We start from the raw sequence: 115,343 nt of genomic DNA, 5'->3' as shown, positions 1-115,343 counted from the left end.
AGGGATCGGGCGGCGGTGTTTTGTCCGGGCCCGTGCGACGAACATTGAAGGCAGGCGAGATCCCGAACACGCTGATCGAGTGCACGCACTCGGTCGAGTGCGCGGGCTGTCCGCTCATCGCGGGTGATTACGCGGAGCAGCTCGGCACCAAGCGTGCGCGGGTCGTGTCCGCAGCCGCGCACTACCCATCGCTCGGGCTGGTCCAGACGAGCTCGGTCATCCCGGCCGATCCGATCACCGGCTACCGCGGTCGAGCGAAGCTCATCGTCGCCGCCTCCGGCGCGATCGGGCTGTACGGCCGCACGGGGCATCACGAGGTCGTCGACATCCCGGGCTGCCGGGTCCTCACCCCGGCCCTCGCCGCGGTCACCTCGCGGCTGCGCGAGCTGATCGCGTCGCCGCCGCCGGAGGTCCGGCCGCTGCTCCTCCCGTACGATCCAGCGAGGGGCGGCGTGCTCCGCGCCCTCGATCTGCGCGAGGTCCACCTCGCGCCCGGGACGCCGCTCTTCGCGGAGGTGGGAGCGACGGAGGACAACCCGGCGTTCGTGCTGGTCACGTTCGTCCTGCAGCGCGAGCGCGCGTGCACGCGCGACGAGCTGCGGGAGGCCGGCCGCGCCATCCGCCCGATGCTCCCGCGCGTCATCGGCGTCGCGGCGAACTTCCACGACGCGGAGGCGCCGCAGATCCTCGGGCCGGAGACGACCGTGCTCGACGGCACCGCGCACGCGGAGGACCGGATCGGGCAGACCTACCACATCGCCGCGTTCGGCTCGTTCGTGCAGGCGCACCGCGCGCAGGCCGCGCGCGTGCACGCCCTCCTGCTCCGCGAGATCGCGTCGCTCGAGAACGACGGGCCCGTCATCGAGGGAGAGGCCGCGCTCGGCCCCGCCTCCCGGCGCAAGGAGCCGCCGCGCATCCTCGATCTGTACGGGGGCTCGGGCGCGATCTCGCTCGCCCTGGCACAGGGCGGTAACCGCGTCCTGATGGTCGAGTCCTTCGCGCCCGCGGCGGCGAACGCTCGCGCCGCGGCCGAGGCCCAGGGCCTGAGCCAGCGCGTGGAGGTGCGCACCGGCGACGTCGCGGAGATCGTCGGCTCCCTCGTCAACAGCTCGGAGAAGTTCGACGGCATCGTGGTGAACCCGCCGCGCCGCGGCGTCTCCCCGACGGCGCGCGAGGCGATCGCGCGCCTCGGCGCGCCGCTGCTCGTCTACGTCTCGTGCGATCCCGACACGCTCGCGCGCGACCTCGATCACTTCTGCCGCCTCGGGTACTCGTCGACGGAGCTCACCCCGCTCGACATGATCCCGCTCACGGAGGAGATCGAGACGATCGCCGCGCTCCGCCGGACGCCCCCGCCCGCGCCGAAGGTCATCTACGACGACGACGGCGTGCTGGTCGTCGAGAAGGGCCCCCACGAGCCGGTGGCGACGCAGCCGGAGTACCTCGGCTCGCTGCTCGCCCGGTGCGCCCGCATCCCGGGCAGCACGACGACGCCCATCATCGTGCACCCGCTGGATCCGGGCACGAGCGGCCTGGTCATGCTCGCGCGGAGCGAGGAGGCGGCCGCGCGCTGGGGCGAGGCGCTCACGAAGACGGGGCGCCTCATCTACCTCGCCGCGGCCAAGGGCGTCACCCCGGGCAAGGGCGCGATCACCCGCGATCTCCGCGAAGGGACGCGCACGTACACGGCGCGCACGCGGTACCGCCGCCTCGCTGTCGCCTCGGGCCACTCGATCCTCCGCGTCATCCCGGACGGCGGGCGCACGCACCAGATCCGGCGGCACCTCGCCGCGATCGGGCACCCGATCCTCGGCGACGAGCGCTACGGCCACGTGCCCACGAACCGGTACTTCGAGGAGAAGCACGGGCTCGATCGCTCGTTCGTGCACCTCGTGCGCATCGAGATCGAGCACCCCCGCACCGGGGTGAAGATGATCATCGAGTCGACGCTGCCCGGGGATCTGCGCTCCGCGCTGGAGCGCTCGACGGGCCCCTCGGTCCTCCGCTTCCTCGAGCAGAAGCACGCCCTCGGCGAGCAGCGCGCCGTGCCCGTCCTGACGACCACGAGCGACGAGCCCGCGCCGAGCAGCAGGATGATCCCGCTGCGCCCCGAGGACGCGGAGTCCGCGCCTCCCCCCTCCATCCGCAGCCCCGGGCCCATCTCGATCCGCGTCCCGGATCTGGACGAGTCGCCCCGGACCATCCGGCACCCCATCATCTCGACCGGCGACGAGGACTGAGCGGCCCCCGCCGCCGCGCGGCCACCCCTGCGAGGCGGGTCGGCTCCTGTGCCCGACCCGCCCACCTTGGGGCGATGCGCTGCGAGCGGATCTGGTAGGCTTACCGGCCGCATGTCCACGTTTCCAGAAGACCGCCCTCGCATCCTCGTCGTGGACGACGAGAAGGTCATCCGCGACATGCTGGCCGACTTCCTCGGCATGGAGGGCTACTACGTCCGCACGGCGGAGGACGGCACCAGCGCGCTGAGCGAGCTCACGAAGGGCCACTACGACCTCGTGATCAGCGACCTCAAGATGCCTCGGATGGGCGGCATCGCGCTGCTGGACGAGATCGGCAAGACGGCGCCGAACGCGCTCACGGTCATCATGACGGGCTTCGGCACCGTCGAGACCGCGATCGACGCGATGAAGCGCGGCGCCTACGACTACGTGCTCAAGCCGTTCAAGCTGGACGAGGTGGTGCACGTCGTCCAGCGCGGGATCGAGAAGCAACGGATGGCCGCCGAGAACATCCGGCTGCGCGAGGCGGTGTCGCTCTACAAGGTGAGCGAGGCCATCGCGGCGAGCCTCTCGCTCGACCAGGTGCTGGAGACCGTCGCCGACAGCTGCCTCCACGAGGTGTGCGGCGACCTCATCTCGACCTGGCTCGACGACGGCGAGGGGGGCTTCTTCGAGCGCCAGCACCTCCGCGGCCCGTCCATCCCGGCGGGCACCGACCTCGGGCGGCTCGACCCGACGCTCGTGATCGAGCACTTTCGCCCCGACGCGCAGCTCCTGGAGCAGGGCATGAAGGGGCTCAGGTTCTTCGCGGCGGATCCGGCGCTCCCGCTCCAGTCGCTCGTCGCCGTGCCGCTCCGCATCCAGAAGCGGCTCATGGGCTTCCTCGCCGTCGCGTCGTTCACGCGGACGAGGCGCTTCGACGAGGGGCAGCGCAAGCTGCTCAGCATCATCGGCTCGCGCGCCGCGGCGGCGATCGAGAACGCGCGCCTCTACCAGGATCTCCAGGCGACGTTCCAGCAGACGATCGAGGGCCTCGCCAAGGCGATCGACAAGATGGACCGCTACACGTCGGGCCACTCGGATCGGGTCGCCGTCTACGCCGTGATGCTGGCGCAGCGGCTCGGCCTCGGCCCGCACGAGATCGAGATCGTCCGGCAGAGCGCGCTCATGCACGACATCGGCAAGATCGGGTGCGTGCTCAACCTGAACAAGCCGGGCAAGCTCACGAACGACGAGTACGAGGTGTTCAAGCGGCACCCCGCCTACGGGCGGGACATCCTCGACCCGATCAAGTTCCTGCACCCGCTCATCCCCGGCGTGCACCTGCACCACGAGCGCTGGGACGGGCGCGGCTACCCGCTCCGGATGCGGGGCAACGAGATCCCGATCATCGCGCGCATCATCTCCGTGGCCGACACGTACGACGCCATGACGAGCGACCGCTCGTACCGACGCGCGCTCCCCCACGAGGTCGCGGTGACCGAGATCGAGCGGTGCTCGGGCTCGCAGTTCGACCCCGAGGTCGCGGCCACCTTCACGACGCACATCGAGGCCTACCGCGACGAGCGGCGGGCGCGGGGCGACAAGGTCCCGGAGTAGCCATGCCGAACACCTCGCTCCGCGACCTCCTTCAGCCCGCGAAGGGCCCGACGACGACCACCGAGGCGCCCCGGCCGAGGCGAGCGCGCGCCGTGTGGATCGGCCGGCGCCGCTACGCCCCGATCCACGATCTGCAGAAGCAGCTCGTCGAGGCGCGGGCGCAGGGGCGGATGGGCGACACGATCCTGCTCCTCGAGCACGATCCCGTGATCACGCTCGGCCCGCGCGCGAACCCCGAGAACGTGCTCCTCGACGCCCGCGCGCTCGACGAGCGCGACATCGACCTCGTCGCGACGGGGCGCGGGGGCGACGTCACCTACCACGGCCCCGGCCAGCTCGTGTGCTACCCGCTGCTCGATCTCAGGCCGGACCGCTGCGACGTGCGCAGGTACGTGCGCTCGCTCGCGGAGGTGATGATCCTGCTCGCGCGCGAGCACCACGTCGAGGCCGGCGTCGTCGACGGCATGATCGGCGTCTGGGTCGATCGCGCCGCCCCAGAGGCGTGGGGCGGCGCCGAGTGGGCGCGCGAGATCGCGAAGCTCGGCGCGATCGGCGTGCGCCTGTCGCGGTGGCTCACGATGCACGGCTTCGCCTTCAACATCGCGGTGGACCTCAAGGCGTTCGAGCTGATCGTGCCCTGCGGCATCCGAGATCACGGCGTGACGTCGCTCCACCAGCTCACCGGGCGGAAGCTCACCGTCGCCGAGGTCGCCCTCGCCAGCGCGCCGCAGCTCGCCCGCGGGCTCGATCTCGAGGTCGCCTGCGTCGAGGATCTGTCGGCGGTCACGGATCTCGCGGGCGCGCTCCTCACCCCGGAGGTCGCCGCCGCCGAGGGCCGGAGCGCGCCCTAGCCGCGCGCGCCGGCTCGGCGCGCGTCGACATCGCACATCGCACATCGCACATCGCACGTCGCACGGCGCGCGCTCCGCGGGCGACGCCGGCTTCCGGGATGTGGAACACGCCGCGTCGCGGAGGCAGTGTCGCTCGGCCGTGGCGTGGGCTAAAAGCCGTCCCGTGTGCGCGCAGCCCACCCCACGGCCCCGCGAGCGCGACGGGAGCTCCCCCCTCCACCGCGACGCCTCGCCCGCGCGGCCGCCCTGGCGGCGGCCCCTCGCCCTGGCGCTCGCCGCGGCGGCCGTGGCCGTGCCCGCGCTCGCGCTCCTTGGCCCCGTGGCGGCGGTCCTCGTGGGCACGCGCACCGCCGCCGCGTGCCTCGCCTCGATCGAGGCGCCGCGCGGCCCGGCCCTGCCCGACTGCAGGCCCGAGATCCGCTGGTTCGCGCTGCCGTCGCGGCTGCCCTGGACCTACAGGACGGCGAGCGCGCTGGCCGAGGAGCTCGGCGTGCGCGCAGCGGTCGCCGACTACACCGACGCCGCGGTCGGCCGGCCGGATCCCGCGGCGCTCGCCGGCGCGACCGAGGCGGTGGCGACGGCCCAGGCCATGGTCGCCGCCGGGACAGGGCGCATCACCTTCGATGAGCTCGGGCCCGCCTGCGGCGCGCCGAGCCTCGGCCGCGAGGCGGCGAGGCTCGGTGATCGCCGCGCGCTCCTCTCGCAGCCGGACCGCTGGACCGACTGGCACGTGCGGGTGCACACCCTCCGCGCGGCGCTCACCGAGGGCGACCTGCAGCGCGCGCTCGCGATCGCCAGGGGGTACGCGGCGATGGAGCCCCGCGACGAGGATCTGCGCACGACCACCGGCGCGATCCTCTGCCTCGGCGCAAGCGCCGAGGCGAAGCGCGGCGTCGAACTCCTGACCCTCAACCAGGACGACCGGGCGTCGAGGCGCTACGCCGGCATGGCGCGCAACTGGGGCGAGGTCCGCGCCGTCCTCGTCGCCTGCGCCGCCCGCGCCGGCGTGGAGCCTCCGCCGATGCCAGAAGACCCGGAGGCCGGCGTCGCCGACGCCGTGGAGGTGCGGCTCGCGCAGCGCGCCCGCCTCGCCGCCGCCCGGAAGGACGCCGCCGAGGCGACGCGGCGCGCGACGCGCGCGATCCGCGACCTGCTCGGCGCCTCGGCCGCGCTCGATCCCGAGGTCCGCGGCGATCTGCTCGCCGTCGTGCTGGCGGAGGACGAGACGCTCGACGCGGCCGAAGCCGCCGCGCTCGCGCGGCCGGAACCGGAAGATGATGGCGACGAATCCGCGGCCGGAGAGGCAGGCGCCCCGCGCGCCCCGGCGCGCGCGGAGCCCCGCGCGCCGACGGCGCTGCCTGCGGGCTCTCTGCGCGCGCTCGACTGGCTCCCGGAGCGCGGGCTCGCGAGGCCCGTGATCGCCGGGTCGTTGCGCGCGCGCGCCGCCGCGCGCGCCGCCGAGCTGGCCGCCGCCCCCCAGCTCTCGCCGTCCCAGGCCGACGCGCTGCGCGCCGCCGCCGGAGCGCTCGCGCTGCGCGCCGCCCGCGAGCTCGCGCTCGAAGGCGACGCGCCCCGGGCGGTCGACGTGCTGGATCGCCTTGGCCCGCTCGCCCCGGAGCTCGCGCCGGAGGCGGCCCGCGCGCTCGCGCGATCGAGCGCGTGGGCCCTCGTCGGCGAGCGCGATCGCGCGCTCGATCTCGTCGAGCGCGTCGACCTCTCCGCCGCGCCGCCGGCGCTCCGCGCGGCCGTGCTCCTGCAGCGCGCCGAGCTCCTCGCCTCGCGCGGGCGCCGGCGCGACGCCGCGCGCGCGGCCGTGCTCGCCGACGAGGAGGTCGCCGCCGCGCGCGGCGTCGCGCCGGCGCCCGCCGGCGAAGCGCCGCCTTCCCGCGCGGAGCTCGCCGTCCTCGACGCGCGATCGCGGTGGACCCGGCTCTCCCTCGCCCTCCCTCCGGGCGACGCGGCGCTCCGCCAGGGCAGCCCGCCCGCCCAGCTGCCCGCGGACCACGCCGCCGCCTGGCCGTGGGTCGGCTTCGCGAGCCTCGACGCGCCCTGGGCGCGCGACGGCCAGCCGGCGCTCTCGCGCGCGCTCGCCGCCTGGAGCGCCGCGCGCGACGCGCCGCCGCCCACGCGCCGCGCGCTCCGCTACGCCGCCCTCCGCCGGCGCGGCGACGCGCCGCCCGCGCTCGTCCCGTACGCCGCGCTGTCGGCCCAGCTGCTCGGCGACGGCGAGGGCGATCCCGAGGTGTGGCTCGACGCCTTCCTCGCGCTCGACGCCTCGCGCTTCTCGCTCCGGCACCACGCCTTCGCCCGCGCCGAGGCGGCGCGATGGCGCGGAGACGAAGGCAGCGCGGCCGCATGGCAACGCCGGTACGACGCCCTGCGCGCCCTGGCCTCCGACCCGTCCCGCGCCGAGATCGCGCGCTATCTCGGCATCTGACGCTGACGGACGCCGACCGACGCCGACCTGCGCGACGTGAGCGTGAAAAACCTGGAGATCCCGCGGCCGCACACCTGGCGGCGGAGGGCCTTCATTCCTACGCTACAGCCTGGCTCGCGAAGATCTGCTCGCGGGGGAGTCCTCATGTGTCCTCATTGCGGAAAGAACGCGCCCGTCATCCACCGCGGGCTCGCCGCGTACTGCACCGCGTGCGGTCGGGAGCGCCTACCGTTCGCGGGGAAATCGGTCAGCCTGGCGGGGCAGCCGTCCAGGGTGGGCGGCGCCGTCGCCGGCGTGCTCGGCTGGCTGGTCCTCATCGGCGGGACCGCGCTGGCGCTCCTCCTCGGGCTGGGCGCGGCCGCGCTGTTTCCGGGGTCGATCGCCGGCCTCGCGATCGGCCTGCCGATCGGGTTCCTCGCCCTCACCCTCGGCCTGCTCCTCCTGCTGGGCGGGCGGAAGCTCTCGCGCTCCGGGGCGAAGGCCTCGCGCGACGCCCAGGTGCAGGCGATCTTCTCGCTCGCGTCGCACCGCCGGCGCCCGCTCACGGCGCAGGAGGTCGGCGTCGCGCTCGACCTGCCGGCCCCGGAGGCGGACGCCCTGCTCACCGAGCTCGCCAAGGAGCGGCCCGGCGACGTCGGCGTCGAGATCGGCGAGCGCGGCGAGATCCTCTACACCTTCCCCGGGATCTCGGGGGCGGCCGCCGTCCGCTTCCCCCAGCCGTCGCTCCGCATCGATCCGAGCGAGGGCGCGGCCGACCCCGCGGCGCGCATCTACGCCGACGAGCTCGAGGACGAGGATGCAGGAGCGTCGCGGGCCCCCCGTCGCCGCGAGCAGCTCCGCTGAACATGTCCTGCGGCGCGCGTGCTAGCCTCGGCCGCGCGCGCCCATCGAGCGCCCGGCGCGCGCCGTCGTCGCCCTCGATCCCATGGTTCGTCGCGGGGACGCTCCGGGCTGCTCATCGCAACCGACCATGAGATGCTCCCCTGTCGCCCTGCTGACCTCCGCCGCGATCGCGCTCCTCGCGCTCCTGGCCCCCTCGCGGGCCGACGCCTTTGAACGGCAATGGCACGCCGGCGCCAGCGTCGGGTACGCGCTCCTCGCCGACGGCGGGACGTACCCGGGGATCGGCGGCAGCCTGCACCTCGCCTACGGGCTCACGGACGCCTTCAACGCGGTCGCCGAGGTCAACACCGCGTCCCATCCGGGGGGCGATCTCATGCTCCTCGGCGCATCGGCCGGCGCCACGTACGTCATCGATATCCTGCAGTGGGTCCCCTACGTCGGCCTCATGACCGGCGCATACGACAGTGTGCGCCTCGCGCCCTGCGGCTCGTCTGGCCAGCCGGGCTGCCACCGGGGGCAGTTCGGGGTCTCCATCCCGTTCGGCATCGACTACGCGTTCAACCGCGAGTTCGCCGCCGGCTTCGCCGGCAAGTACACGCTGCTCCTCCCTGGCGCGGGCGACGGTCCGGGGAGCTATTTCACGGCGTTCGCCCGCGCGGAGTTCCTCTGGGGATACTAGAGCGGGGGGCAGATTCGTGGGATACGGGCTCAGCCGCCAGGCAGGCGAGTGGGGCGCGCGAAAGTACGCCGCAGCGAGCCGAACGGGGCGGATGAGCCCGTAGCGCACGACGATGCGCCCCGCTCTGGGCCGTGCGCGCCTGGAGAGAAGAGGAGCGGACCGTGGAACAGCTCTGGCAGCGCATTTCCGAGGGCCGGCACACGGCCTTGCTGAACATCGTCCCCGGGGATCCGCCGGCGCGGCTCGGCCTGCGGATCGTGCGCGTGCGCTGCGACGTCCCCGAGATGACGCTCGGGCCGCTGCGCGACGCGCGGACCCAGATCGAGCGCCTCGCCGGCGGGGCGCAGCCGACGGTCGAGCAGGCGCGCAGCCGCGCCGCCGCGGGGCTCCGGCGCCGCCTCCTCGGCGACGTGCACGAGCTGATGGTGGACGCCGAGTTCATCGAGACCGCCAACCGCCTCACGCAGCAGGCCGATCGCGCGTGGGCGATCGTGTTCGACGCGGTCGAGCACGCCGATCCTGCCACGCTCGACGTGCTGCGCCGGGTGGTGTCCCGCCCCGACGCGCTCCGCGTCGCGCTCGTCCTCTCCTTCCGCCTGCACGCGCCGACCGGCCCCGCCGGCGGCCTGGTCGACGCGGTGCGCGCCGCCTGCGGGGCCGACGCGATCCTCCGGCCGGCCGACGGCGCGACCACGCTGACCAGCGCGACCACGCCCCCCCCGCCGCCGCCGCAGGTCGCGGTGCGCGAGCTGCCTGGCGAGGTGCTCCGGGTGCTCCGGGCCGGCGCGATCGTCGGCTCGGGGTTCGAGAGCGAGCTCGTCGCCGCGCTCCTCCGTGTCGACGCGCTCGACGTGCTCGAGGCGCTGCAGCGCGCCGCGGACGCGGGCGTTCCGGTCGAGGACCGCGGCGACGGGCGCTTCCATCTCCCGCAGGAGACCGTCGAGGCGCTCCGCGGCTCGATCCTCCCGTCGCTCGCCCGCGTGTGGCACCGGCGGCTCGCGACGCTGCTCAGCGAGGAGCGGACCGAGCTGGACGCCCCGGCCGCGCGCGAGCCGCGCGCTGCGTCGAGCGCCGTCGCGGCCGATCACCAGGCGAGCCACGCCGCGGCGGCGCAAGCCCACGCCGCGCCGCCGACCCAGAGCGCGGCCATCCTCGCGTCGGCCGTCGAGCGGCACGTCATCGGCGGAGCGAACCTTGGCGTGCCTCGCGGCGACGACCCGACCACGAGGGCCGCCGCCGCGCAGACGAAGGCCGGGGCGCCGCCGCTCTCGACCGCGCCGCCGTCCGCGTCGTTACCCGCCATGGCGACGCCGCGCACGATGACCGCCGCGCCCCCGCCGGCAGGCCCGTCGCCGGCGCCGGCATCACCGGCGGCCGCTTTGCCCGGCGCGCCCATCGCGGGCGGGCCGACCCCCGAGGCCGGCGGCGCGGCGACCGCCGACGAGCGGGAGAAGACTGCAGACGCCACGCTCTCGGGGGCGCGCGGCGGGGTGCCGCGGGCGGCCGAGACGCTGAGGCCGCCGCCAGCCATGGCCTACATGGGCGGTGGATCCACGAGCAACTCGCGCCGCGCGCCGCCGCGCGTCACCCAGGACGGGCCCGCGCCGATGGCCCCCGCCGGGCCCGGCAATCCCGCGTGGCCCTACGCCGATCTGTTCCACCGCGGCCCCGAGAGCCGCCGCGTCTCGGAGCCGCCCGAGTCCATCCTGTTCGACGCCCCGCCCGACTCGCTCGACGCGCCCATCCCGGGGCCGATGCGGGTGCCCCGCGATCTCGCGTCCATCGGCGGCGCCTTCCTGGACGAGCCGAGCCGCTCGGCCCGCGGGGCCTCGCTGCGCGTCCCGGCCGCGCTGTCCGAGCGAGCGTCTTCTGGATCCCGCCACTCCTTCTCCTGGCCGGCGCCGGCCGACTCCGTCGCCGGGCGCGCGGCCGAGTCCCTGCGCGCCGCGGCGCCGCTCGGCGTGTCCATGTACCCGGCGCCCGATCGCGCCGAGGCAGCGGGCGCCGCGAGCGCGGCGGCGCACGGCGCCGGGCGCCACCTCCACGACGTGCGCGCGGCGGCGCACCTGACCGAGGCGGGTGAGCACGAGGAAGCGGCGCAGCGCTACTGCGCGGCCGCGGTCGAGGCAGCGGCCATGGGAGCGTACGCCCAGGCGCTGAGCTACGCGCGGAAGGCGCTCTCGCTGCTCGACGGCATGCCGGCCACGCCCGCGCGCCGCCGGCTCCGCATCGGCGCGCTCTCGGGCATCGCCCGGGCGCAGTGGCAAGCCGCCGGCCCGGACCCCGCCAGCACGCTCTCGGGCGCGCTCGAGGTGCTCGACGCCGCGCGCGCGCTCCTCGCGCAGGGCGACCCGCCGGAGCTGCACGCCGAGGTCGCCGCGCTCATCGCGGGCGTCTGTTACGACATGGGCGACGCGCGATCGCTGGAGCGCGCGCTGGAGGAGCTCGCGATCGCGAGCCGCCTGCTGCTCGACGCCGGGGACGCGCTCGGCGCGGCCCGGCTGCTCAACGATCAGGCGGCGGTCCACGTGCGCATGGGCGATCCCGTCCGCGCGACGCACCTCCTGATCGAGTCGCGCCGGACCTTCGAGGAGCGGGCCCGGGTCGATCCATCGGCGCGCGTCGAGCTCGCCGAGACCGACCACCTCTTCGCGCGGATCCCGCTCCACGTCCCCGCCCGCCCCGGGCGCGAGTCCGACGCGCTGTCGATGGGCCTCGACCACGCGCTCGCCGCGGAGCGCGCCTACAAGCAGCTCGGCGACACCCGGGAGCTCGCCCGGGTGTGGGAGACGATCGGCCGGCTGGAGCTCCGCAACGGCCGCCTCGACCGCGCCACGCAGCGCCTGACCGCGGCGATCGAGGCCGAGGAGGCGCACGGCGACCTCCTCGGCCTGGCCCGCTCGACGGCCGCGCTCGCGGAGGTGCTCTCGGCGAAGGGGCTGCACCGGGAGGCGCTGGCGGTGCTGGCCGAGTCGATGGTGATGAACCTCGAGAAGGGCTCGCCGCTCGGGCTCGCGTACAACCGCCGCGCCCTGAACGCGCTCGTCCCGAATATCTCGCTCCAGGGCGAGGAAGCCGAGGAGCTGAGGAAGCTCGCGGCGCAGCTGGCGGCGGCGGAGGCGGCCCTCGGCCGCGCGAAGCTCCCCGGCGAGCCCGACTGAGGCGGGCCCGCGCCGGCGCCCTCGCCCGCGCCGCGCGGCCTTTGACCCTGTTCGCGCCGCACCGCCTTTGACCCTGTTCGCGCCGCGCGGCCTTTGACCCCGCCCGCGCCGCACCGCCTTTGACCTTGCCGGCGTATGCCCGCTCCGGCGAAATGCGCCGCATGTCGTCCTCCTCGACGCCGCGCGGGCGCCACGGCGCCGCGCGGCGCTCCTTGCTCGGCTTGCTCGGCCCCCTCGCCCTCGCGGCGGCGTGCGCGCCGGCCCCGCCGGGGCCCCCGGCGGCTGCGCCCCGGCCTGCCGCGTCCGCGCCGCCAGCGCCGCCTTCGCCCGCCGGACCGCCGCGGCCTGCGCCCGCGCCGGAGCGGCCCGGGTACGAGGGGCACGGCGCGGCGAGCGTCTCCCCGGAGATCCTGGCTCGCTACGCGGCGCCTCCGCTCCCGGACGACGTCTCGCGCCGCATCCAGGCCATGCTCGACGTGCGCGCTCCTTCCGGAGGCGTCCTAGGGCCGGATGGCAAGGCGCTCTACTTCACCTGGACGATCACGGGGACGAGGCAGGTCTTCCGGCTCGACGGGCCGCAGCGCTTCCCGCTGCAGCTCACCGGCGGCGAGGATCCGACCGTGGTCGAGGCCGTCACGCCGGACGGCGCGCGCCTCGTCCTCTCGCGCGACCGCAAGGGCGAGGAGAACCCAGGGCTCTACCTGCAGGACGCGAAGGGCGGCCCGCTCGTCGCCATCCAGCACGCGCCCGGCGTGCAGACGCAGCTCCAGTTCGTCTCCGACGATGGGAGGCACGTTTACTATCGGGCCAACGACGTCAAGAAGGACGCGTACGTCATCTACCGGTACGACATCGCGTCGAGGCAGCGAGAGGTCGTGTTCGATCGCGAGGGCATCTGGCGCGCCGTGGACGCCGCGGGCGACGGCCGCCTGCTGCTCGCGAAGGACGTGGGCTCCAACATGAGCGAGCTCTTCGAGTGGGCGCCCGGCGCGAAGGCCGCTCCGGGCGCCGACGCGCCGACTCCCCTCTTCGGGCAGGGCGAGCGCGAGGACTACGAGGCCAAGTACGGCGCCGCGCCCGGCGAGGTCCTCGTGCTCACGCCGCGCCTCGGGGAGCACCGCCGGCTCTACAGCTGGAAGGCGGGGAAGCTCACGCCGATCTCGCCGGAGATCCCGTTCGACGTCAGCGCGTTCTCCATCGATCGGGCGAGGAAGAGGATCCTCTACACGGTGAACGAGCGCGGCTACACGCGGCTCCGCGCGCTCGACGCGAGGTCGCACCGCGAGATCAAGCTGCCTGCGCTCCCGGCGGCGGATCACGTGACCCCGGTCTCGACGACGTGGGACGGCCGGTTCACGACGCTGCTCCTGGAGACCTCGACATCGCCGGCGACGGCGCATGTCCTCGACTGGACGACTGGCAAGCTCTCGCAGTGGCACGCTCCGAGCATGCCCGAGATGGCGCCGGGCGCGTTCTCGGCGACCACGCTGGAGTCCTATCCCGCGCGCGACGGCGCGCAGATCCCGATGTTCGTGCGGCGCCCTGCGCGGTGCGAGCGGCCGTGTCCTGTGATCGTCCATTTCCACGGCGGCCCGGAGGCCCAGGCGAGGGCTGGGTTCAGCGCGCGGGCGCAGCTCTTCGTGGACGCGGGGTTCGTGTTCGTCGAGCCGAACGTCCGCGGGAGCGACGGTTACGGCAAGACATGGCTGCACGCCGACGACGGCGCGAAGCGGCTCGACGTCATCACGGACATCGAGGACGCCGCGAAGTTCGTCAAGGCGAGCTTCGGCCACGAGGGCCGGCCGCCGAGGGTCGGCATCTTCGGCGGCAGCTACGGCGGCTATTCTGCGCTGATCGGCATGACCATGTTCGCCGGCGCCTACGATGCGGGCGCCGCCGTCGTCGGCATGAGCAACCTCGTGACGTTCCTCCAGAACACGGCGCCTTACCGGCGAATCCTCCGGATCTCCGAGTACGGCGATCCCGAGAAGGATCGGGACGCGTTGCTCAAGCTCTCGCCGATCACGTACCTCGATCGGGTGAAGGCGCCTCTGCTGATCGTGCAGGGGGCGTCGGATCCGCGGGTCCCTGCAGGCGAGTCGGTGCAGATCCAGCAGGCGCTGGAGGCAAGGAAGATCCCGTCCGAGCTCATCCTGTTCGCCGACGAAGGGCACGGCGCGCAGAAGCGGGACAACCAGGTGCTCCAGTATGGGCACCTCGTGAGGTTCTTCCGGACGCACCTCGGGGGCGGGGGCGGTACGTAGGAGCGTGTTCCGGGCCGCCCGGCCCGAGGAGATTGTGCGGTCACGCTCAGAGGGCGAAGCCCGCCCCCCCTTCCCCCCACCATCGGTCACGAACGTAAACGTAAACGTGAACGTGAACGTGAACGTTTACGTTCACGTTTACGTGGTCGTGGTCGTGGTCGTGGTCGTGGTCGTGGTCGTTTACGGCCTATCGTTGACGACCACGACCACGACCACGACCACGTAAACGTTCACGACCACGACCACGACCACGTAAACGTTCACGACCACGTAAACGTTCGTATGTAGGAGAACGCGGCGCGAAACTTGGTTAACGCCTATGCCTCCGCCCCGCCCCGAGAACCCCTCTCCTCGGGCCTACCGCTTCTTTATTTCCTCATATCCGCGCGGGTCAAGCTCCGGAGTGAGCAGTGGAATCGTCACGCGAGCGCAGACGCGCTCGCCGGCGGGCGTCGCGCTGCGCTCGTCCCCGCGGCGGCGCGGGGTGCGCGCGGGAGATCGCCGAAGATCTCCGGCATCAACGACGTCTTGCCGTGGAGCCGGAGCACGCACTCCACGAGGAGCTTCGCCGCGCCGTAGGTGGTGATCCACTCGTCGCGCGCGGCCTTCATCTCCGGGGTCATCGTGCGGCGCGCGAGCCGGGTCTTGCGCACGCTCCTGATGAGCGGCTCGAGGGCATCCCGGGAGCGCTCGAGGTCGGCCGTCCACGCCTCGCGCTCGGGCAGCTGCCCCTCGTGCTGCTCGAGCACCTCGATCGCGTGCGTCAGCGCCGCGGCGAGCGCCGCGGGGCGGCGGCGCAGCACGGTGGCGAGCGTCTGGCCCTGGAGGAGCTCTCGGGCCAGCGCGGCCCCGTTGGGCCGCGAGGCGGCGTGCTCCACGAGGCGGCGCAGCAGGCCGCGGCCCGCAGCGACCGGATTGGCCCGGGCGCCCCTCGATCCGCGGGACGCGCCGGGAGACCCAGGAGCGGCCGTCGCGTCCAGCGTCGCCTTGCGCAGGGCCTCGGTCGCGGCGTCGAGGCGCGCCGTGACGGTGCGCAGCGCGCTCCCGAACCCCGCATCGACCGGCAGGACGAGCTTCTGGATCTGCGACGCGGTGAGGCGGCCGTACGTCTCGATGTCACGCTGGTAGATGTAGGGATCGGGCATGGGAGCGACTCCACCGCGCGCGGGCGCGTTCAGGGCGGGCGCCATGATACCCATCGCCGGCGTCGACGAAAGGAGCCGTCGCGCTGGCCTGCCTGCCGGTCTCCCTCCGCCAGGCAGGCCCGCGACCGCTGCTCACGGGCAGCAGGTGAGGAGCGCGCTCGTGTCGTACGCCTCGGGGCAGATCGTGCCGCTGGAGTTGTGCCAGATGTGGAAGATCTGCTGGCCCGTCTCTCCGCACAGGGCGCTGGCCTCTGCATCGAGCGTCGAGTGCGCCTGGCACTCGTCCCCGTGGTCGATCTTGGTCGTCCAGCACGTGGGCGACGGCAGCGGCTCCGCCGCCGGGCAACACGCATAGACGGCCCCTGTCGTCTCGCTGCCGCTGCATCCAGGGAGTTCCCGCTCGTAAGTGAACTCGGCGAGATCCGCGCCCTGGTTCCTGCAGGTGATGTAGGCCTCGTCCTTCAGATCGCTGCTGTCACTGCATGTGACGCCATCGCCCAGCTCGCCGCTCCAGCACGTCTCCGGCAGGGGCGGCGGAGGGGGCAGGGCCGGCGGGGGCGGGAGCGACGGGGGCGGCGCGGGCGTCGCCTCGCCATCGTCGGACGGCGGGGGCGGCGGCTTCGCCTCGCCATCGCCGCTCGAACCGTCCTCCACGCCGTCGCTCTTCGCGCTCTTCACGCCCGCGGAGTCCGTTCCGCTGTCAGGGTCCGGCACCTCGGCGCTGATGCAGCCCGCGCCGGCGAGAAGACCCGAGATCGAGAGACAGAGCGAGAGACCGGTCGCAACGAAAAATCGCATGGAGTCCTCCATCAAGCCCGGCCCAGCCCGGGACAGCTTCGACGCGCGCGCCGCCGGAGCCCCGGTCGGCGCGCTCTCCTCGTCGTTCCGCTCTTCATCAACCGCGGCGGGCCTGCCGGTTTCCTCCGTCAGGCCACCTCGCGATCGCGGCTCACGGGCAGCAGGTGAAGAGCGCGCTCGTGTCGTGCGCCTCGGGGCAGCTCGCGGTGCCGGAGTTGTACCAGATGTGGAAGATCTGCTGCCCGGCGTCCGCGCACATGGCGCTGGCCTCGTCACCGAGCGTCGACTGCGCCTGGCACACGTCCCCGTGGTCGATCTTGGTCGTCCAGCACAGGCGCGACGGAAGCGGCTCCGCCGCCGGGCAACACGCATAGACGGCCCCCGTCGTCTCGCTGCCGCTGCATCCAGGGACGCCCCGGTCGTAAGTGAACTCGGTGAGATCCGCGCCCTGGTTGCGGCACGTGATGTAGGCCTGATCCTTCAGATCGCCGCTGTCATGGCAGGTGAGGCCGTCGCCGAGCTGGCCGCGCCAGCACTCGGTCGGCTCGTCGTCGACGCACGTGTGCTCGACGCTGCGGTAGCCGCCGTCTCTGCACGGATCGAGCAGCCTGACGTCGGCGAGGACGAGGCCCTGCGCGTCGCACATCGCCTCGACCTCGCTCGTCAGATCCTCCGCCGTCCGGCAGCCCGCCTCTTCCTGCGGACCCGCCGGCTTCTCGTGGGGCTCCGCGGTCGTCGCGCGGTCCGCCCCCTCGGCGCTTCGATCGCCCTTTTGCCCAGCGACCTCCGCCGGAGCGCTGGCGCCGCCGGTGCCTCGGCTCGACGAGGGGAGCTGGCCGCGCGATGGCGACGCGTGGACAGGCGGACGTTCCAGGGCGTCGACCCACCCCGGGCTCGACGGGAGCGCGACGGCCGGCGGCAGGGCGCGCGCGCGCGACGGCGGGACCGGGGCGCGGCTCTCGGGGAGCTCGCTGTGGCGCTGGCCTACGGGCGCGTCGCGCGCGTCCGGCGGCGCTGCCGAGCCGTGAGGCGCAGGCGGCGAGGTCCTCGGCGGCGGAGCGAGCCGGCGGGGCGGCTCCCGGAGGAGCGGGGCGTAGATCCGGGGCGGCGCCGGCGGGTGGCCGTCTGCCGGCGTGCGCTCCGGGATCCCGCCGTCCGCGTGGGGGCGATCGCCGACGATGCCGACCGCGGGCTCGACGGCGGGGCTGCGCGCGGAGACCTCGGGGGACGCGGGGCGCTGGAGGGCGGCGGCGAGGGCGACCGCGGCCGTTCCGGCGGCGAGGGCCAGCGCGAGCGGGCGCCCCGCGCGCCCGGCGAGGGACGGGCGCGCCCCGCGCAACCGCGCGCCGAGGCGCGCCGCGAGCCGGGGTGACGGCGTCGCCGCCGCGAGCCGCTCGTCGACCTCGTGCAGCAGCGCGAGCAGGTCGCGGTCTCGCGTCATTGCCCCACCTCCCACCCGGCCTCGCGGAGCCGCGCGACGGCCTTTTGAATCAGCTTGCACACGTAGCTTTTGGAGTGGCCAAGGACGCTCCCGATCTCCTCCTGCTCCTTGCCGTCGAGATAGAACATCGAGAACGCGATCTGCTCCTTGGGAGGCAGCTTCCCCAGCGCCTCGAACGCCCGGCGCAGATCGTCGCGCGCGATGGCCACCTCCTCCAGCATCGGGCGCGGGTCGGCCTCGTCCTGCCCGAGCAGCCAGCGGATGGGCGCGAGATCGAGGAACCGGTCCCGCCGCAGGCGGTTCAGGCAGCGATTCGAGGTCGCCCGGTACAGCCATCCTTCGAGGTTGTCTCGATCGGTCAGCGTCGCGAGCGCCTTCATCAGATCGAGAAATACGTCCTGCGTCACATCCTCTGCCCAGGCCACGTTGCCGCGGCCGTAACGGAGGGCGAGTCGGTACACGAGGTGATGGTGGCGGCGGTAAAGCGCCTCCGCGTCCAGGGCCGCTGCGCTCGAGATCCGCACCCCGGACGCCGGGAGGCCCGAGGACGACATGGGAACGAGTTGCTCAGGCGGGTCGTACCGCTCGCCGTCGCCGGGACGAGGGAGCAGCTCCTCGGCCCTGGCCTGCGGGCCGAGCCGGGATCGCGCGGCGAGGTTCACGGCAGCCTCGGCGCGAGGGATCCGTCCGCCGCGATGCACCATGAGCCGACCACGAGCGCCGTCATCTCGCACTCTACACAACCGAGATCGCCGCCGGTTTCCTCTCGGCGCGCCGGCGGTGACGATCGCGCGGCGGACCCGGAGACGCTCGCGGCGCGCGCCCCGTCACGGAGCGCGCCTCCGGCTCGCAGCGGCTGACGCCACCCGTCGCTCGACCATCGATCCGATCACGGCAGCCGCCAAGGTCTCGATCTGGCCGAGCCCTCGTCGCTCCCCTGCCCCGGAGGCCTCGACCTGACCAGCCCCTCGTGTCCCACCTGCCGTCGAGATCGCGATCTGGCCGAGCCCTCCTCTGCCGCCCGCCGCCGAGGCCGCGATCTGGCCGAGCCCTCCTCTGCCGCCCGCCGCCGAGGCCGCGATCTGGCCGAACCCTCCTCTGCCGCCCGCCGCCGAGGCCGCGATCTGGCCGAGCCCTCCTCTGCGCACCTTCCGCCAAGGTCTCGTCCTCGCGGAAATCTCCCCTCGGACTCGCCCGGAAGGTCTCGACCTCCCCAGGGCACGCGTCACGACGCAGCTCCCAGGTCCGGATCTGGGCGTTGGTTCAAAATTCTACCAAACCCCAGATCGTGTCCCCCGCACCTCCACGGTGATGAACGCGCGCGCCCGCCCTCGCGCAGAGCGCGTCCGGCGCGCTGTCGAACGAGCCTTCACCGGGGTTCCCCGCGAGCGAGACCCGCGCGCAACGGCTGAACCCGACATCGTTCCGCGGAGACGATCGTCGACGGTGGTGGCGCATCGACCGCGGCGATTGGCCCGATCTATCAGTTCATCTAGGTTTTTATCCCATGGGATAGACAACGGACCGGCGGGAGACGTCAGCGACCCTCGCTCTCGGCCGTTCCCCCGGGGTTTCTGCGGTCGGCACCCGCGGAGACCGACTTGGCATCCGCCCTGCAATACCCCCCAGCGTCCACGCCAGAGTAGCTCAGCGGTTAGAGCGCGAAAACAACTCCGGACGGTGTTCTCCGGCGCGATGAGCGCCGGCAGTGAGCTCCGGGGTTACTTCCCTTCTCAGGACGAGGTCGCGGGTTCGAGTCCCGCCTCTGGCACCAGGGCGCAGCGCGGCAGTGAGATCACGGTTCCTTCGTTTTGACACGACCAACCCCGTGATCACCATCCTCCGCGCTGCGCCCGTTTTCTACGAGCGGTGCGCACATCGAATCTGCACCCCGCTTTCGATCCCTCGCCGCGCATGCGTCGAGGATGGAGGTGGCATCATGGCGTTCTTTCAGCATCTCAAGCGTCAGGACAAGCGCAGCGCCGACTCGCACCTGAACTGGATGGGCGGCCGCTCCTACGACATCACCGATCCGCTGAAGCGCCTCCGCCTCGCGGCCTCGTCGTGCTTCTTCGGCGAGCCGATGTACTACCATCTCGATCCCGCGGATCCGCGCCCGGCGAAGACCGTCAATGCGGCGAAGGCGAAGGCGTCGGTGAAGGCGGCGAAGAAGGCGGCCGCCCGCGCGCGCCTCTCGGACGCCGAGGTGCGGCGCCTGCGCGAGACGCTGGGCGCGGTGGACCCGGCCGAGTGGCGCAAGCTCTCGCCGGCGGCGCTGATCGAGAAGGCCATCGACGAGGCGCTCGCGGCCGATCCGGAGGCGACGCTCGCCGAGGCGGCGCGGCTGCGCGAGGAGGAGCACATGCGCACGACGCCCCAGGTCATCCTTGTGCGCGCGGCGAACACCGCGTCCGTGCGCGGGACGGGCCTCGTGCGCAGCTACGCGCCGCGCATCCTGAAGCGCGCGGACGAGCCGGCGGTCGCCCTCGCGTACCAGCTCTACCGCTTCGGCAAGCCGGTGCCGAACGCGCTGAAGCGCGCGCTGCGCGACGCGCTCGAGCGGTTCGACGATCACGCCCTCGCGAAGTACCGGCTCGAGGGCAAGGGGAGCAAGACCGTGGACGTCATGAACCTCGTGCACCCGAAGAGCCCCAGCGTGGACCGCCTCGCGAAGGGCGCGCTCCGCGCGACCGGCCGCACCTGGGAGGCGATCGTCTCGGCGCGCGGCTCGAACCGGTGCGCGTGGCGCAAGGCGCTGCCGGTCATGGGCCACATGGCCCTGCTGCGCAACCTGCGCAACCTGATCGAGGCGGGCGTGCCGTTCGACCAGTTCCTGCCGAAGCTCGTCGAGACGGCCGCGGAGGGGAAGCAGCTGCCGTTCCGGTACTACAGCGCCTACCGCGCCGTGAAGGGCTGCGCGCCGGGCGCCGTGCTCGACGCGGTGGAGAAGTGCCTGGACCGCTCGCTCGGCCAGGTGCCGTACTTCCCCGGCCGCGTGATGGTGCTCTGCGACAACAGCGGCTCCGCGCAGGGCACGACCACGAGCAGCCTCGGGACGATGCAGATCTCCACGATCGCGAACCTCACGGGGGTCGTGGCCGGGATGCGCGCGAGCGACGGGCACCTCGGCGTGTTCGGCGACCGGCTGGAGACGTTCGCGGTGCGCAAGCAGGAGAGCGTGTTCTCGCAGCTCGAGAAGGCGGAGCACATCGCCCGCACGATCGGGACGGCGACCGAGAACGGCGTGTGGCTCTTCTGGGATCGCGCGATCCGCGAGCGGCAGCGCTGGGACTCGGTGTTCGTGATGAGCGACATGCAGGCCGGCCACGGCGGCCTGTACGGTACGCGGCCGAAGGACTACGCGGACTTCGCCTGGAACGGGCACTACATCGACGTGGCGAAGCTCGTGGCGACGTACCGCGCGCGGGTGAACCGCGACGTGCGCGTGTTCCTTGTCCAGGTCGCCGGGTACCAGGACACGCTCGTGCCCGAGTTCTATGACCGCACGTACATCCTCGGCGGCTGGGGCGAGGGGCTGCTGCGCTTCGCCGCGGCGATGGCGCAGGAGCAGCAGTAGGCGCGCCGGGCCGCATCAGGGGCGCATCGGACTGGCCGCGGCGCGATCCCCGCTCCGCGGAGCGATGTCCGTGCGCTCGACGCCACAATGCGACACGCCGCGAGCGGCCTCACCGACCGGGTCGGGGCCGCTCACGGCGAGCGCATCACGACGGTAAAACGGGTTCGGTCAGGCCTTGCCGCCGAGCCCGAAGCCATCGTGCAGCGCGCGGACGGCGAGCTCGGCATACTTCGTCGAGACGAGGCACGAGATCTTGATCTCGCTCGTGGAGATCGCCTGGATGTTGATCCCCTCCGCCGCGAGCAGCTGGAACATCCGCGCCGCCACGCCCGCGTGCGTCCGCATCCCGAGGCCGACGATCGACACCTTCACGATGTCCTCCTCGTAGCGGACGCTCATCGCGCGCACGCCGCTGGAGATCTTCTCCATCACGAGCTTCGCCCGCGGGAGATCCGCCTTGCCGACGGTGAACGTGACGTCGGCCTTCACCTCGCCGGACGTGCCGCGCGTCTCCAGGCCGTAGCTCGGCGCGTTCTGGATGATCATGTCGACGCTGATGTTCTCCTCGGCCAGCGCGCCGAAGATCTGCGCCACCACGCCCGGCTTGTCGTCGACGCCGACGAGCATGACCCGCGCCTCGTTCCGGTCGAGCGCCACGCCCGTCACCGTCACGCTCTCGAGAGACTGCTCCTCGCTGACGACCCACGTGCCCGGCACGTCCGAGAACGACGACCGCACATGCACCGGGACACCGTACTTCATCGCAACCTCCACGCTCCGTATCTGAAGGACCTTCGCTCCCAGCGAGGCGAGCTCCAGCATCTCTTCGTAGCTGATCCGCTCGATCTTCCGCGCCGTCTTGCAGATGTTCGGGTCCGTTGTGTAAACGCCGTCGACGTCCGTGTAGATCTCGCACTCGGCGCCCACCGCCGCCGCGATCGCCACGGCGCTCGTGTCGCTGCCGCCTCGGCCGAGCGTCGTGATGTTGCCCGCGTCGTCCACGCCCTGGAACCCGGCGACCACCGCGATCTTCCCCCCGGCCAGCGCCTCGTGCAGCCGCTGGGCGTCGATCGCCTTGATCCGCGCCTTCGTATAGGCGCTGTCCGTCAGGATCTTCAGCTGGTGGCCGAGGAAGCTCCGCGCCTTGCCCCCCTGCGCCTGGATCGCGATCGCCATCAGCGCGGCCGAGACCTGCTCGCCGGTCGCCGCGAGCGCGTCCATCTCCCGCGCGTCGGGCACGGGGGCGATGTCCGACGCCAGCTTGAGCAGCCGGTTCGTCTCGCCGGACATCGCGCTGACGATGACCACGACGTCATGACCGGCCTGCTGTGTGGCGAGCGCCCGCGCGGCCGCCCGCTGGATGCGCTCGATGGACCCGACGGACGTGCCGCCGAACTTCTGGACGATGAGGCTCACGCGAGGTGTGGCCAACTAGTCCAACACAGACACTCGGGTCAAGGAGAAATTCCGCAGCCGCGCGCGCCAGGCGAGCCCGTCCCACGCGCGACCCGTCGCGGAGGCGCCGCCGCCACCCCGCCAATCCGGGGATAGCCCGGACAACCGCGCCGGGTGCAGCCCCGATCGCCGGGAATAAACACCAGGTTCAGCCGCTTCGGGTCGGCGCTGTTGACAGAGATCCACCCGCCGCTACGATGGCGCCGCCTTTCGCCTGGGTAATGGGTGATCCAGGGTGTCCCAACGGCGCGCCCGCCGGCCAAGGCGGGGGGGATCGCCAGGGGCGAACGACGGAGCAGGGCGCTCCGCTTCTCAAGGAACCATCTAAGGAGGTCATTTTGGCTAGCGATGTGATGATCGAGGCGAGCTCGCTGACCAAGCGCTATGGGTCGCTGCGCGCGCTCGACAAGGTGAGCTTCGAGGTCCATCGCGGCGAGGTCGTCGGCTTCCTGGGACCGAACGGGGCCGGCAAGTCGACGACGATGCGCATCCTCACCTGCTTCCTCTCGGCGTCGGCCGGGACGGCGCGGGTCCACGGGTACGACGTCTTCGACGACCCGCTCGATGTCCGGCGCAAGCTCGGGTACCTGCCCCAGCGCGCCCCGCTCTACGGCGAGATGAACGTGTGGGAATACCTCTCGTTCGTCGCCGACATGCGCGGCCTCGATCATTCGCTCTTCAAGAAGCGGATGAAGGGGATCGTCGAGGTATGCGGCCTCGCCCAGGTGCTCGGTAAGGACATCGGCACGCTGTCCCACGGCTATCGCCAGCGCGTCGGCCTCGGCCAGGCGCTCGTCCACGATCCCCCGATCCTCATCCTCGACGAGCCGACGAGCGATCTCGACCCGAACGAGAAGGCGGAGGTCATCCGTTACATCAAGGAGATCGGCAAGGAGCGGACGATCCTCCTCTCCACCCACAACCTCTCCGAGGTCGAGGCCGCCTGCGCCCGCGCCATCGTCGTCTCCAAGGGGCGCGTCGTCGCCGACGGCCCGCTCGACGACATCCGCGCCAAGAGCGGCAAGGTCCGCTACGTCGTCACCGTCCACGAGAAGAAGGTCTTCGAGGGCGGCGACGGCTACCGGTCGGGCGCGCGCAAGCCGCCGACGGCCCAGGAGGTCCAGGAGGCGCTCTCCGGTCTGCCCGGGGTCACCAGCGTCACCGAGCTGCCGACCGGCGACAGCGCCCACAGCTTCCAGCTCCTCGGCGCGCTCGGCGGCGACATCCGGCCCGAGCTCTTCCAGCTCGTCGTGCAGAAGGGCTGGCTCCTCCTCGAGATGCGGCGCGACTCGCAGAGCCTCGAGGACGTGTTCAAGGCGCTCACGCGCGGCGACGAGCGCAAGGACCGCGGCCGCAAGCTGATCACCGACGACCTTGACGACGAGGACGAGGCGAGCGCGGCGGCCGACGACGACGAGGACGACGAGGACGACGAGGACGACGACAGCGCCGGCGACGAGGCCAAGGACGGCAGCGACGGCGGCGAGGACGAAGGCGCGGAGGAAGAAGCGCCCGGCAAGAAGAAGGGCTGAACGGTATGAGCACCACCCTGACCATCGCGAAGCGGGAGTTCCGCTCCAACTTCGATTCCCCACTGGCCTACGTCGTGATCTGCTTCGGGCTGATCGCGCTCGGCCTCATCTTCTTCTTCATGAACGGCGGCTTCTGGCAGGCGGATCGCGCCTCGCTCGTGCAGCTGTTCAGCTGGGCGCCGATAGGGCTCTCCTTCTTGATCGTCCCCGTCATCACGATGCGGCTCCTCGCGGAGGAGAAGCGGAGCGGCACGCTCGAGATGCTGATCACGCTGCCCGTGCAGGACCACGAGGTCGTCCTCGGCAAGTTCCTCGGCGCGTGGGGGCTCGTCCTCGTGCTCGTCTTCTCGACGATCCTCTATCCGATCATGATGTTCGTGTGGCCCTGGCACCTCGGCGCGCTCGACAGCGGGCCCGTGCTCTCGGGCTACATCGGCCTCGTGCTCTACAGCGCGGCGGCGGTCTCGATCGGCCTCCTCATCTCGTCGCTGACCGACAGCCAGGTGATCGCGTTCTTCATCACCTTCCTGGTGCTCGGGTTCCTGCACGGCGTGGACAACTTCGCCGACTACGCCCCGTCGTTCCTCCGCGACTTCCTCTCCTTCATCAGCTTCGACACCCGCCTCACGCCGTTCGCGCGCGGCATGGTGTCCACTCGAGACATCGTCTTCTTCCTCTCGGTCACCGCGGGCAGCCTCATGGCCGCGTTCAGGGCGCTCGAGCGCAGGAAGTGGGCGTAAGGACCAACCATGGAACGGAAAGCCAAAGCCGCGACGCAGACAGGCGTCTACCTGGCCATCGTGGCCGCCATCCTCGTGGTGGCCAACGTCATCTCGTACGGCGCCTACAAGCGCTTCGACATGACGAAGACCGAGAGGTTCACCCTCTCGAAGGGCTCGGCCCACCTCGTCCGCGAGGGGCTCAAGCAGGATCTCCAGATCGACGTCTACGTCACCCGGGGGCTCCCGAAGCACGAGGCGTTCATCCAGGACCTCACCGACCTCATGAACGAGTACGAGCAGGCCTCGAACGGCAAGCTCCACTACGCGATCATCGAGGCGAAGACGGACGAGCAGCGCGCCGCCGCCAAGGAGGCGGGCCTGCAGGAGGCCGCGTTCGGCGAGGGGAGCGAGACCGGCCAGGATCAGGCCACGATCACCCGCGGGTTCATGGGCATCGCCTTCAAGTACGGCAGCGAGAAGGAGGCGATCCCGATGCTCTCGCCGGACCAGGCGCAGGGCCTCGAGTTCTGGATCACGAACACGATCCGCGAGATCCGCGACAAGGCGGACGCCATCGACACCAAGATCGGCATCGTGACCGGCAAGGACGAGATCAAGCTGACGGACGCGAACCTCGTCGCGGCCCAGGGCGGCCGGGGGGGCGGCCCGTCGATGCGCGCGCTGCTCGAGCACCACTTCCCGTTCTACAAGTTCGAGGACGTCGACCTGAAGGGCGGCGACAGCGAGATCAACAAGGAGCTCGCCGGCCTCGTCATCACGCAGCCGGGCAAGGAGTTCACCGAGAAGGAGCTGCGCCGCATCGACCAGTTCATGATGCTGGGCAACAAGGCGCTCGCCGTGTTCGCCGGCGCGGTGAACCTCAAGGCGTCCGATCCGGCGATGAAGGCTTCGCTCAACACCTGGGGCCTCGAGAAGCTGCTCGACGGCTACGGCGTCGAGATGAAGAAGGAGGCGATCCTCGACTGGAGCCGCTCGATGGCCATCCCGGTGCAGACGCAGTCGGGCCAGATGATGTGGTTCCGCGCGCCGGGCATCCTCCAGCTCCAGGAGGACAGCCGCTTCGACGAGAAGGAGCAGATCCTCGACTCGTCGTTCCCCGGCTTCTTCCGCCTCCCCGAGCTCTCCTTCCCCTTCCCGTCGACCCTCGTGCCGCACCCGGAGAAGCAGCCCGAGGCGACGATGAAGGTCGTCGCGCGCTCGACGCCGAAGACGACGGTCGACGTGTCCGAGGCCATCGACATGAAGTTCTCGGCCGACTGGAAGCCGAAGGGCGAGTACGCGCAGCGCGCGATCGCCGTGACCATCGAGGGCAAGCTCAAGAGCGCCTTCGGGGGCCAGGAGGGGCTCGGGATCAGCGCTCCCGCGGAGAGCGCTGACAAGGGCCGCATCCTCGTGCTGTCGGCGTCGCAGTTCCTCGCGAACCCGTTCGCGCGGGCCGGCAACCCGCCCCCCATGCCGCCTCAGATGGCGATGATGGGCGGGATGGGCGGCGACGAGGATCTCCTGATGCTCTCGCAGCCGTACGCGCAGAAGTACCTGACCGCCACCATCCTGGCGTTCAAGAACACCCTCGACTGGATGGCGGGGGACAGCACGCTGCTCGCCGCGACCGCGAAGATGTTCGGCGACACGAACCTGACCTACGCGGGCATCGAGAAGCCGAAGCAGGAGGCCACGGACGACGAGGCCACCCTGGCCAAGAAGGCCGAGGAGTACCGGGCGGAGCGCAAGACCGTGCAGCAGCGCGTGCAGTGGTCGCTGACGCTCTTGCCGGCGGCCCTCTTCGCCGTGTTCGGCCTCATCCGGTGGCGGCGTCGCGAGAGCGCCCGCGAGAACATCACGCTCGACTGAGCCAGAGCCCCATCGGGTGAAAGAGCCATGAAGACCGAGCACAGAATCTACATCGCCCTCGCCGTCCTCGCGCTCCTCGGCCTCGGCGTGTACTTCACGCAGAAGAAGCAGAAGGACGAGCTCGCCGCGCACTCGGCGACCGCCGCCACGGCGGATCTGCCGAAGGTGGGCGTCTCGAAGGAAGACGTCGAGAAGGTCACGAAGATCGCGATCAAGAACGCCGACAAGTCCGACGTGACGCTCGAGAAGAAGGGCGACACGTGGGAGGTCACGAAGCCCGTCAACGCCAAGGCGAACGCGGCGAACGTGCGGAGCCTCCTCGACAACCTGAAGGAGCTCAAGCTGAAGGAGGTCATCGACCGGACGAACGGCACGTACCCTCAGTACGAGCTCACCAACGAGAAGGCGGTCCACGTCGTCGCGTACAAGGGTGAGGAGAAGGCGCTCGACCTGTACCTCGGCAAGAGCGGCTCGCGCGGCCAGATGGCGCGCGTCGACGGGAAGGACGGCGTCTTCGTCGCGGGCGGCTACTCGAGCTACCTCTACACGCGGGAGCCGAAGAACTGGCGCGAGACGTCGATCCTCAAGTTCGAGGACGAGAACGCCATCCAGGTCTCGGTCGAGAACAAGAACGGCCTGTTCAGCTTCTCGAAGAACGGCGACAAGTGGGCCGGCACGTTCGCCCAGCGCGACAAGGGCGGCAAGCTGGGCGCGGCCTCCGCGAAGTGGGAGAAGTTCGACGAGGCCAAGGTGAAGGACCTGCTGCGCGCCTACAAGAACCTCGGCGCGGAGGACTTCGGCGACGAGAAGTCGGACACCGGGCTCGACGCGGCGGCCTCGAACGGCGGGATCATCACGATCAAGCTCAAGGACAACGCGGGCGACTTCACCGTCAAGGTGGGCAAGATCGCGAAGGGGTCGAGCCGCTACGCCACGAAGGAAGGCGGCGATGGCACGATCTACGTGCTGTCGTCGTGGTCGGCCGACTGGGCCCTCGCGGAGCCGAAGAGGTTCGAGAAGACCGAGAAGAAGGACGACAAGAAGGGCGAAGACGCCCATGAAGACGAGGCGGCGGGCCACATGGGCCTGGACGACGGCGAGTAGCCGGCGACGTCGCGCATGAGAGCGGGAGGCGCTGGGAGACCGGCGCCTCTTTGCATTTTGTGCGCCCGCAGCTCGAAGCCGGGTGGCCATCTCACCGGCGCAACCAGGCAACCTCAACCTGGGTCGGCCCAACCTCAACCTGGGTCGGCAACCTCAACCTGGGTCGGCCCAACCTCAACCTGGGTCGGCGCCATCTGCCGGCGCCATCTGCCGGTGTGACTCCCGCACCACGCGAACCTCAATTCGCACTCGAGGGCGGATGTGACGAATATTCGACGCACTCTGCGCACGATTTTTCGTCACCCGTGACTATCGCGCCCTGGCGAATCCGAAGCGTACACGGCGGAATCAAGCTCAAACCCTGGATTCCCGTGTTTTCTGTTTGCCCTGGCTCGATTTTCGCTTATGGCTGCGCTCACTCAGGCCCCCGTTGTCCTTATCGGACGGATCACTACGTCCGGCCGGCCTGAGCCGCCAGAGAGCCTATGCGCACGTTCGTCGAAGTCCTTCAGCAGAATTCGGTGCACGCCGACCGCGCAGTCACGTTCGTTCGCAGCTCGGGGGAGGAGCGAGCGATCACCTACGCCGAGCTCTGGATCGAGGCGAGGCGCCGGGCCTACGCGCTTCGCAAGCTCGGGCTCCGCAAGGGCGACCGGGTCGCGCTGATCCTGACGGAGGCCGACGAGTTCGTCCTGACCTTCGTGGGCGCGCTGACGGCAGGCATCGTCGCCGTCCCGATGTACCCGCCGCAGTCGCTGGCCAAGCTCGAGGCGTACGGCGAGACCGTGCAGCACATCCTCGAGGCGTCAGGCGCCAGCGTGCTCGTCACGAACGAGCAGCTCAAGGAGATGATCGACGCCTACCTCGCGGCGAACGGCGAGAGCCGCGATGCCCTGCCGGGGCTGCGCGTCGTCCTCGAGCGTGACCTGCGCGCGCCCGACCCGTTCGACGCATCGGACGCGGGCGAGCCGTGGCGCGTGTCCCTCGACGACCTCGCGTTCCTGCAGTTCACGTCGGGGAGCACCTCGCGGCCGAAGGGCGTGATGGTGACCCACCGCAACCTGACGGTGAACAGCCACGCCATCATGTTCGACGGGCTGCGCTCCACCCCGGAAGATCGCGGCGTCAGCTGGCTGCCCCTCTACCACGACATGGGGCTCATCGGCTTCGTCATCGCGCCGCTCTACGCGCTCGTGCCGGTGATGTTCCTGCCGACGACGGCGTTCATCCGCCGCCCCTCGCTCTGGCTCGACGCGATCCACAGGTTCCGCGGCACGATCACCTTTGCCCCGAACTTCGCCTTCGCCCTCGCCACGCGCGCCGTCACCGACGCGCAGGCGGGCAGCTGGGACCTCTCCTGCGTGCGCGCGCTCGGGTGCGGCGCCGAGCCGATCCAGGCCGACGTGCTCCGCGCGTTCCTCCGCCGCTTCGGCGAGCGGGGGCTCCGCCCGGAGAGCATCCTGCCCTCGTACGGCATGGCCGAGGCCACGCTGGCGATCACGTTCAGCGACCTCAAGGCCCCGCTCACCACCGATCGCGTGGACGCGAAGGCGATGCAGGCCGGCAAGGCGTGGCCCGCGAACGGCGGCGCGTCGCTGGAGCTCGTCTCCTGCGGTCGCCCCCTCCCCTGCCACGAGCTCATCATCGCGGGCCCCGACGGATCGCCGCTCGGCCCGCGCGAGGTCGGGGAGATCTGGGTGCGCGGCCCGAGCGTCGCCGCCGGCTACTTCAACGAGCCAGAGGCGACCGAGGCCGCGTTCGGAGGGGGCTGGCTGCGGACAGGCGATCTCGGCTATACCGTCGCCGGCGAGGTGTACCTCTGCGGCCGCTCCAAGGATCTCATCATCCTGGGCGGCAAGAACTACTTCCCCCAGGACATCGAGCGCATCGCGTCCTCCGTCGAGGGGGTGCGCGAGGGCCACTGCGTCGCGTTCTCGTGCCTCACCGCCGAGGGGGCCGAGCGCGCGATCGTCGTCGCCGAGGCCAAGCGGAGCGTCGCCGGCGTCGCGCAGGCGATCACCCAGGCCGTGCGCGCCCAGCTCGGCGTGCAGCTGTCCGAGGTCGCGCTGATCAAGCGGGGGACGCTGGCGAAGACGTCGAGCGGCAAGGTGCGGCGCCGCGAGATGAAGCGGCGCTTCGAGGCCGGCGAGCTCGAGGTCGCCTCGGACATTGACGAGGGCGCGACGCCCTCTCCCCATGGCGACGTGGTCCGCGCGGGCGGCCCTGGGTCGCGAACCGAAGGGGGCCGCGCGGGCGGCGCCCCGGCACGTGTCGAAGGAGTCATCGATGGGATCCAGTAAGGCCGAGGTCGAGGTCAGCTACGACGTCTCGAACGAGTTCTTCAGGCTCTGGCTCGACGAGCGCATGAACTACACATGCGCCGTCTACGAGTCCCCCGAGCAGTCGCTCGAGGCCGCGCAGCTGAACAAGCTCCGGATCCTGTCGGACTTCGCCAAGGCGGGGCCCGGGAAGAAGGTGCTCGACATCGGCTGCGGCTGGGGCGCGGCGCTCGAGTACGTGGCCACGACGCGCGGCGTGACGCGCGCGGTCGGCGTCACCCTGTCCACCGCGCAGGCCGCCGAGGTGAACGCCCGGAAGATCCCCGGCGTCGAGGTGGTCGGCGGCGATTTCCGGACCTTCGCGACGGCCGAGCGGTTCGACAGCCTCATCTCGATCTGCATGATCGATCACCTGTGCTCGCCGGAGGAGGCGCGCCAGGGCAAGGCCATCGACATCTATCGGGCTTACTTCAAGAAGGCCTGGGAGCTCACGAGCAAGGGCGCCTGGTTCGGCCTCCAGACCATCCTCCGCAACCGTACGCCGCGGATGACGCCCTGGGGTGGGCTCCCCGGCGGCACGAAGAAAGAGCTGGAGGACATCTACTTCGTCACGCGGGAGATCTTCCCCGGGGGGCTGAACCCTCGGCTCGAGGACATCATCCAGGCGGCGAACCCCTACTGGGAGGTGATGCAGGTGAACACGCGGCGCGAGCACTACCAGCGCACCACCGCGGAGTGGCTCCGCCGGCTCAAGCTGAACGAGAAGACCATCCGGTCGACGTGGGGGGACAAGGTCTTCGACGACTACGATCGTTACCTGTCGACGTGCGTGAACGCGTTCGACAAGCACTACAGCTCCCTCGCTCAATACGAGCTTCGCAGGATCGACTGAACCATGACGGACAAGACCAATCTGCTCGAGATGTTCAAGACGGTTGCCGCCCGGGTGGACAAGCGCGAGTTCCCCAATGTCACCGCGACGTCCGTGATCACCGAGCTCGGCATCGACTCGCTCTCGATGATGCAGATCGTCGGAGAGATGGAGACAGAGCTCGGGATCATGATTCCGGACGAGGATCTGGTCGAGCTCATCACCGTGGGCGACCTCTGCAAGAAGGTCGGGGAGCGGCTGGAGGCGATCGTATGAGCCGGCTGGAGGAGAAGATCTTCCAGGAGTACATGACGTTCTTCGAGAAGGCGGAGCGCGAGCGCCGCTGGAACGTCTTCCAGGACATCCCGTGGGAGCGCGTGAACAGGGACGCGAGCGAGGAGCTCGCCCTGTGCGCGGAGACCTTCTGCTCGGTCGAGATGTACCTGCCGGACTACGTGGCGAACGGCATCAACCTCGTGCGGAAGTACTTCGGCCAGGCGTGGTTCCAGGCCAACTGGGCCTATGAGGAGTCGAAGCACTCGCTCACGCTGATGCAGTACCTCCTGCGCTCCGGCAAGCGCACGGAGGAGCAGCTCACCGATCTACAGAACCAGATCTTCGAGAAGAAGTGGGACCTCCCGTTCCACACGCCGCGGCAGATGACGTTCTACGGCTGCGTGCAGGAGATGGCGACGTTCGTCATCTACGTGAAGCACCGGGAGCGGGCCGCGACGGAGGGCGACGAGTGCCTGCGGGCGATCTACGACTACATCGCCCGCGACGAGATCGCCCATTGCCGCTTCTACCAGAGCGTCATCAAGGTGCTGCTCGAGGAGGACCGGCCGGGGACGCTCGCGGACATGGCGCACGTGTTCGCGAACTTCGAGATGCCGGGCGTCGGGATCGTCCCCGACTACGACTCGCGCATCCTGAAGATGCGCGAGGCCGGCGTCGACCGGAACGTGTTCATCCAGAAGGTCTACATGCCGATCCTCAAGTACCTCGGCGTGAGCCGGCACGAGATGCTCGCCGCCCAGCGCACAGCGCTCGAGCTTCGCCGCGGCGGTGAGGGCCGCCGTGACACCTCGATCGAGGGCCGCGCAGGCGCTCCCAACCTGGACAACGCCGCGCCCCAGGTGCTGTCCGCCTGAACCCTTCCACCTCCCCTCCCCCAACGAACACGAGCAGTCCGATGCGAAGGCGGGTCGTCGTGACCGGGATCGGCGCCGTTTGCCCGCTGGGCAACGACGCCGCCACCACCTGGCAGAACCTCCTCGCGGGCCGGTCCGGCGTGGACTACATCCGCGATTTCCCCGTCGACAGGCTCCGCAGCGACATCGCGGCCAGCGTGAAGGGGTTCGATGTCGGGAGGTACCTGTCGCCCAAAGAAGCGGAGATCTACGGCCGCGTGACCCACTTCAGCCTCGCGGCCGCGGTGGAGGCGCTGCGCGAGGCCGGCATCGTGCCGATCGAGCGCGCCCCTGCCGCGGAAGACGAGGCGGAACGCGCGGGCGCGCGGGCACAGGGCGCGCCGCCGCTCGCCACCGCGCCAGCGAGCGGCCTCGACCGGACCCGCATCGGGTGCCTGATGTCCACGGGCATGGGGTCGGTCGAGATCTTCGAAGAGCAGGTCGCCAGGAGCGCGGCGCGCGGCCCGCGGGCGGTGTCGCCCTACTTCATCCCGGGCGTCATGCCGAACGGCGCGGCGGCGCTCATCTCCATGCGGTACGGGCTCATGGGGCCGTCGTACAACCTCGCGAGCGCGTGCGCGACGGGCACGCACTCGATCGCGACCTCGGCCCTCATGATCGAGGCGGGCGAGGCCGACGTGATGGTCGCGGGGGGCGCCGAGGCAGCGACGCGCCTCAACACCGTCGCGGGCTTCGGCAATGCGAAGGCGCTCGCCAGGGCCGTCGACGGCGACCCCGCGCGCGCGAGCCGCCCGTTCGACCGGCGCCGCCAGGGCTTCGTGATGGGCGAGGGAGCAGGCGCGCTCGTGCTCGAGGAGGAGCAGCACGCGCTCGCGCGCGGCGCGAAGCCGCTCGCCGTCGTGGCCGGCTTCGGGATGACCACGGACGCGGAGCACCTCACGCGGCCGCACTCAGGGGGGCTCGGGCTCGCGCTCGCGGTGGAGCGAGCCCTCGCCAGGGCCGGCACGGCGCCGGAGGCGATCGGCTACATCAACCCGCACGCGACCTCGACGCCGCAGGGCGACGCCGCCGAGGTGCTGGCGCTGCGGCGCGTCTTCGGCGAGCGCCTCGCGCGCATCCCGATCTCGGCGACCAAGTCGATGATCGGGCACCTGCTCGGCGGCGCCGGCGCCGTCGAGACGATCGCGGTCGTGTGCTCGCTGCGCGACCAGCTGCTGCACCCGTCCATCAACGTGGATGAGCTCGATCCGGAGTGCTCCCTGGACGTCGTGCGGGAGCGGCGGGCGGTCGATCTGCGTCACGCGGTCAAGTGCTCGGCGGGCTTCGGCGGGCACAACTGCGCGCTGGTGCTGGAGCGGGCGTAGCGCCGGCGACGGCCGCGGGGCGGCTGGCGGACGGCTGGCGGCCCCGCGCGTCCGGCCCTACGTGGGGCCCATGGCAGCCCACAAGAACAGGCTCGCGAGCGAGTCGTCGCCGTACCTCCTGCAGCACGCGCACAACCCGGTCGCGTGGTACCCGTGGGGCGCCGAGGCGCTCGATCTCGCTCGCCGAGAGGACAAGCCGATCCTCCTGTCCATCGGCTACGCCGCCTGCCACTGGTGCCACGTGATGGAGCGCGAGTCGTTCGAGGACGAGGCGATCGCCCAGCACATGAACGACCTCTTCGTGAACATCAAGGTCGACCGGGAAGAGCGGCCCGATCTCGATCACATCTACCAGCTCGTCGTGCAGCTCATGGGCCGGAGCGGCGGCTGGCCGCTGACGGTGTTCCTCACCCCGGACCAGCGCCCCTTCTTCGCGGGCACGTACTTCCCGCCGAAGGACGCGCTCGGCATGCCCGGCTTCCCGAAGGTGCTCGACAAGATCGCCGACGCCTTCAGGAAGCGGCGCGACGACGTCGAGCAGCAGGCGCAGGAGATCACCGAGGCCATCGAGCGCGCGCAGCGCGCGCCGGCGCGCGCTGCAGGCGTCGTCGCGCCCGCGTCGTCGGATCTGCTCCGGCGCGCGTCGCGGCAGCTGCTCGCGCGCCTCGACCCCCGCCACGGCGGCATCGGATCGCGGCCGAAGTTCCCGAACACGATGGCGCTCGACGTGCTGCTCCGCCGCGGCGTGCTGGAGGGCGACCGCGTCGCGGCGGAGGGCGTCGAGCTCACGCTGGACAGGATGCGGGACGGCGGCATCTGGGATCACCTGCGCGGCGGCTTCCACCGCTACTCGACGGACGAGCGCTGGCTCGTGCCCCACTTCGAGAAGATGCTCTACGACAACGCGCTCCTCCTGCGCCTCTACGCCGACGGGTTCCGCGCGTTCAGGAAGCCGATCTACGCCGAGACGGCGCGTGAGATCGTCGGCTACCTGTTCGCCGAGATGCGCGACCCGGAGGGCGGCTTCTACGCGTCGCAGGACGCCGACTCGGAGGGGAGCGAGGGCAAGTTCTTCGTGTGGACGCTCGATCAGCTCCGCGACGCCGTCGGCGAGGATCGGCTCGCGTACGACGTGGCCCGCCTCGTCTTCGGCATCACCGAGGAGGGCAACTTCGAGGAAAGCGGCGCGACGGTGCTCTCGCAGCACCGCACGCTCGAGCAGGCCGCGGCGGTCATCGACGAAGGCGCGGGAGGGGGCTCCTCGACCCACCTCGATCGCTGCCGCGAGGCGCTCGCGCGCGCCAGGGCCGCGATGCTCGCGGCGCGCGAGGCGAGGCCTCGGCCGGCGCGCGACGACAAGGTGCTCGCGAGCTGGAACGGGCTGCTCATCGGGGCGCTCGCCGACGCGGGCCGCGCGCTGGACGAGCCCGCCTGGGTCGACGCCGCGGCGCGCGCCTTCGCGCTGCTCGAGCGGAAGCTCATCCGCGGCGGCCGCGTCGGCCGTTACCTCAAGGACGGCGCGCCCGCAGGCGCGAAGGGCGAGCGCGGCGGCTCCGGCGCGGCCCTGGGCGACGTCCGGCCAGGGTTCCTCGACGACCAGGCGTACCTCGGGAACGCGGCGCTCGATCTGTACGAGGCCACCTCCGACCCGCGCTACGTCGGCGTCGCGCGCGCGATCGCGGACGCGATGATCGCGCACCACTGGGACGAGGCCACGCCCGGGTTCTTCTTCACGCCGGACGACGGCGACGCGCTGATCGCGCGCACGCAGGACATCTACGACCAGGCCGCGCCCTCGGCCGCCTCGATGGCGGCGCTCCTCTGCCTTCGCCTCTCCGAGATCGCCGACGAGCGTTACCTCTCACCGGCGGAGCGGCAGCTGGAGGTCCTCGCGCCGACGGCGCTCGAGAACGCCTTCGGTCTCGGCCAGACCGTGTGCGTGCTCGACCGCCTGACGCGCGGCGCGGTGACGATCGTGGTGATCGGCGAGGCGGGCTCGGCGGCGGCAGCCGAGCTCGCGCGCGAGGCGTTCAAGGCGTACCTGCCGAATCGGGCGATCGTGCTCGTGGATCCGGGTCGGCCTGAGAGCGCCGCGGCGGTGAAGGTCGTCGCCGAGGGCAAGCCCGCGCGCCCTGGCGAGGCGGTCGCCTACACGTGCCGCGGGCGGACGTGCTCGGCGCCCGTCACGACGCCGGCCGACCTCAAGGCGCTGCTGGGGTAACGCGGCACGCGCTGAGCTCGCACGGGCCGCGATCCGGGGCGCTCCTGCAGGTGCATCCGGACACCGGGCCCGGCGCGTGCGTCTGCGCGCATCCACGCCCGACGCCTTCGGCGCGGCCCTCGCTCGGCGCGCAGACCTCCACGTCGAGCCTCGAGTCGTCGTCGAAGTCCGTCACGAAGGTGCAGCTGCAGCGGTAGGGCGTGCCCTGCTCAGGGCGGCACGCCGACGAGAGCGCCACGCACAGCAGGGCTCCCGCGCGCGCCGCCCGGGCGGGCCATCTACGGCGTGACGGTGCCGCCACCCTTGTCGCCGCCGGCCTTGTTCCCACCCGTGTTGCTCTCGCGGATGTGGAACTCGACGCGCCGGTTCTTCTGGCGCCCGGCCTCGGTGCTGTTGTCCTCGATCGGCCGCTTCGGACCAAAGCCCGCCGCCGTGAGCCGCGCCGGATCGATGCCGCCCCGCTCGATCAGGTACGTCCTCACCGAGTGAGCGCGATCGTTCGAGAGCTTCTCGTTGAGCTGGTCCGAGCCCCGGTTGTCGGTGTGGCCCTCGATCGCGACGAGCGTGATCTCGGGGTTCACCTTGAGGAGCCGGACGACCTCGTCGAGGATGCTGTAGCTGTTCGGCAGGATCCTCGCGCTGCCGGTCGCGAACTGCACCTGCTTCAGGATCTGGATCTCGCTCGACCCCGTGATGCGACGGATGAACTGCGGGCAGCCGTTCTTCGTCGGCTCGGGGCTCGGCTGGCCCGGCTCCTTGGGGCAGGCGTCCTTCGCGTCCGGGATGCTGTCCTCGTCGGCGTCGTCCTCCGGGCAGCCGTCGGCGTCGTTGATCTTGTCGAAGTCCTCGGGCTGATCCGGGCACTTGTCGCTCGTGTCGGGGATGCCGTCGCCGTCGCGATCGGGCAGCGCCGGGCAGCCGTCGTCGGGGTTCGGCGGCTTGCCGTCCTCGGGATCGGTCGGGCAGAGATCGATGTCGTCCGGGAGCCCATCCTTGTCCGTATCCGCGGCGCGCGGCGGCACCGCCTGGAAGCGCCTGCCGGGAGACATGGGCTCGACGTCCGAGATGCCGAACGAGTAGCCGATGGCCGCGACCATCCGGAAATCCGGCGCGTAGCCGCCCGACAGCCGCGTTCCGGCGCCGGCCCCGAGCCACCCCTTCTTGCGCTGATCGAGCGCGAGCCGCCCCTCGGCCATCCACTCCAGCGGCGTGTTGTCGCCCGTGAACGTCGTGCCCCGGCCGAGGCCCGTCGATCCGAAGATCTGCGCGCCGAGCCGCAGCGTCCCGTTCCGGAGCGGGAGGAAGCCGCCGATCCCCCACCTCCACTCGTTCGTCACGGCGAAGTCGTTGAGCGATGAGTACGGACGGAAGTGCACCCCGGTGTTCAGGACGAAGAACATCGACTTGAGATCGATCTCGCCGGAGAGCCCGATCATCGCGCTCGCGGCGTTGTCGCCCGAGAACGAGAGCTTGCTGCCGGTCGGCACCCACGCCGTCGCGTTGGCGCCCAGCTTGAAGAAGCGATCCTCGGTGCGGTACAGGATCGCCCGCCCGTCGAGCCGTATGTCCATGAGCGCGGCGGTCGAAGGGCTCGCCGCGTCCTCTGCGCCGGCGACGCTCGGGTCGTTCGTCGGGTTGCTCGTCTGGAGGGCGATGACCGGCAGCCCCACCTGGAACGAGAAGCGGTCGAGGAGCTCGACGCCCCCGTTGAAGTAGCCGATGAGCTGCGAGGACACCGGCGAGCCGTGTTCCCTGCTGAACCGCCCCGCGGCCTGCTCGTCGTTCAGCATGTTCTCGACCCGGAAGGGATTGAGGCCGAGCCCGAGCCCGAACTGCCCGAAGAAGCGCGTCTCCGGCGCCACCTGCGGTCGCCAGAGCGCGATCGAGTCGTCGGGAGCGCCGGCCATGTAGAGCCGGTCCAGGTAGAACGTTCTCGTCTGTGCGCTCACAGGGAGCGCGCTCAAGAACAAGGCTCCCGCCGCAGCAGCCCCCAGCGCGCGTCGCTTGACGCCCCGTGCGGGCGCGTGCTGCTTTTCCCCCTCATGTCCTCCGGTGCGCGTCAAATTCCCTCCTGTGACCCGCTTTCGAACGGCCGTCGCGGTCGATCGGAGGCTACACGCTAACCCAGGCGTCTAGAAAGGTGAGAGAGAACGGCGAACCCGGGCAAGGCGCGTACAAGGCGCGTACGTACAAGGCGCGGTAAAGGCGCGGTAAAGGCGCGGTAAAGGCGCGGTAAAGGCGCGGTAAAGGCGCGGTAAAGGCGCGTCACCACGTCATCCGGTGTTGACCTGAGCCGAACGTCATGCTTTCTTGCGCGCCCGCTTGACGTGCGGCCAGGATGCCGCCGTTCGCGGTCCAGACCGAGGGACCACCAGCCATGAAGCGCACCTACCAGCCCCATAACACCCGCCGCGCCCGGACCCACGGCTTCCGTGCGCGTATGGCGACCGCCGGCGGTCGCAAGGTCATCAACAACCGTCGCCGCAAGGGCCGCGCCCGGCTCTCGCCCACCATCTACAAGAAGTAACGCGGCGGTGATGGCGCCAGCGCACCCGCGCTCGTCGGCGTCCTCCTCCTCGTTCCCGCGCGAGCGCCGCATTCGCAGGCGGGCTGAATTCGTCCGCATCCAGAACGGTGGTCATCGCGTCAGCACCCGCCACCTGCTGATCCTCGTCGCGGCCCCCACCGAGGGCGCCGCTCGCGGCGGGGCCCCCCGCGGCGGCGACGTGAAGAGCGCTGCCGCGCCCGTCCCATCGGGGCCGTCTCGCCTGGGCCTCGTCGCCTCGCGCAAGGTGGGCGGCGCCGTGTCACGCAATCGCGCGAAGCGCCTGCTCAGGGAGGCGTTCCGGAGATTCCCGGAGCTCTTCCCGGAGCGCGTCGACATCGTGGTGATCCTCCGCACTGGCGCCGGCTCGCTCGGCCTCGATGACGTCCTCGCGGAGCTTCGGGGCGTGGTTCCGGTGCTCCGCCGCCGGGCGAGGGAGGCGCTCACCGCCGCGCCGCGCGCGCGAACGGAGCTCATGGCCGAGCGCAGCGCAGGCGATCCGCCAGCGCGCGCGCCAGACCAGACTGACCAGGCCGACCCGACCGACAGCTAGAAGATGGCGGGGCATACCTTGCGCCGTGGTGCGCTGGGCCCCAAGCTCATCGCTCTCTCACGGCTCACCGCATGCTGGCGACGCTCCTCCTCGCGCTGATCCGCGCCTACCAGATGACGCTCTCCAGGCTCATCGTGGCGTTGATGGGTCCGGTCTGTCGGTTCGAGCCCTCCTGCTCGCGCTACGCCGCCGCCTGCATCGTGGACCACGGGGCGCTCCGGGGGAGCTTGCTTTCGCTCAAGCGACTGTGTAGGTGTCACCCGTTTCATCCAGGCGGGTTCGACCCTCCGCCGCCACCTCGTCTTCGCCGTGCCGCGGCTGCCCGGATGCCGCGTCAACGGGACGCTGACCCGCGGGATACGACACGCTGTTCGTCTACTGGCGCGGAGCTCGCCTCGCACGCCTCATCCCCTTGTCGAGCGGGCTTCAGCGGCCGGGTCACCCTCATGGACTAATCCCGCTCGGCCATCGACAAGGCCCCCTGCGGCACGGCGCACGACACACCGCGGAGCGAAGCCCGCACGGAGCGACCCTGGGCAGCCTCGTGAGGCGTCACGAGACGCCCGCAGCGAAGGGCGCGGCTCGAGATCCTGGGATCGACGAAGGACTTCATGGAACGCAGCAATATCGCCAAATGGCTGTTCCTCGGCCTCGCCATCATCCTGTTCTTCCAGTTCGGCAAGCCGCTCCTCTTCGGCCATAGCGCGCCGCAGCTGCAGCCGCTCGACGTCAACGACAGCACGGCCCCCGCCGAGCGCGCGCCCGCCGAGGCGTGCGTCATCGACGGAGATCGCTTCAAGGCGGAGCTGTCGACGCACGGCGGGTCGCTCCGGCACCTGTGGATGACGGACCCGAAGTACACGACGGGGAACGGCGAGCGCAGGCCGATGGACCTGGTCACGACCTCGCTCGAGTCGCGGATGCCTCTCAGGACGGATCTACGCCTGCCTGGTGGCAGCACGCCGCAGGTGCCGTTCGACGATCTCGACTGGAAGCTCTCGGCGCAGGACGGCAAGAGCTGCACGTTCACCTACGCCGACGACGCGACGAGGCTCACCAAGATCGTCGCGGCCACGGGACGTCCCTTCGAGCTCTCGGTGCAGATGACGGTCGAGAACCTCGCGCAGGAGCCGCGCAAGCACCGGCTCTCCGTCGAGCAGACGTCGTGGCGAACCCAGAAGGAGACGGAGGGCCACCTCGGCCTGATCTCGGAGTGGATCACCGAGACGGTCGCCGCGACCGACCAGAAGACCGAGCGTCAGCACCCCGACGCCTTCGAGCCCGGCGACTTCAAGGACCCGGAGTTCACCGCCGAGCGCTGGCGGCGCACCCCGGGCAACGCGCGGTTCGCCGCGGTCTCGAGCAGCTACTTCAGCAAGATCGCGATCCCGCTGGAAGGGCCGGGGCAGCCCACGGCCGAGACGCAGATCGAAGACATCTGGGATTCATCGAAGTTCCAGGACAAAGGCAAGGACCCGAACTTCGGGCACGTCTATCGCGCGCGGCTCGCCTATCCGGAGCAGGAGCTCGCGCCCGGCGGCGCGGTGACCTACAAGCTCCTGTCCTTCACCGGGCCGAAGGAGCGCGATCTGCTCGCCGCCGTCGACCACGGGGCGAGCGAGGTCATCAACCTCGGCTGGTTCTCGCCGATCGCGAAGCTCCTCGTCTCGTACCTCTATGTCCTCCACCGCGCCGTGGGCAGCTGGGGGTGGGCGATCGTCCTGCTCACCATCACCGTCCGGCTCCTGCTCTTCCCGCTGAGCATCCAGCAGATCAAGAGCGCCGCCGCGATGCGCAAGCTCAAGCCGGAGATGGATGAGATCAACGCGAGGTACAAGGACGACGCTGCCCAGCGCGGCGTCGCGATGCAGGAGCTCTGGCGCAAGAACAAGGTCGCGAACCCGGTCATCGGCTGCTTCCCGATGCTGCTCCAGATGCCGGTATGGTTCGCCCTCTACACCGCGCTCCAGACCGCGGTGGAGCTCTACCACACCCCGTTCGGCCCTGTGATTCCGGACCTGTCGGCCCCGGGAAAGTACTTCATCATTCCCATCGTCCTCGGCGGCTCGAGCTTCATCCAGCAGAGGCTCATGCCCCCGCAGGGCGACCCGGCGCAGCAGAAGATGATGATGTACCTGATGCCCGGCATCTTCACCGCGATGATGCTCTTCCTCCCGGCCGGCCTCGGCGTTTACATGTTGACGAACACCTGGCTCGGCATCGGGCAGCAGGTGCTCGTCGAGCGCTACCTGAAGGCGAAGAACGAGCGAGCCGGCGGCATCAAGGTGCGAGAGATCGCGAGCGCGGAGCCCCAATCCGCGATGAAGAAGACTCCGGGCGACGACGACAAGTCGGCCCCTGCTCTCGGAAAGGGAAAAGCACGTGTCCGTGGATAGTGAAGTTGCCGAAAGGGGAATCGACGCGGCGGACGTCGATGCCGAGGCGCAGGGCGCTGGCGACGCGGCCGAGTTCGAGGAGGACGGGCGCGCCGATATCGCGCTTGACTTCGTGATCGATGTGCTCGCGGCGATGGGCATGGACTGCACCGTCGACCTCCTCGAGAACGAGGAGGAGGATCCGCCCGAGGAGATCCGGCTCGAGATCGAGGGGAAGGACGCGGGCCGCGTGATCGGCAAGAAGGGGCAGACGCTCTCGGCGCTGCAGTTCCTCGCCAACCGCGTGATCAACCGGCCGGGCAAGAAGCGGCGTCATGTGATCATCGACGCCGAGGGCTACCGGCAGCGGCGCGAGGACACGCTCTCTTCCATGGCGCGCAGGCTGGGCAAGCAGGCGGTCGAGGAGGGCAAGATCATCACCTTCGAGCCGATGAACCCGCAGGACCGCCGCGTCGTCCACCTCGCGCTGGCGAAGTTTCCCGGCGTCGTCACCAAGAGCGACGGCGAGGGAGAGGCCCGCCGCGTGCAAATCATCCCCGTCCGCCGCTGAGGCAGAAGGCCCGGCACGAAGCGCGCACCAAGCGCGCACGGGCACCAGGAGCGCGCATCAAGAGCGACTGCGCCGCTGCCAGCGTTGACACCGGATCGCCCGCATGCATAATGCCGCACCTCTCCGGTACCCCCCGGGGAGGTGCGCGGGCACGCGCTCGCGCCCATGTTCTGCGGAACCGCAACCGGGTTCCGTCTGCGTTCATCGCGTGAAGCACGAGGGCCGCGCGGCCCCCGCTCCGCCGGACGCAGTCCACGAACGGCGGCGGCCCTGCCCCCTTGAGCACGGGCACGGGACCGCGAAGACGGATCCCCGACCCTTTGAAGGATTGACCGACCATGCAGACCTCGAACATCCTCGCGAAGATCGAAGCTCCCCTGTTCCGCGAGGGGATCCCGGATTTCCGGGTCGGCGATACGGTGCGCGTCCACTACCGGATCGTCGAGGGTGAGAAGGAGCGCATCCAGGTGTTCCAGGGTGTCGTGCTGAAGCGCCACCGCGCCGGGGTCCGGAGCACCTTCACCGTGCGCAAGGTGAGCTTCACGGTCGGCGTCGAGCGCATGTTCCTCCTCCACAGCCCCCGCATCGACAAGGTCGAGATCGTCTCGCGTGGCGTGGTCCGCCGCTCGCGGCTCTTCTACCTGCGCAACCTGGCAGGCAAGGCCGCCCGCGTCCGCGACGCAAAGGATTGATCCCGCCGTCCGGCACCATCCATCCCGCGCGAGAGCGCTCCCGCAGAGCAGATGGCCAGGGGGGCAGCCGGCTCCCTGCTTCGATCGCGCGCGCAAGCATCCATGGCGCAGCGCGGAAGCGGCTGCGCGCTGGACGGTGACGTGTGCATGCGCGCGCACGCACCGCGTTGCCGGCCTGTAGCAAGGGTTCCCGCATACTTCTTCCTTGATCCTCGGCCGAGCGGCCACGGTATGCTCGCGGCGGCGGTGCCCCCGGCGCCGCGAAACCCGAGAAGGATCACCATGCTCTGTCCGCGTTGCGGTGCGCCCGCGACCCCCGCCGATAAATTCTGCGCTGTGTGCGCCTCGCCGCTCGCCCCGTCCGGGCCTGGAGCGTTCGGGGCTCCGCCTCCGCCGCCGCCTCCTCCTCCGCCGTTTCCTGCTCCGGGCTTCGGGGCGCCCCCCGAGCCTCCCCCGAACTATGGCTCGCCGAGCGGCGGTTTTGGTCCGCCCCCGCCGGCGCCGTTCGGGGCTCCTCCAGGCTCGCCTCCCGGGTTCCCGCCGGCGCCCGACGGCGGCCCGGCCGGCTTCGGTCCGCCTCCGCCCTTCGGGCCGCAGCCTGGTGGCTACGGCGCGCCCCAGCCGCCCCCTCCTGTTCCGCTGAAGCCGCCGCCGTTCCCGCCGGAGCCGCCCATCTACGGCGCACCGGGCGGCGGCTATGGCTCGGCCCCGAGCTTCCCTGAGCAGCAGCAGGGCAGCTATCCCGGCCCTCCGCTCCCGCGGCCCGGCTTCGGCCCGCCCCCGCAGCCCGGGTTCGGTCCGCCTCCGCAGCCGCAGGGCGCGCGCTGCGTGCAGGGGCACGCGATCCCGGCGGGCGGCTCGTTCTGCATGGAGGGAGGCCACCCGATCGCCCTCGACGGCATCCAGATGAGCGGCGATCCCTTCAACCAGACGGCCTATGCGCCCAACCAGCAAGGGGCGTCCGCGCCGCCGCCGATGCCGCAGGCGAGCGGCAGCGGAGCCTACGGCGAGCCGCCGCAGCCACAGCAGAACCTCGCCCCGCCGGGCCCGCCGCCCGCGTACATCCCGCCTCCTCCCGCGGTGCGCGCGCCGACGCCGGCGCCGCCGAGGGCCGTGGGGCAGGAGAGCCGCCGCGCCCTCGCCGGCTTCCTCGTCAGCTTCCAGGACGACGCGCTCGGCAGGTTCTGGCCGCTCTGGCAAGGCAAGAACATCGTCGGCCGCGCCGAGACAGGGCAGAAGGTCGACATCGAGATAGCGCACGGCACGACCTCGACGCATCACGCGATGCTCGAGGTCGACGGCGGTCGGATCGTCCTCGCCGACCTCGGCTCCACCAATGGGACGTTCCACAACGAGGAGGCGATCGGCTTCCAGGGCCGGCGCGAGCTGCGCGATGGCGACAAGATCCGCTTCGGCGGGTTCAGCGTCATCCTGCTCAGCGTGGCCGCGCGGGCCTGACGGGCCCATCGCACGAGGAGAGGCGTTGCCGAGCCTGGCCCCCTTCCCCCGCGACGTTCGACCGGCACCTGGCGCCCCTGCCAGGCTGCGTGAAAACCAACCGGATAGCCGCCGCCAGCGCGCGGCGGCCGCCCCGCTCGCGCAGGGAGCGCTCCTCGGCTCCCTCGCGCCCGCTGGAGATCCCCACGCATGACTCCCTCTCATGACGCGACTCGCCCGATCCACTCCATGAGCGCCTCCGCCCGTCGCGGCAGGCGCGAGGGCAAGGCCCTGCGCTGCGCGAAGCTCCTCGCGCTCGCGGCCGCTGTCCTCGTGCTCCTCGCCGGACAGCGCCGCGCCGAGGCCGCGCCCGAAGCGCACCTGCTCCGCATCGACCCGCGCGCGAGCACCGTGGACGGCTCGCCCGTGCTCACGACCGTGCTCGAGGTCGTGCAGAACAAGCGCCTCAGCGACCTCACCCGCAACTGCGCCGCGCTCACGGGCAACGCGAACCTCGACTGCGTCGCCGACGCGATCGAGCAGCCGTCGGCGCTCTACTCGTCGTTCGACTTCCCGGACAAGAACGCGATCCTCTCCGTCACGGTCGACGGCACGGATCTGCCGGCGAAGTTCGAGTCGAAGGCGCGGTGGGGCGACAGCGCCGGTCAGCCGGGCGTCGGGACGGCGTGGCTCATCCTGATCGACGCCGCGTCGAGCATGGGCGCCCGCTTCGACGAGGCGAAGTCGGTCGCGAGCGCGTTCGTCAACGCGATGCAGCCGAACGACATCGTCGACGTGATGTTCTTCAATGATCGCGGCATCGTCGAGGACTCGAAGTGGGTGAGCAACAAGCAGGCGGCGGCGCAGGCGATCGCCGGCGTCGCGCGCACCTACCCGACGCAGGGCCGCACGCGCCCGCTCTTCACGATCATCAAGAACGCCGCGACCGACGCGTTCAAGGAGCTCGGCAACGCAGGTCAGGGCGTCCAGGTGCCGATGCACCAGGCGATGGTGGTCCTCTCGAACGGCTCCGCCGGCGCGGATCCCAGCTCGACCGCCGCCGCGTCGAACCTCCTCCGCGACTACCTGACGAAGGGGCGGTTCCCCGAGAACAACGACGTCCTGCCGAAGACGCCGGTGCCCGTCATCTCGATCTGGTTCCCGAGCCAGCTCGTCGAGGAGTTCACGGCGAACGCCCGCGAGTTCATGGAGGGGATGGCGAACACCGAGATCGGCGGCTTCTTCAGCGTGGTGCGCGACGGCCAGCAGCGGCGCGCGGCCAACATCGTCAACGCGATCCGCACCCGCTTCAACAAGATGCACATCGTGAAGTGGCGGGTCTCGTGCGTCGCGCCGAGCATCACGCAGACGTTCAAGCTCGCCTTCATCAACACGGATCCGCCGATCGCGGGCGACGCCACCTTCCAGAACGTCCCCGTGGGCATCGATCCGACCGCGTGGCCGCTCGACGTCGATCGCGACGCGACCGACCGCGCGGCGAAGAAGACGCCGATCTATCCCGGCGGCACGGTCAAGATCTTCGGCAACTTCTGCTGGGGTGGCAACGCGCAGCGGGCAGAGATCTACATGGTCCCGAAGAACCAGGCGGCGCCGCAGTCGCTGCAGGGCGGGAACATCGAGGACGCGAAGAAGGCCCAGCGCACGCTGATCGAGGGCGGGATGCGCGGCAAGGCGGTCTCGGCCGGCGACAGCGTCGTCGAGTTCGAGCTCCCGGACACCGACAAGTTCCTCGTGGGCAAGGGCGACCAGACGACGGCGCGCCTCATCATCTACGACAACCAGGCGCGGCGGACGAGCGCGGTCACGGCCGACAAGATCCTCACGCTGAAGGCGAAGGAGGCGCCGCTGCCGTACTTGCTCATCGGGGGCGTGACCTTCGGCGGCGTCGTCATCGTGCTGCTCCTCGTCTCCATCTTCCGCGGCGGCGGGAAGCGGCGCGGCGGCACCGTGGCGGCCGCGCCCCCGAGGCCCATCGTGGCGGGGAGCGGGCCGCCTCCGCCTTACGCGCCCGCGCCGCCGCCCCCGGGCGACTTCGGCGGCTACGGCGGCGGGCCGATGATGGGGCCCCCCATGGGCGGGGTCAGCCGGGCGACGCTCTCGGGCCCGGCGGGCATCTTCACCGTGCACCCCGGCGCCGAGGTGCGCGCGGGGCGCGACGGCGCGTCGTGCCTGATCGCGCTGTCGGAGCCGCGCGTGTCCGGCACCCATGCGAGCGTGAAGCTCGAGGCCGGCCAGCTGTTCGTGCGGGACGAGAACTCCAACAACGGGACCTACGTGAACGGCCAGCGAATCGCCGCGGCCGTGTGGACGCTCGTGCCGCCCGGCGCGTCGTTGCGGTTCGGCCCCGTCGAGTTCAGCGTCCGTTTGGAGTAGCGTGTCCGGGGCCCGTTCTCGCGCCCCGAGCGACGCCCAGCCATGATGCCCCCGACCGAGTCCTCTCCCCACCTCAAGATCGAGTTCGCCCAGGCCAGCGATGCGGGTCGGGACCCGAACAAGCAGGTCAACGAGGATTCCTGCGGCTACGCCGAGACCCAGTTCGGTTACCTGTGCGTCCTGTGCGACGGCATGGGCGGCCACTATGGCGGCAGCGAAGCGAGCCGCACCGCCATCAAGACCATCTTCGAGATGATCGAGCACACGCCGGCCGCCGTGGGCCCGAGCGGCGCGCTCAAGGCCGCGATCGAGGAAGCAGGGCGCCGCGTCTACCAGCTGGGCGGGCCGCCGGAGAACCGCGTACGGCCCGGCTCGACCGTCGTCGCGATGATCCTCCACGATCGCGGCGTCGATGTCGCGCACGTCGGCGACAGCCGCGCGTACGTGATCCGGAGCCACCAGATCTACCCCCTCACGCGCGACCACTCGATGGTGCAGGGGATGATCGACGCGGGCATGATCACGGAGGCGCAGGCGATCGGCCACCCCGACGCGAACAAGATCACACGCGCGCTCGGGATGAAGCCGGAGGTGGAGGTCGAGGTTCGACCCGAGCCGATGGAGCTCTACCCGGGAGACGTGCTGATCCAGTCGAGCGACGGGCTCACCGATCTCGTGCTCGCCGGCGACATCCTCGGGTGTACGCGGCAGGCGCTCGCGTCGGGCTCGGTCGATCACGCGTGCAGGATGCTCGTGCAGCTCGCGAACCACCGCGGTGGTCACGACAACATCACCGTGCAGATGGTCCGGGTGCTCGAGACGGGCAGCCGCTCGCTGACCATCGCGCACGGGCCGCCGGGGGCGGCTGGCCCCGGCGACGGCGCCGGCCCTGCGCGCGCTTCGCGCCCTCAGGAGACCGTCGCGATGACCCGGCCCGAGGCGGCGGCGATCGGCCAGCAGCACGCCACGAGCACGCCGCTCCCCCACGGCCATGGCGCCCCTGCGGCCGCGAGCGGCGCGGCGGCCGCGGGAAAGGCGCCGGCGCCGTACCCGGCGTCCATCAACAATGCGATCACCGTGGTCCCTACGGGCTCCTCGGACACGCCGCGCCCCGCATCCATCAACAACGCGATCACCGTGGTCCCGGCGGGTTCCATCGGCACGCCCGGGCCGCGTCCAGCGTCCACCAGCAACGCGGCGACCTCGGTCTCGTCGGGCTCCGATGACGTGCCGGCCGTCGCGCCGACGGCCACGGACAACGTGCCGGTCGTCGCGCGGACGGCCACCGACAACGTGCCGGCCGTCGCACCGCGCGCTGCCGCTGCCGCCGCTGCCCATGGCGCGCCGGCGCTTCGCCCCACCGTCGACAGCACGCCGGCCGTGAGCCCCACGGCCACCGACGAGCTGCCTCCCGTGGCGCCAGCCGCCGCCCCCATCGCGCCGGCCGTGAGCCCCACGGCCGCCGACAGCGGGTCGCCCGTGACGCCCACACCGATGGACTCCGCGCTGGCGCTTCCTCCAACCGTGCCAGGGGCCCATCCCCCGGTGGCTTACCCGAACGCGCCCGACGCACCCGCCGTGCTGTCTCCCCTCCCCCTGAGCGCTCCGGCGGCGGCTCCGATGGGCCGCGCCGCGCCACCCCAGCCTGGTTCGTTCGGGGCGGCGCCTCACCCAGGCGCCGCCTACGGCGCTCCGCCCCACCCTGGCGCCCCCTACGGCGCACCGCATCATCCTGGCGCCCCCTACGGCGCACCGCCCCCTCCTGGCGCCCCCTACGGTGCGCTGCACCCTGCTGGCGCCGCATACGGCGCTCCAACTCACGTCGGAGCCGCCTACGGTGCGCCTCTTCAAGCGACCGAGCAGGACGTCCCGCCGCCTTCGGTGGCCTTCCCGGGGCACAACCCCGCAGCGCCCGGCGGTCCCCCTGTCGCCGCCGCTCCGCCCCCGCACCTCGCGCCCGCGCCGTTGCATGCTCACGCGTACGCCGCAACCGGCCCGCGCCCCGCGCCAGCACCGAGCTTCTCCGGACCCGTGTCGTCGTCTGGGGCATCAAGCGTGCCGACCACCGTGCGCGCCCCGCGTGGCGTCTACATCGCCCTCATCGCCTCGGCCGTGGCCGTGCTCCTCGTGCTGTTCGTCTTCCTTCTCTGGAAGCTCCTCGGCAGCTGAGCGCGGAACGGAAAGGCCGCCCCACCCACCGCCATGCACGGATGAGCGGAAACAGCGGCGGACACGAGGACGCGGATCGAGCTCAGCGCAAATAAACGCGGACGCGCGGACGCGCGGACAACAGATGCGTGACGCGCAACGGTCCCGCTCGCGGAATGCGATTGAAGAAGGACCAGATTCCGGATTAGCCTAACTTTCCGGAGGTCCCTCCATGCCTGGCGACCAAGTGCTCGAGGACGGCGACGACATGGATGGCGCGCCTGAGGATCTGGAAGACGTGCCGGAGTCGACCCCTGCACCCTCTCTCGAGGAGGCCCGCGCCGGCTTCATGCTGCTCGATCTGTGACCCGCTGAACCACCTGGTTCCCGGAGGTCACGACGCTCCGCGCTGACGCTCCGTTCGTCCAGCGGGCGAGAGTCTCCCGCCGAACGGCGGCCGTCGCAGCGCGCGCGCAGACGAGCGCTCCGCTTCCGCTTCCGCGAGCGACGCCGCGCCAGCGTGGCGACAGGCGGCGCACGGCACGCGCCTCTTCCCTTGCCCTCCCCGACGGCCTGTGGTGAAACGCGGCCCGCATGATCCCGGGGCTAGGTAAACAAAGCATCACGATCGGCAGCGCCCCCACCTGCGATGTGGTGCTCGTCGCACCCGGCGTCCTGCCCGAGCACGCGCGCCTCGTCAACCAAGGGGGTGGCAAGCTGCTCTTCTCTTGCGGGCAAGGGCCGGCGTCGGCGAACGGGCGGCCCCTCTCGCCGGGGGAGCAGGTGCCGTTCGACTTCCGCACCCAGTTCGTGGTCGCGCAGACGCCGGTCCCGCTGAACCACCCGGCCATCACGCTGATGCTGGCGTCGCCGGGGAACCTCGCGCCCGCGCCCGGCCAGGTCGTGATCGGACGAGACCCCGGGCGCGCCTCCTTGGTGCTCCAGCACCCGAGCGTCTCGAGCCAGCACGCGACCGTCACGCTCGATCGCATGATGGTCATCGACCACAACTCGACGAGCGGCACGTACGTTGGCGCGCAGCGCATCGCCGCTGGCACGCCGACGCCCATCGATCCGCAAGGCGCCATCGCCTTCGGGCCCGTCCCTGTCCAGGTCAGCCTGCTCGTCCAGCTCGCCCAGGCCGCCCGGCAATCCGCGCTGCCGGCCGCCTCCGGCGCCCCGCCCGCAGCCAGCGTCCTGCCGCCACAGCCTGCCGCCGGCGGCTACGCGCCGCCGCAGCAGCCCGGCGCCGGGGGTTACGCGCCGCAGCAGCCCGGCGCCGGGGGTTATGCGCCGCCCGGCGTCGCCGGTTACGCGCCGCCGCCGCAGCCCGCGCACGCGGCGTCCTCGGTGCCCGCCGCCGGCGCGCCCGGGAGGAAGAACAAGACGGTCCTCGGCCAGCTCGACTTCTCCGGCGGCGGATCGAACGTCAAGAAGATCGGCCGCACGCCCGACAACGACATCGTGCTCGCCCACCCCCAGGTGTCGAGCCACCACGCGCTCCTGCACTCGATCAACGGGCAGCTCTACGTCGAGGATCGCGGCAGCGCCAACGGGACCTACGTCCGCGGCAACCGCATCGCGCCCGGCCAGAAGATCGCCGTGCAGAGCGGCGAGAAGATCTACATCGGGCCCATGCCCCTCCAGATCGAGATGGGGGGCGCGGGCGCCGTCGAGGTCGTCCAGGAGGAGTACTCCGCCGATCGGTGGGCAGGGCGCCCGCTCTACGAGATCGAGGCGTGGAGCCTCGCCCTCCAGGTCCCCGATCGGGACAACCCGAACGAGCAGAAGACCCTCCTCGACAACGTGTCGTTCAAGGCGCTGCCGGGCGACATGATCGCGCTCATGGGGCCGTCGGGCGCCGGCAAGACGACGCTCCTGCTCACCCTGAACGGCTACCTGCCACCGTCGAGCGGCGTCGTCCGCATCAACGGCGAGGACCTCTACAACATCTACGACACGCTCCGCGGATCCATCGGCTACGTGCCGCAGGACGATCTCGTCCACCCGGAGCTCACCGTCTTCGAGGCCGTCCGCTACAGCGCGAAGTTCCGCCTCCCGCCCGACTACACCGAGGCGGAGATCGACGCGCGCGTCGAGCAGACGATCAAGGATCTCGGCCTCGAGGGCGTCAAGAACCTCCAGATCGGCAAGCCCGAGAACAAGATCCTCTCGGGCGGGCAGCGCAAGCGCGTCAACATCGCGCTCGAGCTCGTCACCGATCCCGTCATCCTCTTCCTCGACGAGCCGACCTCGGGCCTCGCCGCCGACGACACGACCGCGCTGATCAGCCTGCTGCATGACCTCACGAAGGCCACCGGCAAGACGATCATCATGACGATCCACCAGCCGGCGAAGGACGAGTTCGAGAAGTTCAGCCACGCGCTCATCCTGGGCTACGGCGGCATCCCGATGTTCTTCGGGCCGACCCGGCCCGACGCGTACCGCTTCTTCGGCAGCTGGAAGGAGCGGCACGGCCAGCAGAACGACGTCGACAACCCGCGCGACATGTTCGAGATGCTCGCGCTCCGGGAGCGGCCCATCTTCGATCAGCTCCGCGCGCGGAACCCGAACGCGTCGCGCGGCGAGGCCAGGAAGCTGGCCGCCATCGAGTGGCGCAAGGAGTTCTTCAGCGACGGCAACCCGACGTACCGCCGGATGTACTCCGGCCGGCGCGAGATCGGCACCGGCCAGGGGCAGCGCGGCATCCCCGCCGGGCGCGCCACGACCAAGGGGCAGCTCGGCCTGCTCCTGTCGCGCTACTTCAAGGTGAAGAAGCGCGACATCGGCGGCACCCTGATCATGCTCCTCCAGGCCCCGATCATCGGCATCCTGCTCGCGATCGTCTTCGGCGGGCAGGAGAAGGCCATCCCGGCGTGGTGCCTCGGCGCGCTCCAGGAGCTCGGTCGCCGCGCGGGCGGCGCGGACAAGAGCACCGACGTCATCAAGGGCATGGAGGTCACCACCGACCACACCGCGGCGATCTTCTTCCTCGTCGTCGCCGCGGTCTGGTTCGGGACCTCGAACGCGGCGCGCGAGATCGTCAGCGAGCGGGCCATCTACCTCCGCGAGCGCATGGTCAACCTGGGGCTCGTCAACTACGTGCTCTCCAAGTACCTGCTGCTCGCCGGCTTCTGCCTCGTCCAGTGCACCGTCCTGCTGGCGATCGTGTTCTTCGCGCTCGGCTTCCACGGCGGCATGCAGGCGTTCGGCATGCAGCTCGCCGCGCTGACCGCCACCTCGCTCAGCGCCGTCGCGATGGGGCTCCTGCTCTCCACGGTGGTCGCCTCGTCCGAGGCGGCGATGGCGCTCACGCCGATCGCGCTCATCCCCCAGGTCGTGCTCGGCGGGCTCATGGTGCCGATGACGACCGTGCCGCACCTCCGGCCGCTCATGTACATCATCCCGGCGCGCTGGGGCTTCGAGGGCGCGATCGCGCCGGAGCGGCTCGCGACCGCGGAGGATCCGGCGTGGGTCATCGATCTGCACCGCACCGACACGAGCGCCGCGGACTTCATCGAGGGCGGCAAGTTCAAGTGCGCCATCGCGCAGATGGCGGCCGACAACTACGCGGGCGCGTGGGGCTTCACCACCTACGATCAGACCTGGATGCCCTATGCGGTGCTCGCCGGGATGACGTTGATCATCCTCGTCACGCTCTGCGCGGTGCTGAAGCGGCGCGATCCGGTGTGACGTCGTGACCGCGCAGGAGCCCTCCGCTTCCATCCGCATCGATGACCGGCGCGCGCGCCCGCGCGCTGACCGCAGGCCGGCCGCCGCGGTGCTCGTCTCGCTGCTCGCCGCCCTCTCGCCCTCCCCGGCGCGGGCGCAGCAGCAAGGCCAGGAGGGGCAGGCGGCGCCGCAAGCGCCCGAGGGCGGGGCGGCGGTGCCCCGAGGCCCGGGCGGCGCGATCGTCACGCCGCCTGCCTCCACGGCCGCGCCGACGGGGAAGGCGACGCCGCCGCGAGCGCTCAACTACACGCCCCCGGCGTACCCGCCGGAGGCCGAGAAGGAGGGGCGCGAAGCGTCGGTGACCCTGCAGCTCGACATCGACCGCGACGGGCGCGTGAAGCACGCCGTCGTCGTCGAGAGCGCGGGGCACGGGTTCGATGAGTCGGCGCTGGCCGCGGCCCAGAAGCTCGAGTTCGAGCCCGCCCGCCGCGCCGACGGGACCCCCGCCCCGGCCCGCATCCTGTACCGCTACTCGTTCACCCTGAAGACGGCCCCGCCGCCGGCCGCCGGCGAGCCCGCGAAGCCCGCCGAGAGCCTCCGCGGCACCGTGCTCGCCAGCGGGGGCGACGTCCCGCTCGCCGGCGCCACCGTCTCGGTCGCGCGCGTCGCCAGCGCGGGCGCAGGCTCGGGCACAGCGACGGCCGCCGCGCCGCCGGCGCTCACGACCGACGAGGGCGGCGCCTTCGCCTTCGCCGATCTGCCGCCGGGGCGCTACCAGGTCACCATCGCGGCGCCCGGCTTCGAGCCGCTCTCCGTCGAGGAGGCGCTCGCCCCCGGGGAGCAGCTCGAGGTGAAGTACCGGCTCCTGCCGCAAGGCGACGGCCTCGAGGTCACGGTCCGCGGCAAGCGGCCGCCGCGCGAGGTCACGAAGCGCACGATCGAGCAGCGCGAGATCAACCGCATCCCCGGGACGAACGGCGACGCCCTGCGCTCGCTCCAGAACCTGCCGGGCGTCGCCCGCCCGCCCGCCATCGCGGGCCTGCTCATCGTCCGCGGCTCCGGCCCGCAGGACACGCAGACCTTCGTCGACGGCACGCAGGTGCCGCTCATCTACCACTTCGGCGGCCTCTCCTCGGTCGTGCCGACCGAGATGCTGGATCGGATCGACTTCTACCCCGGCAACTTCAGCGCGAAGTACGGGCGTGTGCAGGGCGGCATCGTCGACGTCGCCCTCCGCTCGCCCAACGAGGACGGCAAGCTCCACGGCCTGGCGCAGATGGACCTCATCGACGCGCGCGTCCTGCTCGAGGGCCCCGTGCCGTTCCTCGACAACACCCGCTTCATGGTGGCAGGACGGCGGAGCTACATCGGCGAGTCGTTCGGCCCCGTGCTCGAGGCCGCGGGCGCGGGCGTCACCCAGGCGCCGGTCTATTACGACTACCAGGTCCTCCTGGAGACCGAGCCCACGCCCTCCGCGCGGCTCCGCCTCACGTTCTTCGGCTCCGACGACGCCCTCGAGCTGCTGCTCAGCGACCCGGCGCCCAACGAGCCGGCCCTCTCCGGCAACGTCGGGCTGCACACGGCGTTTCAGCGGCTCCAGGTCCGCTACGATCACGAGCTCACCGACAAGGACCGGCTCGACGGCGTGCTCGCGCTCGCGCGCGACGACGCCGATTTCGGGATCGGGCCGATCTACTTTCAGCTCGATCTCAAGACGATCTCCGGCCGCCTCGAGTACGCGCGGCGCATCTCGAAGGGCACGGTGTTCAACGCGGGGCTCGACGTCTTCGCCGGCCTCTACGCCGTGAACCTCCGCGCCCCCGGGCCGAACCGCCCCGGCGAGCCGCCGAACCAGCCGTTCTCGACGCGCACCCTCCAGGAGGTCTCGCGCGACGGCGAGTTCTTCTACCCCGCGGCGTACGCCGAGCTCGAGCTCGCCCCGACCCCCCGGGCGAAGATCGTCCCGGGCCTGCGCGTCGACTACCAGGACCTGAACCAGCAGGTCACCGTGAGCCCGCGCGTGAACGGGCGCTTCGACGTCGTCCCCGGGTTCCCGCGGACCACGGTGAAGGGCGGCCTCGGGGTGTTCCACCAGCCGCCGCAGTTCCAGGAGGTGATCCCGCCGCTCGGCAACCCCGGCCTGAAGTCGACCCGGGCGCTGCACTGGGCGGCCGGCGTCGAGCAGGAGCTGACCCGGCACATCGAGGCGTCGGCCGAGGGGTTCTACAAGCAGCTCGACGAGCTCGTCGTCGGCGTGAACCGGCCCGGGACGATCCAGCTCGACTACCAGAACGTCGGATCGGGCAGGGTCATCGGCGGCGAGTTCCTGCTCAAGTACAAGCCCGACGATCGCTTCTTCGGCTGGGCCGCGTACACGCTGTCCCGCAGCACGCGGGTGCCGGAGCCCGGCGAGCCGGAGCGGCTCGTCTCGTTCGATCAGACCCACATCCTGACGGTGCTCGGCAGCTACCGCCTGGGCGACGGCTGGGAGTTCGGCGCCCGGTTCCGCCTCGTCTCCGGCAACCTGGTCACGCCCAACGTGTGCAACGTCAACGAGCAGAGCTGCGACCCGTACCGCACCAACGCGCTCTTCTACGCGCCCACCGGGACCTATACCCCCATCCCGTTCTCCGGCCCGAACAGCGAGCGGCTCCCGGCGTTCCACCAGCTCGATCTGCGCCTGGACAAGACGTGGAAGTTCAAGACCTGGCGGCTCGCGGCCTACCTCGACGTGCAGAACGTCTACAACAACGCGAACAGCGAGGCGATTCAGTACAATTACAACTACACAGCCCGTCAGTACGTCACGGGGCTGCCCATCCTGCCGAGCTTCGGGATGCGAGGAGAGTTCTGAGATGCGCGGGGCGCAGGCGATGAACGGCGCGGCGAAGCGCGAGCGTCCCGAGCGCCGCGGGCGCCGGTGGCGGCGCGCGGTGCTCGGGACGCTCGCGCTCGCGGCGATCGCGTCGCCGGCGATCGCCTCGGGGTGCGTCGCGGGTTTCGATCCGCCGAGCCTCGTGGGCGGGCTCCGCGTCTTCGCGGTGGTCGCCGACAAGCCGTACGCCAACCCCGGAGACCAGGTCACCTTCCGGATCCACTACCAGGACGGGCTGGGCGGCCCCGAGGACGGGTCGCGCCCGGTCTCGGTCTACTGGTTCGGCGGGTGCGAGAACCCGATCGGGGACGACTACTACGGCTGCTACGCGCAGCTCGAAGGCATCACCTCGGAGCTCGAGGCGTGGGTGGAGCGAGGCGACCCGACGGTCCCGCTGCCCGCCCTCAACGGCGTGCGCCCCGGCTTCGGGGACACGTACACGATCACGATCAGCGACGACATCCTCACCGGCCGCACGGCGCCCGCCACGGGGGGTCCGGCCTCCGGGAGCGCGTACGTCTTCTTCGTCGCTTGCACCGGGGAGCTCGGTCTCGTGGAGGATCAGGGCACCGGCCGCGCCGGGACGTTCCCCGTCGCGTGCTTCAAGGACGGGCGCCGGCTCGGCCCGGACAGCTTCGTGCCCGGCTACACGCAGATCTACGCCTTCCAGGGGGGTCGCGCGAACGCGAACCCGGAGGTGCAGGGGCTCACGCTCGACGGCGAGCCCATGCCAGAGGACTTCGCCGACATCCCCACCGTCCCGCGCTGCCGCGTGAGCGCGGAGGCGCGGCGCGAGGCCGGCTGCAGCGCGGAGGATCCGTTCGTCGAGTGCGCGGCCTACGAGCTCGACGCGATCGTCGATCCCGAGGTGGCCGAGGACGATCCCAGCGCGCAGCAGCAGGCGCTGAAGGAGATCGTCTGGGTCGATTACTTCGCCGATCTGGGCGATCTCGATGGGGGCATCAAGCTCGTGAGCGACGCGAACGAGGGGTACATCGGCGATCACGCCGTGAAGTGGATCCCGCCGGCCGAGCCGGGCGTCGCCACGATCACCGCGGTCCTGCGCGACGCGCGCGGAGGCTCGTCCGTCGTGCAGCGCCTCGTCCGCGTCGAGTGACGGCGGCCCCCTCCGGCCGCGCGCGGCGGGACCGCCGCGGTCAGCCGCAGCCCGCTTCGATCTGCGAGAGCTGGTCGATGAGCTGCGCGGGGTCGCGCGCGGCGCACAGCGCGTCGGCGGCGCCGAGGCTGGCGAGCCTGGCCGCCTGGGCGAGCAGCTCGAGGTGCGCGCGTCCCCCCTCGCCGCAGACGAGGACGACGAACAGCCGGAGCGGGGCGCCGCCCGGCGTCGGCACCGCGAGCGGCTGGGCCAGCGTCGCGAGCACGGCCGCCTGGCCCGCGCCGGGGACGATCGCGTGCGGGACCGCGACGCCGTTGCCGAGCGCCGTGGGCGACTCGAGCTCGCGCCGCAGGATCTCCTGGGCGAGCGCGCTCGCCGCGAGCGCGCCGCCGGGGGGCGCGAGCCGGGACGCCGCGACGTCGATGACGTCCTCGATGTCCGCGCACGAGAGCTGCAGCACGACGCGCTCGGGCGTGAGCAGCCCGCTGAGCCGCCGCGCGGGCGCCCCCCCGAAGGCCGCGCTCGCCGGGAACTCGGCGTCGATGAACGCCTTGACGCGCGCGAGCTGCGGGCCGCTGAGGTTGCGCCGCGCGAGCTCCGCGCAGAGCGCCTTCGCCGACGGGACGCGCTCGAGGTAGCGCGAGACGAGCGGCTCGACCTGGTGGCCGAGCTCGAGGAGCACCGCCGGCGGGAGCTCGAGCGCGCCCGCGATCGCCGTGAGCCGGTCGGGCGTGGGGATGGCGTCGTGCCCGTGCTCGACGCGGCTCAGGTAGGCGCTGGAGACGCCGATGCGGTGCGCGAGCGCTCGCAGGCTCAGGCCCGCCTCGACGCGGAGGAGCCGCAGCGCGGCCCCGAACTCGGCGACCGCGCGGGCGCGCGCGGCGCCGTCAGCGTCGGACATCGCTGGCATGGGATCAGGATCGATCGGGCTCGACCGCGAGGGCGGTCGAGAGGATCTGCGGGGCGGGCGCCGGGGCCGGCGCGCGCGCGGTGGCGGGCTCGTGGCTGCGCACGACGAGCAGCGAGGTCGGGCACCCCTGGATGATGTGCTCGGCGCGGATGCCGAACCGGCGCTGCGCGAGGCCCCACTCGGGCCCGACGCCGACGAGGACGAGATCGTAGCCGCGCTTCGCCTCCTCGAGGGCCGCGTCCGCGGGGGAGTCGTGCTCGACCACCTTGAGCACCACCTTGGACTTCTGCAGCGCGCCGCCCTCCTCGCCCTCGAACACCTCGTCGACCGCCTGCTGCGCGCCGAGCGTGTCGTCGGACCTGCGCTTCGGCTTGACCACGTGGAGGATGGTGACGTCGGCGCCGATCTGCTGCGCGAGCCGGCGGGCCAGCGAGAGCGCCGCCCTGTCGTGCAACGTGCCGTGGAACGGCACGAGCAGCTTGCGGACCGCGGCGAGCCCGCGATCGATGAGCACGCCGACGTCGGTGTGGGCGCCGCGCATGACCTCGTAGACGGTGCCGCCGAGCACCGTCTGGCTGAGCAGCGGCTTGTGCCACCCGACGAGCACGAGGTCGGCCTGCTTCACGTCGGCGACGTTGCAGATGTCGTGGCTCGGCTTGGGCGAGACGAAGGAGAGCGGCCGGACCTCGGCGCCCAGCTCCTTGGCCCGCGACAGGAGCGGCGCCAGCGCGGCCGCCCCCTGCCGCTCGGGCCCTTGGTCGAGGTAGAACGAGCCGCGATCGGTCGGCGGGATGAGGCGCAGGGCGTAGAGGCGCCTCGCCTCGGGTCCGCTGCCCGCGAGCGCGCTCGCGAGCGTCACCATGCCGGGGCCGGAGCGCTCGTACGAGACGCACATGAGCACGGTGAACACGTCCGCCGCGACGGGGAGCGGCGTGCGCTCCGGCACGTCGGCGAGCTCCTTCGCGAGCTCCTCCGGCGGGTAGATCCAGCGCAGGAGCGGCGTGGTCATGAAGGTGGTGACCAGCGCCATGAGCACCATCATCGTGAACAGCTTGGGGGAGATGATGCCCAGATCGAGCCCGAGGTTCAGGACGATGAGCTCCATCAGGCCGCGGGTGTTCATCAGGATGCCGAGCGCGCTGGCCTCCCGCCAGCTCTGGCCGGTGAAGCGGGCGGCCACGGCGCTGCCGCCGAACTTGCCGAGGCAGGCGATCACGATGATGAGGCCGCACATCACCCAGCCGTCGGCCGAGTTGAGCAGCCCGATGTGCGTGCGCAGGCCGCTGTAGGCGAAGAACAGCGGGAGCAGGAAGACCACGGCGAAGTCCTCGAGCTTCTCGGCGAGGCTCTTCGCGAAGCCGGTGCCCTTCGGCATGATCGCGCCGAGCATGAAGGCCCCGAACAGCGGGTGGATGCCGATCATCTCGGTCATCCAGCTCGACACGATGAGCAGGAGGAACGTGACGGCGACGAGGTCCTGCGAGAGCCCTTCCTTGCTGGAGCCGCGCTCGCCGAGCCGGACGAGGAAGGGGCGGACAAGGAACAGCATGCCGGCGATGTAGGCGACGGCGAAGACGGTGGTCCAGACGGCGCCCACGAGGCCCGTGGCACGCGCGATCGAGACGACGAACGCGAGGATGCACCAGGCGGTCACGTCGTCGACGGCGGCGCACGTGATGGTGAGGGCGCCGACCTTCGTTCCCAGCAGGCGCCGCTCGGTGAGGATGCGCGCGAGCACCGGGAACGCCGTGATGCTCATCGCCACGCCCATGAACAGCGTGAACGACGAGAACGGGACGGAGCTGTCGGAGAGCCGCGGGTACAGGTAGAGCGCGAGCAGCCCGCCCAGCGCGAACGGCACGACGATGCTCGTGTGGCTGATGATGACCGAGGCGTGGCCGCGCCCGCGCAGGAGCTTCGGGTCGAGCTCCAGCCCGATGAGGAACATGAAGACGATGAGGCCGACCTCGCTCACCAGCTTCAGGAGCGGCAGCGACTCCTTGGCGAACAGGACCGCCGACGCATCGGGAAAGAGCCAGCCGAACAGCGACGGGCCGAGCAGGATGCCCGCCGTCACCTCGGCGACGACCATCGGCTGCTCCATCCGGCGGGCCACCATGCCCACGAGCCGCGCGCAGGCGATGATCAGGAACGCCTGGATGAGGAAGCGGGCCAGCGAGTTGTGGATCAGAATCTCCATTGGGAGCGCTCCCTCCTGGTGGTAAGTGTTAAGTTATCGCTTATCAGCGGGCTCTCTCGGCTGTCAAGAAAGGATCCGCAGGATCGAGCGGCCTCAACAGCCCACGAAGGAGCAGCGCGCCGGGCGCGGGCGGCGCCTACCAGTCGGTCGGCATGTAGTCTTTGAAGAACTGGCCGTACGCGTGCTGGCCGCTGAGCAGCCCGGAGAAGATGGGGTCGCAGATGCGAGCGGCGCCGTCGACGATATCGAGCGGCGGGTGAAAGCCGTGCTCCTCGAGCTTGCGGGCGGCGAGCGCCGCGGGGTCCTCGTCGGTGACCCACCCGGTATCGACGCTGTTCATGAAGATGCCGTCCTTCGCATAATCGGGCGCGGACGTGCGTGTCATCATGTTGAGCGCGGCTTTCGCCATGTTGGTGTGAGGGTGCCTGTCCGTCTTGTAACGGCGGTAGAACTGCCCCTCCATCGCCGAGACGTTGACGATGTGCCTGTCGAACGTGGGCCGTCGCATCATGAGCGGCTTCAGCCGGGAGTTCAGGACGAAGGGGGCGACCGCGTTGACGAGCTGCACCTCGAGCATCTCGACGGTCGGGACCTCGGCGAGCGTGAGCCGCCAGCTGTTCAGCGTCCGGAGATCGACCTGCTGGAGATCGGCGTCGTAGCGCCCCTTGGGGAAGAGCAGCTCGTCGAGGCGCTCGTCGCCCGGCGCCGGGATCTGGGAGAGCAAGGCGGGCTCGCGCAGGCCCGCGGTGGGGTCGGCGCCGGCGACGAGGGGGAGCGTGCCGCACGCGCGGAGCGCGTCGTACTCGCGGAGCGGGGGCTGAGCGCCCTGCGGGAGGGTGTGGACGGGCGCGGTCTCGCCCTCGATGAGGTGGCCGTAGAAGCCCGGCGGTCGCCGCACGGTCTGACAGGCGTTGTTGATGATGAAATCGAGCCGGTCGAGCGTGTGGAGGAGGTGGCGCGTGAAGAGCTCGACGCTCGGGGTGTGTCGGAGATCGAGGCCGTAGATCGCGACCCGTGATCCCCAGGCGTCGAAGTCGCGCTCCGCCGAGAAGCGGCGAGCGGCGTCGTGCGGGAAGCGGGTCGTGACGATCACCCGCGCGCCGGCGCGGAGGAGCAGGATCGCCGCCTGATAACCGATCTTGACGCGGGCGCCCGTCACGAGCGCGACGCGGCCGTCGAGCGGAGCGGTCTGGCTGCGTTTGCCGTAGTTGAAGTCGCCGCAGGCGGCACACATCGCGTCGTAGAAGAAGTGGACCCTGCGGAACTCGGCCTTGCAGACATAACACTTGCGCGGCCGCGCGAGCTCCGGCGCGCCGGGCTCGGGCGACGGCTCGGGCTCCTCGGCGGGCCCGGGCGGCGGCGCGGGCTCCTCGGCGGGGTCGGCCCATGACAGCGGGGGCGCGACCGGGGCGAGCGCGTCCGGCGTGCGGAACACCGGCTCTCGGCGGGCGACGCGGATGCCGACCGCATCGAGCAGGGCGGCGTCGGCGGACCTCTGCGCGTGCCGGTCGCGCTTGCGGAACGCCCTGGCGAGCTCTCGCTGCTCGGCGCGCTCGGGGCGCGAGACGCGGCCGGCGGCCAGGAGAAGCCGGCGGCGGTCCTCGGCGCTGATGGAGGCGAGCTCCGCGCGATCGAGGGCCAAGGCCTCGAGCACCTTGAGGCAAACGTCGAGATCGGCGGCAGTGAACGGCCGGCCTGCGCCGGCGGCTTCGCGGTCGGGACTCATCGAAGCGTGCGTGCATAGCACGCGGGAGACCGCGCGCGAACCGCAGCGGCCCTTCGGGTCCTGCCGGCACCGCCGCTGGCCGCGGCGCGCCTCGCCTCGCCTCGCCTCGGCCTCGCCCAGAGCGCCCGCGCCCAGAGCGCCGCCGACGAGCCCCGCGCGTCGCGTCCTGTTCGCCAGCTGAGGATTGTACACTACGTTCGTACATCGTCCTGAGCCCTCGGAAACTCCAGCAGAGGATCTTATGCTCGAGTCGCCACACAGTCTGTTCGCGACGGAATTCATGCCCCATGGCCATTGCTACTTCTGGCAGCCGGGCATGGTCTGGCTGCAGGTCATCACCAACCTGGCGATCGGCTTCGCCTACCTCTCGATCTCCCTGACCCTCGCCCATCTGGTCCGGCGTATCCGGGACATCCCCTTCCGGTGGGTGTACCTCGCGTTTGGCACCTTCATCGTTGCCGGTGGATTCACGCACTTCATGGATGTGTGGGTCATCTGGCAGCCGTTGTACTGGCTGGATGGGGCCATCCGGGCCATCACGGCGATCGCCTCCGTCGGCACCGCCATCCTGCTCTTTCCGCTGCTCCCCAGGGCGGCGGCGCTGGCGGCAGCCGCGCGCGTCACACGCGAGCACGAGCTCCGCAGGGAGGAGCTGAATCGCCAGCTCTCGGCGCTCTACGAGGAGCAGAAGCTCGCGGCCGAGGAGCGCGAGGTGATGCTCCAGCAGGCGCGAGAGGCCGTGAGGGCGCGAGAGATCTTCCTCGCCGTCGCGGCCCATGAGCTCAAGACGCCGATCACGCCGCTGCGCGCCGAGGTGGAGAGCGTGCTGCGCGCGGCGCGCGCCGCGCGCGCAGACCGCCTCACGCCCGAGCGCCTGGTCATCAAGCTATCGGTCGTGGAGCGGCAGATCGATCGCCTGGAGCGGCTCGTCTCCGACCTGCTCGACGTCTCGCGCATCGCCGCTGGACGGATCGAGCTTCAGATACAGGAGGTCGACCTCGCGGAGGTCGTGTGCGAGGTGGTCGAGCAGCACAAATACGACCTCACCAGGAACTCGATGTCCCTCCAGCTCGCCGCCGACGCCACGGGCGGCTGGGATCGCAGGCGGCTCGACCAGGTAGTGAACAACCTCCTCACGAATGCCCTCAAGTACGGTCGTGGGCGTCCGATCACGATCACCGTATGGGCGAATGATTCACGCGCCTGGCTCACGATCACGGACCAGGGCATCGGCATCGCGCCCGACCAGCAGGCCATCATCTTCAACCAGTTCGAGCGCGCGGTCTCGGAGCGGCACTACGGCGGGCTCGGCCTCGGGCTGTGGATCGTGCGGCAGGTCGTCGGGGCGATGGGAGGGACGGTGTCCGTCGCGAGCGAACCTGACGTCGGCTCGACCTTTACTGTGGAGTTGCCTCGACGACGTGGAAACATCGATGACGCCGAGACGAAATCCCCTTAAGCTGACATGATGAAGCACATCCTGTTGGTGGAGGACAACGAGGATATTCAGCTCTCTCTCCGCGACGCGCTCGAGGAAGACGGTGCTTACAGCGTCGTGACGGCCGGAAATGGAGCGGAGGCGCTCGCGCTGCTCGAGCGCGGCGAGCGGCCGAACATGATGCTCGTCGACCTCTTGATGCCCGTCATGGACGGTGTGGAGTTGATCGACCGGATGCGGCGCGACGCGCGGTTCGCTGGCATCCCGGTCGTCGTCCTGTCAGCCGCATCGATCACGTCCCCGCCACCCGGAACGCCGTTGCTCAGGAAGCCGATCCGCTACGAAGCCCTCCTTGGAGCGGTCCAGAAGGCGTGCGGTTGCTGAGAGCGGTGCGCTCGCGCGCTGAGGGCGCTACTTGGCGGCGGGCTCGTAGGGGCAGGGAGCGCCGCCTTCTCCGGTCTCGGCGAGGGCGCCCGTCGAAGGATCGATGGTGAGCGTGGTCGGGAAAGGGTGAGCGCCCGGCCCCTGCGAAGCTTCGGAGACCGAGAGCAGGAGGGTCCTGTCGGAGCGCTTGAACGCCCCTTTGCGATGGACGATGCCCGACCAGATGCACGCCACCTTCGGCGGGCAGGGGGAGACGCGATCCTCGGCGGCGAAGCTGCCGTCCCTCGCGAAGGAGAGCAGGCGCTCGTACTTCCGCGGACCGCACGCGGCGGAGCTCCACGTGCCGAACAGGGCTTCTTCGCTGGACGCGGTGGTCGAGGTCCGCGCTGTCGTGGCCGGCGCTTGCGTCGTCGCGGCGGTGACCGTGGCCGAGGCGTGCGGCGCGGGCGTGACCGGCGCCGCGGTGGAAGCGGTGGAAGCGGTGGAAGACAGCGCGGAGGGCCCCACGGGAGACGACGGCTCCGGCGCCGGCTCACGCGGACCGTTGACGGTGCACGCAGCGAGCGGCGCCAGCAGCGCGGCGAGGGGGAGGATGAATGTTCGCATCACACCCGCTCATCCCATGGCGGCTCAAGGCGCGCAACGCGTGCACCGCCAGAGGCCGGGGCGATACGCCCGGCCCGCGAGCGGCGACACCATGGGGAGCGCCAGGCGCCGACCGCGATCGATGTGCGCTACCCCAGCAGCGCGAGCAGATCGTCCCGCGTCAGCGAGGCCGCCCTGTCCGCCTCGCCCAGCGCGGCGCCCGCGATGGCGCGCTTCCGCTCCTGCAGCGCGAGGATCCCCTCCTCCACCGTGTCCTTCGCGACGAGCCGGTGGACCATCACCGGCCGGTGCTGCCCGATACGGTGGGCCCGATCGGCCGCCTGATCTTCGACCGCCGGGTTCCACCAGGGATCGAGCAGGAAGACGTGATCCGCCGCGGTCAGGTTCAGGCCGGTGCCGCCCGCCTTCAGCGAGATGAGCATCACCGGGGGGCCGCCCGCGGACTGGAACGCCGTGACCACCCCGGCGCGATCGCGCGTCCCGCCGTCGAGGCGGCTCCACGGGATCCCCGCCGCGACGAGGTGCGGCTCGACGAGGTCGAGCAGCGAGGTCCACTGCGAGAACACGAGCGCCTTGTGGCCGTCGGCGACGCACTCCTCGAGCGCCTCGATCAGCCGCGTCACCTTGGAGGAGGGCGCGGTCCGCGCCGCCTGCGCCGCGCCGCCGGCGCTCGAGCCCGGGATCAGCGCCGGATGGCAGGCCGCCTGGCGCAGGCGGAGCAGCGCCTCCAGCGCCGCCATGACGCTCGCCCCCTCCGCGAGCTTCTCCACCACGTCCTTGCGGGTGGCCGCGCGCACCGCATCGTAGAGCTCGCGCTCGGCCTCCTCGAGCTCGCAGTAGAGCACCATCTCCGAGCGCGGCGGCAGCTCCGGCGCCACCTCGCCCTTCAGCCGCCGCAGCACGAAGGGGCGGATCTTCTGCCGCAGCTCGGCCGCGGCGCCCTGCACGCCCTCGGCGATCGGCCGGCCGTAGCGCTCCTGGAAGGCGCTCCGCCCGCCGAGAAGGCCGCGGTTCGTGAAGTGGAGCAGGCTCCAGAGCTCCTCGAGCCGGTTCTCGACCGGCGTGCCGCTGAGCGCCACGCGCAGCTCGGCGCGGAGCGCGAACGCCGCGCGCGCCGCCTGACTGTCGGGGTTCTTGATCGCCTGCGCCTCGTCGAGCACCACCGCCTCCCAGGCCTGCGCCGCGAGCAGCTCGGCGTCGTTGCGGAGCACGGCGTACGTCGTCAGCGTGATGTCGGCCGCAGGATCGATCGTGCGCCGCGTGCCGTGGTAGACAGCGAACCGGAGGCCCGGGCGGAAGCGCCGGATCTCGTCGGCCCAGTTGTGGACGACGCTGCGCGGGCAGACGACGAGCGTCCGGCCGCGCAGCGCGCAGAGCGTCTGCAGCGTCTTGCCGAGCCCCATGTCGTCGGCGAGCACCGCGCCGAGGCCGGCGTCGCGCAGGAACGACAGCCAGTCGACGCCGCGGCGCTGGTACGGGCGCAGCGTCGCGGTCAGGTCGGCGGGCAGCGGCGCCTCCGGGAGCGACGCGAAGCCGTCGAGCAGCGGCATGAGCCTGTCGAAGCCCGACGGGCGCGGGTACTCGATCTCGTCGCACAGCGCGGCCAGCGCCGGGAGCGCCGCGGGCGGCACCTCCTTGTCTTCGCGCCGCGCCGCGAGCAGATCGGCGACGCGCGCGCCGTACTTCTCGAGCCACGCGGAGGGCAGCGGCGCCCACCCGCCGTCGAGGAGCGGCACGAGCGGCAGGCCGTCCTGCCACGCCCGGATCACGGCGGTCGCGTCCGCGCGCTTCGTGGGCGCGCCGGCGCCGTCGCGCTCGTCATCGTCCTGCCCCGACGAGAGCTCGAACTCGACGTCGAAGGCCCGGTCGTGGATGACGAAGCGCGGCACGAGCGCGGCCTTGCCGAAGATCTCGCCGCGCGCGTCCGCGAAGGCGCGGGCGTCCCACGACTCGAGGCGCGAGGCGAAGCGGATCGCCTCGACGCCGTCGAAGTCGACCCGACGGCCCGGGATGAGGTGGAGCTCGTCGCGCAACCGGACGAGCAGCATGCGCTCCGCGGCCTCGTCGCGGACGGGCACGGCGCCGGACAGGTGCACGAGCCGGCCGTTCTCGATGCGCGCCTCCGGCGGATCGCCGTACACGAGGCTGGGCACGACGGAGAGCGTGTGCTCCTTCTGGCTGAGCTCCAGGAGGATCCGCGGCCGGGACGCGCCGCCCGCGCGGGGCAGGCGCTGGCTCTGGACGGTGACCGGGACGCGCTTGGTCAGCTCCGGCAGGACGCCGGTCACCAGCTTGCCGAGGTCCCCCCGCGAGAACACCCGCCGGAGCGGCAGCCGCTCGAGCTTCGGCCCCGTGAGGTCCGTCTCCCGGAGCAGGTGCAGCGTGCCGCCGCACCGCACGACACCCGACGCGATCACCTCGTCGACGCGCGGGTCCCGCTCCACGACGAGCGCCGCGCCGTCGTCGTGATCGCGCACCGTCGCGCGGGGGCCGATCGCCTCGCTGGAGATGCGCACGGGCGCGCCGTCGAGCTCCACGTCCGCGACGCCCGCCAGCGCCGCGAAGAGCTCGGGCTGGCGATCCGAGGGGAAATAGCCGTGCTGCTTCGTGCCCACGAGCCGGTCGATCGCCAGGTCCTCGTGCGTCGGGTAGAGCTCGGGCAGCCTCGGCCCCGGCCGCTCCGGGCTCGCTGGAGCCCTCACGGCGCGGCCAACGAGGCTGGCGAGCGAGATCCGGAGCGGCTCCTCGGCGCCGCTCGCGTGCACGATCATCCGCTCGAGCGCGAGCACGAGCCCCTTGCGCCGGAGCCGGTACCGCAGCCGCGCCGGCGGCGGCGCCGCGGCGATCGCGCCGCCTTGCGCGGCCGGCTGTCCCTGCGCCCTCGGCTGGCCCTGCGCCGATGGCTGCCCCTGCGCCGCCGGCTGGCCCTGCGCCGCCGGCTCGTCCTGCGCCGATGGCTGGCCCTGCGCGACCGGTTGCGAGAGCGACAGCGTCGCCGCGACAGCGTGCGCGCAGGGATCGATTTTTCCACCGCAGTCGCACGTCCACTCGGCGTCCGCTGGGTAGAGGGTGACGGTGGGTGCGACGGGCTGCCCGGCCGCCTTGATGCGGACCACGATGGTATCGCCGCGATCCTCGCGTCCGAAGGCAGCGCCCTCACGGGCGAGCTTGACGCCCTGGGACCAGAGGCCCGGAAGACAGGCTTTTCTGATGGCTTCGAGAAGACCCTGCACTGAGACTCCAGACACCGACGACCGGCCGCGGTAGCTCGCGCGCTCTCCCGGGACCAGCGCCACTTCTTGGGATGTTCACAGAAAGACGAAGATGACGGAAAGAGGTTCGGGCGTCTTTTTCCGCTGTCGCGTCTTCCAGATTCCAGGAGCTTGCCCGGCACGAGCAGGGCGCTGCTGTAGCAGGTATCCGCGCGGCGTGGCGCCGCGAGCTCTACCGGCGCGTCAGGTGCTCGCGGTAGCGCGTCGTGAGCTCCATCCAGCGCAACGTGAGGATCGGCTCTCGCTCGAGCCGATCCTGCCAGCTGCGATCGACGGCCTTCCACAGGTCGCGGTCGGCGATGCCGTGGCGCAGGAGCGCCTGGTCGAACGACGAGGCCGCTCCGAGCGACGACTCGGCGCAGAGGACCGCGTACTGCTGAAGGCTGAGCGAGGGGAGCGCGCTCCGCGTGCCCGGAAGGTCGCTCGGCGACGCGGGCGCAGGGGCCGCGACGCTCGCCGGCGCCGGCGCGGCCGGCCCGGCGGCGCTCTCGTCGAGCTCGCCGGGCGATCGCCGGAGGGTGACCCCCGACCGCGCGTTGCCGCCATCGAGCTCCAGCAGATCGGCCTCGGGCGGGACCTTGATCGAGGGCAGCGGCAGGGCCCGCGGCACCTCGACGGCCTCGTCGGCCTCGCCCTCCGAGGGGAGGCGTTTCCCGCTCGACATGGGGACGATCACGGACTGCGGCGGCGAGGCCGCGCGCCGCGGCGGCGCGGAGGAGCCGCTCCCCTGGCCGCCTCGCCGTGAGCCGGCGCGCTCGCCGTCGGGCGCCGCGAACGACAGCACCGGGCCGGCGTCGGTGATCTCCATCTGCAGGATGATCTCACCGGTCCTTCCGCGGACGACGAGCCGATCGCCCCCCAGCGTCACCTCCATCTCGTAGCGCCGCCCGGAGGAGAGCGAGATGGTGGCCGAGGGGACCGGCGCGCCGCTCGCCGCCCCCCGTGAGCCCGTCTCTTCCTGAGGACGGAGCCCGGCCTGATGCAGCCCACGCTCGGTATCGGGTGGATCCCCACTCATCAGGATCGGAGCCTAACGCAGCAAGCGCACGCCCCGCGAGCGCTTTCGACGCTCTCGACGCGTGATTCAAGCGTCTGAGCCCAGAGGGCCTGGGGACACTCGGCTCGCCTTCGCCTTCGTGCGATCGGGCGCGGGCGCATCCGAGCCCAACCGACCCCCTCCGACGCGGTGCGCTCGGTCACCCTGGCTCGCGCCTGAGCGCCGCGGCCAGCGCTCGGTCGCGCAGGGTCGCGCAGGAGCGCGCTCGGTCACGCAGGGGTTGGGTCGAGGGTGCACTCCGACACCGGGCGCTTACGTGGCTCAGCGTGTCTTCGTTTCACGAGGTGCGTCGCTGCGCTCAAGCCCAGGCTGCGCTGACAAAAATCGCCACTGTTGACGTTCTCTTGGAATTCGCCGGCGCTGATCGCAATGCGTCCAGAGAGGTCATTCCTGGCGTGCCCCGGCCCATCTTCGCTTGAAACGGTCGGCTCTGTAGTAAAGCGGGCTGCGAGCTCTTCCCGACAGGTGGTCTATGAAGAATACCTTTCTCGCGATTGCGCTGCTGTTCACCGCGTGCCTCCCAGGCTGCTTCTACACCAGACAGACTATCGAAACATGCGACACCGAGTGTGAGAACGTGCCCAACCAGGACGCGTGTCTAGCGGAATGCGGGACGTGCGTGGATCAATGTAAAAGCGAGCCCTACGGGACCGACCGTTGGGATTGCATAGCGGAATGTCGGACATGCGCGAAGGTGTGTAGAAACCAGCCCGACCGCGACGCGTGCATCTCGGCATGCGGCACGTGCAGCGGTGACCAGTGTGTCGAGCCGGCTCCAGAGGGCTTCTATGGCCCTGCGCTGCTCTGGGTCGGCAGGACGGTGGACGAGCCGCAGTGCCCCCACGGCGCCCAGACCACCGTGTACAGGGGGTACGAGACCGCTGACTTCCCCTTCGCGTGCAGCCCATGTCGGTGCGGCGAGCCGGCCTGCGCCTTGCCCGACGATCTCCGGACGGCCGCTTCGCTGAAGTGCGGTGGCCCGGCGGTCTCGGTGCATGAGCCCCGGGACATCCTGAACGGCACCTGCGTGGTGCCCAGCAGCGCCCTCGTGAACGATCACCAATCGCTCGTCCTCGGCGCGACCCGAGTGACGCCTTGCGAGGCCAGCGTCGAGCCCCCCCCGGTGCCGCAGTTCACCTTGCGGTGGTATCGCTCCGGCGTGGCTTGCGGAGGCAGCCTCCAGGAACGCACGTGCCCCTCTCCGTCGAAGACGTGCGTGCCGCCCGATCAGGAACACGGCTTCGCTCAGTGCATCATGTACCTCGGCGAGGGCGAGGTGACCTGCCCGGAAGATTACCCGGAGGACGTCGTCCTCTACGACGGCATGAGGGACGAGCGCCACTGCACGTCGTGTGAGTGCGGTCCTCCGACAGGCAGCGAGTGCTCCCTGATGCTCGTTTCCTTCCGGGACGGCGCGTGTGACGAGCAGCTCACCGCCGGCACCGCTTCGAGCGATGCCCCGGGCTGCGTCGCCGCCACACCCGGGGAGACGCCCAAGAGCATGAGGGCCATCTGGCAGGTCGACCGGCCCGGAAGCTGCGAGCCGAGAGGCGGCGAGCTGCGAGGCGAGATCGTCCTCACCGGTCCGAGCACGTTTTGCTGCCAAACACGTCCAGGCGAGAACGGGTGACGATCATGCGCCGCGAAGGGCCGCGCAGCGCCGCCCGAGCCGCACGATTCGGGCTTTTCCTGAACCACGGTAAGGGCTGACCAGAACCTGCGATGTCAGGCAAAAGGCGCCAAAATCAGGGATCCGCGAGCATGACGAAAAACCTCTCGAAACGGAGAAACGGACGAGCCAAAATGCAATGCGACCTGCGCGCTCGAGAGCGCACACAAAAGCCTTTACGTGCGCTCCAAAGTCAGTATCTACAGGATCACGACGTGGGAGCGGCGACGTCGAGCCGGCCTCCGTCACGCGGCAGAGGTGCACTGTCCTACGGGCGCTGGAGACGTTGAAGAGGGGGGCCACATGGCGGGGTGTTGCGGCCGGACGGGAAGCAGCGGCGTGCATCGGGTCGAGGTGTCCACTCCGCTCCGTACCGCACCGATCCCGCCCTAGCCGGGACGCCGATGCGACGCGCCGGTTGTGCCGCCGTGTTCGTTGTCTCGATGGCGACGACCCCGGCGCACGCGGATACGCCTCGGTCTGAATCGGGACGGGAGACTCAGGAGGACGACCACATGTTCCGCGGCGAGATCTCCGCGTCACCGCTGCTCGCAATGGGCCTCATGCCCGCGCTCGGCGGAGGGGCCTCTTTCGCCACGGCGTTCCGCTGGCCCAGCCTGTCGATCGGCGTCGAGGCGCGGATGTTCACCTCCCTGGCAGATACCTTTGCGGACGGCGTCCTGGTCCATGCGAGCCTGGCGATGCCGACGCTCGACATCTGCGGTCATCGCGGGGTCCTGTCGGTGTGCGCCGTCTTCGACGCCGGCGAGCTGCGGATCACGAGCGACCCCGGCGTCAGCATTCAAGCGCGCCAGCCTTGGGTCAGCTCGGTCGGCCTGCGGGTCGGGGGCGACTGGCGCTTCTCCGAGCAGCTGTCGCTGCGCGGGTTCGCCGAGCTGCACACGAACCACAGCCGCCCGTCCCTCTGGGTGAACAACAGAGAGGTATGGCGGGTCCCTCCGCTCTCCGGTGTGGTCGGCGTGGGGCTCGTGCTCCCCGTGGATGCCTTCTGAGGGAGGCACCCTGGCCGCTCCCTGGATGGGAATGCGGCCGACACCACCTGGCCTGAACAAGCGGTCACCACGCCGCGATGAGCACCATGTCAGCAGCATCAGCAAGAGACACCGGGGCTGACGCGGCAACACGGGACCGACCGAGGATCCGGGCGCCGTGGTCGCTCGTCGCTGCGGCCGCGGCCCTGCTGTGGCCCTGGCGCGCCGGGGCCGCGCCGCCCCGCGCCGCGGTGCAGCTCGAGTACCGGCGCGCGCCAGGGGCCGAGCGCTGCCCGGGCGAGGGGCTCCTGCGCGAGGAGATGGCCAGGCAGCTCGGCTATGACCCTGTGGAGCCCGGGGCGGCCGCGCAGGCCAAAGCCCTTGTTTTCCGCGGACCAGGGAGGGAGATACACGCCACCATGGATCTCTACGACGCGGATGGATCCATCGCGTGGTCGCGCCACCTGGTCGTCTACCATGACGATTGCCGAGAGCTCGTCATGAACATGGCGCTCTCGCTCCGGGTCGCGCTCGATCCGAGCCTCTACGTGCCGCCCGCCCCGCCACCGCCGCCGCCCTCCCCTGCCCCGCCCCCAGCCGACGCCGCTGCCGCCACGCCCGCGCGGCGCGGGTGGCCCGACGTCAGCGTCGGCCTCGCGGGGGCCGCTGTGTTCGGAACCCTGCAGGAGACGACCGCCGGGACGGCGCTCCACGTCGCGCTCCGCTATCCATCCTTCTCCCTCGGCATAGAAGGCCAAGTTCAATTGCCCGTCACGATTCCGCTCGATGAGACGACGAGCATCTCGACCTGGCTCGCGGCGGCGAACGTGATGCCGTGTTCGCGGCAGCGTCACCTCTTCGCTTGTGCCGTCGTGTCGGTCGGCGTCGTGACCACCTCCAGCACCGACGCCAGGATCATCGACACGTCGGCGCTCTGGCTCGCCACGGGGCCGCGCGCCGGCATCGAGATGCCGATCTCCGATCGGCTCGCCATCCAGTTCTATGGCGACATCGTGCTCCGCCTCTCGGAGCTCCGGGTCGAGAGCCAGGAAGGTGTGCTCTGGACCCCGCCCGCCTACGGCGGGCTCGTGGGGCTCCGTCTGGACGTCAATCTCGATCCGCGGAGCGAGGCGCCCGCGCGGCGCGCTGCCCTCCCTCGGGGTGCCGAGGCAGCGCATTGACCAGCTTCGCGACCACGCCGTCGCCACGCTCGAGGGGGGAACAGAGATGGGGTCACAGTCACGCAAAAACACGTCCGCAGAACCTTCCCACGCCCGCATGGCGGAGATCGCCGACGAGCACTTCTCGTTCATCGCCCGCTACCTCGCCCGCCTCGGGGTTCGCGCGCAGGACATCGAGGACGTCGCCCAGGAGGTCCTCGCCGGCGCCTACCGGGCGCTGCCGCGGTTCGATCCCAGCAGGGGCACCGTGCGGTCGTGGCTCATGGGCATCGCGACCCACCAGGCGTCGAATCATTTCCGACGGGCCCACCGCCGCCACGAGCGCCTCCGGCCGTTCGACGATCTCGCGGCGCTGCCCGACGTCACCCCCGACTCCGAGCAGCACGCCATCGCGAGAGACCGGCGCTGCGTGCTCCACAAGCTGCTCCAGGAGCTGCCCATGGAGCGCCGCTGCGTGTTCGTCGCCCATGAGCTCGAGGAGATCGACATGGCCGAGATCGCCCAGCAGCTCTCGATTCCCCTGAGCACCGCGTGGAGCCGGCACCGGCTCGCCTGGGTGGACATCGAGGCGGCCATGCGTCGCTGGCAGGCGCGGCAGCGCGGCCGCGGGCTCGCGTTCATCCCCTTCAGCGCCGGCGCGCTCGTCCAGGAGGCGCGCACGGGACGCGAGGGCGCGCCGACGTTGCTCGCGCGGCTGTGCCGCCGCGCCCGCGGGGTGTTCTCTCCGTGGAGGCTCCCGATCGAGGGCGGCACGCCGACGCGGGCAGGCTGGCTCCATCTCGCGGCGAGCATCGCAGTCCCGCTGGCGAGCGCCGCCGCCGTCATCGCGCTCACGCTGAGCGCGCTGCGCGCCGCCTCGACCCCGACCGCCGCCGGACAGCGCGCCGCGAGCGGGCTCGCCATGGCGGCCATCCGGACGCCGGCGCCCCCGGAAGCGTTGCCGCCGTCCCCGGCCGCGCTGCCGCCGCTATCCCCGGCCGCGCTGCCGACGCCGTCCCCGGCCGCGCTGCCGACGGTGCCCGGCGCAGCTGCAGCGGCGGGAGCCCTGCCGGGCGGCGAGATCGCGGGCGCCGGGAGCTCGCGAGCGACCAGCGCGGCGCCGCTCGCCCGGAAGTCCGCGCCCCGTCCGGCCGGCAGATCGACCTTGCCTCCCGCAGGACCGTCTGGGGCGTCGAACGATCAGGAGATCGCCGCGGAGCGCACCCTCATCGACGGGGCGATCACCGCGTTGTCGCGCGGCCATTATGCGGAGGCAAAGAGCCTCCTGATCGAGCACCGAACGAGGTTCCCTGCTGGCCGCCTCACCGCCGAGAGGAACGCGGCGCTTCGCGCGCTGCGCTCGAGGACGGCTGCCGCCGGGCCCCGCCCGCTCCTGTAGAGCACTGCTCGGATGGCGAGGATTCGAACCGCCGAGGACACCAAGAGTCGAGCCCTGGCTCCTCTCGACCTCTCGTCTCTCTGAGCCGCCGTAGCACGCGCAGCCGAGAGCCGGTCGAGAGCGATTCCCCCGTTCAGCTCCCCACGACCTCAGTGCTGCTCTCCTGCACAGGAGACGATCCATCCCAACCGCCGCCGAGCGCTGCGTTCCCGTCCTTGGCGATTGAGGATGAGAGGCGGGGGATCGCGCGCGCACAGAAGATCATTCTTCAGAGCCGATGGCTTTTTTTTGAGATGGGAGATCTGCTCCTCCTAATTAAGCGAGCATGGGACAACCGCATCGCACTCTCGCACCGTCGATGCCGCTGGATAGACAGCGGGCCTTCGTCCGGCTCTTTCGGGGGAAGACCTACGATTCCGTATGGAATTGGCTTAGGCGGCTCGGGGTCCCACGCCGCGATCGGCGAGACATCCTCCAGGATGTGTTCCTCGCCGGATACCAGAGCTTCCCTTCCTACGACCCGCTCCGCGCGCGACCGGAGCGGTGGCTCAACAGGATCACGGTCCACGTGGCCGCCCACTACCGCGACCGCGCGCACCACCGGCGCGAGGAGCTGTCCTCCGGCCACGCCCCGCGCCGCGTCGCCGACGAGCGCCCGAACGCCGAGGAGCAGATCGACGCAGAGCAGACGCGCTCCCTCATCCTCTCGCGGCTCAGGTCGCTGCAGGCCGAGGAGCAGCAGATCCTCATCCAGCACGACATCGAAGGCGTGCCGATGGCGACGGTCGCCGAACAACACGGGATCCCGCTGTCGACGGCGTACAAGTGGCGCACGCGCGCGCTCGCGTCCCTGCGTGCGCTGATCGAGGAGCCCCGCGCGGAGCGCAGGCATCAACGACCGCCGCGACCGACGGCGAGCAACGTCGCCGAGGCGGCGGCGCACCCGGCGAAAGGCGCACGATCGGCGAACACGCCACGCCGGACGGCGCTGGCAGAGCGACCCGTCCGCTCGACCACGGCGGGCGCGAACCGGCCTGCGGCGCCCTGCCGTGCGCAGCCGAAGGGCGCGCCGTTCCTGCGGCGGCCGGGCGGGGACCGGGCGCACTCGCCAGCGCGCGCATAGCATGGCGAGACAGATCTTCAGGCCGACCGCAAGCCGTAAGGGAGTACGGGGCGCCGTACAACGACCAGAAAGTGCCTCCGGGCCACGCGCGGGTAGTCGGGGCGTATGTCGTCCGCTATGCTGGAGCCTCAACGATGTACTACTCGACCGACGACCTTCGTATTGCAGGGCTCAGGCCCTTGATCCCCCCGGCGATCCTTATCGAAGAGATCCCCGTCAGCCCCGCGGCCTCCGAGACCGTGGCCTTCACGCGCAAGGCCGCCGAGCGCGTGATCTCGGGCGACGACGACCGGATCATCGTGGTGGTGGGCCCCTGCTCCATCCACGACCCCAAGGCCGCCCTGGAGTACGCCGCGCGGCTCCGGGAGGCGCGCGACCGGCTGAGCGACGATCTGCTCGTGATCATGCGCGTGTACTTCGAGAAGCCGCGCACCACGGTCGGCTGGAAGGGGTTGATCAACGATCCCGACCTCGACGGGAGCTTCTCGATCAACAAGGGGCTCCGCGTCGCCCGCGGGCTGCTCCGCGACATCGCCGAGCTCGGGCTCGCGAGCGGGAGCGAGTTCCTGGACACGATCTCGCCGCAGTTCATCGCCGATTTCATCTCCTGGGGCGCGATCGGCGCGCGCACGACCGAGAGCCAGATCCACCGCGAGCTCGCCTCCGGGCTCTCGTGCCCCGTGGGCTTCAAGAACAGCACCGAGGGCGACGTCCAGATCGCGGTCGACGCGGTGCGGGCCGCGCGCGAGGCGCACCATTTCCTCTCCGTGACGAAGCAGGGGATCTCGGCGATCGTGGCGACGCGCGGCAACGCGTCGTGTCACGTGATCCTGCGCGGCTCGCAGCGCGGCCCCAACTACGCGGCCGAGCACGTCCGCGAGGCGGCCGACCGCCTGACCAAGGCGGGCCTGCCGCGCCGGCTGATGGTCGACTGCAGCCACGGCAACAGCCAGAAGGATCCGGCGCGGCAGAGGACGGTGGCCGAGAGCCTGGCCGACCAGCTGCGCTCCGGCTCGCGGGACATCCTCGGCGTGATGATCGAGAGCCACCTCGTGGGAGGCCGGCAGGATCTCGCGCCGGGCAAGCTGCCCATCTACGGCCAGAGCATCACCGACGCCTGCCTCGGCTGGAACGACACCGTTCCGGTGCTCGAGCTGCTCGCACAGGCGGTGCGGGACCGGCGAGCCAGCAAGGCGGCGTGAGCCCTCCGCGCGGCGCCTGCGGCCGTGCGTGACGGCGGCCGTGCGTGACCGCGCCGCGGCCACCGTGTGTGGCGGATCCCTCAGAAAATTTCATCATAAACGCAATTCACGACCCGCGGCACGCTGCAGCCACGGCCGCCGGGGTTTCGTGCGCCGCGGGCCCGGCGCCACTGCCGTGCGGGCGAGCGACACGCTATGCCTGCACCCGGGAAAGCCGCGGAGGGAGCCGCCATTCTCTCGGAAATCCTCATCATCCTGGCCCTGGTGCTCGTGAACGGCGTCTTCTCGGGCGCCGAGATCGCGGTCGTCACGGTCCGCAAGACACGGCTCGACCAGCTCGTCCAGTCGGGGAGCCGCCGGGCGCGGGCGGTGAAGCGCCTGCGGGGCAATCCGGAGCGCTTCCTCGCCACCGTGCAGATCGGCATCACCGTCGTGGGCGCGACCGCGAGCGCCTTCGGCGGGTCGACCCTCGCGAAGGACCTCGCGCCGGTGCTCCGCGCGGCGCCGTGGATCGGGGACGCGGCGGACGAGCTGGCGTTCGCCGCCGTGGTCGCGCTCGTGTCCTTCCTGTCGCTCGTCCTCGGCGAGCTCGTCCCGAAGTCGCTCGCGCTCCGCGCTTCCGAGCGGTACGCGATGCTCGTCGGCCCGCCGCTCCGCGGGCTGTCGTCGCTCGCCCGCCCGCTCGTCTGGCTGCTCACCGCCAGCTCCAACCTGGTGCTGAGGCTCTTCGGCGACCGCACGAACTTCGTCGAGGCGCGCCTCTCCCCCGAGGAGATCCAGCAGATCGTCGACGAGGCCGCCGAGGCGGGCTCGGTCGACAAGCGCGCCGGCGAGATCGCGTCCCGCGCCATCGATTTCGCCTGGCTCACCGCGCTCCAGGTGATGCTCCCCCGCGGCCGCGTCGTGGCCCTCCCGCGCGACGCCGCCGCCCAGGAGGTCCAGCGCGCGGTGCTGGAGCACGGCCACACGCGGATGCCGGTCTACGAGGGGTCGAACGACAACGTGATCGGCTACGTCACGATGCCCGAGGTGCTCGCGCTCCTGTGGGGCGACGGCCAGTTCTCGCTGGAGAGCATCCTGCGCCCGGCGTACTTCGTGGTCGGGTCGATGCCGGCCGTCGATCTCCTCGCCGAGCTGAAGCGGCGCCGGCTCCAGCTCGCCGTGGTCGTGGACGAGCAGGGCGGCATGATCGGCATCATCACGATGGAGGACCTCGTCGAGGAGCTCGTCGGCGAGATCTTCGCCGAGAACGAGGCGCGCCCGCCCCACGCAGAGACGATCCGGCGCGAGCCGGACGGGTCGGCGCTCGTGCCCGGCGACATGCCGGTCCACGAGGTCTGCCGGCAGCTCGCGATCGCGCTGCCGGACGACGTCCGCTGGTCGACGGTCGCGGGGCTCTGCCTGGGGCTCGCCCGGCGCATCCCGGCGCCCGGCGACGTCGTGACGACCCCGGACGGGGCGGAGCTCCACATCGTCGACGCGAGCCCCCGGCAGATCCGCACGGTGCGGGTCCGCATCCCGCCCGCGCTCGCGAGCGAGCCCGAGGACGAGGAGCCGCGCGGCGAGGGCTGAGCCGGCGCGGCGCGTCAGGACGCAGGGACGGGCGCGCCCGCGGGCCTCCGCTGGAAGTAGTCGACCACCACGTAGCGCCGGGCGAGGAGGCCGAAGACGACGGCCGCGATCAGGATGAGCGCCGCGAAGAAGAGGTATTGGAGCGCGCCCGTGAAGACGTTGAGCGCCGCGACGGCGGCGGTGATCAGGTTGCCCGTGATCGCCATGCCGGCCGAGCGCCGTGAGGTGGACGCCGCGCCACAGGTGGTAATTGGCCTTGGCCACGTGTTCGTGGATCAACATGGTGTTGATCATGAAGAACGTTAAGATGTTCTTCATCCCGTAAAAGCTGAAGCGCTCGCACCCCTCGTTTCCGATGATGTACTTGATCTGAGGGGGAAATCGGTTGGTGCTCGGAGCGATTGGCGTCATGGCGGGCCCTCGCGCGCGCCATCCATGCGTAGACCGCCTCCCGCGCCAGGGCAATCCGCGCTGCCTCCCTCCCCTCCGGAGAGCGCCGGCGCTGGCTGGCTCATCAGCCTAGCCGCGCGAGGCTAGGCTGGCCCGAGCAGCGCACCCTGTGGTCAAGGTGTACGACGGTGGCAAAACGGCGCGCGCGCGCACCGACGAGGATCGACGATCTGCGCGCGGGATTCAGGCTGCAAGGATTGACATCCTGGAAGGCCATCGTCGTATCCTCCCGGTAGCTCCGCGTTACGACCCCCGTCGTCGGCAACCCTGCCGAGGGAAGGTTCATGGAAAAGCTCAAATCGCGCTTCAGGCTCGCGCCGACGTATACCCTGCTCTGGCTCGCCGCGGCGGCGCTCTCCGCCGTGGCATCGTGTTCGGACGGCGGCCCCAGCACGAGCGCGTGCGTCGCGCCGGAGACGGAGTGCGACGGCATCTGTATCAACACGGGCACGAGCACGAGCCACTGCGGCGCGTGCGGCGTGGCGTGCGGCGACGATCAGACCTGCCGCGACGGCGAGTGCGTGGCCGCGTGCGACGACGGCCTCGCGGCGTGCGGCGACAGCTGCGTCGACACCCAGAGCGACGAGGCGAACTGCGGCCGCTGTAACAACGCCTGCGAGGAGGGGCAGACATGCCAGGCCGGCGCGTGCCAGGACCAGGGCGGCTGCCCCACGGGGCGCACCGAGTGCGGCGGCACGTGCGTCGACGTCTCGTCCGATCCGAGCAACTGCGGCGAGTGCGGCGCCGCGTGCACGGACGACCAGACCTGCGAGTCGGGCGAGTGCCAGGACGGCGAGTGCTCGCAGGGGCTCACCGACTGCGACGGCGCCTGCGTCAACCTCCGGAACGACGCCGGGAACTGCGGCGAGTGCGGCACCGCGTGCACGGGCGACCAGACGTGCGTCGCCGGCGAGTGCGAGGACGGCTGCGGCTCCGGGCTCACGGCCTGCGACGGCGTCGACGTCTGCGTCGACCTCCAGACCAACGCCGAGCATTGCGGCGAGTGCGGCGCCGCGTGCAACGACACGCAGGTCTGCCAGGCCGGGGCGTGCGCGTGCACGGTGAGCCCAGGCCACGACCTCGGCAGCGCCGTGCCGCAGATCGTGAACGGCACGACCGCGGGCCTGCCGAACACGTATTCCCCGACGTGCTCCGCCACGAGCTCGAGCGAGCGCATCTACTCGTTCACCGCCGCGACCGCGGGCGTCTACTCGTTCGACAGCACGAACTCCGGCTACAGCGTCGTCCTCGCCCTCCTCGACGCGACGGGCTGCTCCGAGATCGCGTGCAGCGCCGACCCGAGCGCGGTCATCACGGCCGACCTGGCCACGGGCCAGACCGTCTACATCGTGGTCGACGGCGCGGAGGGCCAGGCGGGCACCTTCGAGCTGAACGTGACGCGGGCGAGCGCGCCGAGCTGCCCGGCGGGCACCCTCGCCTCGTCGGTGCCGCAGACGATCACCGGCAGCACGGTCGGCCGGCCCAACAGCGTGCGGCCGACCGCGACGACGGCCTGCCGCGCGTCGGGCAGCCCCGACGCGGGATACGCGTTCACGGCGCCCGTCGCCGGCGACTACACCTTCGATACGTTCGGATCGGCGTTCGACACGATGCTCCACGTGCACGACGCGACGTGCAGGGGGGCTCAGCTCGCGTGCAACGACGACACGGACGTCGAGCAGTCGGAGGTCACGGTGACGCTCGCGGCGGGTCAGACCGTCGTGATCGTGGTGGACGGCTCGACCGACACCAGCGATGGCGCGTTCACGCTCAACGTGAAGCGGGCCGTCCCGCCGCCGGTATGCGACGGCTCGGGCACCTGCGGCGACGGCAGCTCGGGGTGCGTCCGGTGCGCGCTCGAGACCAGCTGCGCCGACGAGCTCTCGGCGTGCACGGAAAGCACCCCGTGCATGGAGTACGTGAGCTGCTTCCGTACGTGCGACACGGCCGCCTGCAAGGAGGCCTGCAGGACGGTAGACCCGGCCAGCGCGGCCCTCTACGAAGCGATACTCCAGTGCGCCCTCTGCGACGTGTGCCGGAACGATTGCAGCGGCTCGCCGGAGGTCGTGTGTCGCTGAGCGAGCGCGTGAAATAGAAACGCTGCGTCGCCCGTGTTACGAACGGGATGATGCAGCGCATCCTCCACGGCCACTTCTGGACGGTCGCTCCCTGGCTCAAGCATCAGATTCGCGCCCCGCGGCTCGCTCCGTCTTCCCCCTTCGCGGTCCACGTCGATGAGACTCCTGCCGGGCCCGTCCGGTTACTCGGCAGGATCCGCCACCGAGAAGGCGCGAGCTCGATCCTCGTCGTCGTCCACGGGCTCGGCGGTACGAGCGAGAGTTATTATATGGTCGAGGCCGCTCTGAGGGCCGAGCGCGCCGGGCTCGCCTGCCTGCGCGTCAACCTGCGCGGCGCCGGGGGCGACGGAGACGACATCTACCACGCTGGCCTGTTCTCCGATCTCCACGCCGCCATCACCTCCCCCGAGCTCGACCGGTACGAGCGCGTGCTCGTCCTCGGCTACTCGCTCGGCGGGCATATCGCCCTCCGGTACGCGGCCTCGGGCTCGCTCGACGGGCGCGTCCACGCCGTGGCGGCCGTCTGCCCGCCGCTCGACCTGGAGCGATCCGTCGCCGCGATCGATCAGCCCGAGCGGTGGGTGTACCGCAGGCACGTGATGTCCGGGTTGAAGGAGATGTACACCGCCGTCGCCTCGCGCCGCGCCGTGCCCGTGCCCCTCGACGAGGCGCTCGCCATTCGCACGATCCGCGAATGGGACCGGCGCATCATGACGCGGCGCTTCGGCTATGAGAGCGTGGAGGCCTACTATGCGAGCGAGAGCGCCGCCCCGCGCCTCCGCGACATCGCCGTCCCGTCGCTGATCGTCGCGGCGGAGGCCGACCCGATGGTGCCGCTCGACACGGTGCGGCCGGCGATCGAGGCCCACCCGCGCTCGCCGCTGCTCGACGTGCAGTGGCTCCGGCACGGCGGGCACGTGGGCTTCCCGCGGACGCTGAGCCTCGGGTTCGGGGCGGCGCCGGGCCTCGAATCCCAGGTCATCCACTGGCTCACGAGGCATTGACGCGCAGGAGTGGCCGCGGCCGTGCCCGCGGCTCGCTGGCTCGGCTCCCCGGGGCATCGGGGCGCGGGAGCGCGATCGGTTCACCGCGCGGCCGCGGCGCGGCGACGTCACCCGCGTGGAGCGGCCGGCGTCAGCGCATAGACGTCGACGTCCACGCCTGGGCTATAGAGCACGTGCGGCGCCCCCGTCGGGGCGGGCAGGCCGGCCGCGGCGACGACGCTCTCCTCGACGTGGGTCACCTCGGCCCGGTGGAGCGGATAGGGCGCGTGGTGCACCTGCCCGATCCTGAGCGCGTCGCCGCTCGCGGCGAACAGCAGGTAGCGCTCGGCCAGGAAGTGCTCGAAGGTCCCCGGCGCCGCGGCGCCGCGGTCGATCGCCGCGCCGACGCGATAGCGCGCCTCGAAGCGCGCAGGCACGGGGCCCGGCCAGCGCCGCGCGCTGCGGTAACGGACCTCCCCGTCGCTCGATTCGAGATCCATCGAGGCGTAGTGATACGGCAGGTGCCAGCCGACCCGGGCCGCTACGACCGCGATCGCCTTGGCCGCGTCCAGGCTGAAGAACCAGACGCCCGGCGCTCGCCCCTCCTGGTGAACGTAGGTGCGGACGTTGAGCTCGTGGAAGTTCGAGATCCCCGGCACGCTCGGCGACCACCAGGGGCTGACGTCGCGCATGGTGAAGGCGACGACGCCGACGTAGGCCTTGCCCTCGAAGGTGTCGAGTTCGAGCGCAGGCGGCACGACGGCGCGGAGCGCGGCGATCGGCGTCTCCCAGTGCAGGAAGAGCAGCTCTCTCCAGCGCTGGAAGCCCGCCGGGCGGCCAGGGGGGCGGAGCGTCGGGGCGATTCGATCCACGGCGACCTCAGCATAGGACGGCGCGGTCAGAAGATCTCCTCTCGCGGCGGGCAATGGCATGGGGATATCCTGCGCGCGGAGCCGAACGGGCACGGAGCGGAGGCAGGATGAAGAAGCTCATCAATGCGCCGGACGATCTCGTCGATGAGGCGCTCGAAGGCATGGCGCTCGCTCACGCCGAGCTCCTGCGGGTGAACGCCGCGCCGCGCTTCGTCACGCGCGCGGAGGCGAAGGGCAAGGGCAAGGTCGCGCTGCTCTCCGGCGGCGGCAGCGGGCACGAGCCGCTGCACGCCGGGTTCGTCGGGCGCGGCATGCTCGACGCCGCCTGCCCCGGCGCCGTGTTCACGAGCCCGACGCCCGACCAGATCTTCGAGGCGACGCGGGCAGTCGACGGCGACGCCGGCGTGCTCCACATCATCAAGAACTACACCGGCGACGTGATGAACTTCGAGATGGCCGCCGAGCTCGCGCGCGAGGCGGGAATCCCGGTGGAGGGCGTGCTCGTGAACGACGACGTGGCGGTCGAGGACAGCCTGTACACTGCCGGACGGCGCGGCGTGGGGACGACCGTCCTCGTCGAGAAGATCTGCGGCGGCGCCGCCGAGGCGGGCCGCCCGCTCGAGGAGGTGGCGGCGCTCGGTCGACGGGTCAACGCGCGCGGCCGAAGCATGGGGGTCGCGCTCTCCGCCTGCACGGTGCCGCACGCCGGCAAGCCATCGTTCGAGCTCGGCGCGGACGAGATGGAGGTCGGCATCGGCATCCACGGCGAGCCCGGCCGGCGGCGGGCCAAGCTGGAGCCGGCCGACCGGGTGGCCGAGATCCTGATGCAGCCGATCCTCGACGACCTGCCGTTCGAGCCGGGCGACGACGTGCTGCTGTTCGTCAACGGCATGGGCGGGACGCCGCTCCTCGAGCTCTACGTCGTGTACCGCAAGGCGCGCGCGATCGCGCAGGGCCGCGGCCTCAAGGTCGCGCGCAGCCTCGTGGGGTCGTACATCACGTCGCTCGAGATGGCCGGCGCGTCGGCGACCCTGCTCAAGCTCGACGACGAGATGCTCCGCTGGTGGGACGCGCCCGTGCACACGCCGGCGCTGCGCTGGGGGACCTGAGCCATGGACGCCTTGAGCGGCGCGCACATCGCGGCGTGGATCGAGCGCGCGGCCGACGTCATGGAGCGCGAGAAGGCGCTCCTGACCGAGCTCGACGCGGCGATCGGCGACAGCGACCACGGCGTCAACATGGCGCGCGGCTTCACGGCGGTGCGCTCCCGGCTCGGCGGCCTCGATCACGGCGACGTCGGCGCGCTGCTGAAGGGCGTCGGGATGATCTTGCTGTCGACCGTCGGCGGGGCGAGCGGCCCGCTCTACGGCACGCTGTTCCGCGACGCGGGCCAGCGGGCGGCCGGCGCGGCGGCGCTCGACCTCGCGGCCCTGGCCGGGTGCCTCGAGGCGGGCCTCGACGGCGTGAAGCGGCGAGGCAAGGCATCGCCCGGCGACAAGACGATGGTCGACGCGCTCTCCCCTGCGGTCGACGCGCTCAAGGCCGCGCTGAGCGCGCCGGCGCCCACGGGCGGGCCGGCGCGCTCCCCGCTCATGGACGGGCTCGCCCGCGCCGCCGAGGCGGCGCAGGCCGGCGCGCTCGCGACCGTGCCGCTCATCGCTCGCAAGGGCCGGGCGAGCTACCTCGGAGAGCGCAGCGCTGGGCACCAGGACCCCGGCGCCACGTCGTGTTCGCTCTTGCTGCGGAGCCTGGCCGCGACGGCAGGCGTATGAGCGGGGCGGCGGGCCGCGTCGGGCTCGTCCTGGTCTCGCACAGCCGAGAGCTCGCCGAGGCCACCGAGGCGCTGGCCCGCCAGATGACCGGCGAGGCGGTCGCCATCGCCTGCGCGGCGGGCGCGGGCGACGGCGGCGCCGAGCTCGGCACCGACGCGACCGCGATCGCCGCGGCGATCGAGCGCGTCTGCGGGCCGGCCGGCGCCGTCGTGCTGATGGACATCGGCGGCGCGATCCTGAGCGCCGAGACGGCGCTCGAGCTCGTCGATCCGGCCGTCGCCGCGCGGACGCGCCTCTCCGGCGGGCCGATCGTGGAAGGGGCGATCGCGGCCGCCGTGCGGGCGGCGGCGGGCGGCACGCTCGATCAGGTCGCCGCGGAGACGCGGCAGGCGCTCGCTCCGAAGGCCGAGCATCTCGGCGAGGCGGAGCGCCCCGCGGCGGCGGCCGGGGCCGCGACCGCGCCGGCCGCGACGGCCGCGACGGTCGAGCTGGCGATCGCCGATCCGAGCGGCCTCCACGCCCGCCCTGCCGCGCGGCTCATCACGCGCGCGGCGGCCTTCGACGCGGCGATCACCCTGGAGAACGTGACGGCCGCGCGCGGTCCGGTGCCGGCCTCGAGCCTGATCGTGCTCGCCTCCCTCGGCGCGCGCCGGGGCGACGTGCTGCGCTTGCGCGCGACCGGCCGGCAGGCGGGCGAGGCCGTCGAGGCGCTCGCTGCGCTCCTGCAGCGCGATGCGCCAGCGGCCGCGCATACGGCGCCCCCCGCGTCGTGCCACGCGATCCCCGTCGCGCCCGGCATCGCGCTCGGCCCGATGGTCCGGCTGGTGCGGTCCGTCCCGGAGGTCCCCGAGACAACGGTCGACGATCCTGTGGCCGAGGCCGAGCGGCTGCGGCGCGCGCTCGATCTGGCCGCGCAGGACCTCGGCAGCGCGCTGCGCGGCACCGACATCCTCGACGCGCATCAAGCGCTGCTCTGCGACCCGGCGCTCGTCGACGAGGCGATCGGGCGCATCGAGCGGGAGCGCTGCAACGCCGCCTGGGCCTTCCGCCAGGCGATCGACGCTGCGGCCGCGATCTACCGGCAGCTCGACGACCCGTACCTGCGGGCGCGCGAGGCCGACGTCCACGACGTGGGCGACGCCGTGGTGCGCGCCCTGCTCGGCGGCGCCGCGGCGGTGCTGCCCGAAGGTCCGCCGGCCGTCGTCGTGGCCGAGGACCTCACGCCGTCGGAGGCCGCGCGGCTCGAACCGGGGCGGGTGCTCGGCGTCATCGACCGGCGCGGCGGTCCCACCTCGCACGCCGCCATCCTGCTGCGGAGCGCCGGCATCCCCGCGGTCGCCGGGGCCGCGGCGCTGGTGCCGGACATCGGCGGCGCGCGCGCCGGCCTCGACGGTGCGACCGGCGAGGTGTGGCTCGACCCGGATCCCGAGACCACGATCGAGCTCGAGCGGCGGCAGGCGGCCCTCCGTGCGTCACGGCGGCCGCCAGGCGCCCGGGACGGCCGGTTGCGCCTCGCCTGCGGCCGCGAGGTCGAGCTCTGGGCGAACGTGGCTGGCGCCTCGGACGCGCGCGCCGCGCGCGAGGCCGGCGCCCTCGGGATAGGGCTCCTGCGCACCGAGATGCTGTTCCTGGACCGCGTGGACGAGCCCGGCGAGGCCGAGCAGGCGGAGCTGCTCGCGGAGATCTTCGCGGCGTTCGCCGGCGCTCCGATCGTGGTCCGAACGCTCGACGTCGGCGGCGACAAGGCGCTGCCGTACCTCGAGCTCGAGGCCGAGGCGAACCCCAGCCTGGGCGTCCGCGGCGTCCGCCTCTCCCTCGCGCGGCCGGCGCTGCTCGAGGCGCAGCTCCGCGCGATCCTCGTCGCTGGGCGCGGCCATGACATCCGGGTGCTGGTCCCGATGGTCTCGACCGCCGCGGAGGTGAGCGCCGTGCGCGCCGCGCTGGAGCGCGCGCACGAGGCGCTCGCGGCGACGGGCGCGGCGCACCGCTGGCCCGTGGCCACGGGCATCATGGTCGAGGTGCCGTCGGCGGCGCTCATGGCGGAGCGCCTCGCGCGCCAGGCGGACTTCTTCAGCATCGGGACCAACGATCTGACGCAGCACACGCTGGCGGCCGAGCGCGGTCACCCCCGGCTGCACGCGCTCGCGGATCCGGCGCACCCGGCCGTGCTGCGGCTCGTGCGCGCGGTGGTGGAGGCGGGGCACGCCGCGAGGCGGCCGGTCTCTGTGTGCGGCGAGGCCGCCGGCGATCCCGGCGTCGCGCCGCTCCTCGTCGGGCTCGGCGTCACGCGCCTCAGCATGTGCGCCTCCGCGTTCGACGCGGTGGAGGACGCGCTCGCCGGTGCGTCGTTCGCCGATCTCGCCGCCATCGCCGAGGAGGCGCTCGCGGTCGACGATGCGGCGGCGGCCCGCGCGGCGGCGCGCCGTCCGGGCTGACGTCGCTGCCGTGACCGAGCCGCCAGACGCCTGGCGACGGACATCCAGACGTCCGGCCGGCGCGGCGCCCGACCTCCAGGGCGATCCGGGCCGCGACCGTCGATCGCCGCCCGTTACGGCGCTCCCGCCGGCGCGGCGCCCTCGTGCGCGGAGCGCGCGGCGGCGTCGCCCGAGGGCTGGCTTGCCCGCGCCGGGTGTCCCAGCAGGCACGCGCTGTCGTCGGGCAGCTCGGTCGCCGCATCGCACGCCGCGAGCTCCCAGCCGATCGCCTGTTCTGTGTCGCTCCCGGTGAGGTCGGCGCCTCGGAGGTTGGCAGCGGTCAGATCGGCGCTCCCGAAGGTCGACTCCATCAGCGCGGCGTTCGAGAGGTCCGCCCCCGCGAGGCGCGCGTTCCGGAAGCTGGTCTGGGTGAGATCGGCCCGGGAGAGGTCGAGCCCCGACAGATCCAGCCCCTCGAAGCTGCGGTGACCGCTCCGCGCGAGGAGGCGTACGGCGGCCGACCGTTGCGCGGCGTCGCCCGAGGCGAGCGTGGCGCGCAGCCGGAAGACCGCGAGGCGCGACGGATCGAGGCCGTAGACGAGCGTCGCGGCGAGCGCGGCGAGCACGAGGCGGGCGCCCAGGGAGCGCGCGGCGTCGCGCTCGGTACCGAAGAGAGGCAGCGCGAACGTCATGAGCGCCGCGCCCAGCACGCTGCCGGCGTGCGCTACCACGAGGAGGCCGTGCGGAGGGATCTTGGCCAGAGCGACGGCGGCCGCGAGGACGAGGAGCAATGCGCCGCCGGCGAGCGCGAGGCGCAGCTCGGTCGGCCGCGCGAGCAAGGGCGAGTCTGGCGCCCTCGTAGGGCCACCGGACACGCCGGGGCGGCGGACCGGCGGAGCCTCGCGCTCACCGGCAGCGCGGCGCGAGGCGCTGGCGGCCGCGCCCTGGCGAGGCCCGTCGGTCGCGATGGACATCCGCTGCGACTCGGGTATCCGCTGCGACTCGGGTGGCGCCGAGATCCGTTGCGATGACCACGCCGCCTCCATCCGTCGCGAGTCCGGCGCTGCCTCCATCCGCCGCGAGTCCGGCGCTGCCTCCATCCGCCGCGAGTCCGGCGCTGCCTCCATCCGCCGCGAGTCCGGCGCCGCCTCCATCCGCCGCGAGTCCGGCGCTGCGGGGAGACGGCTCCGCTCCGCGCTCTCGGGGACCGCGTCGGCGCTCGCGAGGGCGTCGCGCAGCGGCGAAGGGAACGACGCGATGTCGTCGAACGACGCGCCCGCGCTCGCCAGCGCCAGGATGGCCTCCTCGTCGAAGCCGGAGCGCGCGCACGCCGACGGATCGACGCGCGCGCCCACGAGCGAGCCCGCCGAGGAGAACGAGCGCGGGAGCTTGGCCCCGCGCAGGTCCGCGGCCGCGAGCAGCGCCCCGCCGAGCAGCGCCCCCGAGAGATCGGCCCAGCGCAGGTCGGCCCCGGTGAGGTCGGCGTTGACGAGCGACGCGGCGTCGAGCCGCGCCCCCCCGAGGTTCGCGCCGGTGAGCTTGGCCCCGTCGAGGCGCGCACCCGCGAGGTTCGCGCCCTGGAGGTCGGCGCAGCGCAGGTGCGCGGCCGCGAGGTCCGCGCCCGGGAGCTCGATCGCGGTGCTATCGCCGCCGCGACGCGACGACAGGGCACCGAAGAGCGTGTGGAGAGCTGCGGTGTCCATGGCGGCGCCGCCTACTCATCCGGGTCGATGGTGCCGATCGTGCTGGCGAACACCACCTGCCCGTCCTTCATGTAGCCGTCCAGCGCGAACCACGCGTGCGTATTGTCCCCGTCGAGGTCGCCTCGCGCATAGGCGGCCCACCTGCGATCCTCCGGCACGTCCTCCGGAAAATGGTTGACGGAGACGGGCATGGGAGACCCGCCGAGTCGATATCGATACTGGTACGACTGGGGCTGGGTGATCGCGAACCCAAGGCACTTCCAGCCCACGGTCGGACTGCCGGTGTTGTAGTCAACACCCGGGCTGGGGTCGGGCTGATACTTCTTCCCCTGGACACGAGAGAACCCGTTGGGCACCGTGACCGCATCGCTGCACAGCGGCTGGATCGCCGTGGTGCCCGACATCGCCTGGAGGCGCTCGACCGAACCGACGACGGCCCTAGCGATGCCGCCGATCGTCTGCTTGGCCTCGGCCGATTTGGCGAACACGAGGTACTTGGACACCCCCTGGGTCGCCAAGGCGGCCAGGATCGTCACGACCCCGCCCGCGACCATCACCTCGACGAGCGAGAAACCTCGTTGACCTCGCCCTCGAGCCGCCCACTCCACGCCAGGTCGAAAATTTCTTGCCACGATACAACTATATACCGGGGCTGTTCATCGATAAACAAGCACAACCCAGAGCGCTCCGGTCCATGGAACGCTGTTTGGTCGGGGGTTGTGGGGAGTGTGGTCGCGCGGGCGGCTCGACTCCCACGTAGGCCACGGAAGAAGCGATGTGGCGCGTGGTGAGCGCGCGTGGTGCATCCTACGCTCGGCGTCGCGTCAATCGCGTCAATCGCGTCAGTCGCGTCGGTCGCTCCCGCCGCACCGGCCGCTCCGGGACGGCGGCGAGCGCGGACGGGCGGTGGGCTCAGGCGCGCGGGCCAGCGGTCTTGGGCGGCGGATCCCCCGCGAGGAACGCTTCCAGCGCATCGGCGATGCGCTCGCCGGTCTTGCCGTCCCATCCTTCGGGTACGGAGCCTCGCTTGGCGCGGCCGTCGAGGATGGCGTCGACCTCGCGCGCGATGAGCGCGGCGTCGAGCCCGACGACGATGTTCGTGCCCTGCGTCACGGTGATGGGTCGCTCGGTGCCCTGACGCATCGTGAGGCACGGGATCCCGAGCGCGGTCGTCTCTTCCTGGATGCCGCCGGAGTCAGTGGCGACGAGCAGCGCATTGCCCATCACGGTCACGAAATCGTCGTATCCGAGCGGCTCCATGATCCGGAGCCCCTTCGTCTCGCGGAGGCGCGCCGACAGCCCGAACGACTCGGCGCGGGCGACGGTGCGCGGGTGGACGGGGAACACGGTCGGCAGGCGCTGCGCGATCGCCTCGAGCGCGTCGAGCGTCTCGGCGAGCCGCTCGGCGCTGTCGACGTTGGCCGGGCGGTGGAGCGTCGCGATCGCGTACTTCTTCGGCTCGAGCCCGAAGCGCGAGAGCGCGTCCGTCTGGCGCTTGAGGGCGTAGTGGACCGAGTCGATCATCACGTTGCCGACGAACCGGATGCGCTCGGGCGCGATGCCCTCGGCGAGCAGGTTGGGGTGGGCGTCGTGAGAGGGGGTGAGCAGGAGATCGGAGAGCTGGTCGGTGAGGACGCGGTTGATCTCCTCGGGCATCGTCCAGTCGCGCGAGCGCAGCCCGGACTCCACGTGGACGACAGGAATGCCGAGCTTGGACGCCGCGAGCGCGCCTGCGAGGGTGCTGGTGACGTCCCCGACGACGACAACCACCTTGGGCCGGTGCTCGATCATGTCGGCCTCGGCGCCGACGAGGACCGCCGCGGTCTGCTGGGCGTGCGAGCCGCCGCCTGCCTTCAGCGTGTGATCCGGCGTGGGCAGGCCGAGGTCCCGGAAGAACACGTCGCTCATCGTCGTGTCGAAGTGCTGCCCCGTGTGGAGCAGCCGCATCGGTAGGCGGCGCGCCTTGAGGGCGCGGCAGATGGGGGCGAGCTTCATGAAGTTCGGGCGCGTCGCGGCGACGAGGTAGATCATCTCGACCGAGGATGATGCCGTGGTACCCGGCGCAGCACCAGCGTTTTGACGGAGCCGCGGGCGAGGCCGATCCGCGATTCTGCTCGCCTGCCTCCTCGCTCCCCGCGCCTCGCCTCCGCCGCGGCCGGCGCTCGATATCCTCACTACCTACGATGCCTACGCGCCGCGGTTCACCATCGCGCCCGCGACGCCGCCCACGTCGGACGCGTCGGACCTGCGCTCGCGCTGCGCCGAGCGCCGCGCCCGGCGTGTGCGCCACCACCGCTCGGCGCTCATCACCGGCAAGATCGTCATCGCCACCAGCGTCGACTTCACCCACGCGTCGAGCGAGAGCGGCGCCGAGCCGAACAGCGTGTGCATGAACGGCACATAGACGAAGCAGAGCTGCAGGGCGAGCAGCGCGCCGATCCCGACGTAGACCCAGGGATTCGAGAACAGCCCGATCTTCAGCATCGAATCGCGCAGCGACCGGCAGTTGAGCACGTAGAAGATCTGGAACAGCACGACCGTCGTGACCGCCGCGGTCTGGGCCTCGCGGTAGGCGATCTCCGAGACGACGCCGCCGCGCACCTCCATGAAGTACTCGTAAAAGAACAGCCCGATCGCCCCAGCAGTCATGAGGACCGCGACGATCGCCGTTCGCACGAGCACGAACCGGCTCAGGATCGGCTCGCTCGGATCCCGGGGCGGGCGGCTCATCACGTCCTTCTCCATCGCCTCGAACGCGAGCGGCAGGGAGAGCGCCACCGTGGCCACCAGGTTGACCCAGAGGATCTGGACGGCCGTGATCGGCATGAGCGGCGCGCCCCCGACGATCGGGAAGCTCATCACCGCCACGAGCAGGATCAACGCCTCGCCCAGGTTCGTCGGCAGCACGAACGCGAGCGCCTTGACCAGGTTGTCATAGACGCGGCGCCCCTCCTCGACCGCCGCCCGGATGCTCGCGAAGTTGTCGTCCGTCAGGACGACGTCGGCGGACTCCTTCGACACCGCGGTGCCCGTGATCCCCATGGCCACGCCGATGTCCGCCTGCTTGAGCGCCGGCGCGTCGTTCACGCCGTCGCCGGTCATCGCGACGACCCTCCCCTCGGCCTGCAGCGCCTTCACCAGGCGGAGCTTGTGCTCCGGGGCGACACGCGCGAACACGTGCGTGGACGTCGCCGCCGCGCGCAGCTCGCCCTCCGAGAGCCGCGAGAGCTCCGTGCCGTTCATCGCGCGCGCCCCGTCGGGCACGAGCCCGAGCTGCCCGCCGATCGCCCGCGCGGTCGCCAGGTGGTCGCCGGTGATCATCTTCACGGTGATCCCGGCCGCGTGGCACGCCTTGATCGCGTCGATCGCCTCGGGGCGCGGCGGGTCGATCATCCCCTCCAGGCCGAGGAGCTCGAACCCCTCCGGGAGGTGCGCCTCGTCGAGCGAGGCCGCGTCGCGGCCCGCCGGCCGCGAGGCCACGGCGAGCACGCGCATGCCCTGCGCCGCCATCCGCTCGACCTGCGCCATCACCTGGGCCCGCCCCGCCTCGCCGAGCGCGGCGCGGCCGAGCACCGCCTCGGGCGCCCCCTTCATGAAGATCACCCGGTCTCCGCCGGGGGCCTCGTGGAGCGTCGCCATGAGCTGCCGCTCCGAGGAGAACGGGACGACATCGACGCGGGGGTGCTCCCGCCGCGTCCCCTCGACGTCCACGCCGAGCTTCTGGGCCGCGACGACGAGCGCGCCCTCGGTCGGGTCGCCCTCGATGCCGCAGGCGTCCGCCTCGCGCGTCATGCGGGCGTCGTTGCAGAGCAGCCCCGCGCGGAGCAGCGCGCGCACCGCCTCGGGCACCTCGCCGACCGGTGCGCCGTCGCGTCGGAGCTCGCCTTCGGGCGCGTAGCCGACGCCGGTCACCTCGAGCGCCGCTCCGGCCTGCTCGAGCGCCGCCTCCCCTTGCGCGCCGGCCGCGGGCGTCCACAGGGCGCGGACCGTCATCTCGTTCCGCGTCAGCGTTCCTGTCTTGTCCGAGCAGATGACGCCCGTGCTGCCCAGCGTCTCGACCGCGGGCAGCTTCCGGATCACCGCGCGGCGCCGCGCCATCCGCTGCACGCCGATGGCGAGCGAGATGGTGATGATCGCGGGCAGCCCCTCCGGGATCGCGGCGACCGCGAGCGAGATGCCCGCGAGCATCGCGTCGACCGGCGGGTAGCCCCGGAGCAGCGCGACCCCGACGATGAGCAGCGCGACGGCGACGATCGCGATGGTCAGCACGCGGCCGACCTTGGCCATCGAGCGCGTGAGCGGCGTCTCGATCTCGGTCGCCTCGTGGAGCATCGAGGAGATGCGGCCGAGCTCGGTCGCGGCGCCCGTGGCGACGACCACCGCGGTGGCCGCGCCGCTGGTCACGAGCGTCCCGCCGAAGGCGAGGTTCTTTCGATCGCCGACGCCGGCGTCCTCGGGGACCGCCGCGACGTGTTTGTCCGATGGCACCGACTCCCCGGTGAGCGCCGACTCGTCCACGTGGAGGTTCTTCACCGAGAGCAGCCGGGCGTCGGCGGGGACCTTGTCGCCGGCGTCGAGCACCACCACGTCGCCGGGGACCACGTCGGCGGCGGGGATCACGCTCCGCTGGCCGCCGCGCACGACCGTGGCCGTCTGGGGCACCATGTCGACGAGCGCCTCGATCGCCTTGCCCGCGCGGAGCTCCTGGACGAAGCCGATCGCCGTGTTGAGCACCACGACCGCCAGCACGACCGACCCGTCGATCGCCTCGCCCATGGCCATCGCGAGGGCCGCCGACGCGAGCAGCACGTAGATGAGCGGGTCGTTGATCTGACGGAAGAGCAGCTTGAGCGGGCCGTCGCCCTTCGCGCGCTGGATCACGTTGGGCCCGACGTCCTTGAGCCGCCGGGCGGCCTCGTCGCCCGCGAGGCCGGCCTCGGCGCTCTCGATCCTGGAGAGCACATCGGGGACAGGCAGGCTGTGCCAGGCGATCGCGGCCGATGGGGGGAGGACGCGTTGGGACATGGAGTCATCTCCTGCGGCGGCAGCCGCGCTGTGCGCGCTGATCCGGCCGGCTGTGGCTGCTCATCACGTGGTCTTCACGTGGCTGGCGCGTGGTTTCCCCTGTCATTCGGCACGTCTCATGCCAGACCACGCCAGAGCGGAGCCGGGCTGTTCAGCACCTGGGGGCCCGCGCGGGCAGGCTGCCGGCGGGACCTTTTCACCCCGCCGAGGAATTTTGCCCCACAACGCTCGCCTCGCGCGCCCGGCGGCGCGTCAGCGGGCGTGGGCTCGCGGCGCTTGCTGGTGGCCTAACCGCGCGCGTACGCGAAGGTGCCGTCGATGTTGAGCAGCCGCGTCGCCTGGACGAGCTCGGCCACGGTCACGCCGAAGCGCCGCACGAGCCGGTCGGCGACGTCGCGCCGGAGGATGTCCCTGCGAAAGACGTGCAGCGCGCGGGGGGCGAAATACCCCTCGAGCTCCGCGAACGTGAGGCGCTGGTAGTCGGCGGTGCCGGGGATGGGTCGCCGCGACACGACATCGTAAAAAAAGAAGATGCCGCCCGGCCGGAGCAGGCGGAGCGCCTTGTCCATCAGGCCTCGCTTGAGCTCCGCGTTGGTCACCGACGACAGGACGGCGAACATCATCACCACGTCGAACGGGCCCCCGAGGTCGGCCGTCAGGAAGTCGCCCGCGACGAAGCGGATGCCAGCGAAGCGAGAGCGCGCGACCTCCGTGCGCTGCGCGACGAGATCGATGCCGGTGAGGCGCGTCGGATCCGCGCCGAGCTCGACCAGCCACGCCAGGTTGGATCCAGACCCGCAGCCCACGTCGAGCACCGACATCTCGCGCAGCGCCTCGGGCGTGCGCACGCCGCACGCGACGAGCGCCTCGCGCAGGCGGCGCTGCCGCTGCCGCGCGACGAGGTACGGGTGGGCGTTGAGCAGGCTCGCCCAGGGGTTCGCGGGCAGGAAGCGCTCGGTGTAGTGCCGGTTGATCGCCGCGAGATCCCGCTCGAAGCCGCCCTCTTCAGCCATCGATCCGCCTCCCTCCCCGCGCGCGCCGCCTGCCTGTTCCATCAACGCTGCCCCACGGCCCACGCCGGCAGGCGCTGGACCCCCCAGCGCACCGCCTTGAGCAGCCCGAGCGCCACCGTTTGCTCCACCGTGAGCCGGCGGTGCGGCTTCCGCCGCGCGAGGTACGCGTCGAGGTAGCGCAGGAACTCGGGGTCCGGCTCCATGCCGCCCACCTCGCGCCGGATGCGCCGGTACTTGCGCGTCTTCCAGATGAAGTTCTCCCAGCTGTCGAAGTAGTCGTGCCGCATCAGGAGATCGGGCACGTAGACGACCCGCAGTTCGGGGAAGTCCTTCGCGATCCGGTAGACGAGGTAGACCCCCTCGGCGCCGTAGAACTGATCGGGAAAGCCCCCGGTCGAGAGGTAGACGCCGCGCCGGATCGCCATGTGCCCCTCGGTCGCGAGGACGTCGTCGACGACGTCGTCGCCGCGGTCGTAGTGCCCCGCGAGCGTGCAGAAATAGGGGTGCTCCTTGGGGATGATCCGGCCGCGCATCGCCGCGATGCGGGGGTCCTGGAAGACGCGGCAGACGACCTCGACGAACGTCGGCGCGATCAGCCCGTCGTCGTCGATGAAGGCGACGTACTCGCCCCGCGCCCAGGCGATGGCGGCGTTGCGCGCGGCGTTCAGCGGAATGCCGTCGGTGAGGCGCAGCTCGACGTCGACGAGCGGGGCCGAGCGCGGCCGCAGGTGCTCGATGCCGCCGCTGTCCGCGAGCAGGATCTCGAACGGCACGTCGAGCGCGGCCGTCTGGCCGCGCGCGTGCTGGAGGCACTCGATCAGGTAGTCCTTCGCCTTGTAGGAGATGACGATCAGCGTCAGCTTCGGCGACGGGACCTCGCGCCGCACGATGAGCTCCTTCACCTCGGGCGCGTACTTCGCGCGCCACGCCTCCTGAAGGGCGCGCTCGGCCTCGGGGAGCCCCGCTCGATCCTGGAGAAGATGGTCAGGCATCGCGGGCTCGCATGCCACGGGGGCCGCCGCGCAGGCAAGGATGTCGCGCGGGCGCCGTCCGGGGAGCGGCGTCGGCGCGCGCCCCGAGCGCGGCTTCAGGCGCGTGCGCTCAGCTCGGAGAGCGCGGCTTCAGGCGCGCGCTCAGCGCGGAGAGCGCGGCTTCAGCCCCTGTGGCTCGCCGTGACACGCTCGAAGAGGCGCGCCAGCGCCCCCGCGCTGGCGCGCGCGCTCAGCGCGGAGAGCGTCGCGTGATCGGGCTCGACGAGCGGCCGGCCGGCCGCGCGCGCGTCGAGCGCGTCCTCGATGCGGCGCTCGATCGCCGCGGCGTCGCCGGCCGCGTGCGTCCAGCCGAGGCGGGTCGCGTCGAGGATGCGCGCGACCTCGGGGGACGGCGAGACCGCGAGGATGGGCGCGCGCGCGAGGAGGTAGTCATAGAGCTTGCCTGGCAAGAGGTGGGGCTCGTCGCCGAAGCCGGTGAGCAGCGCCAGGTCCGCGCCCGCGACGATGCCGAGCCCCTCGGCGTACGGCAGCACCGTGCGGTGCTCGAAGAGCCGCGACACCCCGAGCTCCTCGGCGAGGCGGAGGTCGCTCTTCGCGACGCGCCCCAGGTTGAGCAGCCGGATCGCGCCCGGGCCCAGCGACCTCCTGCGCGCGACGGCCGCCAGCGCCCGGACGAACGGCGCGAGGGTGCGCTCGCTGTAGCAGTTGCCGAAGTGCACGAGCGTCACGGCCTCGCCGCGCCGCGGGGCGACCGCCGCGTCCGGATCGAAGCCCGTCCGGATGCACTCGACGCGGCGCGCGATCCCCCGCTCGGCGTAGGCGTCGCGGGTCATCTCGGACGTCACCGTGAAGGCCGCGGCGGCGCCCACCACGGCCCGCTCGACGAGCGCCGCGGCCGCGCGGCTCCACGCGGGCCGCGTCGCCATCACCGGGCCGAACGACCAAGGATCGCGGAAGTCGACGACGACGGGTCGGCCGATGGCCCTGCCGGCCAGCACGCCCGCGAGCACGGCCTCCCACGGCGCCCCGCTCGCGAAGATCACCTCGGCGCCGACCTCGCGGGCGAGGCGCGCGACGCGGACCGCCAGGGCCGGGACGCGCCCCGTGTTCGGTCCGATCACCGGCACGTAGCGGACCTCGGCGGCGAGGCGCGCGAGGCCTCTGCGGCGCGCGATCGGCGGCGCGGCCTCGGTCGGCGCCTCGAGGGTGCCGTCCGAGCCGAGCGCCCGGCGCGGCATGCGCGCAAGCTCGGCCTCGGAGAGGTAGTCGCGGCGCACGTCGCCCGCGGGCAGCGAGCCCTCCGCGAACGACGGATCCAGCCGCTCTCCTGGAGGCGGCCTCGCGGTGAGCACCGTCGCGGCCCAGCCATGCTCGGGTAGAAATTTCGCGAATCGGTACGCGCGCTTACCGCCGACGCTGAACCGCGGTGGAAAGTAGTAGCTCACGAGGAGCGCGCGCCTCATGGCCGCGCCTATATCACGGCCGCCCCTCGCGCCACGCGCTCGCCTCGGGAGGCCGCTCCTGCCCGCGCATGTGCTACCGAGCCGCCATGCAGGACGAGCAGCCCGCCCCGGTCGAGCCGAGCGCGCCCTCGCGGGCCCCGGAGGTCGCGCCGGCTGCCAAGGAGGCGCCGCGCCCGGGCGAGGCGCAGGGCACGTCGCTGGCCGACCGGATCGGGATGATCGTCGGCGGGCAGTTCGTCAACACGCTCATCGTCCTCGTGCAGGGCGTCGTCGTGGTGCGGCTGCTCGGCAAGGCCGAGTACGGCGTGCTCGCCTTCGCGACGATGCTGTTCATGACGGGGCGCGATCTCGCGCAGCTCTACCTCCCGGAGTCGTTCCTCTATTTCGCGCCCAAGGTGACCCGCGCCGAGCTCCGCGGGCTGGTGCGGCAGAGCATGCTGCTCCTGGTCGGCCTCGGGGCGCTCTCCGCGCTGGCCTTCTCGGTGTTCGCCCTGGTCCCCAGCGTCTTCCTCGATGGCCGCGAGGGCGTCACGCGGCTCCTCCTGCTCATCGGCCTCATGAGCGTGATCTCCTACCCGGCGAGCGTGTTCGGCCCGCTCTTCATCGCGACGAACAACCACCGCAAGTCGGCGGGGGTCGCGCTGATCGTCACGCTCTCGAGCGCCGCGGGCGCGATCGTCCCCGCGGCGCTCGGGTGCTCGATCGCCTGGATCGTGGCCGCCCAGTGCGCGGCGCAGGCCCTCCGGCTCGGGCTCTCGTACCGGCTCTACGCGCGGCTGTTCCAGGACGTCGCCGCCGCCCCGTTCCCTGGCGGCGTCAGGGCGCAGCTCGCCTACGCGCTCCCGCTCTCGGTGACGCGCTTCGCCGGCCTCTTCAACCAGAAGCTCGACAAGTTCGTCATTGGCCTGTTCTTCAGCGCGGGCCTGTATGCCGAGTTCTCCGTCGGCTCGCAGGAGCTCCCGCTCGTCGGCGTCCTCGCCTACTCCGTCGCCTCGACGATGCTCCCCGACCTCGTCGCCCGCGTCGAGAACGGGCGGACGCCCGCGGAGGGCGCGCGGGCGGCGATCGACCTGTGGCACTCGGGCATCCGCAAGACGACGCTGATCATGCTCCCGGTCGCGGCGTTCCTCCTCCTCTTCGCCGAGCCGCTCATGCGCACCATCTACGGCGACGCCTACGTCGGCGCGGCCGTGCCGTTCCGCATCTACGCAGCGCTCCTGCCGCTGCGCGTGACCGCGTATGCGATCATGCTGATGGCGTTCGGCAAGACGTCGTTCATCCTGCGGATCCAGGTGGTGTCGATGGTGTTCAACACCGCGGCGAACCTGGTCCTCCTGCCCACGATCGGCATGGTCGGCGCGCCGCTCTCGGCCGTCCTGACCCAGGTGCTCGTGATCGCCTCGACGGTCGCCTGCATCGCTCGCTTCTCTGGCGTGGGCCTCCGCGGCGTCTTCCCGTGGGGCCATTACGGGCGCGTCGCGGCCACCGCGATCGTGGCCGCGGCGCCGCTCGCCGCGTTCCTGCTCACGGGCGCGACCGACAGGCGCCCCGCGCTCAGCCTCGCGCTCTGCGCCCCGCTCTACGCGGGCCTCTACCTCGTGGCCGCGCGGGTCACCGGCGTGCTCGCTCCCGAGGACCGGGCGTTCGTGGCGCGCTGGCTGCGCCTGGAGCCGCTGCGGAGTCGCCACGGCTGACGGGTCCGCGCGCGTCGCCCCCTCGCTGTCTCGGGCGGCGAACGACGGCTGCCGGCGCGGAATCGGCGCAAACTGCTTCAAAGGGCCCTCGCCCGGAAGGCGGAAAAGATTGACAGTCGTCCCGTCGTCTCCCGCGTAGCGCCCGCCTTCGGGTGGATTTCCCGCCGATCGGTGTTCTAGGCTTACTTGCCGGCCTCATCGGCGCCTTGTGCGATGGAGACGACCATGAGCGAAGACCAGGAAGCAGGGCTCGTCCTCCGGGTCATCTCGGGCCCCCTGGCCGGGCAGACGGCGCGTATCCCGGGCGACCGTCCGCTGCTCGTCGGCCGCGCTCCCGAGTCGGATCTCTCGATCACGAGCGACGGAGAGCTCTCTGCGCTGCATTTCTCGGTGGAGCAGATCGACGGCAGCTACCTCCTCCGCGACCTGGGGAGCCGCAACGGGACGCACGTCAACCGGGAGCGGGCGCGCGAGGTGTCGCTCCGGGACGGCGACGAGATCCGCGCGGGGGGGACCCTGTTCGCGGTGGCGCGCCGCGAGGTGGGCCGCCGCTACGCGCCGACCGAGCCCGCGCCGCCCTCGCGCCGCGCGCGGAGGACCGCGGTGCTCGCGACGGGGGCGCCGTTCGCCGCGTCGGCGCGGGCGCGGCTCCGGCAGGAGCGCTCGCCCCTCTTCGCGGTGCTCGACGCCGCCCGCGACCCGCGCATCCGGCTGCTGCTCGGCGAGGCGGGCGAGCAGACCGCCTCGCTCTACACCGGCTTCCAGGGCGAGATCCTCGCGGACGTCGGCCCCACGCTCGTGCACCTCCCGCACGGGTCCAGGCTGCTCGACGCGCTGGTCGACGGAGGATGGGGCGACTGCTGGGGCGTCTTCCTGACGAGCGACCGCCCGTTCGGCGACGTGCGGAAGCACCTCCGCCGATTTCTCCTGGTCGAGAGCGGGACAGGCAAGCAGCAGTATTTCCGGTTCTACGATCCACGCGTGCTCCGCGGCTTCCTCCCCACGTGCGGTCCTCGAAAGATCGAGGCGCTGTTCGAGGAGGTCGAGGCCTTCACCATGGAGGCCGAGGATCCGGGGAAGCTGCTCCGCTTCACCGCCCGGGGCGGCAAGGCGCTGCGCGAGGAGTCGGCGCTGGAACGTGAAGGCTGAAGGCGCGCCGGCCCCGCGGGCCGGCGTGGATCAGCGCGGCGGCGCGCCCGCGGCGCTGCCTGGGTCCGGGGCGGGCAGATCCCAGGCGATGAGGCGCAGGAGCTCCGCCACGCTGAAGGCCTGCGCGAAGCTGCCACCGGGGTGGTGCGGCGGCTCGCCGGAGGCGATCTCCGGCACCTGGCCGAGCGCGATCTCGTTCGCGGCCGCGGAGGCCGCGAGCCGATGCAGCAGCGGGATCACATGCTCGCCGAGCGTGGAGAAGCGCCGGGCGGCGCGCGCGTAGAACCCGAGCAGGAACGGCCAGGCCGTGCCCTGGTGGTAGGCGCTGTCGCGCGCCTCGGGGCCTCCCTGGTACCGGCGCGCGTAGGCGGGATCGGCCGGCGAGAGCGTGCGCACGCCGGCGGGGGTCACGAGCTCCAAGCGGACCCGATCGAGCAGCGACGCGGCCCGCTCCGGCGTGAAGCAGGCGGGATCCACGGCGACGGCGATCAGCGCGTTGGGGCGGATCGACGCGTCGCGGAACGCGCCCTCCCCCTCCGCGTGCTCCGAGATGACGTCATACGGGTAGCCGGTCTCCTCGCACCAGAAGCGGGCGGCGAAGCCCTGGCGCGCCGCGCGCGCGGCCGCCTCCGCCCGCCTCGCCAGCCGATCGTCGCCGGCGGCCCGCGCGAGGCGCGCGAGCGTCTCCGAGCCCTTCGCCCACAGCGCCGTGAGCTCGACCGGGCAACCGGCGCGCGGGGTCACCGCGCGGCCCGCGACGCGCGCGTCCATCCACGTGAGCCCGTCGACGGCGCCCTCGCCGAGGCGCCCGGCGGCGAAGAGGCCGTCGGCCGTGACGTGGATCCCGTTCCGGGTCCCGCGCACGGCGGCCTCGAAGGCGTCGCGGAGCGCGCCGAGCAGCTCGCCCGTCACGAACGGGTGCGTGTCGCCGACCGCGTCCGCGAGCAGGCGAGCCGCCTCGAACAGCCAGAGGGTCGCGTCGGCCGCGTGGAAGTCCGCGGGCTCGCCCGCGTCGGGGAGCCGGTTCGGCACGAGGCCGTCCTGCATGGCGTCGATCATCGAGCGGAGGACTCGGATCGCGGCCTCGGTCTTGCGCGGCACGAGGTAGAGGCCGGGCAGGGAGATCAGCGCGTCGCGGCCCCACACCTCGAACCAGGGGTAGCCCGCGATGACGCCGGGCCGCGCGGCCGCGTCGGCGCGGAACGCCTCGGCCGCGATGGACAGCTTCCGCTCCAGGAGCGGGCGCCGGGGCCCCGGGTCCTCGGCGCGGATCGCCGCGCTCGCCGCCGCGAGGAGGTTCTCCGGCTCGTCCTCGGGCAGCGCGCCCACCGCCACGAGCAGGTGAACGGGCTCGGTGCCGATCACCGTCTCGAAATGGCCCGGCGTCCAGAGATCCTCGAGGAAGTCGAGGCCCCGATCCTGCTCGCCGAGGTACTCGAAGCGTCGCCACCAGTCCTGCGAGCCGACGAACGTGCCCTGGTAACGGAAGCAGATCCTCGGCAGCGCGCGGTTCGGCTGCACCCGGACCTCACCCATCACGGGGCGGTCCCGCCCCGAGCCGGGCTCGCCGCGCGCCGCCCCTGCGCGCAGCTCGACCTTCTGGGAGATCCCGCCGTTCTCGCGGAGCAGCTGGTGAATGTGGCGGGCGGCGAGCAGCGGGCGCAGCGTCAGCATCACCGGATCCGCCCCGCTCCAGGCATAGCGGAGGACGGCGGCGTTCTCGCCGCGCACGAGGCCGAGCGTCACCTCGAGCTCGCCGCCCGGGACGGCGTACGCCCAGCGCGGGAGCGGATCCTGATCGAAGCGCTCGAGGTAGAACGAGCTGCTCTCCGGATCGATGCCCGGGAACTGGTGCTTGGCGAGGTCCCAGCGCGGCCACGAGGCGCGGCGCTCGGACGGCGCGCCCTGCTGCCGTACCGGGCGGACGCAGACGTCGACGTGCGAGAGCATGACGTGCCGGCGCCGCGGAGGGTCGAGGGCCGCGACGAGCAGGCCGTGGTAACGGCGGGTGTGCATGCCGGCGATCGTCGAGCTCGCGTAGGCCCCCGCGCCGTTCGTGTGCAGCCACTCCTTGCGCGCGATCGAGAACTGGCCCCGCACCTCGACGTGCGGCCACGGCGAGGCGTGCTCCAGCGCGGCGCCCTGGCCGCGGGGCGCCGCGGGCGTGGACGACAGCGCGTCGTGGGTCGGGGAGTGCCGCCGGGATCCGTCCGAGCTCATCGACCGCCGGTTGCCTTCCTGAGCGAATCCTCGGCGGCGGCGCGCATCACCTCGACCGGCGCCGGGAGGCCGGTCCAGAGCGTGAAGGACTGCGCCGCCTGGCCGACCAGCATCCCGAGCCCGCCTTCGGCGCGGAGCCCTCTCTCGCGCGCCATCCGGAGGAAGGGCGTCACCGGGGGGTTGTAGACGAGGTCGTAGAGGCACACGCTCGACGAGAGCGCGTCCCACGGGATGATGCTCGTGACCTCGTCCCCGGGCGGCCCCCCGAGCATGCCGGCGCTCGTGGCCTGGATGATCAGGTCGGCGGCGACGGTGAACTCGCTCCAGTTGAGCCGCAGCGCCACGGAGGACTTGCTGCTGATCGACCTGTCGGTCGGGATCGGCCAGGGCGCAGTGAGCGCGCCGAGCTCGGACGCGCGCTGCCCCGCGGGCGACTCGAGCATCGCCTCGGTGCTGGTCCACGAGCGGGTGGTCACGCTGATGAGGTGATAGCCGAGCATCTTGCACGCGGCGATCGCCGCGAACGCCGCGCCGCCCGCGCCGATGATCACCGCGCGCTGGCGCGGGCTCGAGCGCGCGCCGTACGGCCCCTCCGGATCGTCCCCGCGGGGCGGGGCGGATCCCAGGAGCAGCGCGAGCTCGTCGCGGAGCGCGGCCACGTCGGTGTTGTACGCCGTCACGCGCCGCGCCTCCGTCGCGCAGAGGACGTTCGCGGCGCCGACGTCGGCCGCGCTCGCGTCCACGTCGTCGACCATCGACATGATCGCGCGCTTGTGCGGGATCGTGACGTTCGCGCCGGCGATGAGGCCGCTCCGGATGTCGCTGACGAAGCGCGCGAGCTCCGGGCCGGTGGGCACGTCGAAGGCGCTGTAGATGTGCGGCAGGTGGTGCGCCCGAAACGCGGCCGAGTGCATCGCCGGCGAGACCGAGTGGCCCACCGGGTGCCCGACAAGACCGAACATTCGCCGCTCAGCGTTCGACATGGTGCCTCTCCTCAGGGCCGGCCTCCGCGCCGCCCTGCCCCACCGAGACCTGGCCGGCGGCGCCCGTGCGACCGAGGGTCGGGGCGCGCTCCTCGGCCGCGAAGCCGAGCCCGAGCTGCTCGCACGCGGGCGCGCCGGGCTGCGTCCTCTTGCGCCTCGGCGCGCGGCCGGACGCGGCGCGCGGGCCGCCGCCCTGGCGCGCAGGCGGCGCGGGCGCCGCAGCGGCCGACGCAGCCGCCGCTGCCGGCGCGGGCTCGTGGCCGTCGACGAGCGGCTCGTCCGGACCCGCGGTGACGACGACCCGCACGAGCAGCGCGCCGTGGTGCACGCGCACCGCGATCGGATCGCCCGGCGCGACCTCGCGGTGATCGCGGACCGCGCGCCCCGACGCGTCCGTCGCGATGGCGTAGCCGCGCGCGAGCACGCGGAGCGGCGACATCGCCTCGAGCCGGGCCACGTCGCCCGCGAAGCCCTCCCGCAGGAGGGCGACGTGGCGGTGCGCGGCGGCGGCGAGGCGCACCGACAGCGGCCGGAGCGCGCCGCGGGCGCCCGCCAGCACCGCGCGCGGGTGGCGCGCGGCGAGCCGTCGCTCGAGGCGCTGGAGCGCGGCGCGGTCCTCGACGAGGATGCGTTCCATGCGGCGCCGGAGCCTCGCCATGGCGTCGTCGATGCGCTGCTGGGGCTCCGCCAGGATCTGCGCGGGCGAGCCGAGCCGGGCGCGCTGCCGGTCGAGATCGGCCCGAGCGCCCCGGATCCGGTGGGCGATCGCGCGGCGCATGCGGGCCTCGAGGTGCTCCAGCGCCGCGCGCCGCGCGGCCGCGTCCGCGACGAGCATCTCAGCGGCCTGCGAGGGCGTGGCGGCGCGCGCGTCGGCGGCGAGGTCGGTCAGCGCGACGTCGATCTCGTGCCCGACGGCGCTCACGATCGGCACGCGCGCGGCCGCGACCTTCCGGACGACGATTTCCTCGTTGAACGCGCTGAGGTCGTCGGCCGAGCCGCCCCCGCGCCCCACGATGATCACCTCGATGCCCGGGAACTCCTCGAGCAGCGAGATCGCGCGCACGATCCGCTGCCCTGCGCCGGCGCCCTGGACCGGCGTGCGCGCGAGGATCAGCCGGGCGCCGCCGCGGCGGAACGCGACGGTCACGATGTCGTGGATCGCCGCGCCGTCGCCGCTCGTGACGACGCCGATGATCTGCGGATCGACGGGCAGCTTGCGCTTGCGCTCCGGCGCGAAGAGCCCCTCGGCGGCGAGCTTCTCCTTGAGGCGGAAGAGCGCCTCGAGGAGCGCGCCGCGGCCGGCGAGGCGCGCGTCGTCCGCGGAGAACTGGAGCCGGCCCCGAGGCACGTAGACGGTGGCGCGGCCCGTGAGCACGACGCGCGCTCCATCGGCGAGCAGCTTCCGCGCGCGCGGCGCCGCGGTCCTGTACATCACGCAGTCGATGGCCGCCTCTTCGCTCTCGTCCTTGAGCGTGAAGTAGGCGTGGCCGCTGCCCACGACGCGCAGGCCCGAGATCTCGCCCTCGACGCGCACGTCCGCGGTCGACCCCTCGAGGATCCGCTTCAGCCGGCGATCCAGCTCCGCGACCGAGACCACCTCCGGCTCGGCGCCCCGCTGGCGGCGCGAGGGCGGCGGGCTCGTGAGCTCGCGAGGCTCGGCGACGGGAAGGGCCGCGAACGAGAGCTCGGGCGGGATATCGCGGCGCTGCACAGGGCAGACGTACCCTTTTGCTCGGCCTGTGGAAAGACTCTCGCGGGCCTGATCCCCCGTCAGGCGAGCCCGCCGTCGGGCGCGCTGCGAGGCTCGGCGCGGAGCGGCGGAGCGACGGGCCGTTCGCGGAGGCGATTTCGTGTGAGAGGGCCAGCTCGCGATCCGCAAGGTCCTCCTCTCCCACGGCGGCGAGATAGCCGTCCGAGTCCTCCGATCGCTGCATGAGGTCGGCCTCCGGCGCATCGCCGCCTGCAGCGATGCAGACCGCGACGGCCTCCATGTCCGCCTCGCGAGCGCGTCGTACGCCATCGGCCCCGCGCCTGCGTCCGAGAGCTACCTCCGCTTCGGCCGGATCCCCCGCGTCACCAGGCGTTCCGGGGCGGGCGCTATCCATTTCGGGTACGGAAAACCGCGAGTTCGAGGAAGCATACGAGGCGAGCGGACCTCGTCGGGTTCCTCCTTGCCGAGGAGGGATTGCCTTGATGGCCCTCGCAGAAGCCGGCCGCCCTCACAAGGGCGCCCCTTCCCGCAGCCGCTCCCATGGGAGCGCGATCGCCGGCGTGCGCGTCCTGCAGCGCGGCGTGACACGTCGCAGCGCGCGCCGTCCGCGACCCGCCGGGGACGTCCTCGGTAGGTCGTGACCGGTCGTAACAGGTCGTACGAGGTCGCAACCGATAGTAACAGACCGGCGCGCCGACAACGCGCAGCCCCCTACGCAGCGCGTTGTCCCAAAGTCCCCTCGCTCCGGCCTCGGTCAATGCTATTCTACCGCGAACTTTCGGCCGGGGTGGAGGTGCGATGGGACGCGAGGCGAAGGGCCAGAAGGACCCGCTTGGGTCCGTCGCGATGCTCCCGTCGATCGAGGTCCGAGCCCACGAGCCTCCCTCTGCGACAGGCAGGTCGGCGACGCAGCGCGCGGGCGAGCCGGTGAGCGACGCCGCCGTGACGCCTTCCCCACGAGCCCGGTGGTTCGACGCGACCGCTCCCGCCGTGACGCCGGCGGGGGGCACGGACACCCGGCGGCGCTGGGCGATCCCGCTCTTCCTGGCCGCGCTCGTGCTGGTGGTGACCGCGCGCGGCCTGATGCTCCGTGCGCTGTTGCCGGTCGCCCTCGTGACGGCGGCGGTCACGCTGCTGGCGCGGGGACGACGGCACCTCCTGCCCCCTCCGCAGGTGAGCCGCCGCGGGCTGAGCCTCGAGGGCGATCAGCTGCTCCTTCGAGGCCAGGGCAGCGCTGCGCCGCACGTGCTGCTCACCATCCGCGAGCGGTTCGGCGTCACGCTCCTCGCTACGCCGCGACGCGATCGCATCGTCGCCCTGCTCAGCTCCAGCGCCGGGATGTCCTCCATCGGGGCCGGCTTCGACGGCCCCTCGCGGCGCACCTTCGCCGCGCTCCTCGACCACGCGTCGGTCGTGGGCTCCGACGAGGTCGGGCTCGAGGCGATCGGCCCGGACGGCGAGCCGATCTCGCTCAGCCCCGCGGCGCTCGCCGCGCTCCTCGAGGAGCTCACGCTGCGCTCGCCCGGGTGCCTCGATCGCTTCCTCCTGACCGACGCGCGCGGCGCCGCCCTCGGCCTCGACAGCCGGGAGCTCCGCGCCGGGGGCCGCGTCTTCGATCTGGCGGCGCCGCTCGAGTGGCGCGCGTTCGTCTTCCAGGAGGCGCTCGGGCAGGCGATCGCGGTGTACCAGGGAACGTGGGTACGCCAGGGTACCAACGAGCTCTCCCTCGTCTGCCTGCTCCCCGCGATGACGCCGGCGCTCGACGGGCTGGGGGCATCGCTCGGCCCGCTCGATCGCGGCGCGCTCCGCGACCTTCGGCTGATGCAGGGCATACCGGAGAGCCCGCCGCCCGCCGATCAGCGCGTCGCCATCGATCGCCTGCTGATGGTCCCGATCCGATCCGCGCTGGACAAGGCGCCCCGGCCCGCCGCGCAGGCGCCGCGCGCGCGCGCATGACGCATCGACCGTGAGTGAACGCAGCGCCAGGGTTGTCCTGATGGGTCGACGGACAGCGCGCCAGGGCTGTCCTGACGGAGCGACGAGCCCGTGCGCGGGCGTCGTGCTTCGCTTGACTCCCGCGCGCGAGCACGGGTAAACCGCGCTCGGTATTCAGGCGATTTCGAGTCACCACGTCCCACACGACATCCGGAGGCGATCCATGGCCGTCGATATCCAGAAACTGTTCAACGAGGAGCTGCCCGCTGCGCTGGCGAAGCATACCGACGCGGCCAAGCAGATCGGCGGGAAGTACCAGATCAACGTGACGGGCGAGGGCGGCGGCGAGTGGCTGATCGACCTGTCCGACAGCGGGCCCAAGCTCTCCTCGGGCAACCCTGGCAACGCGGATGTCACGATCTCGCTCACCAGCGAGGATTTCCAGAAGCTGCACGAGAACCCGCAGGCCAACTCGATGCAGCTCTTCTTCGCGGGCAAGCTGAAGGTCACGGGCAACCAGATGCTCGCGATGAAGCTCCCGAAGCTGTTCCAGCTCAACGCGGGCTGATCCGGGCGCCGGCGGAGATCCGGCGAGCCCCACCTGCGCCGCCGTGCGCCCCCTCACCGACACGCGCATCCTCGATCTTTCGAGGCTCTTGCCAGGCCCCTTCGCGACCCTCGTGCTCGCGGATCTCGGGGCGACGGTGGACAGGATCGAAGACGTCGCCGGCGGAGACCTCCTGCGCCGGCTCCCCCCGCAGATCGCCGGAGAATCCGCGGCGTTCCAGCTCTTGAACCGCGGCAAGCGAAGCGCCCTGCTCGACCTGAAGAGGCCCGAGGGTCGCGACGCCTTCCGCCGGCTCGTCGCCAGCTACGACGTGCTCTTCGACCAGTTCCGCCCGGGGGTGCTCGATCGGCTCGGCCTCGGTCACGCGGCGCTGCGCGCGGACAACCCGCGGCTCATCGTCTGCGCGCTGACCGGCTACGGTCAGACGGGCGCCCTGGCGGCGCGCGCGGGGCACGATCTGAACTACATCGCGCGCGCGGGGGTCCTCGGCGCGCAGGGGCCCGCCGAGGGGCCGCCGCAGGTACCGGGCTTCCAGGTGGCCGACATGAGCGGCGGGATGTGGTGTGTGATCGCCATCCTCGCCGCGCTGCGCGAGCGGGAGCGGACCGGGCAGGGCGCGGTGCTCGACATCGCCATGACCGACGGCGTGCTCGGCTTCGCCCTCCCCACGCTGGCCGCCGCGCTCGCGAGCGGCGCAGGAGGGGCCGGGGAAACGTCGCGCGCGGCGGGCGGCGAGCCGCTCACCGGCGGGCTCGCGCCGTACAACACCTACCTCTCGAAGGACGGGCACGCGATGGCCCTCGCCGCGCTGGAGCCGAAGTTCTGGGTCTCGTTCTGCGAGGGCGCCGGGCTCGATCCCGATCCGAGCGCGCTCGTCCCCGGGCCGCACCAGGCCGAGCTCAAGCGCAAGCTGGCCGCCGTCGTCGCGGAGAGGACGCGCGCCGAGTGGGAAACCCTCGCCGCCGAGCGCGACTGCTGCCTCGAGCCGGTCCTCGATCCGCGGAGCGCCGCGGCGGATCCCCACCTCGCCTCGCGCGATCTCCTGTTCGAGATCGCCTCGCCGCGCGGCCGGATCCCCCAGCTCAGGACGCCGGTCACGCCGGCGGGCGTCGCGTTCGCGCCCGCGCCTCGCGCCGGCGAGCACACGCGCGCCGTGCTCCGCGACGCGGGCTTCTCGGAAGGCGATATCGATGCGCTGATCCGCGCCGGAGCGGCGCGGGAGGCGCGCTGACGGCCGCCGTTCGCGAGCGCGCCGCGCGCATCGTCGGCGCGGCGCGCGCCGCGCCGGCAGCGGCGACCGACGCTCCTGCTTCGCGTCAGATCTTCTTCAGCTCGTCGACGAACTCCCAGTCGGCGATGAGGTGCTTCTTGAGCATCAGCGACAGGAGCGCGGCGAACATCGCCTCCCAGCGCACGTTGTTGCCGAGGATCTCGCTCGCGTCGGCCCCGTGCGACACCGCGCGCAGCGCGGAGACGAGATCGCGCGCGGTGAGGCCCGAGTCGTCCGCCGTGGGAGGAGGAGGCGGCTCGGAGGCCGCGGTGGCTCGGGGGGACGGAGCCTCTTTCCGCGGCTGCTGCTGCTGCTGCTGGGACTTGCTCCCGCGCGCGGGGAGCGTGATCGTCGTCCCGTCGAGGAGGGTGAGCGAGACCATCCGCCGGCGACCGCGGCCTTGCGGCGCGGGGATGTTGCGCACCTCGCGCTCGCTCGGGGGCTCGTCGCCGTAGTCGGGCACGCTCTCCGGGACGGCGCGCGCCGCAGCGCTGGCGCGTCCGAGCACGGCGCCGAGGAGGGCAGCGGCCGGCGTGCTCGACGTCGGGGCCCCGTCCACGCTCGGCGCCGCGTCGCCGGCGGGCCCCGGCGCGGCGCTCGGGCGCAGCGTCTTCCGGCGCTCCGGCTGCGCTGCCTGCGTGGACGGCGCCTGCGCCGCCTGCGTTGTCTGCGCAGCTTGTGCTGGCTGCGCGGCTCGCGCTGCCTGCGCCGCCGCGAGCAGCTCGGGCGTCGGCGCGACCTTCAACGTCGGCCGCGAGCGCTCGTCCGGGCGGCCGCGGATCTGCCGCTCCTCCGGGGAGCTGCGGACCTCCCTGGCCGCGGGGCGAGGCGGTTCCCACGCCAGCTCGTCATCCATGACCCCCACGTCGGAGGGGTCGACGTCGGAGGTCTCGATCGCCGGCCCCGCATCCTCGACCAGCCGCGACCCGGATCGCATGACGGGCCTGGTGAGCAGCAAGGGCTCCGGCGTCGACGTGGGCATCGGCGTCGACGTCGACGATGGCTCATCGGCGTGGCGCGCGGTCTCTGGCGCTCCGGAGAGCTCGGACGAAGGCGGCGGGTCGGCGGGGCGCGCCCGCGACTGCGGCTCGCTCACCTGGGCTTGCTTCGCGGGCGCGGGCGGCGGCACCGAGCGGGCGCGCGCACCGTAATAGACCCGGATCGCGTTCCGGATGTCGCTCGGCGGAGCGATCATCGCGCGCACGGGAAGGCCGGAGAACGCCATGCACTCCTTCATGCCGTCCTCGTTCGTCGGATCGTCCATCGCGACGTAGAGCGTCTCGCCCTGGTTGCGGACGTGGCGAACGTAGATCGGGACGAGGCAGTAACGCTCGGCCACGTCGTGCGGGACGAGGTTGAGCAGCTGCCGCGAGAACTCGATGTGCAGGAGCGACACCCAGGGGACAGCGAGCTGGTGCGACAGGATCTGCGTCAGCTGGGTTTCGTTGATGAGACCTTGCTCGACAAGGAGCGTCCCCAGCCGCCGGCCATCCGTGCGCTGCTGCTCCAGGGTCCTCTCGAGGGCGTCCTGGGTGATCATCCGCGCGTCGACCAGGAGCTGACCGAGACGTAGGCGAGGCGTAACCATCGCGCCCGAGGTTACCCCAAGAAGGATCCAGGACCTAACAGACGGCTGGACGAGCCTCCCCGCCCCCTCCAGACGGCGCCCCCGCGGGCCGAGGGAGACCTCGACTCCAATCGCTATCCCGAACGTGGTAAGGTCCCGCGCGTGTCCACAGTGGTCTGCCCGCAATGCGCGAATCCGTGCGAGCAGGCGCACAAATTCTGCCCGGTGTGCGGCTTCCCGATCTCGGAGTTCAACCGGACGTCCGACGATCCGCTGATCGGGACGACGCTCCCGGGCAACTACGTGATCCTGGAGCTCGTCGGGGTGGGCGGCATGGGCCGCGTGTACAGGGCCGAGCAGAAGGCCCTGGGGCGCACCGTGGCCGTCAAGATCATCCATCCCCACCTGCTCGGCGACGAGAGCGCGTCGGTCCGGTTCATCACCGAGGCGCGCGCCGCGAGCCGCCTCAACCACCCGAACTCGGTCGGGGTCATCGACTTCGGTAAGAACGGCGGGCAGCTCTACCTCGTCATGGAGTTCCTGCGCGGGCGCGACCTCGCCCGCGTCGTCTACGAGGACGGTCCGCTCCCGTTCCGCCGCATCGTCGACATCCTCTGCCAGGTGCTCGCGGCGCTCGCCGAGGCGCACCACCTCGGCATCATCCACCGCGATCTCAAGCCCGAGAACATCGTGCTCGAGCCGATGCGCTCGGGCGGCGACTTCGTGAAGGTCGTCGACTTCGGCCTCGCGAAGCTGAAGGGGGAGGTCGCGACGTCGAACATCACGAGCCCCGGCATCGTCTGCGGGACCCCGGACTACATGGCCCCGGAGCAGGGCCGGGGCGATCCGATCGACGCGCGGAGCGACCTGTACGCGTGCGGCGTCATCCTGTTCCAGCTGCTCACCGGCCGGCTCCCGTTCGAGGCGGAATCGCCGACGCAGGTGGTGCTGATGCACCTCTCCTTGCCGCCGCCCGATCCCGCCCTGCTCGCGCCGGAGCGTGAGATCCCCGAGCCGCTCGTCGAGGTCACGCTGCGGGCGCTCGAGAAGGACGCGGCGCGGCGCTACCAGTCCGCGGACGAGTTCGCGGCGGCGCTGCGCGCGGCGCTCGGGACGTTCGACACGCCCTCGGGGCGCTTCTCGTTCGCCGACGCGACGGTCATCTGCGGCTCGTGCCGGGCCATCGTGCCGCGCGGCCAGAAGTTCTGCGGCGAGTGCGGCGCCAGGATCGCGCAGGCGCACTCGCCCGCCCCTGCGCCGCGCGCGGCGCCCCAGGCCGCCCGGCGCGATCGCGCCCCCTCCGCCCCCACGCTCCCGCTCCCGTTCGCGGCGCGCGAGGACGACCTCGCGTGGCTCGACACCTGCCTCGCCGACGTCGAGGGCTCGGTCGTCGCCGCGCGCATCGTCGGCGAGCACGGCGTCGGCAAGACCCGGCTCCTCCGCGAGTTCCTCGACGTCGCCGCGAGCCGGGGCGACATCGTCATCCAGACCGGCCCGGACCCGTGGGGCGCGGAGGTCGGCTACTACGCGCTCCGCTGGGCGATCGCCGGGCTCGCCGAGCTCCCGCCCGACGGCGGCAACGCGTCGAACTGGAACGGCGCGACGCCGGAGGCGCGGCGCGGGCTGCTCGAGATCTTCGGCAAGGGCGATCGCGGGGGCGACGTGCGCAGGCACGCGTGGAACAAGCCGACGGCGGGGGGCCTGTCGCCCGACGATCGCCGCTTCATCGCCGCGGAGGCCCTGCGCTGGGCGCTCTCTCGCGCGCAGCAGACAGCGTTCCCGCACCGGGTCCTGCTCGCGATCGACGATCTTCACGCCGTCGACGGCGCGAGCCGGAACGCGTTCGCCGACGTGATCGCGGAGCCGCCGCTCGCGGCGCTGCTCATCGTCGCCAGCCACACCCCGGGCTTCGAGCCCGAGTGGGGCGGCGCCGAGCGGGCGCTCGGCGGCCTCCCGAAGGACACCGCGCTCTCGCTCCTCCGCGGCAGCGTGGGCCTCGACCACCGCGCCGCCCGCAAGACGCCGCCAAGCGTGGGCGGCCTGCGGCTGTCGCCGCGGCGCGATCTGTCGGACGGCGCCGCCGATCAAACCCCGCTGGCTCTGCCGCCGAGCGCGGCGACGCCGGCCGTCCTCGGCGGCGAGGCCGCGACGGTGCCGCCGCTCTACATCGACCAGCTGGTCCGCTACACGCTCGAGGGGGGCAGCGATCCGCCCGCGCGGATGGCCGACCTCGTCGCCGCGCGGATCGAGCGGCTGCCGCAGGACGCGCGCCGCACGCTGCAGGCGCTCGCCGTCATCGGCGACGCGGCGGACCGGGCCACCCTGCAGCGCCTGCTCCCGGACATCCGCGCCTTCGACGACCTGCTCGGCAAGCTCGCGGCGGCGGGCATGATCGAGGAGCACTCGAGCGGCATCCGCACGGCGCACCCGCTGCTCCGCGACGTGACGCTCGCGACGATCCCGGCGGGCGTCCGGCGCGATCTCCACGCCAAGGCGACGTTCGACAGCGCGGGCGACCCGCTCGCGCTTCCGCTCGAGGTGCAGGCGATCCACGCCTACCACGCGCAGAACGCGTTCGTCGCGCTGATGCTCCTCGAGCAGGCGGCGGACCGCTCCGCCGCGCGCGGGGACAGCGCCGGCAGCGTGCTCGCGCTGCGCCGCGGCCTCGATCTGGCGCGGCGGGAGATCTTCCGGGGCGAGCTCGACGATCCGGTGCGCGCCGTCCTGATCTTCAGCCGGAAGCTCGGCGAGGCGCTCGCGCGCGCCGGCGACCTGACCGACGCCGACGGCGTGCTGCGCGAGGCGCTCGACCTCGCCGGCCCAGGCGGGCCGGATCGCGCGCTCGTCCTGGGCGCGCTCGCGCACGTGGCGCACCAGCGCGAGCGCACGGGCGAGGCGTCGATGTACCTCCGCGAGGCGATGGACCTCGCCCGGCAGGGCGCCGACAGCGACGTGGTGCAGTCGCTCGACAAGATGCGGCGCGAGTGGATGGCGCGCTGAGCGAGAGACGGTGAACGACGAGGAACGACCGCGAGGGCCCCGATCGCCGGCGAACGCAGCGGCGTCGCCGCCGCGCGCGCCGTTCATCGCGCGGTGGGACCTCGACAAGACTTACCTGCGGACCGACTTCGACACGCTGCGCGACCTCGTGCGGACCGCGATCGAGCGGCCGGATCAGAAGCGCACCGTGCCGGGCGCGGGGTCGCTCTTGCGCGAGCTCGGCCGCGCGGGCGTCGAGACCCACATCCTGTCGGGCAGCCCGGAGCAGCTCCGCTCCCGCATCGAGCAGAAGCTGCGGCTCGACGGCGCGCGCTGGGCGTCGCTCACGCTGAAGCCCAACCTGCAGAACATCCTCCGGCTGCGCTTCCGCGCGCTGCGCGGGCAGCTCGGCTACAAGCTGCCCGCGCTGCTCCAGCGGCGCTGCGAGCTCTCGGATCAGCGCGATCCGAGCGGCGCGCTGATCCGCGAGGTGCTGCTCGGGGACGACGCGGAGGCCGACGCGTTCGTCTACTCGCTGTACGCGGACGTCTGCGAGGGCCGGGTCACCCCGCTGGAGCTGGGCGAGGTGATGCGGCTCGGGCACGCCTACGACGACACCATCCTCGATGCGATCCGGTTCGCGAGCTACGTCGAGAAGGGCCCCGTCGTCGAGCGCATCCTGATCCACCTCGACCGCCAGTCTTCGCCCTCGGATTTCAGGATCTTCGGCGACCGCGTCGTCCCCTTCTACAACTACCTGCAGGCGGCGTTCGTGCTCCACGAGGACGGCCGGATCGCGGCGCACGCCGTGCTCCGCGTCGCGCAGTCGCTGGTCGTCGCCCACAATTTCGACAGCGTCGCGCTCGCGCGGAGCTACGTCGATCTGTCGCGCCGTGGGCACGTCTCCGGCAGGGGCATCGCGTCCCTCGCGGCCGCCTACGGCGAGCTCGCGCAGCGCAGGGCCGCGGGCGCGAGCGATCTCGGCGCGATGGTCGCGGAGCTCACGCGGCTCTGCAGCGATCTGCGCCCCGCCGTGAGCCGGCCGCACGCGGAGATCGACTACCGCGCGCTCGCCGCCGGCCACAACCGCCGCTCGAAGCGCGGCCGCTGACGGCGGGCGTGCGAGGTGGCCGCGCCTGCCGCGGCGTCGCGCCGCCGCGGCGACGCCCGCGCGCTCACAGCCAGGCGTTGTTGAGGATCTCGCCGACGCCGCCGGCGCCCGGGACGATGTACTGGATGCCGTTCAGGCCGCGCTCCTCGTCCCAGTGCGTGCCTGGCTCGGTCTTGAGGACGCGCGCCGGCGAGAGGCCGCGATCGAGCCGGAGCGCGTAGATGATGGCGTCCGGGTGGGCCTCGGTGACGCGGCGGATGTACTCGGGCGTGACGATGAGGTGCATGGCGATGCACTTGGCCGGCCGCCCCTCGAGCGCGGTCTTGTAGTACGTCATGGCGCTGACCATGGACGAGCCGGTGGCGCCCATCGGGTCGGGGAAGAGCACGTGGCGCCCGTCGACGTCGCGGCCGATCTTGGCGTCGTGCCAGGTCGCGCCGACGACCTCGCCCTGCTCGTTCGTCTGCCGGCTCATGAACAGGTGATCCTGCCGCACCAGCGCGGGGTCGAGGACCTCGTTCAAGAGCTCGTAGACGACCTGGGATGGCATCGTCCCGGCGCGCGCGATGCCCACGGTGACGGCCTTGGTCGCGCGCGAAAGCGCGGTGCCGCGATAGACCGCCTCCGGGTGGGACGAGATCATCCGGGTCGGGACGTCGACGCGCGCGCGCCCCAGCTCGGCGGCGAGGACGGCGCGCGCCAGGTTCTGGTAGAGAACCCCGACGAGACGCCCGACGTCGGGCTGGACCGTCTCCGGGGAGCAGGCTCGAGCCAGCAGAGTCCATGCGAGCGGGTCATCGAGCAGGTGCACACCCGGACCGTACCGATGGGCGATTTCGGGGGGCCGGAATCGACTCTCAGCGTACGCAACGTCGACCATCGTTTTTCTGTTACACTACCTGGCCCGGCGCGGGGTATTCCTCCGGGTGCGCGCCGGTGCTCTCCCCGGGAGCGGAGTGGTTTCGAAGCGATGAGGGCGCCCGCCCAGCGGGCTGTCCCGGTGGACTTGCAAAGGAAGGGATGTTCGGTGGATAGCGACCTTGCCGAGTCGGTTACGGCGCTCAAGGATGCCTTTGTCCGAAGAGGCATCCCTGCGAGGTTCGGAAAGGCGGCTCCAGCGGCGGTGGAAGAGCTGCGCAAGACGCTGCGGGTGCCCGCGAGGTACCGCGCTTTCCTGCAGGAGGCCGACCCGCTCGACGTCGAGACGGTGACTCCGGTCGAGCGTGTACGCCTCATTCCCTCCGAGAAGCTCGCGGCCGAGCAGCAAGCGAACGGCGGCGACAGCTCCCTCCCGGGCTGGCGCAAGAGCTGGATCCTCATCGCTCGCAGTGCCCTGCTGGGAGATCCCTATTTCCTCGACATCTCGAAGCTCGACGCCGAGGGGGACTGCCCCGTGTTCACCTGTATGACGGGCACCGAGTCGCTCAAGCCGGAGCTCTGTGCGTCGAGCTTCCAGCAGTTCCTGCGCATCCTCGCTACCTCGATGGAGGTCGCGTCCGGCTTCGGAGAGAGCGGCCTCGACGACGACGACGAGGCCATCTTCCGCGAGGCGCTCGCGCCCAAGATCAAGACCATCGACTCCGCGGCCCTCCGCGCGGGCCACTGGACCTGACGTAGCGTCCACGGCGCGCTGCTCGCCGGGCGCGCCGCGGATCGAGCTGATCGCGCCATGGCCAGGTGCCTCGTATGCAACGCGGAGAACCCGGGCTCCGCCCGGTTCTGTGTCGCGTGTGGCGCGTCGCTGGCCGCGAAGGAGGCGGGCGTCGGCGCGGCGATCTCCGCGCCTCCTGCGCCCGGCCCGCGGACGACCGTCCCTGGGCAGCCGCTGCTGGGCGCGCTGCTGCCCGAGGATCCGGCGCACCGGGCCAGCCTCGCGGCCGGCAGCGCAAACGGGCCGGCGGCGGACGTCCGCGCGCCGCATGTCGTCTCGGCGCCGATGGCGGGATCGCTGCCGCGGCGCGCGCCGGGCGGCCACCTGCCGGCGGGGACGCTCGTCGATCAGAAGTACGTGGTCGAGCGGGTGCTCGGCGAGGGCGGCATGGGCGTCGTCTACCTCGCTCGGGACGTCCACACCGGCCTTCACGTGGTGCTGAAGGCGGTGCGACAGGAGCTCGGGCACCGGCCGGACGTGCGCGCGCGGACGCTCGCCGAGGGGCGCGCGCTGGCGCAGATCGATCACCCGAACGTCGTCCACCTCAAGGCGGTTGTGGCGGAGCGAGACGACCTCTGGCTCGTCATGCAGTACATCGACGGCGAGAGCCTCGAGCAGACGCTCGCCAGGTACGCCGAGGAGCGCCGGCGGATGCCCCTGCCCGAGGCGCTCTCGATCTTCCGGCAGATCGCCTCGGGCATCGCGGCCGCGCACCGCGAGGGGGTGATCCACCGCGACCTCAAGCCGGCGAACGTGCTCATCCGCGGCAAGGACGGTGTCGCGAAGGTCACCGACTTCGGCATCGCCAAGGCCGAGGCGGACGCGCTCGCGGGGCGCGGGCTGACCAAGGGGATCATCGGCTCGCTCTATTACATGTCGCCGGAGCAGGTCCTCGGGCGCCGCGAGCTCGACAAGCGGGTGGACATCTACGCGCTGGGCGTCGTGCTGTACGAGATGCTGGTGGGGCAGGTGCCGTTCGACGCCGAGAGCGACATCGAGATCATGCGGCAGCACGCGGAGGTGCCGCTCCCCCTGGTCAGCGCCG

General features: G+C 72.0%; 82 protein-coding genes and 1 tRNA gene (1 of these 83 running past the window's edge). 57 read left to right on the top strand and 26 right to left on the bottom strand.

Annotated features, from left to right (window positions below; translation table 11 throughout):
- The first annotated feature begins 32 nt into the window (after nt 1–32).
- The 8 genes from POL72_RS46580 (at nt 33) to POL72_RS46545 (ending at nt 14,074) form a co-directional block, all read left to right on the top strand.
- Entirely contained in the window at nt 33–2,240 is a 2,208-nt protein-coding gene (locus tag POL72_RS46580; protein ID WP_272103448.1) for a pseudouridine synthase, read from the top strand.
- A gap of 111 nt (nt 2,241–2,351) precedes the next feature.
- Nucleotides 2,352–3,839 carry an HD domain-containing phosphohydrolase gene (locus POL72_RS46575; protein ID WP_272103446.1) on the top strand — a complete coding sequence of 496 codons (1,488 nt, stop codon included), beginning with the start codon at nt 2,352–2,354 and terminating at the stop codon, nt 3,837–3,839.
- A gap of 2 nt (nt 3,840–3,841) precedes the next feature.
- On the top strand, nt 3,842–4,690 hold the full coding sequence (gene lipB, locus POL72_RS46570) for a lipoyl(octanoyl) transferase LipB (protein WP_272103444.1): 849 nt from the start codon (nt 3,842–3,844) through the stop codon (nt 4,688–4,690).
- A 163-nt stretch (nt 4,691–4,853) separates the two neighbouring features.
- Complete coding sequence (locus POL72_RS46565) at nt 4,854–7,127, top strand: amino acid adenylation domain-containing protein (RefSeq protein ID WP_272103442.1); 2,274 nt, start codon at nt 4,854–4,856, stop codon at nt 7,125–7,127.
- Nucleotides 7,128–7,271: 144 nt separating this feature from the next.
- Nucleotides 7,272–7,970, top strand: a complete 699-nt coding sequence (locus POL72_RS46560; protein ID WP_272103440.1) for a hypothetical protein — start codon at nt 7,272–7,274, stop codon at nt 7,968–7,970.
- Between the two features lie 127 nt (nt 7,971–8,097).
- On the top strand, nt 8,098–8,649 hold the full coding sequence (locus tag POL72_RS46555; RefSeq protein WP_272103438.1) for a hypothetical protein: 552 nt from the start codon (nt 8,098–8,100) through the stop codon (nt 8,647–8,649).
- A 161-nt stretch (nt 8,650–8,810) separates the two neighbouring features.
- Complete coding sequence (locus POL72_RS46550) at nt 8,811–11,810, top strand: hypothetical protein (RefSeq protein WP_272103436.1); 3,000 nt, start codon at nt 8,811–8,813, stop codon at nt 11,808–11,810.
- Between the two features lie 161 nt (nt 11,811–11,971).
- Nucleotides 11,972–14,074 (top strand): S9 family peptidase, encoded by a 2,103-nt coding sequence (locus POL72_RS46545; protein ID WP_272103434.1) that lies wholly within the window; start codon nt 11,972–11,974, stop codon nt 14,072–14,074.
- A gap of 419 nt (nt 14,075–14,493) precedes the next feature.
- Here the strand turns inward: POL72_RS46545 and POL72_RS46540 are convergent, their stop codons facing one another.
- The 4 genes from POL72_RS46540 to POL72_RS46525 all read right to left on the bottom strand — a co-directional run bounded on the left by POL72_RS46540 (nt 14,494) and on the right by POL72_RS46525 (nt 18,120).
- Nucleotides 14,494–15,219 carry a hypothetical protein gene (locus POL72_RS46540; protein ID WP_272103432.1) on the bottom strand — a complete coding sequence of 242 codons (726 nt, stop codon included), beginning with the start codon at nt 15,217–15,219 and terminating at the stop codon, nt 14,494–14,496.
- 132 nt (nt 15,220–15,351) lie between these two features.
- Nucleotides 15,352–16,017: a hypothetical protein gene (locus POL72_RS46535; RefSeq protein ID WP_272103430.1), complete on the bottom strand. Its 666-nt coding sequence runs from the start codon at nt 16,015–16,017 to the stop codon at nt 15,352–15,354.
- Between the two features lie 151 nt (nt 16,018–16,168).
- Nucleotides 16,169–17,458 carry a hypothetical protein gene (locus POL72_RS46530; RefSeq protein ID WP_272103428.1) on the bottom strand — a complete coding sequence of 430 codons (1,290 nt, stop codon included), beginning with the start codon at nt 17,456–17,458 and terminating at the stop codon, nt 16,169–16,171.
- Nucleotides 17,455–18,120, bottom strand: coding sequence for an RNA polymerase sigma factor (locus POL72_RS46525; protein WP_272103426.1), 666 nt, complete (start codon nt 18,118–18,120; stop codon nt 17,455–17,457). Before POL72_RS46525 ends, POL72_RS46530 begins: the two co-directional genes overlap by 4 nt.
- A gap of 974 nt (nt 18,121–19,094) precedes the next feature.
- Between POL72_RS46525 and POL72_RS46520 the strand changes: the two genes are divergently transcribed.
- Together POL72_RS46520 and POL72_RS46515 are read left to right on the top strand one after the other, a co-directional pair.
- Nucleotides 19,095–19,232: transfer RNA gene (locus POL72_RS46520), tRNA-Arg, on the top strand.
- A gap of 165 nt (nt 19,233–19,397) precedes the next feature.
- Nucleotides 19,398–21,035, top strand: coding sequence for a TROVE domain-containing protein (locus tag POL72_RS46515; RefSeq protein ID WP_272103424.1), 1,638 nt, complete (start codon nt 19,398–19,400; stop codon nt 21,033–21,035).
- Between the two features lie 168 nt (nt 21,036–21,203).
- Here POL72_RS46515 and POL72_RS46510 read toward each other — a convergent pair whose 3' ends face one another.
- The gene (locus POL72_RS46510) at nt 21,204–22,451 is read right to left on the bottom strand and encodes an aspartate kinase (protein WP_272103423.1); all 1,248 of its coding nucleotides are present in this window, start codon (nt 22,449–22,451) and stop codon (nt 21,204–21,206) included.
- 377 nt (nt 22,452–22,828) lie between these two features.
- Between POL72_RS46510 and POL72_RS46505 the strand changes: the two genes are divergently transcribed.
- The 10 genes from POL72_RS46505 to POL72_RS46460 all read left to right on the top strand — a co-directional run bounded on the left by POL72_RS46505 (nt 22,829) and on the right by POL72_RS46460 (nt 35,606).
- Nucleotides 22,829–24,022, top strand: coding sequence for an ATP-binding cassette domain-containing protein (locus POL72_RS46505; RefSeq protein ID WP_272103421.1), 1,194 nt, complete (start codon nt 22,829–22,831; stop codon nt 24,020–24,022).
- 5 nt (nt 24,023–24,027) lie between these two features.
- The gene (locus POL72_RS46500; protein ID WP_272103419.1) at nt 24,028–24,762 is read left to right on the top strand and encodes an ABC transporter permease; all 735 of its coding nucleotides are present in this window, start codon (nt 24,028–24,030) and stop codon (nt 24,760–24,762) included.
- 9 nt (nt 24,763–24,771) lie between these two features.
- A complete protein-coding gene (locus POL72_RS46495; RefSeq protein ID WP_272103418.1) occupies nt 24,772–26,616 on the top strand; it encodes a GldG family protein in 1,845 nt (614 codons plus the stop codon).
- A 27-nt stretch (nt 26,617–26,643) separates the two neighbouring features.
- Nucleotides 26,644–27,720: a DUF4340 domain-containing protein gene (locus tag POL72_RS46490; protein ID WP_272103417.1), complete on the top strand. Its 1,077-nt coding sequence runs from the start codon at nt 26,644–26,646 to the stop codon at nt 27,718–27,720.
- Between the two features lie 485 nt (nt 27,721–28,205).
- Nucleotides 28,206–30,020, top strand: coding sequence for a fatty acyl-AMP ligase (locus POL72_RS46485; protein ID WP_272103415.1), 1,815 nt, complete (start codon nt 28,206–28,208; stop codon nt 30,018–30,020).
- Nucleotides 30,007–30,891 carry a class I SAM-dependent methyltransferase gene (locus POL72_RS46480; RefSeq protein WP_272103413.1) on the top strand — a complete coding sequence of 295 codons (885 nt, stop codon included), beginning with the start codon at nt 30,007–30,009 and terminating at the stop codon, nt 30,889–30,891. The genes POL72_RS46485 and POL72_RS46480 overlap by 14 nt, the downstream gene beginning before the upstream one ends.
- A gap of 3 nt (nt 30,892–30,894) precedes the next feature.
- A complete protein-coding gene (locus POL72_RS46475) occupies nt 30,895–31,146 on the top strand; it encodes an acyl carrier protein (protein WP_272103411.1) in 252 nt (83 codons plus the stop codon).
- Complete coding sequence (locus POL72_RS46470; RefSeq protein ID WP_272103409.1) at nt 31,143–32,021, top strand: acyl-ACP desaturase; 879 nt, start codon at nt 31,143–31,145, stop codon at nt 32,019–32,021. The genes POL72_RS46475 and POL72_RS46470 overlap by 4 nt, the downstream gene beginning before the upstream one ends.
- Before the next feature lie 41 nt (nt 32,022–32,062).
- On the top strand, nt 32,063–33,385 hold the full coding sequence (locus POL72_RS46465; protein WP_272103407.1) for a beta-ketoacyl-[acyl-carrier-protein] synthase family protein: 1,323 nt from the start codon (nt 32,063–32,065) through the stop codon (nt 33,383–33,385).
- Between the two features lie 70 nt (nt 33,386–33,455).
- Complete coding sequence (locus POL72_RS46460) at nt 33,456–35,606, top strand: thioredoxin domain-containing protein (protein ID WP_272103405.1); 2,151 nt, start codon at nt 33,456–33,458, stop codon at nt 35,604–35,606.
- Nucleotides 35,607–35,884: 278 nt separating this feature from the next.
- On the opposite strand, the gene POL72_RS46455 is transcribed toward POL72_RS46460, so the two are convergent.
- A complete protein-coding gene (locus POL72_RS46455) occupies nt 35,885–37,555 on the bottom strand; it encodes an OmpA family protein (RefSeq protein WP_272103403.1) in 1,671 nt (556 codons plus the stop codon).
- A 428-nt stretch (nt 37,556–37,983) separates the two neighbouring features.
- Between POL72_RS46455 and rpmH the strand changes: the two genes are divergently transcribed.
- The 13 genes from rpmH (at nt 37,984) to POL72_RS46390 (ending at nt 55,985) form a co-directional block, all read left to right on the top strand.
- Entirely contained in the window at nt 37,984–38,133 is a 150-nt protein-coding gene (gene rpmH, locus POL72_RS46450) for a 50S ribosomal protein L34 (RefSeq protein WP_272103402.1), read from the top strand.
- Between the two features lie 10 nt (nt 38,134–38,143).
- On the top strand, nt 38,144–38,704 hold the full coding sequence (gene rnpA / locus POL72_RS46445) for a ribonuclease P protein component (protein ID WP_272103400.1): 561 nt from the start codon (nt 38,144–38,146) through the stop codon (nt 38,702–38,704).
- A 71-nt stretch (nt 38,705–38,775) separates the two neighbouring features.
- Nucleotides 38,776–39,159 (top strand): membrane protein insertion efficiency factor YidD, encoded by a 384-nt coding sequence (gene yidD, locus POL72_RS50845; protein WP_276598071.1) that lies wholly within the window; start codon nt 38,776–38,778, stop codon nt 39,157–39,159.
- Between the two features lie 156 nt (nt 39,160–39,315).
- A complete protein-coding gene (yidC, locus tag POL72_RS46435) occupies nt 39,316–41,100 on the top strand; it encodes a membrane protein insertase YidC (RefSeq protein ID WP_272103398.1) in 1,785 nt (594 codons plus the stop codon).
- Nucleotides 41,093–41,650, top strand: a complete 558-nt coding sequence (locus POL72_RS46430; protein ID WP_272103397.1) for a Jag family protein — start codon at nt 41,093–41,095, stop codon at nt 41,648–41,650. The genes yidC and POL72_RS46430 overlap by 8 nt, the downstream gene beginning before the upstream one ends.
- Before the next feature lie 338 nt (nt 41,651–41,988).
- The gene (rplS, locus tag POL72_RS46425; protein ID WP_012235149.1) at nt 41,989–42,342 is read left to right on the top strand and encodes a 50S ribosomal protein L19; all 354 of its coding nucleotides are present in this window, start codon (nt 41,989–41,991) and stop codon (nt 42,340–42,342) included.
- A gap of 282 nt (nt 42,343–42,624) precedes the next feature.
- The gene (locus tag POL72_RS46420) at nt 42,625–43,800 is read left to right on the top strand and encodes an FHA domain-containing protein (RefSeq protein ID WP_272103396.1); all 1,176 of its coding nucleotides are present in this window, start codon (nt 42,625–42,627) and stop codon (nt 43,798–43,800) included.
- Nucleotides 43,801–44,028: 228 nt separating this feature from the next.
- A complete protein-coding gene (locus POL72_RS46415; protein WP_272103395.1) occupies nt 44,029–46,173 on the top strand; it encodes an FHA domain-containing protein in 2,145 nt (714 codons plus the stop codon).
- Nucleotides 46,174–46,215: 42 nt separating this feature from the next.
- Nucleotides 46,216–48,342: a PP2C family protein-serine/threonine phosphatase gene (locus POL72_RS46410; RefSeq protein ID WP_272103394.1), complete on the top strand. Its 2,127-nt coding sequence runs from the start codon at nt 46,216–46,218 to the stop codon at nt 48,340–48,342.
- 211 nt (nt 48,343–48,553) lie between these two features.
- Entirely contained in the window at nt 48,554–48,688 is a 135-nt protein-coding gene (locus tag POL72_RS46405; RefSeq protein WP_272103392.1) for a hypothetical protein, read from the top strand.
- A gap of 227 nt (nt 48,689–48,915) precedes the next feature.
- Nucleotides 48,916–52,014 (top strand): FHA domain-containing protein, encoded by a 3,099-nt coding sequence (locus tag POL72_RS46400; RefSeq protein ID WP_272103390.1) that lies wholly within the window; start codon nt 48,916–48,918, stop codon nt 52,012–52,014.
- 4 nt (nt 52,015–52,018) lie between these two features.
- Nucleotides 52,019–54,847, top strand: coding sequence for a TonB-dependent receptor domain-containing protein (locus POL72_RS46395; protein WP_272103388.1), 2,829 nt, complete (start codon nt 52,019–52,021; stop codon nt 54,845–54,847).
- Between the two features lies 1 nt (nt 54,848).
- Nucleotides 54,849–55,985 (top strand): hypothetical protein, encoded by a 1,137-nt coding sequence (locus POL72_RS46390; protein ID WP_272103386.1) that lies wholly within the window; start codon nt 54,849–54,851, stop codon nt 55,983–55,985.
- A gap of 40 nt (nt 55,986–56,025) precedes the next feature.
- On the opposite strand, the gene POL72_RS46385 is transcribed toward POL72_RS46390, so the two are convergent.
- The 3 genes from POL72_RS46385 to POL72_RS46375 all read right to left on the bottom strand — a co-directional run bounded on the left by POL72_RS46385 (nt 56,026) and on the right by POL72_RS46375 (nt 60,821).
- On the bottom strand, nt 56,026–56,895 hold the full coding sequence (locus tag POL72_RS46385) for a PTS sugar transporter subunit IIA (RefSeq protein WP_272103384.1): 870 nt from the start codon (nt 56,893–56,895) through the stop codon (nt 56,026–56,028).
- Nucleotides 56,896–56,899: 4 nt separating this feature from the next.
- Nucleotides 56,900–59,095 carry a cation:proton antiporter domain-containing protein gene (locus POL72_RS46380; RefSeq protein WP_272103383.1) on the bottom strand — a complete coding sequence of 732 codons (2,196 nt, stop codon included), beginning with the start codon at nt 59,093–59,095 and terminating at the stop codon, nt 56,900–56,902.
- A gap of 136 nt (nt 59,096–59,231) precedes the next feature.
- Nucleotides 59,232–60,821, bottom strand: coding sequence for an SDR family NAD(P)-dependent oxidoreductase (locus POL72_RS46375; RefSeq protein WP_272103381.1), 1,590 nt, complete (start codon nt 60,819–60,821; stop codon nt 59,232–59,234).
- A 280-nt stretch (nt 60,822–61,101) separates the two neighbouring features.
- Here POL72_RS46375 and POL72_RS46370 point away from each other — a divergent pair, with 280 nt between their 5' ends.
- Nucleotides 61,102–62,280, top strand: coding sequence for a sensor histidine kinase (locus tag POL72_RS46370; RefSeq protein WP_272103379.1), 1,179 nt, complete (start codon nt 61,102–61,104; stop codon nt 62,278–62,280).
- A gap of 6 nt (nt 62,281–62,286) precedes the next feature.
- On the top strand, nt 62,287–62,643 hold the full coding sequence (locus POL72_RS46365) for a response regulator (protein ID WP_272103377.1): 357 nt from the start codon (nt 62,287–62,289) through the stop codon (nt 62,641–62,643).
- Between the two features lie 27 nt (nt 62,644–62,670).
- Here the strand turns inward: POL72_RS46365 and POL72_RS46360 are convergent, their stop codons facing one another.
- The 3 genes from POL72_RS46360 to POL72_RS46350 all read right to left on the bottom strand — a co-directional run bounded on the left by POL72_RS46360 (nt 62,671) and on the right by POL72_RS46350 (nt 67,539).
- The gene (locus tag POL72_RS46360; RefSeq protein ID WP_272103375.1) at nt 62,671–63,249 is read right to left on the bottom strand and encodes a hypothetical protein; all 579 of its coding nucleotides are present in this window, start codon (nt 63,247–63,249) and stop codon (nt 62,671–62,673) included.
- Nucleotides 63,250–63,377: 128 nt separating this feature from the next.
- Nucleotides 63,378–66,365 (bottom strand): DEAD/DEAH box helicase, encoded by a 2,988-nt coding sequence (locus tag POL72_RS46355; RefSeq protein ID WP_308738145.1) that lies wholly within the window; start codon nt 66,363–66,365, stop codon nt 63,378–63,380.
- A 328-nt stretch (nt 66,366–66,693) separates the two neighbouring features.
- On the bottom strand, nt 66,694–67,539 hold the full coding sequence (locus POL72_RS46350; RefSeq protein WP_272103371.1) for a hypothetical protein: 846 nt from the start codon (nt 67,537–67,539) through the stop codon (nt 66,694–66,696).
- 733 nt (nt 67,540–68,272) lie between these two features.
- Here POL72_RS46350 and POL72_RS46345 point away from each other — a divergent pair.
- From POL72_RS46345 to POL72_RS46315, 7 genes are all read left to right on the top strand, one after another.
- Nucleotides 68,273–69,208: a hypothetical protein gene (locus POL72_RS46345; RefSeq protein ID WP_272103369.1), complete on the top strand. Its 936-nt coding sequence runs from the start codon at nt 68,273–68,275 to the stop codon at nt 69,206–69,208.
- A gap of 554 nt (nt 69,209–69,762) precedes the next feature.
- Complete coding sequence (locus POL72_RS46340) at nt 69,763–70,260, top strand: hypothetical protein (protein ID WP_272103368.1); 498 nt, start codon at nt 69,763–69,765, stop codon at nt 70,258–70,260.
- Between the two features lie 86 nt (nt 70,261–70,346).
- On the top strand, nt 70,347–71,420 hold the full coding sequence (locus POL72_RS46335; RefSeq protein ID WP_272103366.1) for a hypothetical protein: 1,074 nt from the start codon (nt 70,347–70,349) through the stop codon (nt 71,418–71,420).
- 97 nt (nt 71,421–71,517) lie between these two features.
- Complete coding sequence (locus tag POL72_RS46330; protein WP_272103365.1) at nt 71,518–72,798, top strand: RNA polymerase sigma factor; 1,281 nt, start codon at nt 71,518–71,520, stop codon at nt 72,796–72,798.
- Between the two features lie 325 nt (nt 72,799–73,123).
- Nucleotides 73,124–73,921 carry an RNA polymerase sigma factor gene (locus POL72_RS46325; protein WP_272103363.1) on the top strand — a complete coding sequence of 266 codons (798 nt, stop codon included), beginning with the start codon at nt 73,124–73,126 and terminating at the stop codon, nt 73,919–73,921.
- A 134-nt stretch (nt 73,922–74,055) separates the two neighbouring features.
- Nucleotides 74,056–75,123: a 3-deoxy-7-phosphoheptulonate synthase gene (locus POL72_RS46320; RefSeq protein WP_272103361.1), complete on the top strand. Its 1,068-nt coding sequence runs from the start codon at nt 74,056–74,058 to the stop codon at nt 75,121–75,123.
- Nucleotides 75,124–75,318: 195 nt separating this feature from the next.
- A complete protein-coding gene (locus tag POL72_RS46315) occupies nt 75,319–76,695 on the top strand; it encodes a hemolysin family protein (RefSeq protein ID WP_272103359.1) in 1,377 nt (458 codons plus the stop codon).
- Nucleotides 76,696–76,709: 14 nt separating this feature from the next.
- Here POL72_RS46315 and POL72_RS46310 read toward each other — a convergent pair whose 3' ends face one another.
- Nucleotides 76,710–76,901: a hypothetical protein gene (locus POL72_RS46310; RefSeq protein ID WP_272103358.1), complete on the bottom strand. Its 192-nt coding sequence runs from the start codon at nt 76,899–76,901 to the stop codon at nt 76,710–76,712.
- Between the two features lie 528 nt (nt 76,902–77,429).
- On the opposite strand from POL72_RS46310, the gene POL72_RS46305 reads away from it, so the two are divergent.
- Nucleotides 77,430–79,223 (top strand): MXAN_6577-like cysteine-rich protein, encoded by a 1,794-nt coding sequence (locus POL72_RS46305; protein ID WP_272103356.1) that lies wholly within the window; start codon nt 77,430–77,432, stop codon nt 79,221–79,223.
- A 47-nt stretch (nt 79,224–79,270) separates the two neighbouring features.
- Nucleotides 79,271–80,227 (top strand): YheT family hydrolase, encoded by a 957-nt coding sequence (locus POL72_RS46300; protein ID WP_272103355.1) that lies wholly within the window; start codon nt 79,271–79,273, stop codon nt 80,225–80,227.
- A 107-nt stretch (nt 80,228–80,334) separates the two neighbouring features.
- Here POL72_RS46300 and POL72_RS46295 read toward each other — a convergent pair whose 3' ends face one another.
- The gene (locus tag POL72_RS46295) at nt 80,335–81,078 is read right to left on the bottom strand and encodes a YqjF family protein (RefSeq protein ID WP_272103353.1); all 744 of its coding nucleotides are present in this window, start codon (nt 81,076–81,078) and stop codon (nt 80,335–80,337) included.
- A 107-nt stretch (nt 81,079–81,185) separates the two neighbouring features.
- Between POL72_RS46295 and dhaK the strand changes: the two genes are divergently transcribed.
- From dhaK to ptsP, 3 genes are read left to right on the top strand one after another with little or no spacing between them, the layout of a single operon-like run.
- The gene (gene dhaK, locus POL72_RS46290) at nt 81,186–82,187 is read left to right on the top strand and encodes a dihydroxyacetone kinase subunit DhaK (RefSeq protein WP_272103351.1); all 1,002 of its coding nucleotides are present in this window, start codon (nt 81,186–81,188) and stop codon (nt 82,185–82,187) included.
- A 3-nt stretch (nt 82,188–82,190) separates the two neighbouring features.
- Complete coding sequence (dhaL, locus tag POL72_RS46285; RefSeq protein ID WP_272103350.1) at nt 82,191–82,850, top strand: dihydroxyacetone kinase subunit DhaL; 660 nt, start codon at nt 82,191–82,193, stop codon at nt 82,848–82,850.
- The gene (gene ptsP / locus POL72_RS46280) at nt 82,847–85,285 is read left to right on the top strand and encodes a phosphoenolpyruvate--protein phosphotransferase (protein ID WP_272103348.1); all 2,439 of its coding nucleotides are present in this window, start codon (nt 82,847–82,849) and stop codon (nt 85,283–85,285) included. Before dhaL ends, ptsP begins: the two co-directional genes overlap by 4 nt.
- Before the next feature lie 113 nt (nt 85,286–85,398).
- On the opposite strand, the gene POL72_RS46275 is transcribed toward ptsP, so the two are convergent.
- The 7 genes from POL72_RS46275 to POL72_RS46245 all read right to left on the bottom strand — a co-directional run bounded on the left by POL72_RS46275 (nt 85,399) and on the right by POL72_RS46245 (nt 95,460).
- On the bottom strand, nt 85,399–86,967 hold the full coding sequence (locus tag POL72_RS46275) for a pentapeptide repeat-containing protein (protein WP_272103347.1): 1,569 nt from the start codon (nt 86,965–86,967) through the stop codon (nt 85,399–85,401).
- An 11-nt stretch (nt 86,968–86,978) separates the two neighbouring features.
- Entirely contained in the window at nt 86,979–87,599 is a 621-nt protein-coding gene (locus POL72_RS46270; RefSeq protein ID WP_272103345.1) for a pilin, read from the bottom strand.
- A 280-nt stretch (nt 87,600–87,879) separates the two neighbouring features.
- Nucleotides 87,880–88,998, bottom strand: a complete 1,119-nt coding sequence (gene wecB / locus POL72_RS46265) for a non-hydrolyzing UDP-N-acetylglucosamine 2-epimerase (protein ID WP_272103344.1) — start codon at nt 88,996–88,998, stop codon at nt 87,880–87,882.
- 156 nt (nt 88,999–89,154) lie between these two features.
- Nucleotides 89,155–91,992: a cation-translocating P-type ATPase gene (locus tag POL72_RS46260; RefSeq protein ID WP_272103342.1), complete on the bottom strand. Its 2,838-nt coding sequence runs from the start codon at nt 91,990–91,992 to the stop codon at nt 89,155–89,157.
- 287 nt (nt 91,993–92,279) lie between these two features.
- Nucleotides 92,280–93,005 carry a class I SAM-dependent methyltransferase gene (locus POL72_RS46255; protein WP_272103340.1) on the bottom strand — a complete coding sequence of 242 codons (726 nt, stop codon included), beginning with the start codon at nt 93,003–93,005 and terminating at the stop codon, nt 92,280–92,282.
- 41 nt (nt 93,006–93,046) lie between these two features.
- Nucleotides 93,047–93,997 carry a glycosyltransferase family 2 protein gene (locus POL72_RS46250; protein WP_272103338.1) on the bottom strand — a complete coding sequence of 317 codons (951 nt, stop codon included), beginning with the start codon at nt 93,995–93,997 and terminating at the stop codon, nt 93,047–93,049.
- 161 nt (nt 93,998–94,158) lie between these two features.
- Entirely contained in the window at nt 94,159–95,460 is a 1,302-nt protein-coding gene (locus tag POL72_RS46245; RefSeq protein WP_272103336.1) for a glycosyltransferase, read from the bottom strand.
- An 86-nt stretch (nt 95,461–95,546) separates the two neighbouring features.
- Here POL72_RS46245 and POL72_RS46240 point away from each other — a divergent pair, with 86 nt between their 5' ends.
- Together POL72_RS46240 and POL72_RS46235 are read left to right on the top strand one after the other, a co-directional pair.
- Nucleotides 95,547–97,154 carry an oligosaccharide flippase family protein gene (locus POL72_RS46240; RefSeq protein WP_272103335.1) on the top strand — a complete coding sequence of 536 codons (1,608 nt, stop codon included), beginning with the start codon at nt 95,547–95,549 and terminating at the stop codon, nt 97,152–97,154.
- Nucleotides 97,155–97,379: 225 nt separating this feature from the next.
- Nucleotides 97,380–98,303 carry a DUF4123 domain-containing protein gene (locus POL72_RS46235; RefSeq protein WP_272103334.1) on the top strand — a complete coding sequence of 308 codons (924 nt, stop codon included), beginning with the start codon at nt 97,380–97,382 and terminating at the stop codon, nt 98,301–98,303.
- A 30-nt stretch (nt 98,304–98,333) separates the two neighbouring features.
- Here POL72_RS46235 and POL72_RS46230 read toward each other — a convergent pair whose 3' ends face one another.
- From POL72_RS46230 to xseA, 3 genes are read right to left on the bottom strand one after another with little or no spacing between them, the layout of a single operon-like run.
- Nucleotides 98,334–100,523 (bottom strand): amylo-alpha-1,6-glucosidase, encoded by a 2,190-nt coding sequence (locus POL72_RS46230; RefSeq protein ID WP_272103332.1) that lies wholly within the window; start codon nt 100,521–100,523, stop codon nt 98,334–98,336.
- Nucleotides 100,520–101,506: a shikimate dehydrogenase family protein gene (locus POL72_RS46225; RefSeq protein WP_272103330.1), complete on the bottom strand. Its 987-nt coding sequence runs from the start codon at nt 101,504–101,506 to the stop codon at nt 100,520–100,522. Before POL72_RS46225 ends, POL72_RS46230 begins: the two co-directional genes overlap by 4 nt.
- On the bottom strand, nt 101,493–103,217 hold the full coding sequence (xseA, locus tag POL72_RS46220; RefSeq protein WP_272103328.1) for an exodeoxyribonuclease VII large subunit: 1,725 nt from the start codon (nt 103,215–103,217) through the stop codon (nt 101,493–101,495). The genes POL72_RS46225 and xseA overlap by 14 nt, the downstream gene beginning before the upstream one ends.
- Before the next feature lie 160 nt (nt 103,218–103,377).
- Between xseA and POL72_RS52095 the strand changes: the two genes are divergently transcribed.
- The 4 genes from POL72_RS52095 (at nt 103,378) to POL72_RS46205 (ending at nt 106,951) form a co-directional block, all read left to right on the top strand.
- Complete coding sequence (locus POL72_RS52095) at nt 103,378–103,851, top strand: biotin carboxylase N-terminal domain-containing protein (RefSeq protein WP_373372333.1); 474 nt, start codon at nt 103,378–103,380, stop codon at nt 103,849–103,851.
- Nucleotides 103,852–104,015: 164 nt separating this feature from the next.
- Nucleotides 104,016–105,173, top strand: a complete 1,158-nt coding sequence (locus POL72_RS46215; RefSeq protein ID WP_272103325.1) for an IMP dehydrogenase — start codon at nt 104,016–104,018, stop codon at nt 105,171–105,173.
- A 202-nt stretch (nt 105,174–105,375) separates the two neighbouring features.
- Nucleotides 105,376–105,720, top strand: coding sequence for an SCP2 sterol-binding domain-containing protein (locus POL72_RS46210; RefSeq protein ID WP_272103323.1), 345 nt, complete (start codon nt 105,376–105,378; stop codon nt 105,718–105,720).
- Nucleotides 105,721–105,763: 43 nt separating this feature from the next.
- On the top strand, nt 105,764–106,951 hold the full coding sequence (locus POL72_RS46205; RefSeq protein WP_272103321.1) for a CaiB/BaiF CoA transferase family protein: 1,188 nt from the start codon (nt 105,764–105,766) through the stop codon (nt 106,949–106,951).
- A gap of 85 nt (nt 106,952–107,036) precedes the next feature.
- Here POL72_RS46205 and POL72_RS46200 read toward each other — a convergent pair whose 3' ends face one another.
- A complete protein-coding gene (locus tag POL72_RS46200; RefSeq protein WP_506377486.1) occupies nt 107,037–108,578 on the bottom strand; it encodes a cyclic di-GMP-binding domain-containing protein, MshE-related in 1,542 nt (513 codons plus the stop codon).
- 141 nt (nt 108,579–108,719) lie between these two features.
- Between POL72_RS46200 and POL72_RS46195 the strand changes: the two genes are divergently transcribed.
- Nucleotides 108,720–111,557, top strand: a complete 2,838-nt coding sequence (locus tag POL72_RS46195; protein ID WP_272103317.1) for a protein kinase domain-containing protein — start codon at nt 108,720–108,722, stop codon at nt 111,555–111,557.
- Between the two features lie 10 nt (nt 111,558–111,567).
- Complete coding sequence (locus POL72_RS46190; RefSeq protein WP_272103315.1) at nt 111,568–112,647, top strand: hypothetical protein; 1,080 nt, start codon at nt 111,568–111,570, stop codon at nt 112,645–112,647.
- 64 nt (nt 112,648–112,711) lie between these two features.
- Here the strand turns inward: POL72_RS46190 and POL72_RS46185 are convergent, their stop codons facing one another.
- Nucleotides 112,712–113,458 (bottom strand): uracil phosphoribosyltransferase, encoded by a 747-nt coding sequence (locus POL72_RS46185; RefSeq protein ID WP_308738144.1) that lies wholly within the window; start codon nt 113,456–113,458, stop codon nt 112,712–112,714.
- 312 nt (nt 113,459–113,770) lie between these two features.
- Here POL72_RS46185 and POL72_RS46180 point away from each other — a divergent pair, with 312 nt between their 5' ends.
- Together POL72_RS46180 and POL72_RS46175 are read left to right on the top strand one after the other, a co-directional pair.
- The gene (locus POL72_RS46180) at nt 113,771–114,259 is read left to right on the top strand and encodes an SMI1/KNR4 family protein (protein ID WP_272103312.1); all 489 of its coding nucleotides are present in this window, start codon (nt 113,771–113,773) and stop codon (nt 114,257–114,259) included.
- Between the two features lie 57 nt (nt 114,260–114,316).
- Nucleotides 114,317–115,343, top strand: partial view of a serine/threonine-protein kinase gene (locus POL72_RS46175; protein WP_272103310.1) — the 5' portion only. Its footprint extends 902 nt past the window's final position; 1,027 of the gene's 1,929 nt are visible here — the first part of the coding sequence; its start codon is at nt 114,317–114,319; the stop codon falls past the right edge of the window.

Source organism: Sorangium aterium (genome assembly GCF_028368935.1).
GTDB classification, from domain to species: domain Bacteria; phylum Myxococcota_A; class Polyangia; order Polyangiales; family Polyangiaceae; genus Sorangium; species Sorangium atrum.
Note: the sequence above shows the minus strand (reverse complement) of the source record. Positions and strands in the feature narration are given on the sequence as shown.

Bases quoted from the DNA above. Each gene is read 5' to 3' on its own strand.
- POL72_RS46250 (WP_272103338.1), bottom strand. From the start codon at position 93,997: ATGCCTGACCATCTTCTCCAGGATCGAGCGGGGCTCCCCGAGGCCGAG.
- POL72_RS46320 (WP_272103361.1), top strand. From the start codon at position 74,056: ATGTACTACTCGACCGACGACCTTCGTATTGCAGGGCTCAGGCCCTTG.
- POL72_RS46370 (WP_272103379.1), top strand. From the start codon at position 61,102: ATGCCCCATGGCCATTGCTACTTCTGGCAGCCGGGCATGGTCTGGCTG.
- POL72_RS46390 (WP_272103386.1), top strand. From the start codon at position 54,849: ATGCGCGGGGCGCAGGCGATGAACGGCGCGGCGAAGCGCGAGCGTCCC.
- POL72_RS46400 (WP_272103390.1), top strand. From the start codon at position 48,916: ATGATCCCGGGGCTAGGTAAACAAAGCATCACGATCGGCAGCGCCCCC.
- POL72_RS46325 (WP_272103363.1), top strand. From the start codon at position 73,124: ATGGGACAACCGCATCGCACTCTCGCACCGTCGATGCCGCTGGATAGA.
- POL72_RS46300 (WP_272103355.1), top strand. From the start codon at position 79,271: ATGATGCAGCGCATCCTCCACGGCCACTTCTGGACGGTCGCTCCCTGG.
- POL72_RS46555 (WP_272103438.1), top strand. From the start codon at position 8,098: ATGAGATGCTCCCCTGTCGCCCTGCTGACCTCCGCCGCGATCGCGCTC.
- POL72_RS46415 (WP_272103395.1), top strand. From the start codon at position 44,029: ATGAGCGCCTCCGCCCGTCGCGGCAGGCGCGAGGGCAAGGCCCTGCGC.
- POL72_RS46365 (WP_272103377.1), top strand. From the start codon at position 62,287: ATGATGAAGCACATCCTGTTGGTGGAGGACAACGAGGATATTCAGCTC.
- POL72_RS46225 (WP_272103330.1), bottom strand. From the start codon at position 101,506: ATGTCGAACGCTGAGCGGCGAATGTTCGGTCTTGTCGGGCACCCGGTG.
- POL72_RS46560 (WP_272103440.1), top strand. From the start codon at position 7,272: ATGTGTCCTCATTGCGGAAAGAACGCGCCCGTCATCCACCGCGGGCTC.
- POL72_RS46315 (WP_272103359.1), top strand. From the start codon at position 75,319: ATGCCTGCACCCGGGAAAGCCGCGGAGGGAGCCGCCATTCTCTCGGAA.
- POL72_RS46385 (WP_272103384.1), bottom strand. From the start codon at position 56,895: ATGCCAGCGATGTCCGACGCTGACGGCGCCGCGCGCGCCCGCGCGGTC.
- POL72_RS46405 (WP_272103392.1), top strand. From the start codon at position 48,554: ATGCCTGGCGACCAAGTGCTCGAGGACGGCGACGACATGGATGGCGCG.
- POL72_RS46535 (WP_272103430.1), bottom strand. From the start codon at position 16,017: ATGCGATTTTTCGTTGCGACCGGTCTCTCGCTCTGTCTCTCGATCTCG.
- rpmH (WP_272103402.1), top strand. From the start codon at position 37,984: ATGAAGCGCACCTACCAGCCCCATAACACCCGCCGCGCCCGGACCCAC.
- POL72_RS46420 (WP_272103396.1), top strand. From the start codon at position 42,625: ATGCTCTGTCCGCGTTGCGGTGCGCCCGCGACCCCCGCCGATAAATTC.
- POL72_RS46200 (WP_506377486.1), bottom strand. From the start codon at position 108,578: ATGGTTACGCCTCGCCTACGTCTCGGTCAGCTCCTGGTCGACGCGCGG.
- POL72_RS46340 (WP_272103368.1), top strand. From the start codon at position 69,763: ATGTTCCGCGGCGAGATCTCCGCGTCACCGCTGCTCGCAATGGGCCTC.
- POL72_RS46360 (WP_272103375.1), bottom strand. From the start codon at position 63,249: ATGCGAACATTCATCCTCCCCCTCGCCGCGCTGCTGGCGCCGCTCGCT.
- POL72_RS46515 (WP_272103424.1), top strand. From the start codon at position 19,398: ATGGCGTTCTTTCAGCATCTCAAGCGTCAGGACAAGCGCAGCGCCGAC.
- POL72_RS46575 (WP_272103446.1), top strand. From the start codon at position 2,352: ATGTCCACGTTTCCAGAAGACCGCCCTCGCATCCTCGTCGTGGACGAC.
- POL72_RS46255 (WP_272103340.1), bottom strand. From the start codon at position 93,005: ATGGCTGAAGAGGGCGGCTTCGAGCGGGATCTCGCGGCGATCAACCGG.
- yidC (WP_272103398.1), top strand. From the start codon at position 39,316: ATGGAACGCAGCAATATCGCCAAATGGCTGTTCCTCGGCCTCGCCATC.
- POL72_RS46275 (WP_272103347.1), bottom strand. From the start codon at position 86,967: ATGGACACCGCAGCTCTCCACACGCTCTTCGGTGCCCTGTCGTCGCGT.
- POL72_RS46485 (WP_272103415.1), top strand. From the start codon at position 28,206: ATGCGCACGTTCGTCGAAGTCCTTCAGCAGAATTCGGTGCACGCCGAC.
- POL72_RS46210 (WP_272103323.1), top strand. From the start codon at position 105,376: ATGGCCGTCGATATCCAGAAACTGTTCAACGAGGAGCTGCCCGCTGCG.
- ptsP (WP_272103348.1), top strand. From the start codon at position 82,847: ATGAGCGGGGCGGCGGGCCGCGTCGGGCTCGTCCTGGTCTCGCACAGC.
- POL72_RS46260 (WP_272103342.1), bottom strand. From the start codon at position 91,992: ATGTCCCAACGCGTCCTCCCCCCATCGGCCGCGATCGCCTGGCACAGC.
- lipB (WP_272103444.1), top strand. From the start codon at position 3,842: ATGCCGAACACCTCGCTCCGCGACCTCCTTCAGCCCGCGAAGGGCCCG.
- POL72_RS46330 (WP_272103365.1), top strand. From the start codon at position 71,518: ATGGCGGAGATCGCCGACGAGCACTTCTCGTTCATCGCCCGCTACCTC.
- wecB (WP_272103344.1), bottom strand. From the start codon at position 88,998: ATGATCTACCTCGTCGCCGCGACGCGCCCGAACTTCATGAAGCTCGCC.
- POL72_RS46335 (WP_272103366.1), top strand. From the start codon at position 70,347: ATGTCAGCAGCATCAGCAAGAGACACCGGGGCTGACGCGGCAACACGG.
- dhaL (WP_272103350.1), top strand. From the start codon at position 82,191: ATGGACGCCTTGAGCGGCGCGCACATCGCGGCGTGGATCGAGCGCGCG.
- rnpA (WP_272103400.1), top strand. From the start codon at position 38,144: ATGGCGCCAGCGCACCCGCGCTCGTCGGCGTCCTCCTCCTCGTTCCCG.
- POL72_RS46460 (WP_272103405.1), top strand. From the start codon at position 33,456: ATGGCAGCCCACAAGAACAGGCTCGCGAGCGAGTCGTCGCCGTACCTC.
- POL72_RS46245 (WP_272103336.1), bottom strand. From the start codon at position 95,460: ATGAGGCGCGCGCTCCTCGTGAGCTACTACTTTCCACCGCGGTTCAGC.
- POL72_RS46545 (WP_272103434.1), top strand. From the start codon at position 11,972: ATGTCGTCCTCCTCGACGCCGCGCGGGCGCCACGGCGCCGCGCGGCGC.
- POL72_RS46495 (WP_272103418.1), top strand. From the start codon at position 24,772: ATGGAACGGAAAGCCAAAGCCGCGACGCAGACAGGCGTCTACCTGGCC.
- POL72_RS46215 (WP_272103325.1), top strand. From the start codon at position 104,016: ATGGGACGCGAGGCGAAGGGCCAGAAGGACCCGCTTGGGTCCGTCGCG.
- POL72_RS46500 (WP_272103419.1), top strand. From the start codon at position 24,028: ATGAGCACCACCCTGACCATCGCGAAGCGGGAGTTCCGCTCCAACTTC.
- POL72_RS46470 (WP_272103409.1), top strand. From the start codon at position 31,143: ATGAGCCGGCTGGAGGAGAAGATCTTCCAGGAGTACATGACGTTCTTC.
- POL72_RS46490 (WP_272103417.1), top strand. From the start codon at position 26,644: ATGAAGACCGAGCACAGAATCTACATCGCCCTCGCCGTCCTCGCGCTC.
- POL72_RS46350 (WP_272103371.1), bottom strand. From the start codon at position 67,539: ATGAGTGGGGATCCACCCGATACCGAGCGTGGGCTGCATCAGGCCGGG.
- rplS (WP_012235149.1), top strand. From the start codon at position 41,989: ATGCAGACCTCGAACATCCTCGCGAAGATCGAAGCTCCCCTGTTCCGC.
- POL72_RS46540 (WP_272103432.1), bottom strand. From the start codon at position 15,219: ATGCCCGATCCCTACATCTACCAGCGTGACATCGAGACGTACGGCCGC.
- POL72_RS46230 (WP_272103332.1), bottom strand. From the start codon at position 100,523: ATGAGCTCGGACGGATCCCGGCGGCACTCCCCGACCCACGACGCGCTG.
- yidD (WP_276598071.1), top strand. From the start codon at position 38,776: ATGCTGGCGACGCTCCTCCTCGCGCTGATCCGCGCCTACCAGATGACG.
- POL72_RS46530 (WP_272103428.1), bottom strand. From the start codon at position 17,458: ATGACGCGAGACCGCGACCTGCTCGCGCTGCTGCACGAGGTCGACGAG.
- POL72_RS46305 (WP_272103356.1), top strand. From the start codon at position 77,430: ATGGAAAAGCTCAAATCGCGCTTCAGGCTCGCGCCGACGTATACCCTG.
- POL72_RS46380 (WP_272103383.1), bottom strand. From the start codon at position 59,095: ATGGAGATTCTGATCCACAACTCGCTGGCCCGCTTCCTCATCCAGGCG.
- POL72_RS46475 (WP_272103411.1), top strand. From the start codon at position 30,895: ATGACGGACAAGACCAATCTGCTCGAGATGTTCAAGACGGTTGCCGCC.
- dhaK (WP_272103351.1), top strand. From the start codon at position 81,186: ATGAAGAAGCTCATCAATGCGCCGGACGATCTCGTCGATGAGGCGCTC.
- POL72_RS46240 (WP_272103335.1), top strand. From the start codon at position 95,547: ATGCAGGACGAGCAGCCCGCCCCGGTCGAGCCGAGCGCGCCCTCGCGG.
- POL72_RS46310 (WP_272103358.1), bottom strand. From the start codon at position 76,901: ATGGCGATCACGGGCAACCTGATCACCGCCGCCGTCGCGGCGCTCAAC.
- POL72_RS46480 (WP_272103413.1), top strand. From the start codon at position 30,007: ATGGGATCCAGTAAGGCCGAGGTCGAGGTCAGCTACGACGTCTCGAAC.
- POL72_RS46235 (WP_272103334.1), top strand. From the start codon at position 97,380: ATGAGCGAAGACCAGGAAGCAGGGCTCGTCCTCCGGGTCATCTCGGGC.
- POL72_RS46465 (WP_272103407.1), top strand. From the start codon at position 32,063: ATGCGAAGGCGGGTCGTCGTGACCGGGATCGGCGCCGTTTGCCCGCTG.
- POL72_RS46410 (WP_272103394.1), top strand. From the start codon at position 46,216: ATGATGCCCCCGACCGAGTCCTCTCCCCACCTCAAGATCGAGTTCGCC.
- POL72_RS46375 (WP_272103381.1), bottom strand. From the start codon at position 60,821: ATGAGTCCCGACCGCGAAGCCGCCGGCGCAGGCCGGCCGTTCACTGCC.